The following is a 115343-nucleotide window of genomic DNA, read 5'->3' on the forward strand; positions in this document are numbered from 1 at the left end:
CTCGCCCACATGAAATAGCAGTGCGGCAACAAACACTTGCTCAGCCACATCCTGATCCACCGTTGGGGCTAAAAACTTTGCCTGTAAGGCAGCGTGAAAGGCGCGCGCCATGGATTGCAGCAAGCGCTCGCGCGGCTGAGCCCCCAGAAGTTGATCTACCAATAAGAGCGAAATGCATATGCCTTTCACACCCTCGAAACCCACTTGAATGATGGCGCGGGTAACGGTGTTGATGGCACCGCCGCCAGGGTTGTAATGAATGCTATTAGCCACACGCAACAGTTGAGAGGTGAGATTCGAGTCTTTTAATACTGCATCAGACATTTCGTTAACGCGGGTATCGGCATTAGTGGTGAGTTCATTTAACTGTTCGATTACCCGCCCTAACACCGGCAGGTCGGCCGCGTCTAACTTTTGCACCCATGCTTGCAAACCGATAACGGCCATCGCAACACTCCCTAAAATGTCGTCTCAATGATCTAAAGACTAGCAGTGCAATCCACAGATCTAACCTATAATTCAAAATCAATCTAATACAGAGATGGCAACTCATGCTTAGACATATCCCGCGCCAGCGCTTAGCGGCAGCATTGGCACTGACTATATGCGCACCTTCAACCCTTGCCGCTAACGGATTCATGCAAACAGGCCCAGCCGGTACCTACGGCAAGGCCAGCAGCGGGCAAACCGCAATATCCAATAGCGGCAACCCGGCAGCCATTGGTTTTGATCGCCAACGCATGAACCAGGAGAACACAGTGCTGGGTGCGCTCTACCTCGGCGGAGAACTGGAATACGGCAATATCCAGGAGCTGTTCGACATCTACGACGAACTGGCCAATGCCTTTAACGACGACGGCAGCAGCAGTGGCGGCGGTAGCGGTGGCGGAAGCACAAGTGGCGGTGGGCTAGACTTTGGCGACATAGACATCAATGACCCCGATATCGCAGCCATCATCGATCGAGTTGAAGGCCAAGCCAACCACATAGGCGCCTTGCTGGCACTGGTGGCAACTGAAGGTTATGCCAACGCCGACGCCGCCGTAGACCTACCGTTGATTTTTAACACAGACATTTTTGGTGGCACCCTAGGTTTTAATTTCAGCTACAGCGGCTCGGCCTCCGCCGTTGGCTTTATGGAGGATATCGACTTCGATGCCGCCACCGCACAAACCGAATTAGAGGCCGCCTTCAATTTACAACCCGGCGACCCAGCCACTACCTACGATTTGAGCGGCGGCATTTCTCTGACCATCGACCCCAATACCAACAGCGTTAGTGGTACCTTTGACAACGACAGCTTGCTGGCCACCAGAGCCGCACAGGCAACCCAATTTGGCGTCAGCTATAGCTACCCAATTGTGTTCGAAAATAGCAGCACCTTATATCTAGGCGCCACCGCAAAATATGTGCGCATGGGCTTAGCACGGGTAGCAACACGCATCGGCGACATAACAGACTCGGAAGATTTATTTGACGACATTCGCGATGCGAAGTTCGTCAACACCAACCGATTCGGCATGGACTTCGGCGCACTTTGGGTTGCCAAGCACGTCTCCTTGGGCACCAGCATTACCGATGCCTTTGAACCCAGCTATGAATTTAATGCCATCGACACCAGCAACTACAACAACCCAACCCTCGGCGCGCTCATTGATGAGTTACAAACCTATGAGCAAGAGCGGCAAATCACTGTCGAGGGCAGCCTCTATACGGAAGACCGCGCCTGGGCGTTAAGTACGAGTTACGAAACTGCCGCCATTAAAGATCCACTTGGTGCCGAACATCAGTGGTTTAGCATTAGCGGCGGCTGGAACTCCAATAGCTTTTGGGTTCCATCAGTGCGGCTTGGTTACCATATGAACCAAGTAGGCAGCGAAATAAATATGTACAAGTTAGGTTTCACACTATTTCGCTATGTGGATTTAGATCTCGGTATGTCATCCGAAAAGGTTGAAATAGATGGCACTTCTTTACCCCAGGGTGCGAGTGCGAATCTCGGTTTTCACTACACCTTTTAATCGCTGAGAAACCGAAATAGAAAAGGCTGCAATTGCCACTGCTGTCCCATAGTTATATTGCGGGAGAGTTTGGTGTCCGTACTAGCGACCGTCACCCGCATGGGTTGATATCGCAATTAGGCAAAGCATGCTTTGCAGCGATAGCAACGCCCACAGTGTGTCATTGTGGGCCGGTCCCAAAGGGCGGGTGTTGAGACTACATGGTTGTATTCACGTCGTGTCGCTAGTGCGGGTACCAAACTCATGTCCAAATATACGCCCAGATGTCGCATCTATTGTGAGGCTTATAGACTAACGATGATCGCGTCGTTTTTGTGAGACAGTGGTGTGCAATTGCAGCCTTTTTTCACCTTGAGATTTACTTTTTTAACAGCTCCATCAATGCGATAACCGTAGCTTCTACACCCTTCGTAACCGAAGGTTCTGGCGCAATTTTAAATAGAGGGCTGTGATGGCTCGGCACAGGTTCACCACCGGCTTTCTCGCGCTCGAAATCTGCTTTAGGTGTTCCGCCGATAGCAAAATAGACACTGGGTATATAAGGGTCGGTTGTGAAGAACGGGAAGTCTTCTGCCCCCATTCCCAGTCGACGATAGTTTTCATCGAATGCGTCGGCGCCCATTTTTTCACGCCATACAGCCTTTAAACGCTGGGTCATGGGTATATCGTTTACCGTTGGCGGCGTTGGCTCATCGGAGATAATTACCTTTGGCAAATTATCCTCCGGTAAACCGGCAGCGCGACCAATATTAACCGCAACGCGCTCAATGGCAGCCATCAGGTATTCACGCGTTTCCCAACTATCGTTGCGCACGGTTACTTGCAAGCGCGCCTCATCGGAAATTATATTGTGCTTAGTGCCCGCATGAAATGAACCCACCGTAATTACCGCCGGTTCTTTCGGCGCGATTTCACGGCTCACAATCGTTTGCAACGCCAACACAATTTGCGCACCTATGACCACTGGGTCTTTACCACGATGAGGCGAGGCACCGTGGGCGCCAATACCGGGCACAACGATATCGATACTATCAACACCCGAATAAGGCGAACCCTCAACCGCAACCAACTTGCCTGCTTCAATTTCCGAACTCACATGAAACGCCATAGCGTAATCGGGTTGACCAAAGCGCTTCCAAATACCATCGTCCATCATGCCTTTCGCGCCGCCCACTCGCTCTTCAGCGGGCTGGCCGATCAACATTAAGGTGCCAGACCACTCACTTTTGCGCTGCGCCATCTGGCGCGCGGTACCCACCAGACTGGTGATATGCACATCGTGGCCACAGGCGTGCATCACGTTCACCACATTGCCGTCCCAATCTTTTTGGGTCGCTTTTGAAGCGTAAGGTAAACCGGATTTTTCCTCCACCGGCAGGCCGTCCATATCGGCGCGCATCATCACCAGCGGGCCCTTGCCGTTTTTCATGATGGCCACAACACCGGTTTTACCGACACCTTCAGTAACTTCAAAACCCGCGGCACGCAGCTCCTTAGCAAGGCGCTTGGCGGTTTGCGTTTCTAGGTGGGACAGCTCAGGGTTTTTATGAAAGTGCTCAAATAGCGGAGCCAAATGTTTTTTATAATCTTTCTCAACATCTTGCGATAAATCACCGGCAAACGCGCCTGCGCTAGCGAGCAAGACTGCCAGGGCCAAGGAATGCTTAATCATAGTCTTCATCTCTTTTTATTTAGGAAAATATAGAGTTTAGGGTTAGTGCTGTTGAATCAGCGCAATGATGTCGCTGGCCCAATTCGCGTCTGGCTGTTCGATAATTCTGCCAACTTCTTTTTTATCTTTTAGCACCACGAGCGTAGGGGTAAATTCTAAGCCATAACGCGCCACCACAGCCGATGGCTCAAGTTTATCTCGAGATATAGCCGTTAATCGCAAGGATAGATTCGGATTCTCTGCCAGCTCGATTAACTTAATAAGCTTTGGCACTTCCCGAACACTATCGTGACACCAAGTACCAAAAAGCACACGCAAGCTAATAGCGGAGTCGATTGACGTCAGCAATTGAACCTCTTGCTCCGAAATAATCGCGGTTTTATAGGACGCAGCAAAGGCATCAAGGACTAACAGATCCGACTCTGAAACAGGCCCGACTAAGTCCTGATGAGCACTTAACGACTCAGCAGCATGGGCCACTGAAACAGTCATAAGGAAAAAGATAACACTATATAACGCTTTCTTAATCATCATTATTTTCTCGATACCGCAGCCATGATATGACCATAGGCCTTAGTTAGTTTATTGACAGCATCAGAACCGCCCGCGAGCACGCTTCCGGTTAGCAATATATCTAATAACGTGAAGGCCTTACCCTGCCAGCCTGACGGCAACTCCAGCACCAAGCTGCCCAGAATTCGAAAACCCACTAGCGCAATCATCAAGCCAAAACACAACCCCATTTGCTGCGCAATAAGACGCGAGTGACTTCGGTACTCGCTGCGCGAGATCGTTAACGCGCCGAGCTGATCAAGCTGCTCTTTACTTGGTGTTGCAATCAACTTCAATTGCGTGAGCGCAAGATCGAGGCGGTCGGCACCACCACCGCGCAAAGCGGAAAGAAACACTTCAATTGCCCGCTCGACAAATAAACAAATCAACAAAACACTGGCAAAGACAACAGGGAAAACGGTGAGCGAGTTTGGCTGCACACTCAGCCCTTGGGTTGGAAGCACAATGCCAACGCCAGCAATCGCTAAAATGACAATCAAAGTAAAAAGATAGCGCTGCATAGATCTCTCAGAATATTTTTATCGCCGTTGCAACAGCAACCAGTCGTACACATCTTGACTCGCGTAAACCCGTGTCCAAGCATCGTGGCCCATATCTTCGTGTACAGTAAACCGCACTTCCGATGCTTTATAACTTTCTAGGTGATTGATACCGGCATAAAAGAACGCTTTGCTTACCGCACTATCACGGCCACCGGCAAATGCCCACACCGGTAACTTTGCTTTCGCGATAGGCGCCATTAAACTCGGATGCCCCCAACCCACAACAGGTACTGCTGCTGCAAATAATGTAGGGTGCTTACTCGCCATATACCAAGTGCCAAATCCACCGTAACTGATGCCGCTGATGTAGCTGCGCCGCTTATCCGTCGCGTAATTTTTATGCACTGACTCCAGTATCGACAATACATCTTGCTCAACTTGCTCCCAGCCCATGGGTAACAGCGGTGACACGTCACTGAGATCGGTGATATTTTTACCCGCTCGCATTAATTCAGGTGTATCGAACGGTGCCGGCCGCTCGGGCACACCCTTGGCTAGGCGCTGGGGAATTTCCGCGCGGGAGCGGTTAGCGATATAGGGGATTTTTTCCATGCCTAACATATGCAATTGCGGCGCAATAATAACGAAAGGCAAGTCGCGCTTTTGAATCCAGGCTTCATACAGAGGGCCGTGCTTCAAAACATAATCCAACTCTTCTAAACCATCGCCTCGCTCGCCATTGCCATGGAGGAACAAAAGCACCGGCCATTTTTTCTTGGGCTCATCCTGATAGCCAGCGGGCAAATAGACAAAGTACTCGCGCGGCTTTTTATCTAACGCGGACACATAGCTTTCGCGCACCAACTGCGGCTCACTGGGCGATGACTCACCGCACCCCGCCAGCAGCAAGTACGAGAATAAAATCGCGGCGATTACTGTGGAAATTTTCACGCCATTCTCGCTATCAACGCAACCGGCAACCAGGCGAGTAAACGCACCACCAACGCCCACGGCCAACGCGGCACAGTTGAGCGCTTTACTTTGCGCTCAATCAGATCCACTAAAAGGCGACCACCCTTTTCCACCGGGATGCAAAAAGGTCGAGACCTCGCGGCCTGATTGATCGGGGTGTCGATATAACCTGGGCAGAGCAACGTAACGTCGATGGGCTTAAAATATAACTCGGCGCGCAAGGCTTCCACATAGTGACTCACCGCGGCTTTCGACGCGCCGTAAGCGCCGCCACCGGGCAGGCCTCGATAGCCGGCCACGCTACTCACCGCAATGATGTGTCCAAAACCCTGCGCCTTAAACAGGCTAACGGCCGCATCGATAGTGGCCATGCAACCGAGCACATTGGTGTCGATGGTAGCTTTTACTTTTTCGAAACTAAGCTTGCCAATACGCTGGCTGTAACCGATGCCAGCGTTGGCAATTATTTTATCGAGACTGCCAAAATGTTGCCTGGCTTCCTCCAAGGCGGCCTTTACATCGTCGAACTCAGTAACATCAAGCGCCCGGATTAACACGGCGGTTTGGTATTCGGCCTCTAGCTTGGCTTTTAGTTGCTCGAGGTTTTCTAACCTGCGCGCCGTTAGCGCTAGCTGATAGCCACGGCGCGCAAATTCGATTGCCATCTGCTGACCTAAACCGCTCGAGGCACCGGTGATAAAAACGGTTTCGGTCTTCGGATTGTTTTTGCTATTGGTCATGCGGGTTATTGCCTTTTATTATTTTCGTTAGGGGTCGTTAGAATATAGAACCGATAAACAAGCTAACTTGACATTAAACGGGTCTACTATCAAATCAACCTATTTACACCCTTATTCAGACGAATCAAATCACCTGTGTTGCAACACGCAAGAGCGATTGGCCGCGACTATCCAGCAATTGCGCCACCAATTCATCGCCTGCTTCAAGGGGTCCGACGCCTGCGGGTGTGCCGGTGAGCAAGACATCGCCCGGAGCAAAGCTGAAAAATTGACTGGCATAGGCCAGCAGTTCCGCCACCGGCGTTAACATATCACGGGTATTGCCATCCTGCGTCACCACACCGTTGCGGGTGAGGCGCAAGCCGATGTTTTGCAGATCTTCGGGCGGCGCGAGAAAGGCCGATAAGGGCGCACTGCCATCGAAGCCCTTGGCCTTCTCCCATGGGTGACCTTTTTGCTTTAGCGCTGCCTGTAACTCGCGCAAGGTCAAATCGAAAGCCAAGCCGATGCCGGCGACGGATGCCAAGGCCTGCTCAGGCGTTGCGTCTTTTAGCTCGGTGCCAATAAGCACGCTCATCTCGGTTTCAAAATGACAACTGCCCCAACGCCTCGGCACGCTAAATGGCTTGGCCATATCGCGCGCACAGCCCGCAGTTTTGATGAACAGCATAGGTTCAGTGCCTACTTTACTGCCCATTTCTTTTATATGATCGGCATAATTCTGACCGACACAAACAATTTTCCCGAGCGGCAGAGGGATAGCGGTTGCGCCGGCACTGTTCGGCTGGGCCCATCTATGTTGGTATGTCATGGCTAAACTCATCGGTTTTTTAGCATTGTAACGCGCCAACCGCGCTGTTTGGGGCAGGCCACAGCAGCATTCTGCAGGAAAATACCGAGCATCAGCAATTGATTGCGTGCGCCCGCTTTGCGGACTTTGTGTCTGTGGTATTATGGCGCCCCATTTTCCCCCGGCCTTGCCCGCGCGCGAGGCCTGAGCGCATTGCATACAAGGTGATATTCCATGGCTAAGGTGTCTTTAGACAAGAGCAAAATCAAGTTCCTGCTACTTGAAGGCGTGCACCAATCTGCGGTTGATAAGTTAACCGAAGCCGGTTACACCAATATTGAGTACCACAAGACCGCCTTACCCGAAGACCAATTGTTAGAGAGTGTTAAAGACGCGCACTTCATTGGTTTGCGCTCGCGCACCCAATTAACCCGCGAAGTATTCGAGGCAGCCAACCGCTTGATTGCCGTCGGTTGCTTCTGTATTGGCACCAACCAAGTCGACCTCGACGCCGCACAAGAGCACGGTGTTGCCGTGTTTAACGCGCCTTACTCCAATACCCGCTCCGTTGCCGAATTGGTGATAGCGGAGGCGATTTTATTGCTGCGTGGCATTCCTGAAAAGAACGCCGTTTGCCATCGCGGTGGCTGGCAGAAATCGGCCGAGGGCTCGTTTGAGATTCGCGGTAAAACCCTGGGTATTGTCGGTTACGGCTCGATTGGCAGCCAAGTTAGCGTGCTGGCCGAATCCCTCGGCATGAAAGTCATCTTCTCCGATGTGGTGACCAAGCTACCGCTGGGCAACGCCGAGCAGTGCAAAGATTTAGACACTCTGCTGGCCAAGGCCGATATCGTCAGCCTGCACGTGCCCGAAACCGGTGCCACCAAAATGATGATGGGCGCGAAGCAAATCAAGCTGATGAAACCGGGTGCGATTCTGATCAACGCCTCGCGCGGTACGGTGGTGGATATTGACGCCCTAGCCGAAGCGCTGAAATCTGGCGCCCTTGCCGGTGCCGCCATCGATGTGTTCCCGGTTGAGCCTAAGGGCCCACAAGACGAATTTGTTTCACCACTGCGCGAGTTCGACAACGTCATCTTGACCCCACACATTGGCGGTTCAACTATCGAAGCCCAGGCCAATATTGGCGTAGAAGTAGCTGAGAAGCTGATCAAGTTCTCCGACAACGGCACCACCACCAGCTCGGTAAACTTCCCCGAAGTGGCCCTGTCGACCCATACCAATGTGCACCGCCTGCTGCACGTGCACCATAACGTACCGGGTGTTATGTCAGCCATTAACCGACTCTTCTCTGAAAACAACATCAATATCATTGGTCAGCACTTACAAACCAATGAAAAGGTGGGCTATGTGGTGATCGAGGTGGCGGCCAGCAACTCCGAAACAGCACTGGAAAAAGTACGCGAGGTTGAGGGGACTATCCGCTGCCGCGTCTTGTTCTAAGTGCTTAGCTGCAAGGCTCAACCCTTCAAAAAGCCGCGCAAGCGGCTTTTTTTATGGCGCATCTTTTTCATGCATTCCTTATTTTCACGCGCCGCTACACCGCGCCGCACCTTTAGGACGATACCGTGGTATTTACCCAAGAACAAAAGCTAGGCGTGGGCCTAGCCGCCGGCGCCTTTTTGCTATGGGGCTTGTTTCCCATTTTTCTCAAGGCGCTAAGCGTTATCGAACCGCTTGAGTTAGTTGCCCATCGAATCGCCTGGTCTTGGCTATTTGTCACCTTGGCCATCACGGTGCTGAGACAATGGCCAAAACTGCTGGGGTTTTGCATACAGCCTAAAATGATGGCGGCGCTGTTACTGTCGACCTTATTACTCGGCTTTAACTGGTTTCTGTTTGTGTATGCTGTAAACACCAACAAAGTGCTCGAAGCCAGCCTCGCCTACTACATCAACCCACTACTTAATATGGCCTTGGGTGGCGTGTTCCTAAGTGAGCGCTTACGCCCACTGCAATGGCTTGCTGTTGTTCTGGCCTGCACGGGGGTGGGTATAGAAATCGCGGTGTTCGGCTCTGTACCCTGGCTGGCCTTAGGCATGGCGAGCTCCTTCGCGCTTTACGGCCTGATTCGAAAATTAGCGCCCATCGACAGCCTCAATGGCATGATGATCGAGTGTAGCTACCTGCTGCTCCCGGCTTTGGCCTACCTATGGCTGTTTGGCCAAGAGACACTCACCCAGCTGGAGCTCAAGCACTGGTATCTGCTACTTGTGTTCGGGCCGGTGAGCACCGTGCCGCTGATGATGTTCGCCTCGGCGACGCGCAAGATCCAATACACCACCATCGGCTTTTTACAATACATAGGGCCAACGCTCATGTTCTTCCTCGCGGTGATGCTCTATGACGAGCGCTTCGGCCCAGCCAAAACCGTGACCTTTAGCTTTATCTGGCTAGGTGTTTTGTGTTTCAGTGCCGACGCCCTGTACAAGCGATCTCGCTCGGGGTCAGCTCAAGCTTGACAATCGCCGCAAAAGAAACATACTGATATCACAATGATATCAATTTTGTTTTTGGAGTTTTGCCATGCATACGGAAATTGACGGTAAAAGCCGATCCGGCTATTTGATGATTTTGGTGTTGCTTGCGTTTCAGGGCATGGGGGTTTTCCTCATTATTACTGGGCCTATGCCAGTTAAGCTGCTGGCGTTGCTGGAATCTATTGTGGTCTTTATCTGCTGGTTCGGCCTGTACATGGTGCACCCCAATCAAGGCAAGGTACTGCAGCTATTCGGCAACTACAAAGGCACAGATCGCAGCCCCGGCCTCCGTTGGAATAACCCGCTCTATAGCAAGCGCGCGGTCAGTTTGCGGGTGCGCAACTTCGAAAGCGGCCGATTGAAAGTGAACGATGCCAACGGCAACCCCATCGAGATTGCCGCGGTAATCGTTTGGCGCGTGGTAGACACCGCCGAAGCGGTATTCGAAGTCGATGACTACGAGCACTATGTCACCATCCAGAGCGAGGCCGCGCTGCGCAATCTCACCACCAGTTATCCCTATGAGCACGATGAAGACGACCACCGCTTAACCCTGCGCGGTCACTCCAGTGCCATTGCCGAGAAGTTGCGCACCGAGGTGCAAGAACGCCTCGGCAAAGCCGGCGTCGACGTGCTCGAGGCGCGCTTATCGCATCTCGCCTATGCCCCGGAGATTGCCCAAGCCATGCTCCAGCGCCAACAGGCCAGCGCCATACTGGCGGCGCGCCGGCTCATCGTTAAAGGCGCGGTGGGTATGGTTAAAGATGCCATCGAGCAGCTCAGCGCCGAGCAGGTGGTCGAGCTAGATGACGAACGCAAAGCCGCCATGGTGAGCAATCTACTCGTGGTGCTGTGCGGAGAGCACAACGCGCAGCCAATACTGAATGCGGGCTCGCTCTACTAATTTAGGTGCAAGCGCTAACCGCTAATTCTTAGACCGATGGGCGCCCCAAGCGCCCAGTTTAAATAAGGGACAGTTGTGGCCAAAAAAGCCTATCCGCTTCGCATTAATGAATCCGTTATCAATGCTATGCAGCGTTGGGCGGATGACGATTTGCGCAGCCTAAATGCTCAAATTGAGTATGTGTTAAGGGAAGCACTGGTTAAGAGCGGCCGTGTGAAACTGGTGCAATCGGTCGTCACCGAGCTCGAGCCGATTGAGCCCAACCAAACACCTGAATAAACACCCTTAGCCTTAAGCCCCATGCCCCTTCCAGCTCTGCCCGCGCGCTTGATAATCGGTTACCGATACTGTTCTGCTACATAAAACAACGCTCACTCATGTGGCTAGGCAAGCCTTTAAGCGACGATCTAAGGCTGAGTCACACAACCTAAAACAAAATTTTATGTCGCTAAGTTATTGATTTATAGTGAGTGTCAGGTTTTTGTCGGGTTCGAGGCGTGGTTGTCGGGATAGGGGTTTCACTAGTCTGGCCACACAGCAAGGAGGACACATGATTATCAGGAAACTACGTTTACAAAAGGGCTGGTCGCAGGAGCAGCTCGCCGAACTCTCCGGCCTTTCCGTGCGCACCATACAGCGCATCGAAAGAGGCCAGTCAGCCGGGCTTGAAACACTGAAATCCCTCGCTGCTGTATTTAACGTTGAACTATCAACCTTACAGCCAGAGGTAACACCTATGTCAGAATCCAGCGACACCAAAATAACGCCCTCGCTCTCGACAGACGAGCGAGATGCGATCGAATATGTACGGGACTTAAAAGGTTTCTATTCGAATTTAACCACCTATATTTTAGTAATTGGCTTCCTATTCTTCATCAATCTCACCACCAGCCCCGGCAATATTTGGGCTTGGTGGCCGGCCTTGGGTTGGGGTATCGGCATTGTGGTGCACGCGCTTAACGTATTCGAAGTGAGCGATATGTTTGGTGCCGATTGGGAGCGGAAGCAGGTCGAGAAACGCCTCGGCCGTAAACTTTAACTAACGCCTTGCGAACAGCCTAAAAGCTTGGAGATCGCAATGAACGAACATGAAAAACTCAACTATGTGGAGTGGCCGGCGGCCAATATCGCCGCCACCAAGCAGTTTTTTGAAGCGGCTTTTGATTGGCAATTTACCGATTACGGGCCGGATTACGCGGCCTTTAATCATCAAGGCCTCGAGGGTGGGTTTTACGCGGCGCCACTACATTCCCGCTCAGACCGGGGTGGCGCTTTGCTGGTTTTCTTCAGCGATGACTTAGAGCAAACCTTGGCCAAAGTGGAGCGCCATGGCGGCCAGGTATGCAAGCCAATTTTTGACTTCCCCAGCGGCAGGCGCTTTCACTTTCTCGAGCCGAGTGGCAATGAATTAGCGGTGTGGTCAGACAAAGCGGGAGGGTAAAACCAACCATCGAACGATTAAAAGCGATGAGCCCGAGTTAATATATCGATGGTTATATTTGGCCGGTTTTGCGCCACTGGGTTAACGCGACCAAATTAAATGGCGCCGCCGTTTCGGCGGTAATCCAAAATTACCTGCTCCAGCGCCCCCACGTCGGGAATGGAGCAGATCTCACCTTCTAGGTCGACGCGGATACGCTCGAATGGCATCGTCTGCACGCCTTCTACTTCATGGATGATACTGGCCAACACGCGACTCAAGCGCGGAATACCCTGGGTCTGAATGGCAAAAAAAGGCAAATCGTCGTTAACGCCGGTATTATTAAAAACGGCGATACGGGTGCGTGGGCCAATGTCGCCAATGGCTTCGCCGCGCAGCGCTTCCAATGAAATCAACGGCAGTTTTTGCTTGCGCCATTCAAAAACCCCTAACAGCCACTCGGGCGCATCGGCAACGAGTTCGGGACGAGCATAGGGAACAATTTCCGCAATTGAAACGGTAGGCGCTAGCATCGCATGCTCGCTCATGGGCAAGATAAGGCTTGGGATATCCATGGCCATTTGATTTTCGATGGCTGCTTTTGCTTTCATATTTTTGCCTGAGTTCTATTAAATGCACCCTACCCGGGTAAAACCAATCCTACTGCCTTAACGATAGCTGTTTACGAGCGACAAACTCAGCGGCCAAGGCCTTAGGATCGCCCTCAAAGCTCACCACACCGGTGCCGCGCACTTCGTCGGGCATACTCGACACGGTGCAGCTAATCGCCGACTGCGCCCAAACTGTACCACCTTGTTGACGCATGAGGCGAACCGCCGCCTTGCCATCATCGCCCATGCCGGTAAACACAATAACACCGGACTTGGCACCGTATATTGACGCTACGTTTGCGACTATCTGATTGATAGCCGGTTTATAGCTACCAGACCAAGGCTTCGGGTTTACCACGAGCGATCCGTTCGCCTGAACCTCCGCCTGCTCATCTGGCCTTATAATCAATACTTGATTGTTCGCAATCACAGCGCCATTCACGGCCAAAATCGCCGAAAACTTTGTGCCCTTGCTGATTGCCTGAGCAAGGTTGACATCAAAACCTTGATCAATGTGTTGCGCGTAAATAAACGCGATATTCAGACCTAAAGGCAACTCGCTTAAAAATAACTTCACCGCCGCGGGCCCGCCGGTTGACGCGGCTAATACCCATACCTCATCCGGCACTTCGACCCTACTTGCCACATTCACCATGCCTGGGATTTGACGCAACTTACTCGACACTCGCCGGTGCCAATTAGCATCTTGCACAAACTGGCCATCGTCAAAAATCACTGGTACATCAAGGCTTTTCAGCCAATCTTCAGCGGCCGGATTTTCGCCCTCGCCATCGAGAACAACCACCCAAGCATCGGCAATAATGGCATCGATATTTTCGCGCTTATTGCAGTCCAGAACAGCGCTAACCAGATAACCTTGCTCAACAATGACCTTATTGTAAATTCCTTTCAAATCGGGACATTCCAACAACAACCCGATTCGTAATTGATCTTTCAAACTGACTCTTCCTTGAATCCACTGTCACGCGCTGGTGAGTTAGTGTTGATTCTCACCACTCAACTCGCGAATATTGGCCAACAGGCCATCCTCTTGATAGGGTTTACCCATATATTTATTGACCCCCAAACTAAAGGCGCGCTCGCGGTGTTTATCACCAGTGCGCGAGGTGATCATAATGATGGGAATGTGCTTCAAGCGACTGGTCGAGCGAATATTTTTCGCAACTTCGAAGCCATCCATGCGCGGCATTTCAATATCCAGCAACATCACATCGGGGATAACATCTTGTAAAATCCTCAACGCATCGGCGCCATCTTTTGCGGTAATCACGTTATAGCCTTCGCGCTCCAGGAACCGGCTGGTTACTTTACGCACCGTTACCGAGTCATCCACCACCATGACTAGGCGCGCAGAATCCTCCTCGTCTACCGACGATGGTGCGTTTAACAACTGCGCCTGTGTAAGACTAAGCGCCGCCTCCTTACGAATCATGGCGTGTAGATCCAAAATCACCACAACACTACCATCACCCATAACCGTGGCACCGGATAAACCTTGCACGGTGCTGAATTGGTGGCCCAAGGTCTTTACCACAATTTCCCGGCTACCCATTAGCGTATCAACTTGCAAGGCCACCGCGTGTTCAGAGCTGCGCACCAAGATTACCGGTAGCGGCAATGCATGGCCTTCTAACTTAGGCCTTAGATCTTTATTAAGCATATTACCCAAATAGCGCACGCGATAATTTTCGCCGGCGTATTCAAAGCGCGCATCTGCGTCTTGATAATAATGCTCCAACTCGAATGGGCTGACGCGCACAATACCTTCAATAGTATTCAACGGGATAGCGTAGCGGTCGTCGCCGATTAACACCATCAAGGCGCGGTTTACCGATACCGTAAACGGCAAGCGAATAACGAACTCTGTGCCCTCGCCATAGCGCGAGTCGATATACATCGCACCGCCTAGCTGTTTAATCTCCGAGTGCACCACGTCCATGCCGACGCCGCGACCGGAAATTTGTGTGACCTTCTCGGCGGTAGTAAAACCCGCAGACAAAATAAACTGCATGATTTCCTGATCGCTTAACTTTGCATCCGCCGCCATTAAACCGCGCTCGATGGCCTTAGCTTTTACCCGATCAAGATTAATGCCCCGACCATCGTCAGCTAACCGCAGTACCACGTCGCCACCTTCGCGACCCAAGCTTAAAACAATCCGTCCTTCGCTATCTTTGCCTGCTGCCTGACGGCCAGCGGCATCTTCAATCCCGTGATCCACTGCATTGCGCAGCATATGCTCTAAAGGCGCAACCATGCGCTCCAACACCGAGCGATCCATTTCGCCTTCGGCGTTATCCAGTTCGAAACTTACTTGTTTATCTAGCTCCGTGGCGACCTGGCGTACAATACGGCGCAGCCTTGGCACCAAGCGTGAAAATGGCACCATGCGCGAGCGCATGAGGCCCTCTTGCAAATCGGTATTAATGCGCGACTGCTGCAATAAAAGCGTTTCGGCGTCACGGGTTTTATCGGTCAGCGTGCTCTTCAAATCCAGCAAGTCCGACGCCGACTCGATCAAAGACTTTGAGAGCTGTTGCAACTGCGAGTAGCGATCCATTTCTAGCGGATCGAAATCTTCCGTATCTTGCAATTGTTCTTGACGGAAAATAATTTGCGCTTCGGTTTCAATATCTAAGCGGCGTAACTGTTCCTGCAAACGCGAAATGGTGGATTCCATTTCGTCAATGGCAACGCCAATCTCACTAACCTGCTCTTCCATTCGACCGCGCGAGATAGATGTTTCACCGGCGAGGTTTACGAGGTCTTCCAGCAGATCCGCGGATATTTTTACCACTTCCTGAGGTTGATTGCGCTTAACGGCTAGCTGCGCTGCAGCCCTGCTCTGCTTGCTTGCCTCTTTCGACTTAGTGCCGGCCACCGAGGGCGCCGGTGCGCGAGGATTAAACGGGATAACATCCGCAGAGGTATAAGATTTATGCGGCACGACTTGCTGGCTAGGTTGTTGTGCCGGTTTTGGCTCAACCCTATCTGCAACAACTTGTGGCGGCTCCGCATCTGCGGCTTGATCGTCTTCATCATTAGCTGAGGGCTGTGTCGCAGCCGCGGCGCTCTCTTCCGCCGCGCCCAGTGACGACAAATCGGTTTTTGCCGATTTATCGATGGCACGCATAGCTTCGGCTAGGCCTTCGGGCTCATAGCTTTGTACCGCGACCCTGACCTTCTCAGTGCCATTTAACAAGAGATCTTGATACTGATGCATTACCTCAAACAGCTGTGCGTCAACTTCAACACCGTTGTTTTCTCTGCCTATTAAGTAGGTTTCGAACTCATGAGAAATATCACCCAAGCCTGTGAGACCAGCCAGACGAGCACCACCTTTTAAGGTGTGCAGGATTCGCTTCAGCTCATCTAAATAGGTACTGCTGGCCCAATCTTCAGACCATCCATTAATAGCGTGATCCGTTTCTTCGAGTAGTTCATCCGCTTCTTCCAGAAAAATTTCAAAAATTTCCGGATCAATTTCTTCTTCGGCAATATCCGAGTCGTGCTCTTCAATAGTTACTGAAACACTGGGTGAATCTGCTTCTGCTTCTGCTTCTGCTTCTGCTTCTGCTTCTGCTTCCAGTATATTTAACCCGGTATCTTCTGTTTCAATAACTTGGTCATAGCTTTCAATAATAAACGGGGTAGGATCGTCTTCGGCTTCCAGCTCGACATCCTGAACATCAGGCAGGGAAAGCTCTAATTCCTCGGGTTCGATAACAGAGTCGTTCGAAGAATAATCTAAGCTGATGTCTGCTTCGCTTTCTGGCTCGGCTTCCAGCGCTTCCGAAGGCAGCGTAAAAACAATGTCTTCTTCCGATTCTTCCGGCAAAAGATCAGCGGGAATTTCACCCTCCAGCTCAATCGGTGCCAAGGAGACTAAAGACACCATAATATCATCGGAAACGGGGGCGATATTCTGACCGGCAGCTACCGCATCAACCATGTCCAACAAGGCATCGTGGCCGGTATGTAAAATGCCATACCCAACCTCATCAATCGTAACCTGACCAGCCGCTACACCTTCGTACACTTGCTTAAGCTGACCACTCAAGCCGCTCATCTGCACAAGGTTGGCGTGTTCGGCACCGCGCTCTAAATTTTCTAACTCGTGACACAGGGCCGCCATTTGTTCGGCGACAACACCCTCTTCCTGCCAGGCGCGAAGCATGTCATCGGCACCCAATAGAAGATTCATTTCCTCCGCCATAAAAATGCTAAGCAATTCAGGATCTACTTTTTTCTTACCCTGAATTTCGGCTTCTTGCTGGCGAATAAGCGGACCAACCGACAGCTCTTTTAGCTCGGCCACACGCGCAATAAACTGTTGCAAATGTGGAAACTCGACTTCCCTACCGGCGGAAATATTTTCCAGCGCGGCGCGGGTATAAGTAACGGCGTCGCCAATGAGCTGCAGAATGTCCTCATCGATATTGACTTGGTAAGAGCGCAATTCTTTTACGAAGCGCTCTAGCGGCGTCGCCATTTCAGCAATCGATGCTACATCTGCCATATGCGCGCTACCCTTTAAGGTATGCAAGGCGCGCTGTAGGTTTTCGCTGGGCGGGGTATATAAAGGCGCCTGCTCTTGCATTTCGAGCACGAAAGCTTCCACCTCTTCGAGGTGGGTGTTAGCTTCGGAACCAAATATTTCCCAAAGCATGGAGTCCGGCTCGTTATCGTCATCTTCGACAACGGGCGCTGGCGCACTTGGCTCGACCCCAGCCAACAACTCGGCGGGAATATTGCCCTTCGATAAACTCTCAGCCCACTCGCGATACTGAGTCGCTGCCACTTGGTCTGGCACCGGCTTTTTCTCTTGGAAAGCATTGATCATGCCGGGAAAAAGGGCAACCACTCGCTCAATTAGATCCAGGTGAATGGTGTTCGGCTCGATGCTGCCATCGATAATGCGATTCAGCATATTTTCGATGGACCACGCCAGCTCACCGATGTCCATGGCCTTAACCATGCGGCCCGAACCCTTCAGTGTATGGAATGCCCGCCTAAATTCTGTGAGCGCTTCCTGATCATTGAAATCTTCCTTCCAGCGCGGGAAGAATTCATTGATTGTTTCAATAACCTCTTCTGCTTCTTCGATAAAGATTTCACGAATTTCTTCGTCGACTTCGTCTTCATCATCGACAACGGTTTCGGCGACGGGGGTAACGGTGGCCTCAACTGGATCATGCGGCTCACTAACAGGCTCAAAGGCGGAATCTTCCAGCTCAATCGATTCAGCGTCGGTCTGTTCAGCGTCATATTGTGGAGCTGTTTTGAGATCAGCACCTGCGTCGTCTGTTTCGTTATCTTCAAGCGCCTGGCCTAATTCAACGCTAGGGGCTTCCGTGCTTGCCGAGGGCTTTGCCGCTTCCGGCACAGGCACATTCATATCCACATCTTCGACGCCGGCCATCTTTTTCAAGACGCTCTCTGCATTGCTCGATGCTGGGGTAGCCTCAGTTTTTAATTTGCTGGCCGCAACGGCGTAACCTAAGGCCTCAACACTCTCTTCCGCAACACTGAGCAGAAGGTCATCATCTTCCTCTAGGTCGCCACCGAGGCGCTCTAAATAATATTCAACACTGGTAATTGCATCGGCCAAAATATCTAAGGTTGACCATTCGGGTGGCGTGTTTGCACCCAGCAATTTTTCTTCGACAAAACGCGCGCAAGCACCAATAATTCGAGCCGGCCTCGGTAGCGGCACCATGTCTAAACCGCCGCGAATCTCGCGCAGCATGTTGGGTACGTTACCTAGGTGCGACTGACCCCACTGAGACGCGATATATTCGATGACTGCATCTTTGGCCTGCTCTAAACCGTTGCGACACTCACGCAACACCTGCTCTTGCGCTTCGTTCAAATTGATATCGCGCAAGGGCACTTGACCGGTGGCGGTACCTGCATTTCGCGCTAGGTTTTGCAGCCCGTTTTCAACATCAATAATTTCGCCGGCAACCCCCATTAACACCTCGTGGGTTAGGGTATCGGGCTGCTGAATAGCGCGATCGAGCACCGATGTCTGCGCTAAGATTTTTTGCCTGAGCGAACCTAAGCCCAACACCGCAAGGGTGTCGGCTACGCGCTTCAACACCGGCAGGGCGTCTTGAACATAGGCCGTCGAGTTTTCACCGGTTAGGCACATATCCATGGCGTGCTTGATGATATCGAGCTCGTCGCCAATAGCGGCCACAACACTGCGCATGGCATCGCCATCAGGGCCACTCAGCAAATCTTCGGCGTCCGGGTCTTCCGATTTTTCAGTTGGCAGCGCTTCGTCTAAACGATACTTTGCTTTGATATTGCTCAGCTGGGGCGTGCGCGATTCAGCGCGGGCAATGTAATAGAGTAAATTCTTTAGCAGTTCGTGTGGCGAACCAGCCTTTAATGCCTTCAAGCCATGTACTGAAAGCACTTTTATTTCGCGATCGAGTTGGCGCAGTAGATTTTTAACGGAGACGCTGGCTTCAATTGAGTCGTTTTGCAAACCTTCAATCAGCGCGAGCGAAATTTCCCACAGCGGTTGACGCGCAGTACCCTGCGTTAGCTTGTGAAGTTTGCTAAAAACTTTTTGTAGGTAGGCTAAACTTTCATCGGCTTTGACGCCGCGAATAACACCCGCGGCGGCCATTTGATACATCTGCCGCAGCTTAGTGACCATGACGACAAATTGTTTGGCGTCTTCTGCAAGCGGAATGCGCTGGCCGGTAATTTTCTTTGCCGCGCTCATGTCGGGCGTAAACAGCTGGGTTTCGGTGAGCAAACTTTCGCCACGCACGGCACGTAAATCATTCAATAATGGCAGCACCATTGCGGGCTGATCTTTACGGCTGTTTTTTATGTGTTCTAGATAGAGCGGCAACTGCAAAATGGCCCGCATCAGGACTTCTTGCCCCTCGGACTCATTTTTAACCAAGCCATTCATTAATGCTTGCGCCAGCTGCTCCATCTCTTCAGCCATCAGCGCTGCGCCATAGAACTCCACCATTTTAAGGGAGCCGTGCACTTGATGGATGTGAGTTAAGCAAAACCGAATACGGGTAGCGTCTTTCGAGTTTTCAACATAGGCCTCGAGAGCTTGGCGCGCCTGCTTAAGCGACTCGCCAATTTCTCCTATCACCCAATCCAGGGCTGCAAAGTTACGGTTGTCTCCCAATGGGCCGTCCTCTCTTCTTTAGCCGCCGGCGTTGCCGGTGGCGATACGCATGTAGGCTTGAATCTCATCGCCGCCTACGCGCTTCAATTTAGGGTGATTCCAGTCTGTGATCTCGCCCAGCCCGACAACTAAAACGCCGTTTGGCTTTAACCTTTCCACCAAGAGATTGAGAATTTCTCTACGCCGCCAACGGCGAAAATAAATTAATAAGTTCTGGCAAAAAATCACATCCATGGGCACGGCCGGCATCTTACTGATCTCCAGCACATTGCCATGTGTAAAACACACACGATCTCGTATTTTATCGACCACCTGCAGGTTATTTCCCGCGGCGGTGAAGTATCTTGCGCGCTCTTGTTGGGTCGCTAATTCGGCCCGCCTCGCCGGATATAAACCCAATCTCGCCTTTTGTAGCGAGGGCAGGCTAATGTCCGTTGCGGTAACCCCAAAATAGGGCTCTAGCGCCCCCAGCTCAAAACAGTCGTTGGTCACCATAGCCAAGGTATAGGGCTCTTCGCCGGTGGCGCAACCTACGCTCCAAATGTCAAAGCTACCACTGAGCGACTGATTATCGATGCGCGATTGGACTAAACGGCGAACGTATTCGATAGACGGACGATGGCGAAAAAAGCTGGTCTCTTTGACTACTAATCGATCGACCAGCACCGACCACTCAACAATGCCCTGCAGCCCATCAATAACCTGACTGAGGTAATCTCGGTAGTCCGCACAATCCAACTCGCGCATGCGACTGGCAATCTGGGTCTGCAAAAAGGCACGCTGATGCGGCGCAACCTGAATACCAGTGCGATCTTCCAGCAATTTACTCCATTGCTGAAACTCCGTATCTGACAATTCGGGCAACGCCCGCAACGACCACACCACGCTGCTAAGTCCCGCCTAACTTACGCTTTTTGCGCGCTATCGAGATCTAAGCTACTCAGCTCGGCATTAAACTCGCCGTCGAGATCAAAGCTCACTTCGTCGTCATCTTCTACGGTATCGTCTAGGGTCAACGCATCTTCATTGTAAGAGCCGCTCAGCTCTTCCGGTAACTTGAAGCCCGCTACCGATTCACGTAAGTCGAGCGCCATCTCCGCTAGGGTACCAATCGACTGAGCCGTTGCTGAGGTACCAGCCGATGTTTGCGAGGTAATCTCTTGAATAACATTCATCGTGTTAGAAATGTGGCCGGCCGATGAGGCCTGCTGACGCGCAGCGTTGGAGATGTTCTGAATCAATTCCGCCAAGCTGGACGATACGTTTTCAATCTCTTCCAGTGCCACACCCGCATCCTGCGCAAGGCGAGCACCACGTACCACTTCGGCCGTGGTTTGTTCCATCGAGATTACCGCTTCGTTGGTATCGTTCTGAATCGTTTTAACCAGCGCCTCAATCTGCTTTGTTGCCGCAGCAGAACGTTCCGCAAGACGCTGTACTTCATCCGCTACCACCGCGAAGCCTCGACCAGCGTCACCCGCCATCGATGCCTGAATCGCAGCGTTAAGTGCCAGAATGTTGGTTTGGTCAGCAATGTCGTTAATTAGCGATACGATGTCACCAATTTCCTGTGACGATTCACCCAGTCGCTTAATACGCTTCGAGGTGTCTTGAATCTGTTCGCGAATGGTATCCATCCCGTGGATGGTGTTCTGTACCACTTTTGCACCGTTGCTCGCGATCGATACCGACCGCTCCGCTACCGCGGCCGATTCGGCGGCGTTCGCAGATACCTGATCAATGGTCACAGCCATTTCATTTACCGCCGCGGAGGCGCCAGCAATTTCTTGCGCCTGGTGTTCAGATGCTTCGGCCAGATGTAATGCTGTTTGCTGGGTTTCCTGTGCCGCAGACGATACGTTCACAGCCGTTTCGTTGATTCGAGAAACCAGTACACGCAGTTGGTCAATGGTGAAGTTAATGGAGTCAGCAATCGCACCGGTGAAGTCCTCCGTTACCGTGGCAGTGGTTGTCAGGTCACCATCTGCAAGGTCGGCAAGTTCATCAAGTAGACGCAAAATCGCGTTCTGGTTACGTTCGTTGGTCTCTTCTTCCACTACCAGTCGCTGGCGCGTTCCCTGGGACCATTGGAAACCGATGGCAACAATGGCAATTACACCGATCAAACCGAGAATAGCGATGGTTAAGTTGTTTGGTTGACGATCGCCGGCATTGATAACAATCTTGTCAGAAAGATTGGTCAATGCTTCTAGTAAGCGAGGCGAGTCATCGAGAATTTGGTTAGTTGCCTGCCGGGCTTTAAACAGTGCCGGAGATGCTTCAAATATTTCGCGAATCGAGCTGCTTACGAATTCAAACAACTCAGAAATTTCATCCAAGCTTCCGACCGCCTCGCGCTCGGTTACACGCGAAATGCTCATCGCAGCATCGCCGCTCTTCATACCTAAGAGCACCTTACCGAACAAGTTGGCATCCAGGTTGAACTGATCGGCGGCCTGATCCGCATCGGTACCACCACGGAGCATTTTATCCACGTTTCGACCAATACGTTCAGCACGCCAAGACTGCATCTGGGCAACCGATACTTGGTCGGCAGGAGCATCGCTTTCCAACAGAATTTCAACGATATTATTATGTTCCGCCTGCAGTTCTGGCAGAGATTCATTCAGCGTAATAGCCACATCGTTTAGGAAGATGATGGTGTCTTTGTTGGTTACGATGGCGTTAGAACTGGCCTTCACACTCTGCCAAATGGCGTCGAAACCAGCGAACTCTTCCGCCAGCGCTGTGCGGGTATCGATATCCGACGCGCGCAGCCTGTCCCACAGACCGCCCATTTCAGTGATCACCTTGGCTAATTCAGGGAAGGCCTGTTCGTTGCCCGAGGTGGCTTCACGAGCCAGCGAGGTAACGCGGAATGATAGGGCGCGCAATTCAGCGGTTAATTGCAGATAACTCTGATCTTTCGCGGTGTTTTGTTGCACCATATAGAAACTCGCACCCATCAGTACAAGTACAACCAACAGAGCGAGGGCTAAAAAAGCCATCGCTGGGTTGCTTCGCATAGATGCGACTATGCCCCTTCTTTCATTCTTCATGCTACGCTCCTGACCAACGTTGCGTGTGACTAAAAAATTTCAGCGGGCAAGCCCGCTTAAAAATACGTTTGAGTGGTTAATCTTCTGCCGCGTTCACAAAACGCGGCTCGCCGGCTAAACTCGCCGGGCTAAAAACATTCCATTGGTTCTCGCCCTGACGATAAGCACCACTGACAAAAGGCGACAAGGCCTGAGGCAAGTCAGTGCCATCTTCATGGAAAGTATCGACGGGAAAATGTTGCATACCGAATACTTGGTCGACGATTAAACCGGAATAGAGTTCATCTCGATCAAGAATCAAAACCCGCCGCTGTTTGCGATGGCTGGAAATTTTTGAACCAAAAAAAGCCGCCAAGTCAAACAGCGGTAACAAGCGACCACGCACGTTCGCAACACCGCGCACCCAAGGCTGAACGCCGGGCAATCGCGTGTAAGGTGGCACTTCGAGCATTTCACTAATTTCATCCATAGGTGCAACGAAACGCCGCCCCATCAGTGAAAAACCGATTCCACTCCAATGCGGCTTAATAGCAACCTGGGCTGGCAAACCTCGAGCGAAGTGCTTACTGCGGCCAGCAAGCTCAACTAAGGCCTGAAAAGCTCTTGATTCCTTTGCCTGTGGCTCTGACATGAATTCCTCGTTACACCAATTAATTCAATGCCTAGGCCATTGCGTCAGCAATAGCTTGCACTAAGGTCTTTTCGCTAATGGGTTTGGTCAAATAGGCTTTTGCCCCCTGACGCATGCCCCAAACGCGATCAGTTTCCTGATCTTTAGTGGTGACAATAATAACGGGAATATGCGCCGTTTCACTCGCCTTGCTAAGCTGGCGAGTTGCCTGAAAACCATTGAGGCCAGGCATAACAATGTCCATTAACACCAAATCTGGGCGCTCTTTTTTCGCGACAGCAACACCCTGCTCACCGTTCTCGGCGGTAATGACGGCATGGCCATTTTTCTCGAGAATACTCGTCAGCTTGTAAGTTTCTGTGGGTGAATCGTCGACGATTAGCACTTTTGCCATAGGTCCCCCGGGAACATCTCGTTTTTGTTATTGACGTGTGGGCGGCTAAGCCAACCCTTCTTTAAGATGCTTTTGCCTGACCCACGTGGGTCTGGATAGCACCAAGCAGTTCCGTCTTTGAGAATGGCTTGGTCAAATATTGATCAGAGCCTACTATCCTGCCTTTAGCCTTATCAAAAAGGCCATCCTTGCTCGATAGCATGATTACTGGAGTCGATTTAAACTCGCTATTGTTCTTAATAAGAGCACAAGTTTGATAGCCATCTAAACGCGGCATCATGATATCCACAAAGATGATATCAGGCCGTGTATCGGCGATCTTCGCCAGCGCATCAAAACCATCGGTTGCTGTAATGACAGTGCAACCGGCCTTATTCAGTAATGTTTCTGCCGTTCGACGAATCGTTTTACTGTCGTCGATCACCATAACTTTCAGGCTTTCCAGATTGACGTCCATAATGTATGTGTGCCTTTCGCTTTAATTTGTACCTCGACCAGGCCTCATACCAAAGGCGGCTAATCGTTGCACGATCAGCATAGCAGTCCCAAGAAAATATGACGACTGACCTGGATTTTCGACGAAGTGACCGCCGACTGAATGTTTTAACACAGTTGTTAAGCTTACGCTATAAGCGCCTGAATAAAATGGGAATTTACCCGCAACGTGACGCACCCTATAGCTCTAAAAAGCCGATGACGTTATCCTTCAACTCAAGGACGACTCAAGCCAGTCTTCCCTCAGCCTAAAGAACTAATTTTGCGCGCCAAACATGAGGTAACCTATGACAATTCGCTTAGGTGTCGTTATGGACCCCATCCATACCTTCAACCCGAAGAAAGACACCACCGTCGTCCTCATGCAAGCTGCCCTTGCCGCTGGCTGGGAAGTTATCGGCTTTGAGCAGGGCGACCTATGGCTAGATCAGGGCGCAGCCAAAGGTCTCGGTCGCCGCCTTCAGGTCAATGCCGACGCCCACACCCAACCCAACCACTGGTATCAGGCCGACGAGCCAGTGCCACTGAATCTGGGCGAGCTCGACGTACTGCTCATGCGCAAAGACCCTCCCTTCGACAGCGAGTATGTGTACAGCACTTACATCCTCGAGGCGGCGCAGCGCCAGGGTGCACTGGTGGTTAACGACCCGCAAAGCTTGCGCGACTGCAACGAGAAGGTATTTGCCACCCAATTTCCAGACTGCTGCCCACCGGTATTGGTGACCCGCAATAACAAGCTGCTACGCGAATTCCATAAAACCCACAGCGACGTGATTTTTAAGCCACTCGACGGCATGGGCGGTAGCGGCATATTCCGAGTAAAGGCGGACGACCCCAATGTCGGTGTGATTCTCGAAACCCTCACCCATTTCGGCACAGAGACCATTATGGCGCAGCGTTACTTGCCGGAAATCAAGGCCGGCGACAAGCGCATACTGGTCATCGACGGCGAACCCGTGCCCTACAGCCTCGCGCGCATACCCAGCCAAGGCGAAACCCGCGGCAACTTGGCCGCCGGTGGCACAGGCGTGGCGCAGCCGCTGTCGGAGCGGGACCGTTGGATTGTCGCACAGGTGGCACCTAGCCTCGTCGCCAAAGGCCTGCTGTTCGTTGGCCTCGATGTCATTGGCGATTACTTAACCGAAATCAATGTCACCAGCCCAACCTGTGCGCGGGAAATCAATAACGCCTTTGATACCGATATTGGCGGGCTGCTCATCGCCGCAATCGCCAAGCGTTTAGAGGCTAAATAGCACCATGAGTGAAGCGCTAGCGCCCACCGCCCCTGGGGTAACAAATAGCGAGAGCCAAGGCGATCGGCTGACCTTTACCTTGTTTGTCGCCATAGCCTTTCACGCATTGGTGATTTTGGGTGTTGGCTTCAGTATCGATCCCGCCGGCGGCAAAATGCCAACCTTGGAAATAACGCTGGCAAACCACAAAAGTGCAACGGCGCCAGAGAAAGCGGATTTTCTAGCTCAACAGGATCAAGAGGCGAGCGGCACTATCGACGAAGCCAAAGCTCAAACCACGGATCAGTCGGCCGAGTTCTTCGCGCCATCCATCAACGACGTCAACCCCATGCCCCAGCAGCGCCAAATCAAGCCCAGCGAAAGGCGCGACGACCAGCTGGTGACCACCACCAGCAAGAGCAGCCACAGCGCCAGCCTGCAGCTAGACCAACCCACGCCGGAGCAGGAAGAGCGCGATGGCGAAATTGAGGAGCGACCCAACTACAACGAGGAAATTGCCAGCCTAATGGCGGAAATCGATCGCCAGCGCCAGCAATACGCCAAGCGGCCGAGAGTGAGGCACCTCACCTCCGTGGCCACCAAGAGCTCGGCCGAAGCTGCCTACCTACTGAAATGGACAGACAAAGTCGAGTTTGTCGGCAACCGCAACTTCCCCGAGGAAGCCTTGCGCAAAGAAATTTTTGGCACGCTGACTATCGCAGTCCGGATCAAACCGGATGGCCAAATAGATCGGCTCGAGATCACCTCGCCCTCGGGCTATCGTCTACTCGACGATGCGGCAATGGCCATCATCCGCGACGCTTCACCCTTCGCGCCCATTCCCTTGGATGTACTTAAAGATCACACCCACCTGGAAATTGTGCGCTCACTTAGCTTTGAAATAAGCGGCCTGAAATCGCGCGAAGCGCTAAATTAGTCGCTTGTTTTTTCGTCGACTAACCCCATACTGATGCTATGAGTAAATCTAAAAAAATTAATCGAGATGAGTTGAAAGCAGGTAGCCTCAAAGGCCGCTTTTTAGTGTCTATGCCCTGCCTGCAAGACCCTTACTTCAACCACTCAATCACCTATATCTGCGACCACAGCGAAGATGGCGCCATGGGTTTAGTACTGAACCACCCGCTAAGCGATATCAATGTGGGCGATATTTTCCAGCAGTTGGATTTAGTCACCGACCAAGAGCTCGCCAATGAGCCGGTGTTCTCCGGCGGCCCGGTACAGAAAGAGCGCGGTTTTGTGCTCCACCCCCAGGGCCAAGAGTGGGACTCGACCATTGCCATATCAGACAAGGTCAACCTCACCGCATCGAAAGACATCCTCGCCTCCATGGCCGCCGGTCACGGCCCCACCAGGGCCATAGTGGCACTGGGCTATGCGGGCTGGGAAGCTGGGCAGCTGGAAGACGAAATTGCCAACAACGCCTGGATTACTCTCGATGGCGACGATTCATTGCTGTTCGATACACCGGCCCATTTGCGCTGGTCTGCGGCGGCAAAGATGCTCGGTTTCGATCTGAACTTGCTATCCAATCACGTAGGTCATGCGTGACGCAAACCATCATCGCCTTCGACTTCGGCACCCAAAATATTGGCGTCGCCTACGGCCAAACCCTGACCAACACTGCGCGGGAATTACAGGCACTAAAAGCCAAAGACGGCATACCTAACTGGTTAGACATAGAGCGACTACTGCAGCAGTGGCAACCGTCACTACTGCTCGTTGGCTTGCCATTAAACATGGACGGCAGCGAAAGCGAGCTAGCCACTCGGGCGCGAAAGTTTGGCAACCGGCTACATGGCCGCTTTGGCACCCAAGTGGCGCTATGGGATGAACGGCTTAGCACGCGCGAAGCTAAAGCAGAGGCGCAAGAGCGCGGCCACAAAGGTCACTATAAAAGCGATCCGATAGATTCCATTGCCGCGCGGTTAATTTTAGAAAGTTGGTTGAATGAGCATGTGGCAGCTAACAGCTAACAGCTAACAGCTAACAGCTAACAGCTAACAGCTAACAGCTAACAGCTAACAGCTAACAGCTACAAGCTACAAGCTACAAGCTACAAGTACAGGCTACAGGCTACAGGCTACAGGCTTATTTTACGGGACTCGGAAACAACAAAGCCTCCATCTGGAGGCTTTGTTGTTTATCGCGTTGGCAAAAAATTAATACATTCTGCCATTGTTGGTTTCTTCTTTTTCGATGGTTAGTTCATCGGCTGCATTACTGAGGTATTCCGCATCGGTTTCCGAGCCCAACTTGATCAACAGGCGCAGATCGTTGGGTGAGTCGGCGTAAGAGAGGGCGTCTTCGTAGGTGATCTCACCGCGGTCGTACAAATCATAGAGCGCCTGATCGAAGGTTTGCATACCCAGTTCGGTAGACTTTTTCATCAGCGGTTTAAGCTCGTGCACCGAACCTTTGCGAATCAGATCTTGCGCCAAGGGCGTATTCAGCAATACTTCCAAACAGGCGCGGCGCCCGAGGCCATCCGGTGTTGGAATTAATTGCTGAGCGATAATGCCGCGCAAGTTCAACGCCAAATCCATCCACAATTGCGAGTGACGATCGGCCGGGAAGAAGTGAATAATCCGGTCTAGCGCCTGGTTGGCGTTGTTGGCGTGCAAGGTACACAAACACAAGTGACCGGTTTCGGCGAAGGCGATGGCGTGATCCATGGTCTCGCGCGAGCGCACCTCGCCAATCAAAATTACATCGGGCGCCTGACGCAGAGTGTTCTTCAATGCGATTTCAAAGCTATCGGTATCAATGCCCACTTCGCGTTGGGTCACAATACAGCCCTGGTGCTGATGAATAAATTCAATCGGGTCTTCAATGGTAATAATATGGCCTTTGGAATTTCTATTCCGATGACCAATCATCGACGCCAGCGAGGTCGACTTACCGGTACCGGTGGCGCCGACAAAAATGATCAAACCGCGTTTGGTCATGGCCAGCTCTTTGATGATTTCCGGCAGGCCAAGGTCGTCAATTTTTGGAATATTGGTTTCAATACGACGCAACACCATACCCGCCAAATTGCGCTGATAAAAAGCACTGACACGAAATCGACCGATGCCGCGGGCAGAAATCGCAAAGTTTAATTCCTTCTCTTCGATAAATTCCGCGCGCTGTTTTTCGTTCATCACACTCAATACCACTTCGCGCGATTTTTCTGGCGACAGAGGCGTGGTGGTTACCGGCACAACTTTACCGTGCAATTTAATAGACGGTGGAACGCCAGCGGTAATGAACAAATCGGAGGCGCCCTTCTCTACCATCAGGCTTAATAAGCGATCAAAATCCATAACCTAAGCCTCTTAAAAGTTTTCCGGAATTTTAGCTTTTTCGCGCGCCACATCCCGGCCAATAATGCGTCTAGCCACCATGTCGGCTAAACACTGATCCATTGTCTGCATACCCACAGCGGCACCGGTCTGAATGGCAGAATACATTTGCGCCACTTTATCTTCGCGAATTAAGTTACGAATAGCTGGCGTTCCGCGCATAATTTCGTGCGCCGCCACTCGGCCGCCGCCGGTTTTTTTCATCAAGGTTTGCGAAATTACTGCCTGTAGAGATTCCGACAACATCGAGCGCACCATGGCTTTTTCAGCGGCAGGGAACACGTCGATGATACGGTCGATGGTTTTTGCCGCCGATTGAGTGTGCAAGGTGCCAAACACTAAGTGACCAGTTTCGGCCGCTTCTAGCGCCAACTTAATCGTCTCCAAGTCACGCATCTCGCCCACCAGAATAATATCCGGATCTTCACGCAACGCCGAGCGCAGTGCGGCGGAGAAACCGTGCGTGTCGCGATGCACTTCGCGCTGGTTGATCAAACACTTTTTACTTTCATGAACGAATTCGATGGGGTCTTCGATGGTAAGAATGTGTTGGTATTTGTTGTCGTTAATGTAATCGACCATGGCCGCAAGGGTGGTGGACTTACCGGAACCGGTGGGCCCAGTTACCAAACAAATACCCCGCGGCGTGTTGCAGATATCGCGAAACACCTGCCCCATACCCAACTCTTCCATGTTCAACACTTTGGACGGAATGGTACGAAATACCGCGCCAGCGCCTCGGTTTTGGTTGAAGGCGTTAACCCTAAAACGCGCCACACCAGGCACTTCGAAGGAGAAATCCGTTTCTAAAAATTCTTCGTAATCTTTGCGCTGCCTATCGTTCATGATTTCATAAATAAGGCCGTGTACTTGCTTGTGCTGCATGGGCGGTAAATTAATACGGCGTACGTCGCCATCAACGCGTATCATGGGCGGCAAGCCAGACGATAGATGTAAATCTGACGCGCCCTGCTTAGCGCTAAATGCCAAAAGTTCGGTAATATCCATACAGTGACCTTATTTTTCGATATCAATAGGTAATTCTATGAGGCCGTTGAGCTAAACCCTACGCACACTGCACACATAGTGAACAATTAACGCCAACTCAACCACCATTCCAGTATATGCACAAGATTGCCGACAAACTAATGCAGGTAGAGGCCCGTTTGCAACAGGCAAGCCAACTTGCCCATCGACAGCGTGACAGCATCGCTCTTTTAGCGGTGAGCAAAACCCAGCCCGCCGCTAGCCTACAGGCAGCATTCGATGCCGGACAGCGGGATTTTGGCGAAAACTACCTACAAGAGGCCTTGGATAAAAAACACCTCCTCGCCGCGATGCCCATCTGCTGGCACTTTATTGGCCCAATCCAATCGAACAAAACCCGCCCCATCGCCGAACAATTCGACTGGGTTCACAGTGTAGACCGGTTAAAAGTTGCGCAACGCCTCAGTGCACAAAGACCGGAGGCATTGAGCCCTCTCAACATCTGCCTGCAAGTGAATATCGACGACGAGGCCAGTAAAAGCGGCGTCGCACCGGCCGAGCTAAAAGCCCTAGCGCAAGCGGTCTTGGCGCTACCTAGGCTAAAACTCAGGGGCTTGATGGTCATACCGAAACCGAGCGACGACCCAGCCCAACAGCGCGCCGCTTTCACCAAAGCTCGACAGCTGCAAGACCAGCTCAATCAAACCTTGAATATCGAGCTAGATACCCTGTCCATGGGCATGTCGGGCGACTTGGAGGCGGCCATCGCCGAGGGTGCGACTATTGTCAGGGTCGGCACCGATATTTTTGGCGCGCGCAATTGAGCCAATTAGTGCTGGAAATCCGCCCATTCGCCCCCACTATAGTCACTGAATTTTAAAAGGAACTGACCATGAGCCAAACCATCGCCTTTATCGGCGCAGGCAATATGAGCGCTGCCATTATCGGCGGCCTCGTACAGCAGGGCGTTGACCCTAAAAGCATCATCGCCAGCAACCGCAGCACCGGTAAACTGGAAGCGCTGGCCAGCAAATACGGTATTCGCATCACCCCCGACAATCGCGAAGCGGCGCAGGCCGACGTGGTGGTGTTATCGGTCAAACCGCAGATGATGAAGGCCGTGTGCCAAGACTTAAAGCCGGTGATGCCACACAACCCCTTAATCGTTACCGTGGCCGCCGGCATCGATGTGGCCAGCTATGAAGCTTGGCTCGGCGCAGACAAAGCCATCGTGCGCTGCATGCCCAACACCCCCTCGTTAGTGGGTATGGGCGCCAGCGGCTTATTCGCCAATGCCAATGTTAGCGCCGCCCAGCGCGTCAGCGTCGATGGCATCATGTCGGCCGTGGGCATCACCGCTTGGGTGGAGCAGGAGTCGCTGATTAACGCCGTCATCGCCGTGTCCGGCTCTGGCCCGGCCTATTATTTCTTGATGATGGAATCGATGATCGACGCCGGCATCGCCCAAGGCTTAAGCCGTGAAACCGCCAAAGCGCTAACATTCCAAACCGTCGCTGGCGCCGCTAAACTGGCCGCCGGTGCCGATGTCGAGGTGGACGAGTTGCGCCGCCGCGTCATGTCGCCCGGCGGCACCACAGAACAAGCGGTGCAGTCCTTCGAATCTGATAATATTCGGGAAATTTTTAGCCGCGCTATGACCCGCTGCGCCAACCGCGCCGTGGAAATGGCCAAAGAAATGGGAAACTAGCGTGAATACCTTGAGCCAAATTCTGGTCTATTTACTGCAAACCTTAGGCGGTCTCTACCTGATGGTGGTGCTGCTGCGCCTGATGCTGCAAATTGCTCGGGCCGACTTTTACAACCCGCTGTCGCAGTTCATCGTTAAAGCCACCAACCCAGTGTTGATGCCGCTGCGCAAAGTCATCCCCGGGTTAATGGGTGTCGATTTCGCGTCTATCGTACTGGCGCTGATCGTTGCCATCGCCCTCGGCCAGCTGGTGTTGCTGTTAAGCGGTTACGGCGTTCAGAACCCCTTCCACCTGATGGCCTGGGGCGCGGTGGCGGTATTGGCGTCGCTGGCTAACCTGCTGTTTTGGTCGCTCATCATTATGGTGATCGCCAGCTGGGTTGCGCCCCAGTCCTACAACCCGGCGCTGTTGCTCATTCGGCAACTACTGGCACCCATCATGACGCCGTTTCAACGGCTGATTCCCCCCATGGGTGGCTTAGACTTAAGCCCGATTTTTGTGCTGCTGACATTGAACATTATCAGCAGCTTTATCGTGCCGGCCCTGGCCAACAGTGTGGCCATGCCGCGCGGCTTATTTTTAGGGGTCTAGACCTGTTTAGATTGACCTAGGAAAATATCACATCGGCGGCCAGCGCTAGGTTGTAACCAACGTAGGCCGCCACCAACAAACCACCTTGCCAACGACTAATCGCTCCGCCTTTCATGGCGCGGAAACACAGCACGGCCAGGGCCACCGACAGCAGTACCATCACCACGCTATCGCGACTCAGCACCACCGATGCCACCACGTCTGGGTGTATCAAACCGGCAATACCCACCACGCCGAGAATATTGAACACGTTCGAGCCAATCACATTGCCGACGGCCATTTCGTGTTGGTTTTTACGTACGCTGGCAATACTCGCCGCCAGTTCGGGCAAACTCGTACCCAAGGCAACGATGGTCAATCCGATGATCAATTCGCTAATGCCAAGCGCTAGGGCAATTTCCGTGGCCGACCACACCAGTAAGCGGGAGCTGGCCAACAGCAACAGCAAACCAAGGATCAGTGTGAACAGCGCCTTGCCCAAACTCTGCTCATGGGACACAGCCTCATCCACCTCGGCGCCAAAGGCGTCATCGGGCGAGCGCACGCTCTGCCACACCCCAAAGCCAATGTAAGCCGCCAGCGCCGCCAATAATAAAACGCCGTCACCTTGGCCCAAAAAGCCATTCAGCAGCACAACAACGCCAAGGCCGGTGGCCGCCAACATCAGCGGCACTTCCTGATAAACCACCTTGGAGTGTACGGCAATCGGCGCCAACAGGGCCGTGATGCCTAAAATTAAACCGATGTTGGCGATGTTAGAGCCAATGGCATTGCCGAGGGCCAAATCTGGCTCGCCGTCCAGCGCCGCCATGGTCGATACCAGCATTTCTGGAGCAGACGTACCAAAACCAATAATCAAAATACCCACCAGCAAGGGCGACATACCAAATTGCTGCGCGACGGCCGCGGCGCCGTCAATAAACTTATCGGCACTCCAAGTCAGCACGATTAAACCAACGACTAACGCTCCCAATGCGATTAACACAGTGATTCCTCTCAACTTTGGCTAGATAACAACGGCGGCCATTGTAGGTTAGCTCCCCCTAAATAACAGAGTTTTAGCGACTTTTTTCATCAATAAGTGATAAAAATAAACTAATAGCTTCCTTTCGATATAACCAAAACTTTGAAGATGTGGACTATTCGGGTTTAATGGGGGGCTAAAAATAGAACAATAAGCTAGCTGTACCCACTGCAAAGCGCCATAGCTCACGAGTAACCTATGAATCACGCATCACTTTACCGCCAGCTGTCTGAATTTCAGCGCTGGAAGCAACAACTCAACACCCAAGTGCAAGCTTTCGTGCACTGGCTGCAGGCCAACAACATCACATCTAAGTCGGCCGAGCAGAGCCTCGCTCACGCGCGCACCCTGCTCAACGAAGACCAATTTACCCTGGCCATGGTGGGTGAGTTTTCCCGCGGTAAAACCGAGCTGATCAACGCCCTGCTGTTTTCCGAATACGGCCATCGCCTGCTGCCCTCTCAGCCCGGTCGCACCACCATGTGCCCAACCGAGATCTATCGAGACCCTGAGGTTGCCAAGGGCTGCGTGCGCCTACTGCCAATTGAAACCCGCCGCTCCAACGTGGCACTAGCAGCTTTTAAGCGCATTCCGCAAAAGTGGGTGACGCTGCATTTTGATCCGCACAACCAAGCTGAGGTCACCAAGGCCATGGCCCGTATCGCCGAGGTCAAGGTGGTTAACTTGCGCGAGGCTGAAGCCCTCGGTTTTGACTCAGACTCCCTCAGCAAGAGCCGCGACAGCGCCGACAAGGTAGAAATACCCGTGTGGCGCCATGCACTCGTGAGCTTGGATCACCCGCTGCTCGCGCGCGGTTTGCGTATTTTGGACACGCCAGGCCTAAACGCCTTAGGCAACGAACCGGAACTTGCACTCGGCACCTTAGCCAGTGCCCAAGCCATGCTGTTCTTGCTCAGCGCCGATGCCGGCGTCACCGCCACAGACTTAGAAATTTGGAACGAACACATTAACATTCTGCGCCATACCCAGAGCACGGAAGTTATTACCCTGTTGAACAAAATAGACAGCCTGTGGGACGACCTACTGCCGCAGGAAGATGTATTGCTCGCCATCCATAAAATTCGCGAGAGCACCGCCCGCTATCTACAGCAACCGCTGGAGCAGGTGCTCACTGTGTCGGCCAAACAAGCGCTGTTAGCGCGCGCCAATGGCGATCCAATTTTATTGGCCCGCAGCCAACTGCCCAAACTCGAGAAGATATTATCGGAAAAGCTCATCGACAACCGCTCGAAGCTGGCCAGCCACCACTTGGTTAACAACTTATTAACCATCATGGAAGACACCAGCAATTTATTGCGCGAACGCTTGTACGCAGCCGACAAAGACCTCGCCAGTTTTGAAGCGGCGAGCAGTGGGCTAGAGCAGCGCTCAACCTTGGCTGCACTACGCGCCAACATCAAGCGCGTGCACCATCAATTTCACAAGCAGAGCTTGTCGTTAAAATCCAGCGAGCGGCTGTTGTACGGGCAAAAAGACAGCCTGTTGGCGCCGGTGAGCCACGCCACCATCGACCAGCAAATTAAAGCGGTGCAGGAAAACCTTAATAGCAGCTGGCACACCTTCGGCGCTGGCAAAGCGGTGCAAGACTTTTTCGACAACATCGATTACTGCCTGTCGAATTTGGCCGAGCAAATGGCGCAGGCCAACAAGGTGATGTACTCCATCTACCTGCGCGAAGATAACAATGCCAACCCAGAATTATTGCGTAGCCACGAGTTCGACTTACGCCGCTATCGCGCCCGCATTAATCAACTGCGCAGCCACGGCAAACAATTCTCGCTCGGCTTGGGTAATTTGCTCACCAGCAAGCAAAGTTTGGCCTCGCGTTTTATTGGTACCCTCGCCCATGAAACGCAAAAACTCATGGATGAACTGCGCACCGATATCGACAACTGGTTAAAAGACACACTAGCGCCACTTAACCATCGCAACCTGTACCAGAAAAAATTGCTCGATGACCAGCTGCTGCAACTAGCCAATTTGAATTTACAAAGCCGTACTGAGCAGGAGCAGAAAGACCTGTTAAAAGCCGATATCGCCAAACTCGAATCGGCCTTGATGGAGTTAGATAGCATTATTCGCGCCACCAAAGCGCTGAGACCGGAGCAAGATAACGCCAACAACGTCGTGACGTTGCACAAAGACAGCGGCACCAATCACAAGGCGGGCTAAACCCAGCGCGGTAATCAGCAAGGTTGGCTTGCCCTCGGGCGAGCACAACCTTAGACTTGCGGCCTTTGCACACCGCAACCGGAAGGCTAACTTTGCCACATCGCGCCTCAAACTCCGTGGGTCTTGTGACGCCACAAACCCTACAGGTTACCGAACCGCTAGCACTTGCGTGCGGCCGCAGCCTCGACAGCTATCAACTGGTTTACGAAACCTACGGCAAACTCAATGCCACGGCGTCCAATGCCGTGTTGATTTGCCATGCCTTGTCCGGCACCCATCACGCCGCCGGCTACCACAGCGCCGACGACAAAAAGCCCGGTTGGTGGGATCACTACATTGGCCCGGGCAAGCCCATCGATACCAACCATTTTTTTGTCGTGGCGTTGAACAACTTGGGCGGCTGTGCCGGCTCTACCGGGCCAACCAGTATCAACCCAGCCACGGGCAAAGCCTGGGGCCCAGACTTTCCGATTCTGCGCGTCAGAGATTGGGTGCACTCCCAAGCAAAACTCGCCGATGCCTTAGGCATTCACTGTTGGGCCGCCGTGGTGGGCGGTTCGCTCGGCGGCATGCAAGCCATGCGCTGGGCCATTGAGCTTCCCGACCGGGTAAAAAACTGTGTGGTTATCGCCTCAGCCATGAAGCTCACGGCACAAAACATCGCCTTCAATGAAACCGCGCGTCACGCCATTACCTCCGACCCCAATTTCTGCGACGGTAACTACCTGGCACACAACACCAGCCCGAAACAGGGCTTAGCGATTGCACGCATGATTGGCCACATCACGTATTTGTCTGGCGATGGTTTAGGTGAGCGATTCGGCCGCGATGTGCGCTCAGGCAGTTTTGCCCAAGGCCAAGACAGCTTGGTGGAATTCCAAGTGCAGAGTTATTTGCGCTACCAAGGCGATGTGTTCTCCGATAACTTCGACGCCAACACCTATTTGTTGATGACCCGGGCACTGGATTATTTTGATTTAGCGCGCGAATACGAGGACGACGCGGCCAAGGCCTTTGCCCGCGCGCAAGCGCGCTTCTGCGTTGTCTCCTTCACCACCGACTGGCGCTTTTCGCCGGAGCGATCGCGCGAGATAGCGCAGGCGTTAATTGCCGCCAATAAATCCGTTTGCTACGCGGAAATTGAATCCAATTTTGGCCACGACGCCTTCCTCCTGCCAGATCAACGCTATGAGCAAGTTTTTTCCCGCTTCATGCAAACCGTCCACGCGGAGGCTAAGCAATGAGCCAGCGCATTGACCACTCCATTATCCAAGCCTGGGTAAAGCCCAATACCAAACTGCTGGATTTAGGTTGCGGCGATGGTAGCTTGTTACAGTTGCTAGCAAGCGCCAAACAGGTGCAGGGTTACGGTTTAGAAATTGGCGCCGATGAAATTAACGCCTGCATTAGCAAGGGCGTCAACGTCATCGAGCACAACCTAGACGCCGGCCTGCCGCACTTTGCCGACAATAGTTTTGACCTCGTGATCATGACCCAAGCACTGCAAACCATGCGCTTTCCGCATTTGGTATTAGATGAGATGCTACGGGTTGGGCGCGAGTGCATTATCGCCTTTCCAAATTTCGGCCACTGGAAAGCGCGCTGGCATTTGAGTTTATCAGGTCGCATGCCGGTATCGGATTTGCTACCCTTCGAATGGTACGACACCCCCAACATTCACTTTTGTACGGTGAAAGATTTTGAAGTGCTGTGCGCCGAAAAAGGTATTAAAATTTTACAGCGCCAAGTTGTCGGCGCCGAAAAAATTTCATCCTTAGCTAATGCTCTACCCAACCTTTTCGCCGTGAATGCGGTTTACCACCTGAGTAAATAACATGACTAATCTACGCGGCCTGATAACATTTTTCTGTTTGAGCCTGAGCTTATTAGCGCAGGCCGCAGACGTGCCTGATGCCAAACCCATGGATCAAAACCCCTGGTTCGACAGCGGCAAGTATCGCGTCCACTTCAGCACTTTTACCAGCGATTTTTTGCAACCCGAAACCGCCGCCGGTTTGCAACTCACCCGCGCCAAAGACCAGCTGCTGGTCAACATAGCCGTCACGGAAAAAAATGCCGATGGCAGTTACAGCATGGGTCAAACCGCTACCGTTACGGGCACTGCTACCAATTTAATGCAGCAAATGAAACCGCTGTCGTTCGTGCAAGTGAAGGAACCTAATGCCACTTATTATTTAGCACCACTACGGTTTAGCAACGAAGAGATCATCCACTTCAACATTCAGGTGCTGAGCGAACAGGGCGAAACCTTGAACGTCACCTTTACCCGGACGCTCTATGTCAACAATCGATAAGCTGGTGCTGGCCAGCAATAACACCGGCAAACTCAAGGAGTTTCAGGCGCTGTTGCAAGACTGCGGCATAGAATTACTGCCCCAGTCGGCATTCAATGTGCCGGACGCCGACGAAACCGGTTTGTCGTTTATCGAAAACGCCATTCTTAAAGCCCGCCACGCCGCCCGCATTAGTGGCCTGCCCGCCCTTGCCGACGACTCCGGCTTAGCGGTGGACGCGCTGGGCGGTGCTCCGGGTATTTACTCCGCCCGCTTCGCCGGCCAACACGGCGATGACGCCGCCAACAACGCCAAGTTGCTGGCTGATTTAGCCGATGTACCCGAGTCTGAACGGAGCGCGCAATTTCACTGCGTCTTAGCGCTGGTCACCCACGCCGACGACCCAATCCCCATTGTTTGCCACGGCGTTTGGCGCGGCAGCATTTTGCGCCAAGCCGCCGGCAGTAACGGTTTTGGTTACGACCCGCTGTTCTGGGTAGAAGAGGCTCAGTGCGCCTCGGCCCAGCTCAGTAAAGACGAAAAAAATCGACGCTCGCATCGCGCTCAAGCCATTGCGCTGCTCATCGCTGCATTAAAAGCGCGCTAAACTTTTTCACGCCATTTTTAAAAAGGCCACACCATGGCACTCAGCTTGCCGCCACTTTCGCTTTATGTGCACATCCCTTGGTGCGTGCGCAAATGTCCTTACTGCGATTTTAATTCTCATAAGGCCGGGCCAGATTTACCAGAACAGGCCTATGTGCAAGCACTCTTGCGCGACATGCAAGACGAGACGGCGCGTAGCCAGGACCGAGCGCTCAGCTCAATCTTTTTTGGCGGCGGCACGCCGAGTCTGTTTAGTGCCCAAGCTATAGGCGACATTATTCAAGGCGCGGAACGCCATTTCGGCTTCGAGCCCAACATTGAAATCACCCTCGAAGCCAACCCGGGCACAGCCGAGCAAAGTCGCTTCCACGGCTACCGCGCCGCCGGCGTCAACCGCCTATCCATCGGCGTGCAGAGTTTTAACCCACAGCATTTACAACACCTAGGCCGCATCCACTCGGGTCGCGAGGCCATAGACGCGGTGGCCATGGCGCGTGCCGCCGGCTTCGACAATTTCAATCTAGACCTGATGCATGGGCTACCCGGGCAAACGCCGGAGGACGCCGGTGCCGACCTGACCCAAGCCCTAGATCTAGCGCCCAACCACCTGTCCTGGTACCAGCTTACTATCGAGCCCAACACCGAATTCTTTCGCCGCCCACCGGTGCTACCGGTCGAAGATACGCTGGCCGATATTCAAGATTTAGGCTGCGCACTGCTGAGCGAAAACGGCCTGCAGCAATATGAAATATCGGCCTATGCGAAGCCCAATAAGGAGGCCGCGCACAACCTAAACTACTGGCGCTTCGGCGACTATATCGGCATCGGCGCCGGCGCCCATGGCAAACTCAGCCGCTGGGTCGACAACAGCTTGCAGATTCATCGGCACTGGAAAACCCGCCTGCCCGAACACTACCTAAAACGCACAGACAACATCGCCGCCCAGCGCTTCGAAGCCGGCACTGAACTGATTGAAGCGCAGGATCTGCCGCTGGAATTTATGATGAACGCCCTGCGTTTAAACGACGGCGTCGAGGAGAGCTTGTTTCAGCAGCGCACCGGCTTAGCCATCGCCACCATCGCGCAGCCTTTGCAAAGGCTGCGCGAACAAGGGTTGGTGAGTGCCGATCGATTGCAACCCACAGCGCTCGGCAGCCGCTACTTAAACCGCCTATTACCGGCCTTTGAGGCAATTTAACGGGCGCTCGCATTTAGGCAGATGCTGCTACACTTGATCGATAAGGCGGCGCCTGATCTGCGCCACCACAAGGCACAAGGAAAAATAGCCCAGTAATGTTTAGCTTCACTCGCTATCGCCGCGAAAACCCCATCGCCACGCGCCTGCTGACGCTGATCATTATCAGTAGTTCGATCATGGCGCTGTTTGCGATATTGATTCAGCTTTACGTTAGCTTTCACGACGACATAGACGCGCTCAATAAACGCCTCGACCAAGTCCGTATTAGTACCCTTCCCTCCATCACCAAAAGTCTCTGGGGCTTTGACGAAGAACAGCTCAACGTGCAAATCCAAAGCGTGTTGGAAGTTGAGGATGTGGCGCAGGTCACGGTGGTGTGGCGCGACTGGAACAACATGGATCAAGCCATGACCGCCAGTTCCCTCAACATGGATTTAGACAACCTAGAGGCGAGCACTAGCGGCACCTTGGTAAAAGAATACCCGCTCGTGTATTCCGACCCAAACACACCCGAACAGGAACTCGGCACCCTGATTATCACCGCCAGCCTAAGCAGCGTGTACAGCAAGTTGTGGGAGCGAGCGCTCTACATCGGCGTGCTGCAGGGCACAAAAACCTTAATCATCTCGCTGTTTATTCTGTGGCTGGTGCGCACGCTGCTCACTCGGCACATGGAAACCATTGCCCAATACGCACGCCAAATGAGCTTAAGTAATTTATCGGCGCCGCTGAAATTAAAGCGCGATAAAGACCCAGAAGAACAAGATGAATTGGATAACGTGGTCAACGCCTTTAATCAGATGCGCACCTCGCTGATTGAAGATATCGAGCAGCGCCAAGCAATCGAAACGGCGCTACTAACAGAGAAACAAGAAAAAATTGAATCAGAGCGGCAGAAAGCCGTGGCCGAAACCGCGAACCGCGCCAAGAGTCAATTCTTGGCCACCATGAGCCATGAGATTCGCACCCCCATGAACGGGGTCATCGGCATGGTTGAGCTGCTCAGGGATACACCGCTCAGCGCCACTCAGCAACACTACCTCGATGTGATTCACCGCTCGGGTGAAACCTTAATCGATATCATCAACGATATTTTGGACTATTCCAAAATTGAAGCGGGCAAGATGGAGCTCGAATCGTCGCCCTTTAACCTCGAGGATTTAGTTGAAGATTGCGTACAGCTGTTCGGCGCAACGGCCAACAAACGCCACATAGAACTCATCGGCAGCGTCAGCCCCACCACCCCGCTGTACCTGCTGGGCGATCCAACGCGACTGCGCCAAGTGCTCATCAACTTGATTGGCAATGCCTTTAAATTTACCGATCAAGGCTATGTGATTGTCGAAGCTAGGCGAGAAGAAAAGTCTGACCCCAGCAACCCACTCATTCGCTTTAGCATTCGCGATAGCGGCATCGGTATCAACAACGACGGCTTAGCGCGCCTATTCCAATCTTTCAGCCAAGCCGACAGCTCAACCACGCGCAAATTCGGCGGCACCGGTTTAGGCCTCGCCATTTGCAAACGCTTGGCCGAAATTATGGGCGGCGAGATTGGCGTTGAGTCGAGAGCCGGCGAAGGTTCAACCTTTTGGTTTACCGCCCGCTTCAAAGCCACCGACAGCGCCCCAGTCGACAATAATGCGGTGCCGTCTTCGGCCTTAGCCGGTAAACACTTATTGGTCGTGGAAGACAACACCTACCTCGCCAACATTATCGCCCACCACTGCAAGAGCTGGGGCATTCACGTGCACTTAACTGAAACCGAAGCAGAGACGCTGGCACTGATTAACCAGCCAGACTGCCCAGCGTTTAGCTTCGCCTATCTCGATAATGAATTGCCCGAGGTAGATGTGTTTGCCCTGGCCAAAAAAATTAGCCAGCACCGCGCCGACAAAAAAGTACCCATCGCCATTCAACTCGGCTCAGACAATACCCCAGACCCAGCCGCCTTAGCCAAGGCTGGTATTGTTGAGGCGCGCCGAAAACCCGTAACGCCGAAAAAACTGAAAGAAATGTTGGCCGCACTGATCGGCATAAAAACGCGCACCAGCAAAGCAGCTTCCGTTGCCAGCGTCGGGAATTTATATAGCCACTTAAAAGTACTGGTGGCGGAAGACAACAACGTCAACCGCATGGTCATTAAAGGCCTGCTCGGAAAATTTGGCATAGAACCGCGCATGGTGGAAAATGGCCGCGCCGCACTGGAAGCGGTTACCGCGCCCAACGCCAACTTTGATCTGGTATTAATGGATTGCGAAATGCCAGAAATGGATGGCTTTGAAGCCACTCGATCGATTCGAGATTTCGAGCGCCGCAACATGCTGCCCGATACGCTCATCGTGGCACTCACGGCGCACGCGATGCAAGAACACCGGGAGGCGGTTTATCAAAGCGGCATGAACCACTACCTCAGTAAACCGGTCACGGTAGAGGCCTTAAAAACCGCCTTTGAAAAAATCGGCTTAGTAAAAACACCCAGTCAAGCGATGATTTGATCAGACTGCACCAGCTCGCAATACTCGCCCGACAAGTTCGCCGCGAAAATAGTATGCACATCCTCGGCGTCAATCACGCGACCATCGGCCAAGCGCAGTGGAAAGGCCGCGCAGGCATCCGTCACTAAACGTACCCGGTAACCCAGCGCCGCCGCATGACGCACCGAGGCATCAACTGAATGGTTGGTGGTGACGCCGCACATCACCAAACGATCACAGCGCAATTGTTTGAGTTCGGCATTGAGCGAGGTATTGATAAACGCGGAATTGGTGCGCTTGGTCACCACTAATTCATGGCTGGAGGGGGTCACCGCATACTTAAACGCAAACCCCTCGCTGCGCGCGTGATAACTCGAGTGCTCGGACATCGACGAGTGGCGCACGTGCACAATGGGCCACTTATGTTCGCGCCAATAAGCAACCAAATTGGCGATAGCCGTCTCAGCCGCTGGGTTATTGCGCGGGCCGCAGGCCGCCCAATCGGGCGCGTCGATGGCTTTTTGCACATCGATTACAACTAATGCCGGCCGCAACCAAACGTCCATATCACTCTCTTCCAACAACCGAATCGCGCTAGTCTAACGCGACGCAAATGCCCATTAAAGGTGGCTCGATAAATTTATCGGCGCCATAGATGGAACCTCTCTACCCAAGCTAAAACCCTTTCCGGTGCGTGCGCGCGCTTCCAATTGCCGGCGGCATATTTGTTTGCCTCACTCACCGTTGGGTAGATGTGGATAGTGGATAGCAAATCGTTCAGGCCGGTTTTATGTTTCATGGCGCTGACAAACTCGGTAATTAAATCGCTAGCGTGGTAGCCAACAATCACCGCCCCTAAAATTTTATCGCTGCCTTTTTTGGTTAGCACCTTTACAAAACCCTGTGCCTCGCCGTCGGCTATAGCGCGATCGAGATCATCGATACCATAGCGGGTTAGCTCAACGTCAATGCCTTGCGCTGCCGCCTCTTGCTCGCTCAACCCCACGCGCGCCACCTCGGGTGCGGTGAAAGTTGCCCAGGGCACAATGCGGTAGTCGACGTTGAAACTTTTAAACGGGCTAAACAGCGCATTCACCGCGGCATACCAAGCCTGATGCGCGGCCATGTGGGTAAACTGATAGGGGCCTGCCACATCGCCGCAGGCATAGACATTGGGAAAACGCGTGCGCATTTTTTCGTCCACCGCCAAGGTGCCTTTGTCGGTGAGTTCCAAGCCTAATGTCGACGCCCCAAAGCCAGTCACATTGGCTTGGCGCCCGACGCAGATCAATAACGTATCAAAGCCAAGCTCGCGCACCTGTCCCGCCTGTGTATAGCGCAAGGTTTTTTCGCCCTTGGCTTCTAGCGTGTCTTGTACATCGATCACTTCCTGTACTTGGGCCGCATTGATTACGCGAATTTTTTCAGCTTGGAACACAGCCTCGATAAACGCGGATACATCTTCATCTTCGCGCGGCATAATGCGCGGCGCTCGCCCGATCAATGTCACCTGGGCACCCAAGCGCGCAAACGCTTGCGCCAGCTCACAGCCAATGGGGCCGGAACCAATAATCGCCAAGCGCCCGGGATTCTCGCGCAGGTTCCAAATGCTATCGGAGGTGTAGTAGGCGATGTTTTGCAAACCCTTAATATCGGGAATAGCAGGGCGGGCACCGGTGGCAATAATTAAACTGCGCGCACTGATGCGCTTGCCCGCCACCTCCACTTCCCAGGGCGACACAATGGTCGCCGCACCGGTGACGCAATCCACCCCTAGGCCGGTATAGCGCTCGATTGAATCGTGCGGCTCCACCTCGGCGATGACCTTTTGAATGCGCATCATCACCGCCGCAAAATCCACCTTTGCCGCCACCGGTGCCAGACCAAATTTTTCGGCATCCTGAAGCGTTTTCGCCACGGCTGCGGATTTAATCAGGGCTTTGCTCGGTACACAGCCGGTGTTTAAACAATCGCCACCCATTTTGTGCTTTTCTATGAGCGTAACCTTTGCCTTTACCGCGGCCGCGATATAAGCCGACACCAAACCGGCGCTGCCGGCGCCAATCACCAACACATTGGTATCGAATTTTTTGGGTTTATTAAAAGGCTTATACAAACGGTTATTCTTCAGCGCCTGAACCAACGGCTGTAAAATTTTTCGCGCCAGCCACGGGAATATTGCCAATAGAATAAACGCGAATAAGATAGTGGGCGTCATAATGCCCTTGAGCGACAGCTCTTCAAGCGCTCCCAACTCAGCACCGGCATTCACATACACCGCAGTGCCTGCCAACATGCCCACTTGGCTGACCCAGTAGAAAGTCCACAGGCGCACTTTGGTGAGCCCAAAAACCAAGTTGATAACAAAGAAAGGCACCAGTGGTATCAAGCGCAAGGTGAACAAATAAAAGGCACCGTCTTTCTCGACCCCGGCATTAATTTTTTCCAGCTGCTTGGTAAACTTGCTCTGCACCCAATCGCGCAGCAAGGAGCGCGAGACCAAAAATGCCAAGCTGGCACCGATGGTGGAAGCGAAGGAAACAATTAACAGGCCCCAACCTAGGCCAAATAACCCGCCGGCAATTAAGGTCAGCAGCGCAGCGCCTGGCAGCGACAGCGCCGTGGCCAGCACGTAAACCAAGCCAAACAGCACGGCCACAAGCACCGGGCTCTCGGTCATCCACTGCCGGTAGAGCTCCGGGCTAAGCAGCCGAGCACCGTCTAAGCTAAAAAAGGCGGCGATAGCGCCAATCACCAAGGTGGCTATAACTATTTTTTTCATAGTGTCACAAAATTTGAATTTTCTGGGTGTAGGATGCGCGTTTAAGAGCTGTATTCTCTATGCTTGTTACAATCTATTGCCCTTCAGCAAAGATCAAACAGAACACTAGGATGCCACATACGCCCCATGAATGATCTAACTTGCGACTTTCTGGACAACCCCAGCTACTACCTCAACCGCGAGCTTAGCCACCTGCACTTTAACCGCAGGGTGCTAGAACAAGCGCTGGACGAAACCCATCCGCTGCTCGAACGGCTGAAATTTTTGCTGATCTGCTCCAGCAATTTGGACGAGTTTTTTGAAATTAGAGTGGCCGGCTTGCGCCAGCGCATCGCCATGGAGCGGGAGATCACCGAACTCGATGGCTCCAGCCCGCAAGAAGTCTTGCAGGCCATCAGCACCAATTGTCACGCGTTGGTGGAAGAGCAGTACCGCATACTCAACCAAGTGATTTTACCGGCACTGGCGGATAACAATATCCGCTTCATCGCCCGCAGCCATTGGACCCCAGAACAAGCCGAATGGGCCAACAGCTTTTTTGAATCCGATATATTGCCCATCGCCAGCCCCATTGGACTAGACCCAGCACACCCCTTTCCGCGCCTTGTTAATAAAAGCCTGAACTTTATTGTCTCGCTCGAAGGCCAAGATGCCTTTGGCCGAGAGACCGGCTTGGCCGTGGTGCCAGCGCCTAGAAGCCTGCCGCGGATTTTGAAAATACCGGAGACGCTTGCGCCCGAGGGCGATAATTTCGTGTTTCTATCCAGCATCATTCACGCCAATGCCGACAAGCTCTTCCCCGGCATGACGGTCAAGGGCTGTTACCAATTCAGGATCACCCGCAACGCCGACTTAGACTTCGACACCGAAGGCGTGGCCGATTTAGCCCGCGCGCTGCGCGGCGAACTGCACTCGCGCCGCTTCGGCAACGCCGTGCGGCTGGAAGTGGTTGACGACTGCCCAGAGGCCTTGGTTAATTTTCTCCTGCGCGAAACCGGACTGAGCCAGGCCGAGTTGTACTTAGTTAACGGCCCCGTTAACACCAAGCGCCTGATGGATGCCGAAAAGCAACTGCACCGCCCGGATTTACAATTCGCGCCCTTCGTCCAAACCATTCCCAAGGGCTTGACCCGCAAAGACAACATCTTTCAAGCCATCGCCCACCGCGACCAATTGTTGCACCACCCCTTCGAGTCGTTTACGCCGGTGGTAGAGCTGCTCAGCCAAGCCGCCAAAGACCCAGACGTGCTGGCCATCAAGCAGACCCTGTACCGCACCGGCGCCAGCTCACCCATTGTCGATGCCCTGCTCGAAGCCGCTCGCAACGGTAAGGAAGTGACCGCGGTGGTGGAACTGCGCGCGCGCTTTGACGAAGAGGAAAACCTCGAACTGGCGAGCAAGCTCCAGGAAGCCGGCGCCGTGGTGGTATACGGCGTGGTGGGCTACAAAACCCACGCCAAAATGATTCTTATCGTGCGCCGCGAGCAGGGCAAGTTGCGCCGCTACGTGCACTTGGGCACTGGCAACTATCACAGCGGCAACGCCCGCCTATACACCGATTACTCGCTCATGTCGGCAGACGAGGCTCTGGGTGCAGACGTGCATATCATTTTCCAGCAGCTCACCGGCATGGGTAAAACCGAGCGCCCGCAAAAATTATTGAACGCGCCCTTTACCTTGAAGCGCCAAATCTTGCGCATGATCGACAACGAAATCCGCGCCGTGGAAGCCGGCGAGCCCGGCACCATCATTATCAAATGTAACGGTCTGACCGAGCCCAAGATTATCCAAGCGCTGTACCGCGCCTCCCAAGCCGGGGTGAGGGTGGAATTGATCGTGCGCGGCATGTGCTGTCTGCGCCCCGGTATTGAGGGTATCTCAGACCATATTCGGGTCACCTCCGTGGTGGGTCGATTCTTAGAGCACAGTCGCGTCTTCTACTTCGCCAATAGCCAGCCCGGCCTCTACTGCGGCAGCGCCGATCTGATGGAGCGTAATTTAAACCGCCGGGTCGAAGTGTGCTTCCCGGTGGAGGAGCCGGCGCTGGCGCGGCGCGTCATTGCGGATCTAGAAAAGTACCTGACCGACAATCGCCAGGGCTGGCTGCTCGATACCCACGGCTGTTATCAATTGCATGACGGCGACCCAAGCGCATCTGCCCAGCAGCAACTGCTGGGCGAACTGACCAAATAGAGGCCTTTAAAACTGGATTTCAGCCCCCATTAACAGGCTAGAATATCAAAAAGCCCATTGAGATAGGCTTAGCGAACTTGTACCTGCTAAGCTCAATCTTTATTATGCACGGCTAAACGCCTCGGTCTCGAGACCTTGAACCCACGGAGAAACACCCATGAGTGACGCTATCGTTCACGTATCTGACGCCAGTTTTGACGCTGACGTCCTAAAGGCCGATGGCCCCGTTCTGGTCGATTTCTGGGCGGCCTGGTGCGGCCCCTGCAAGATGATCGCGCCAGTGTTAGACGAGCTGGCCGGTGAGCTGGCCGGCAAAATCACCATCGCCAAGATGGACGTTGATGCCAACAAGGAAACCCCAGCGAAGTTCAACATTCGCGGCATTCCAACACTGATGATTTTCAAGAATGGCCAGATGGAATCTATGAAAGTAGGCGCGCTATCAAAGTCGCAGCTGGTTGAATTCATCAACTCAGCACTATGATTCTGACCAAGCGCTGCGAAAGCAGCGCTTAGTTTTTGCACTATCCAGATTTTGTGTTTATACTCAGCCCATCTTGAATTACCCCGTCTGATCAAGTCCTCGAACGCATACTGACAATCGGCCTACCGGCCATCTAAAACCGTTCGACTTACCGTGGATTCAGCTCAGACATCGGCAGATGTGGCCCCTAGTTGGCGCCCGACCCAAAATGTCAAAATTTGCCTCTAATAATTTCAGCCATAAGCACCCTATTTCGTATTGAATACTTTTTTATTTTCTTTACCTAGCGCACTACCCCCAGATCGCAATTTGAAATCGCGGTAACGGGTTCACTTATCCCCCATAAAGCACTATCTTATGAATTTAACCGACCTAAAAACAAAATCTACTGAAGTACTCCTCGAGCTAGCCAAAGGCATGGGCCTAGAAAATCTGGCCCGCTCACGCAAACAAGACATCATTTTTAATATCTTAAAGCGCCACGCAAAAGGCGGTGAAGATATCTATGGCGACGGTGTGCTTGAGATACTTCAAGACGGTTTTGGTTTTTTACGCTCGGCCGAAGGCTCTTACCTCGCCGGCCCCGATGACATCTACGTGTCACCGAGCCAGATTCGACGCTTTAACTTGCGCACCGGCGATAATATCTCCGGCAAAATTCGTCCACCAAAAGAAGGCGAGCGCTACTTTGCCCTGTTAAAAGTTAATGAAATTAATTTCGACAAACCCGAAAGTTCGCGCAATAAAATACTGTTTGAAAACTTGACACCACTGTTCCCCAATGACCGATTGGTGTTAGAAGCCGGCAATGGTTCCACCGAGGATTTGACCGGTCGCATTATCGATTTGATTGCACCAATCGGCAAAGGCCAACGCGGCCTAATTGTCGCTCCGCCAAAAGCCGGTAAAACCATCATGATGCAAAATATTGCGCAGGCCATTACGCGCAATAACCCAGAGTGTCATCTCATTGTGCTGTTGATTGATGAGCGCCCGGAAGAAGTGACCGAAATGCAGCGCTCAGTGCGCGGCGAAGTGGTCGCCTCAACCTTCGATGAGCCGCCTTCGCGCCACGTACAGGTTGCCGAGATGGTGATCGAGCGCGCTAAGCGTTTAGTCGAGCACAAAAAAGACGTGGTGATCCTACTCGACTCCATTACCCGCTTAGCGCGCGCTTACAACACGGTTATTCCATCGTCCGGCAAGGTGTTAACTGGTGGTGTGGATGCTCACGCACTGGAGAAACCCAAGCGCTTCTTCGGCGCCGCGCGCAACATCGAAGAGGGCGGTAGCTTAACCATCGTCGCCACTACCCTAGTAGACACAGGTTCAAAGATGGACGAAGTGATCTACGAAGAATTTAAGGGTACCGGCAACCAGGAATTGCATTTAGATCGCAAGATCGCTGAAAAGCGCGTCTACCCAGCCATCAACATTCGCCGCTCGGGCACGCGCCGCGAAGATTTACTGATGAAAGAAGACGAAATGCAGCGGGTTTGGATTCTGCGTAAATTACTGCACGACATGGAAGACTTGTCGGCAACTGAATTCCTCACCGACAAACTGAAAGATTTCAAGAGCAATAATGAATTTTTCATGTCGATGAAACGAAAATAAAAATAGCCCGCACTAGCGGGCTTTTTTATACACACTAAACTCTAATACTTTTGTACGTAATAAATCAGGAGCACGCTATGGAATGGTTAGACAAAATTGAATCGATGGCAATAACCTATGGCCCCAAGCTGATCACGGCACTACTAGTGCTTTGGATTGGCTGGAAACTCATCGGCTTCGCCACCAAAATGCTCGACAAAGCGTTAGAAAAAAGTCAGACAGAAATTACGCTGCGCAAGTTTTTAGGCAGCTTGATCGGCTCCATTTTAAAAGTCATGCTCGTGATCAGTGTCGCGTCCATGGCTGGCATTCAAACCACCTCATTTATCGCCGTACTCGGTGCCGCCGGCCTTGCCGTGGGCCTAGCGTTGCAAGGCAGCCTGTCGAACTTCGCTGGCGGGGTCTTGATTCTGTTGTTCAAGCCGTTTAAGGCTGGCGATTTTATTGAAGCCCAAGGTATTGCCGGGGTAGTCAAAGATATCCAGATTTTCACCACGCGCATCGTCACCGGTGACAATAAGATGATCTTTATCCCCAACGGCCCACTCGCCAACGGCAACATTACCAACTACTCAGCGCAAACTCATCGCCGCGTCGATTTGCTGTTTGGTATCGGCTATGGCGACAGCATCGACAAAGCCCGCGAGACCATCAACAAAGTCATTGCAGCGAACGATAAGATCATCAAAGACGACGAAACCAGACAACCGTTGGTGGTAATTTCTGCACTCGCAGACAGCTCGGTGAATTTCACCGTGAGAGTCTGGACCACGACGGAAAATTACTGGGCTGTGTACTTCGCCATGCAAGAAAATGTGAAGAAAGCCTTCGATGCCGATGGCATTAGCATCCCCTTCCCGCAACGGGATGTTCACCTTCACCAAGCTTCTTAAGGCGAAGGTGATTGTGCTATGGTATTGCCCTCATTAGAGGGCAATACCAGCAATGAAATATACCGACCTTCGCGACTTCATCGCCCAGCTTGAGCAGCGCGGCCAACTCATTCGAATTAGCCATCCGGTTAATCCTCATCTAGAAATGACCGAGATCTGCGATCGCACCTTGCGCGCGGGCGGCCCTGCACTTTTATTTGAAAACCCTATTGGTTTTAATATGCCGGTACTGGCCAATTTATTTGGCACGCCCGAGCGGGTCGCGCTGGGCATGGGCGAGGAGAAAGTCGAAAGCCTGCGCGAAGTGGGTAAAATGCTCGCCTTTTTAAAAGAACCGGAGCCGCCACAGGGCTTCAAAGACGCTTGGGATAAATTACCAATATTTAAACAAGTGCTCAACTTAGCGCCCAAGATTGTGAGCAAGGCCGCCTGCCAAGCCGTGCAATTTTCCGGCGCCGATGTGGATTTGCACAAGCTACCTATTCAAACCTGCTGGCCTGGCGACGCAGCACCGCTGGTGACTTGGCCCTTAGTCATCACTCGCGGGCCAGAAAAAACCCGGCAGAACTTAGGCATTTACCGTATGCAATTAATCGGTAAAAATAAATTGATCATGCGCTGGCTATCGCACCGCGGCGGCGCCTTGGATTTTCGCGAGTGGTGCGCCGCCAACCCCGGCAAAAAATTTCCCGTCGCCGTGGCCCTTGGTGCAGACCCAGCGACAATATTGGGTGCGGTCACGCCGGTGCCTGACAACCTGTCCGAATACGCTTTTGCCGGCTTGTTGCGCGGCGATAAAACCCAAGTCATCAATTGCGCCACCAATGATTTACAAGTGCCAGCCAGCGCTGAAATTATTTTAGAGGGCACCATAGACCCGAGCGAACTAGCCGACGAAGGCCCTTACGGCGATCACACCGGTTACTACAACGAAGTTGATAAGTTCCCGGTATTTACCGTGGAGCATATGAGCTGGCGTAAAGACCCCATCTATCACTCCACCTACACCGGCCGACCACCGGATGAACCCTCCGTCTTAGGTGCGGCGCTGAATGAGGTTTTTGTACCTATTTTGCAAAAGCAGTTCCCAGAAATCGTCGATTTTTATTTACCGCCAGAAGGCTGCTCCTATCGACTGGCCGTGGTTACCATCAAGAAGCAATACCCTGGGCACGCCAAGCGCGTGATGATGGCCGTGTGGTCTTTTTTGCGCCAGTTTATGTACACCAAATTCGTCATTGTGACGGATGACGACGTTAATGCGCGCGATTGGAACGACGTTATTTGGGCCATCACCACGCGTATGGACCCAGCCAGAGATACCGTATTGGTGGAAAACACCCCCATCGATTATTTGGACTTTGCCTCGCCGGTTTCAGGTTTAGGCTCAAAGATGGGACTCGATGCCACCAACAAGTGGCCGGGCGAAACGGAGCGCGAGTGGGGCGAGCCTATCAAGCGCGATCCGGCTGTTGTTAAACACATCGATGAAATTTGGGATCAATTGGGTATCGTTTTAAATGATCAATAATATTTCGACGGCTGCAGCTAAGCTCACCGCAGCTTTAGCAACTGTAGTATTTGCGCTCACACCCCTGGCAAGCTATGCCGTCGATCAAGAGGGCAAGCGCATTGGTCTGGTATTAAGCGGCGGCGCGGCGCGCGGCCTCTCACACATAGGGGTGATTCGCGCACTGCAAGAGCAGGGCATCGAAGTGGATGCTATTTCGGGCACCAGCATGGGTGCCATTATCGGCGGTATGTACGCCAGCGGTTACAGCGTCGAACAGATGGAAGTTATTGGCACGAGCCTGGATTGGAGCTACGGTCTCACCGACAAACCACCGCGCGATGATCTCACCTTCAGGCGCAAGCAAGACGACCGTCGTCATTTGTTGCGCACCAAGTTAACGGTGGTAGACGGCGGCATAAAAATACCAGCCGGCGTCATTGACGGGCAAAACCTCGATCTGGTGTTACAAAACATTTTTTACCACACCAACGATGTCGATAATTTTGATCAGTTAAAAATTCCCTACCGCGCGGTGGCAACTAACTTGGAAACAGGTGAAGCGGTGATTATGGGTAGCGGCTCATTAAACACTGCCATTCGAGCCAGCATGTCAATTCCCGGCGTACTGGCACCTGTGGTGCGCGATGGCACCCTGCTAGCCGATGGCGGCATGGCCGATAACTTACCCGTTGACGTAGTGCGCGGCATGCAAGTAGATCGAGTGATAGCGGTCAATATCGGCACGCCCCTAAACAAAGCTAAAGACATCAACAATTTGTTTGCCGTGTCCAATCAGGTAAGTACCTTTTTAACCATTAAAAATGCTCAAGAACAAATTGCCACACTCACCAATACCGATATTTTATTACAACCCGACTTAGGCGATATTGGCTCCTTCGATTTCAGTCGCGCTGAAGAAACAATTCAGCTCGGCTACGACGCCGTGATGGCACAGGCGGACGCGTTAAAGTCCTTCGCAAAAAATGGCCCGCTTACCTTTGCCGAAGTGGCGACGAGTCACGCACCAAACATATCGAGCATATCATTCGAAAACAAAAGCTACATGCACGTTGACGCACTTCGGTTGTTTATCAAACAGCCCATTAATGCGCCCTTCGATAAAAGCCTACTCGAGCACAATATCAACACCCTATACGGGCTGGATTACTTTTCATCGGTCGGCTACCGGCTCTTAGATGACGGCGAGGGCGGAAAGCGATTACACATTCTCATTAATGGTGAAAAGAGACACACCGGTTTCATGCGCTTTGGCTTTAATACCAGCGACGATTTCCGCGGCGACAACTACTACAACCTGGCATTCGCCTACAACAAAACCGGGATTAGCAACTACGGCGCCGAGTGGTTTACCCATGTACAGCTGGGTAACGACATCAATATTCGCACCGAATTCTACGCGCCACTGGATTATGAATCACCCTTCTATGTTTTGCCGCTACTCGAATACACGGCGCGCGACATTTCGCTTTATGATGACGACTTGAAAAATGAAGTACTTTTAGTGCGCGACAAACGCACCAGCGCAGGATTTTTTACCGGCTATCAATTTAGCAACTATACCGACATCAGTGTCGGGCTAGTCCGTTCCACGGGAAATCTTAATGTCGAAGTTGGCTTGCCAAATATTGAACACTTCAACTACGACCTTGGCTACGTCGAAACCCGCTTTAAGCTAGACAGCGAAGACAATGTTTATTTCCCCACATCGGGCTCGCGCCTCGATTTGTCGGCGAGAAAATTTGATCAGACCCTAGGTTCAGACGAAGACTATTACGAAGCCGATATTTTACTGTCGAGAGCCTTTAATTTTGGCGCTCACACTTTTCTTACCCGCGCACGCGCAGCCCGTTCGGACGGCTTAAATTCAGTTCCATCAAGTCGCTTTTACTTAGGTGGCTTAGGTCAACTGTCGGGCATGCCGGAAAATAGCATCATCACGCAAAACAATAATTTATTATCGCTGCAATATATTCAACAGCTAAATAAGCCGCTGCTGATGTTCGACACCCGCTACTACCTCATAGGCTCGATCGAATACGGCCGCGCCTGGAATAACCAAGCCAGCGATTTACCTTTTAATTCTGGCGACATTTATGCCGGCAGTATTGGCGCCGCCATGGACTCACCCATAGGCCCAATCGTGCTGGCCTATGGTTATAACTCTGCCGATCGGCAATCGGTCTACTTCGCCATCGGCAGATCTATCTAAGCTTGGGTGGGTAGCGCCGCTTTCGAAGGGCGCCATAAACTGCCAAGCACCAGCGCAGTGGTCGCCACTAAAAAGCCGGTAAAGTGCGGTGGCACTGCAGCATCAGGCATAGTGAACTCACACACTATCCACGTTGCAACGCCTAAGATAATGCCAAGCCCAGCGCCAAAACTGCTGGTTTTTTGCCAATACAAACCTGCCAACAAGGGCGCCAATGCCATCACCATCGTCACCTTATAGGCATTCTCAACCATGTGGTGAATTGACGTTTCCTGGCCTAGGGAATAGAGCGAGTAAAGCGCAACTAAAATCGCAAAACCCACCACCACAGCGCGGGTTAACCACAGAAATTGGCGATCGGTAAAATAGTTGTCCGGCATCATCTCTTTAATAATATTTTCAGAGATTGTTACCGACGGCGCCAACATAGTGCCGGATGCTGTACTCATAATGACCGACAGCAATGCACCGTAAAAAATCACCTGCGCATAGAGCGGCAAATGATTAATAATCAAGTTCGGCAGAATTTGCTGCGGGTCTTGCTCAAGCAAATCCGCGGTCATCTGGGGGTCGACGATAAATGCCGAGTAAGCCAGAAAAATCGGCACGGCGGCAAAAAAGAAATACACCACACCGCCCAGCACCGTACCCCAAACCGCGATATTTTCATTCCTAGCCGTGTTGGCGCGCTGGAAAACATCCTGTTGCGGCATGGAGCCCAAGGCCATGGTCATCAAACCAGCGACAAAAGTAATGATCGCCGTCCACTCCAAGGCCGGCCAAAACTCAAATTTGCCCGCCGCGGAGGCGTGCTCAATCACCGGCGCAACACCGCCAGTAAGGTCGGCGACCAACCAGGAAATCCAAAGTAGCCCGAGCACAATAACTACCATTTGCACGGACGTCGTAATCGCCACAGACCACATGCCCCCGAAAAGGGTGTAGAGGGTCACAATGAAAACACCCAGTAAAATGCCGTTTTGCATACTCAGGGCGCCGTCGGTGAGTACATTAAATACCAAACCTAAGGCCACAACTTGAGCCGACACCCAACCTAAGTAAGACGCCGCTATAGCCACGCTGACAGCAACTTCAATAGGGCGGTTAAAACGATTGCGGTAGTAGTCGCCAATGGTCAGCAGGTGCATACGGTACAGGGGCCGCGCCAATAACAGACCAAAGAGAATTAAGCACAGAGTGGTGCCAAAGGGGTCCGATATTAAGCCACCGAGGTTTTCTTCCATAAAGGTAGCGGGAATACCCAGAACGGTTTCGGCACCAAACCAAGTGGCAAATACCATCGCTATCACCACCATCATGGGCAAGCTGCGCCCAGCGCTGATGTAATCCTCGGTATTGGTGACTTTCATGGCGGCGTAGAGCCCAAGACCGATGGAAAAAACCAAGTAAACGACAACAAATTCGAGCAACATAAGCCTGAGTCCTGCGCGAGAAGAGCGCTAAGTCTACCCAAGTCTTAACATTTGCAAAGACCCCATTTGAGCCAATGTTATACATCTAACCAGCCTTTACCCTCATTAGCCCTCGTAGTGATCAATTCTTTAACCCCTTCCGGCCTCCACATAGACAAACCGGCGAAGCCGGTGGTGACGAACAAAAGCCTAAGTCTCTGGGTAAATATCGATTCACTGGCCACCCTTGCCCTTATTTTGGCCGAAACGGCACCAAAACCTCGCAGCAAACTTGCACAGATATTGTACAAGCGTCAATATAGCCGCCCTTCGTCTAGACTAAGACCATCGACCGCTTTTTTGTTCAGATGCCAAGGATCTACAGGCCAAACCTTAATGCGAGCTATTACCGAATGACAGGCAAAACCATGAATATCCTTCAAACAACAGCGCTCATTGGCAAGGTTAACGCCGCTACTGCACTGCTTCTACTGTTGGTTTGCACGCCACTTAAGGCACAAACCAATAACTACAGCGCCCTGACCCAGGCCAATCAACCACAATTTGTTGCTCGGCTAGAGACACCCAGCGCACCAGATCAGGGCAGCCTACTCGGTCGTACACCGGCTGCCACCATGGAATACCGGATTGTTTCCGAGCGCATTAATAACCGACGCTTTTTCAAACTCATTGCCGATGCAATAGCCGTTAATAGCGATGCTAAAACACTGGCGAAAAATGCCACCTATATATCTCGCAGCCGCAGTGCTGTGCCGGTGGAACTGCAGCCAAACGACGCTATTAGCTTTGCCTATGACGGTAAAAACACGGTAGTCATGAGCTTGAATGGCGTGCAGTTAGCCAGTTATGAGTCAGCTGACTTCTTCCGTATGCTGCTCGCCACCTGGGTTGGCGAGGTACCCATTTCCAGCCGCTTTAAGCGCGAAATACTCGGTAAAGAAACGCCACCGAAAGACGTGGCCGAGCTGTTTGCTGCCTCCGCACCAAGCACCGAGCGCAAACAAGCCGTCGCGCAGGTCCTAGCAAGCCCGGAACCAGAGGCACCTATTGCTGCCGCCACTAGCGCCGTTGCAGCGGCTGCCGTCGCCAGTGCACCAGCATCAACGCCCAAAGTTGCCGAGGTACCAAAACCGCAACCTAAAGCCACCAAAACACCGGCGCCGGTAGCCAGCCCCGCACCAGCGAAAGTAGAGGCCAAGCCAGAGCCGAAGGTCGTTGCGGCACCGGCCGCTAAGGCGCCAGTTAAAACGCCAGAGGCCAAGCCCAGTGCAGCGCCTGCTGCCAAAACTGAGACCTTGCCGAGCAAACCAGCAGCAGTCGCGGCCGTTATCACCAAAGCCGCGCCTATAGAGCTCTCAGAAGAGGAAGAAGCGCGTCGACTCTTACTCCGTCAGGAATATTTAAAAGGCCTGAACCGAGACATCAATATTCAGAAGCATCTCCCGCCCGCCGCCTTCACCCGCCGAGCCGAGGGCTCAGTGCGCCTAGCTATTGCACTGGATAAGAACGGTAAACTTTTGAAGGTGGAGGTGGTCGAGCCATCCCGTTACAGCATGTTTAATGACCAAGCCCTGGAGGCGGTGAGTAATGCTCAACCCTTCACGCCACCGCCGGCAGATTTAGAATCCGACCCGTTCGAATTTGAAACCACCCTGTATTACGATTTACCGCTATAAGCTATAGATAGCGCATAAAAAAAGACCGGCATCCCCGGTCTTTTTTTATGGTCTCCAACATCCATTTAACTGCTTTGGCTAATTAGCCTTGCGTTTGAAATCGGAAAATAATCGTTTAACAACACGCTTAACATTCGCCTCTATATGATCAATATTGCGGGTTTCATCTAGCATTTTACTGCCGTACACCTCCCACAACTCCGCGTTATCTTTAGGGCTCAACAGCGCTAAATTGAGTACGCCAACGGGGTACTCAGACATCGCAGGGTCGTCCGACCAACCAACAAAGTTCATACCGTCGTTGTCGCGCTGCCAACCGCCGTATTCCACCGTATCACCCGCGCTCGCCGTGCTGGCTTGAATTTCGGTGAACCGGTAGTCGACCAAAAAATCGGCCTGATCATTTACCACTAATTGATAACCCCGTTGCTGCAATTGCGCATTCACGGCTTTGCGCACCGACTGATCGAACTGTTTCATTAGGGCACTACTGGTTACTGGCTCACTTTGCCAAGCATAGGTTTTCGCCGTGGAAAGGGATTTGCTGGCGGCTTGGGTTTCCATTACTTTTATGCTGCTGCAAGACGCCAAAACCGCAGCGCCGAGCAACACAACAGCCATGCGAAGTAAGGTCTGAAACATCGATCTTTTAACTATGTCCATAAATTCTACGTCCTGTGGTATTTAGCGGGGAAAGCGCCAGTTTAGCATAGGCCTTTTCGGCGTCTGTCTCAGGCTCTGGTCTTTTCGGCCTAATTTCTCGCGCCTTCGAAAAAACCGACTAGGATGCAAGCAGCCTATAAGGTAACCTTGCGCCAACAAAATTTGTGTAACTAGCCTACGAAGGACTCGTTTATGTCTCCCCGCAAACCCCTAGCTCAAGCCTTGCGTTGGATCTGTGCCGCTGGCTTGCTCGGCACCATGAATCTCGCTAACGCCGACACTCTGAACCAAATTTATGAATTGGCGGTTAAAAACGACCACCAAATTCGCGCCGATGAAGCCGCCTACCGCAGCGCTATCGAAGCCAAAGCCATTGGCCGCGCCAACCTGTTACCACTGATAAGCGCCACGGCCTCCTATAGCCATAGCGACATCGATACCACGGTGGGCACGCCGCTAGGCAATGCGAAAACAGACACCAAAGTCTGGGGCGCCACACTGACCCAGCCGCTGATCAACATGGCGGCCTGGTTCGGCTACCAACAAGGCATTGAATTAACCGACAAAGCCGAGGCTGATTTCAGCGCAGCGCAGCAAGATTTGATCGTGCGCACGGCCACCGCCTACTTCAACGTCCTGCGCGCCATCGATACCTTAGAAGCGTCCATTGCCGAAGAAAACGCTAACTCCCACCAGTTAGCGCAAACCAAGCAGCGCTTCGAAGTGGGTTTAACTGCAATTACCGATGTACACGAAGCGCAGGCGTCTTACGACATCGCCACGGCGCAAACGCTGACAGATCGCGGCAACCTCGGCATCGCCTTTGAGGCGCTGGAAGTCTTAACCGGCAAGCCACACAACACCATCGCGCCGCTCAAAGAGGCCTTCCCCGTCACCAAGCCGCAACCAGAAGCGCGCGGCGACTGGGTCGATTTTGCCATGCAAAATAATTACACCTTGAAATCTGCTCGCTTTGCTTCAGAGGCGTCTCGACGCGGTGCGCAAGTGAGCCACGCGGCACATTACCCGACCCTGTCGGCCTCTATCGGCTACAACGATACCGACTCAGACGTTGCCGACAACGTCTTGTTTGACCGCGCCAATAACGGCGCCACCGCGTCACTTAATTTAAGTGTGCCAATTTTCGAAGGTGGCGGCACCAGCGCCAGCTCGCGCCAAGCCCACGAAAGTGCCAACCAAGCACAAGAGCTTTACTACAAAGCTCAGCGCGACACGATTCAGCAGGCTCGCTCACTGCATTTACTGGTTACCACTGACGTGGCGCGCGTTGCCGCCCGCAAGCAAGCCATTACCTCCAGCCAGAGTGCGGTATCTGCCACGCAAGCCGGCTACGAAGTAGGTACGCGCAACTTGGTTGACGTACTGCAAGTTCAACGCACGCTCTACCAAGCCCGTCGCGATTACTCCAACGCTTTGTACGACTATGTGATCAACCAATTTCAGTTGAAGTCAGTGGCTGGTAACTTAACGCCCAGCGATGTTGTGGAGATCAACCAATGGCTAAACGAAGCCGCAACCGTCGACCGCGCTAAATACGAATAAATCACAAACAAAAAAGCCGGCAGTCGCCGGTTTTTTTGTATCTGCACCACGCTAATTCTACTGTTGCTGCTGATCCCTAAAACGCGCCCAACCTCAGCGTCTGGTATCCACCGCAATAGAAACTGACTTAAAAACCTGCACCACATTCGTCCGCCCAAATAGGCGCAGCCGAGATAGACCCAGGCTATGCCAGCAATCGATCAATCGCATGTAATAACGTCTCTAGCGCACCGCGGTTGGCGTTTGCCACCGACAGCGCGGCCTGCCCCTGCTGCTTATTTAAGGCCGGGTCAGTGAGCACTTGCACCACCGCGGCGGCGAGAGAATCGGCGTCTTTTACTACCATCATGGCCCCTGCCGCTTCGAGCAGGCGCGCCACCTCTGCAAAGTTAAATACATGCGGCCCACTGATAATCGGCTTGGCCCAAGCCGCCGGTTCAATCATGTTATGGCCGCCGCGCGGCACCAAGGAACCGCCAACAAACGCTAGGTCGCAGGCACCGTAAAATATCTGTAACTCTCCCATGGTGTCGCCAATCAGCACATCAAACTCGGCCGCAGCGCCAGCGCTTCGGCGCGCCGTGCGCCAGCCCTCGGCCTCACTCATGGCAGCGACTTGAGCAAAGCGCTCAGGATGACGCGGCACCAGCAACAAGCGCAAAGTTGGTAGCTGTTGCCGAGCCTGCCTAAAAGCCGCCAACAGCTGCTCATCCTCTCCGGCGTGGGTTGAAGCTGCCAGCCAAAGCTGCTGCCGCTCGGGCGCCCAGGCGGCGTGCAGCGCATTGGCAGAATCGCGCTGCATCTGCGTAAGGGTTAAATCAAACTTAATATTGCCGGTTATCACCAAGGCCGCAGGCGGAAGACCCAACGCCAGAAAGCGGTCGGCATCGGCCTGTTGTTGCGCGGCAATCGCGGTTAATCGTCGCAACATAGGCTGCGCGAGCCACGCCATGCGCGCATAGCCCTTGGCCGATTTTTCCGACAAGCGCGCATTCGCCAACAAGGTGGGAATGCCACGCTTGGCGCAGGCGGCGAGCAAATTCGGCCAGAGCTCGGTTTCCATCACAATCAGTAAGGCAGGACGAAACTGGCGGAAAAAGCGCCACCACACATCCGGTAAATCATAGGGTAGATAGACATGATCAACGCTCGCCCCGAGGCTTTGCCGCACCCGCTCTGAGCCCGTCGGCGTTGTGGTTGTCACCAGTAAACGGTGCTCGGGGTAACGCGCTTGCAGGGCGCGAATCATATCCAAGGCGGCGAGAGTTTCGCCCACCGATACCGCGTGCACCCAAATACTTTTAGCGCTGGGTTTATGCCCTGCCAAGGCAAAGCGCTCGCCCCAGCGCTGCGCGTAAGCCGGCGCCAGCTTGGCGCGCCAAAGCAGCCGCAAAGCCACAATAGGCAGGGCTAAATAAAGAACCAAAGTATAAATAACACGGGTCATAAAGAGGCATTCGGTGAAATAGACGGCAAGCATACCGAATCCCCAAGCCGCAGGCCAAGCATCGACCACCACAGCGCGGCAATTGCCGTATAATCGGCACAAATTACTAAGCGCAGCGCATCATGTCCAAGCACAGCAATGTTCTTCAATTCGACACAGTTGTCATCGGCGGCGGCATCGCCGGGCTGTGGCTGAGCAACCGGTTAAACAGCGCAGGCTATAACAATCTGCTGCTCGAGCAATCCGGCCTCGGCGATCAGCAGTCGGTGGCCTCTCAGGGCATGATTCACGGCGGCATGAAATACGCCCTCGCTGGCGCGCTCACCGGCGCCAGCGAAGCCATCGCCGACATGCCCAAACACTGGGCCGATTGCTTAGCGGGCCAGGGCGATGTGGACCTGCGCGGCGCCAGTGTACTGAGTCAACATTTTTATATGTGGGCCAGCCCAAGCGTCACCGCCAGAGTCACCACTTTTTTTGCCAGTAAAGCTCTGCGCGGCCGCGTGGATAATCTATCAGCCGATCAATACCCGCCACTACTGCAAGCGGCACAGCGTAAATTTGATGTCTATAAACTCGTGGATGTTGTACTTGATGTACCCAGTGTCGTGAAAACCTTGCGCAACAACTTGCCGCAAAATTGCCGCTTGATCGACTGGCAAAAGGCGCGCTTGGTGCGCACCGGTGACCGAGTGCACTTGGAGATTTCTAGCGCCGAGGGCGTGACCAAAATTTGCGCCCAACGTTTTATGTTTACTGCGGGCAAAGGCAATCAAGCGCTGCTCGAAAAAATTGACTGTCGCGCGCCAGAAATGCAAACCCGACCGCTGCAACAAGTAATGGTGAAACACAACTTGGGCTATGAGTTTTACGGCCACTGCTTAGGCACCGATAAAACCCCGCGCCTAACGATATCGAGCCACCCGACACAAGACGGCGAGATGGTTTGGTATTTGGGCGGCAGCCTGGCCGAAAAAGGTGTGGCGTTGAACGCTGAAGATTTAATTCAAGCCGCGCAGAAAGAGCTCGCGGAATTAATGCCCTGGATCGATCTATCGCAAGCGCAATGGGCCACCCTTAACATTGACCGAGCCGAGCCTAAGCAACATAATTTCGCCCGCCCCGACAAAGCCTTCACCGGCCGCGCCGAAGGTGTAAGCAACGTTTATGTGGGCTGGCCCACCAAGTTGACCCTAGCGCCGAACATGGCAGCCGAAATACTAGCCCAACTGCAAGCCGACCAGATTGCACCCAGCCATCGCCAAAGCGCCTGCGACTTTTTACCCGAGGCAACGCTGGCGCCAACGCCTTGGCAGCTGGCATTTGCTGCTAAAGGAGCATCATCATGAATTTGCGGCGCCTCGGTAGCACCGATATTTTTCTCAGCCCCTTGGGCTTGGGTACAGTCAAACTGGGCCGAGATCAAGGCGTGAAATACCCAACCGGGTTTACCATTCCCGACGATCAACAAGCCTTAAAGCTGATTAATCGAGCGCGGGAGCTGGGCATCAACCTCATCGACACGGCCCCCGCCTACGGCGAAAGTGAGAGCCGTTTAGGGCCGCTGCTGAAAGGCCAACGTCAAGACTGGGTTATCTGTTCAAAAGTTGGCGAAGAATTTCACCAAGGCCAATCGAGTTTTAATTTTAGCCCCGAGCACACACGCTTCAGCGTCGAGCGCAGTCTGCAGCGCTTGCACACCGACTGCATCGATATTCTGCTGGTGCACTCCAACGGTGACGACCAACACATCATCCAACATGTCGGCATTCTCGATCTGCTGGCCGATTTAAAAGCAGAGGGCAAAATTCGCGCCTTCGGCATGTCGACCAAAACCATTGAAGGCGGCCTATTAGCAGCGCAAACCTCCGATGCCGTGATGGTCACTTACAATCTCAATGAGCGCAGTGAACGCCCCGTGATCGATTATTGCGCTGCTCACAACAAGGGCGTGCTCATCAAAAAGGCGCTGGCCAGCGGCCATATTTGCCATACCAACGATAACGCAGCCACCGTAAACAGCACACCGGAACACAGAGATGCTCTCGCTGTAGATCCTATCGCCGCGAGCATGGAATTTGTATTGTCGACGCCCGGCGTCAGCAGCGCTATCGTCGGCACAATAAACCCCAAACACCTAGCGTTAAATGTGGAGAAAGCTCTGGCGGTACTTACGCCTGCTTGAGCGTGTTTAACGGTTAGGCACCGCAATATACAAACAGGCACAAGCAGACACAAACAAGTAGAAACAGGGCGCGAGTAGAAACTGATTAGAGCGCTAAATGTTTAATCGTCGACGAGCGCAATCGCAATATTAGGCCTTAGCAAAAACAGCAAACGCCTGCTCGATACAAATGGCGTGACGCCTGGCCAATGCCGGCTGATCGCGATCATAACCGCCGCCAATCACAGTGGCGATGGGAATACCCGCGCTTGCGGCCAAGCTCAATACGCTACGATCGCGCTCGGCAATACCCTGCAATGAGATATTCAATAACCCCAGCGGGTCGCCGGCAAATACATCCACGCCGGCATCGTACAAGATCAAGTCCGGCTTTACCTCTTCCAATAGCTGACTAAAGGTGTCTGCAACTACGGCTAGGTAGGCCGCATCTTCCATGCCCACCGGTAAATTTACATCCAAATCACTGCAGGCTTTGCGCGCTGGGAAATTTTTTTCACAGTGAATCGAACAGGTAAAAACCCGCGGCTCCTGCTCGAGAATACGCGCCGTGCCGTCGCCCTGATGGACATCCACATCAAAAATTAAAATGCGTTTGAGCGCGGTGTAGCGCAACAGCGCCAACGCGCTAATGGCCAAATCATTAAAAATGCAAAAGCCCGAGGCAAAATCTCGATGCGCATGGTGGGTGCCGCCGGCCAAATGGCAGGCCACACCGTGCTTTAACGCTAGATGCGCAGCCAAGAGCGTGCCCGCCGGTGAGATACAGGTGCGCCGCACCAAGCCCTCGCTCCAAGGCAACCCCATGCGCCGCTCTTGCTGCGCAGTGAAGCGGCCACCGATGAAGTCGCTCACGTAATTAGCACAATGGGCCAAGTTAATCAGTGCTTCTTTACAGCGTCCTGGTCGAAAAGTATGTTCAGATCCAGCCAAGCCCTGCTCCCGTAAATAACGGTGCAGCAAGCCAAACTTATCCATAGGAAAGCGATGCTGCACGGGGAATGCGTAACTGTAGGCAGGGTGTGTTACTAAGGGCACAAGCATAACTATGTCTACACTTCATTAAGAATCATAACCCGGTGACAAACAGCGCAAGCTAGTTAAGCCTGCGGACCAACAATACAAGTTATTGTTCAATCTTACATGAGTTAGGCTAATTAGCCGCCACCCAAACACGAGGAGCTAACGTGATTCCAAGAACCGTTTACGAAGCCGAACACGAGTTATTCCGCGATAGCGTGCGCAAATTTCTACAGGCCGAAGCCGTGCCCTTTCACGCCGAATGGGAAAAGCAGGGCCAGATCGATCGTGCGCTCTGGCACAAAGCCGGCGCACAGGGCTTTCTTTCCCCTACCGCACCCGAAGCCTACGGCGGCGTGGCAGTGGATTTTCGCTATAACGCCATTGTCGACGAGGAAATTGCCGGCCTCGGTTTAACCGGTATTGGCTGGGGTTTGCATTCGGATATCGCGGTGCCCTACATTTATCATTATGGTAGCGAGTTACTAAAACAGAAATACCTTCCCGGCTGCATCAGTGGCGATATTATCACCGCCATCGCCATGACAGAACCGGGCACAGGCTCAGACTTACAAGCGGTGAAAACCACGGCCATTTTGCACGGCGACCACTACCTGTTAAACGGCTCGAAAACCTTCATAACCAACGGTCAATTAGCAGACTTGATCATCGTGGTGGTGAAAACCGACCCCAGCGCTGGCGCTGCCGGCACCAGCCTGCTGTTAGTCGAGGCCAATAGCCCTGGCTTTACCAAGGGCAAAAACCTCGAAAAAGTTGGTATGAAAGCCCAAGACACCTCAGAATTATTTTTTCAGGATGTGAAAGTGCCGAAGGAAAACCTGCTCGGCGCGAGCGGCCAAGGTTTCGTCTACCTCATGCAAGAGCTACCGCAAGAGCGCCTATCGGTGGCGATCAATGCCATGGCCTCGGCCCAAGCCGTATTGCAGCACACGGTTAACTACGTGCAGGAGCGCAAAGCCTTCGGCAAAACCATTGCCTCCTTTCAAAACACACAGTTTGTATTAGCAGGCTTAAGTGCCGAGGTAACAGCACTGCAAGTGTTTGTCGACCGTTGCTTAGATTTACACATCAAGAGCCAGCTCGATGCCACTACGGCGGCAAAGGCCAAGCTCTTGGCAACAGATCTACAATGCAAGGTCGCCGACGAGTGCATGCAATTACACGGTGGCTACGGCTATATGTGGGAATACCCTGTCGCTCGCGCTTGGGCCGATGCCAGGGTGCAGAAAATTTACGCCGGCACCAATGAGATTATGAAACTGATTATCGCTCGGGATCTTTTAGGCAAATAAGCCTTGCCGCTTTCAAGCGCTAAGATGTTGCGCTACCCACTGCTGCAATTGCGGCAAGGGTAGCGCACCCGACAGTCGCGCCACCTCCTTACCGCCCTTAAATAACATCAGCGTGGGGATAGAACGTATACCATAGCGCGCACCTGCGGCCTGCTGCGCTTCTGTATCCACTTTTAAACAGCGAATACGAGGCTCAGCGCTTTGCGCAAACTCGGCATAAATAGGTGCGAAAGACACGCAGGGGCCACACCAAGGGGCCCAAAAATCCACCAGCACTGGCACACCGGAATTGCCAAGATGGCGCGCTAATCCACTCTCGGTGACCGCTATCGGCCGAGCCTGCATCAGGGGTTTTTTACATTTTGCACAAACCGGCTTTTCGCTTAAACGCGCCGCCTGAAACTGATTAATGGTTTCACAATCTGGGCAAACTAATCGAATTTTGTCAGTCATGTTATGCTCCACTCAGGCAATAGATTGGGGCGCTAGTTTGGAAAATCAAGCACCAGAAAAACAACAAGCACAGCCCACCTCGGCAGGCCAAACCCTGTATTTAGTGCTAGGCTTTAGTTGTGTAGGTTTGGCAGCATTGGGCGCAGCACTCCCGCTTCTACCCACCACACCCTTTGTATTATTGGCCGCGGGCTGCTTCGCCCGCTCCTCTAAACGTTGGCACGATTGGCTGGCCGGCACCAGGCTATTCGGGCCGCTATTAAAAAAATGGCAACGCAATCGCTGTATCGATAAACACGTAAAACGGATCGCCATCGGCTCCATACTGATATTCGGCACCAGCTCCCTGTTTATCATGTCATCCAATACGCTTCGCCTCATCGGCCTCATGCTGTTGCTCATTGGATTCATTGTCGTGTTGCGCTTAAAAACCTGTGCCGACTGTGAACTGTAAGACACCCAAGTCGGGTGTAACGCGTGTGATGTATTTGATGTAAAAGGACCTTGCGAACTCATGAAGACCGTCGGAATTTTTCTATTCAATAACATCGAACTTTTAGACTTCGCCGGCCCCTATGAAGTCTTTACCACTGCATCCCGCGTGGCAGAGCGCAACCAACAAAACCCACCCTTTAAAGTAATCACCCTTAGCAAAAACAGAAACCCCGTGATTGCCCGCGCCGGCCTGCCGTTACAAGCGGATTTTAGCCTTAAAGATCACCCGCCTATCGACCTTCTGCTTATTCCCGGTGGCGTGGTGGACGAACCGCTCAACGATGCTAGCTTCATTGCCTGGCTCGCCGCGCAGCGCATTAAAACCCCCTACATTGGCAGCATCTGCACCGGTGCGTTCATACTCGCCAAGGCCGGCCTACTAAACGGCCTAGAAGCGACAACACATTGGGAAGACATAGAACAGCTAAGCGCGTGCTTCCCTGCGGTAAAGGTATTAAGTCAACGGCGCTTTATCGATCACGACCACACCATTACATCGGCGGGCATAGCGGCCGGCATCGACATGAGCTTGCACCTAGTCGCAAAACTTAGCGGGCCAGCACTCGCCGAGAAAACCGCAAAACAGATGGAATACCCATGGCAACGCGCCAGCGAGAGGAAATGAACATGGCTTATAACGAAGCCCTAGCCAACAGAGTTAGAAGCTACTTAACACACCACCCAAGTTACCAAGAAAAAAAGATGTTCGGCGGGCTGGCCATGATGCTCAACGGCAACATGTGCTGCGGCGTGGTTGGCGAAGAGCTCATGGCCAGAGTTGGACCAGACAGATACGAAGATAGCCTAAGGGTTGAATACGTACGCCAAATGGATTTTACCGGCAAGCCACTCAGGGGGATGGTATACATTGCCGCCGCCGGCGTGAGTAAAGAAGACGAGCTAGCCATATGGGTGGGTTTAAGTGAAGCATTCGCACTTAGCCTACCGCCGAAGTAAAACCTCATCTAATCTTTAAAAAAATATTTTCTTTACCCTCTTGCGCCGCTAAAAAGAAGGCATATATTTATGGGTGCCAACAAGATGTTGGTAACAAAAGGCGCAGTAACCCCTGACGCCTTTCTGCCTATCCAGGAGATAGAAATGGCTAAAACCCCGAGTGGCAACAAAGCGGCTCCAACTGCTGTTTCAAAAGTTCCCGCTAAGCCTGCAAAACCAGCTGCTGGCAAAGTAGCAACCCCTGCAAAAAGTGCACCTGCTAAAAAGGGCAAGTAAATCCCCAGCGGTTTAACCGCGCAATAGTCTTAGAGGTGAAGTAGAACTTACTTTGCCTCTATTTCACCGAACTCTGACCCAGATTCAACAATCTTTGCGTTGGCCAAATAAGCCAACGTAAGATGAGCGCCATAGAAAACTTCACTAAATACTTACTTAGCCGAGGCTATTGTGGAGAGCTTAGTACCAACCTCAAACACCCCATGGTTAAGTTGGCGGCTTTTTTGGTAAAAAAAGGTGACATCTTTTGTCATCTCCGCCTGCTTTAACTTGTTACATTCTCGAACATAGCACCGTTCCTTTTTCGGCATTAGTTTGTTTGGTTGAAATATCGCATTTTAAATGCTGTATCGTCATTCTCGGTGACAATCCAACAGACTTACCTTGCCAGAACGTTACGGACGAATCATGAATAATTGAACATACTTTCCATGAAAAGACGCTATCAACTAAAAGGTGAGGTGAGAAAAATGCGCGTCAGCAGGTAACAGAAACCTGCCTTCTTCATCAGCAAAAACCTCTTGATAAGTATCGGGGCAGCCCTCCGCCGTTTTTTGGCCAACTTAAACGCGCAGCTTTGCTAGTCATTCCCGGCACAAGCTTACCGCCATTTATAAGCACACCATCAATTTTCGGTGCACGCATTTCAGCATGTGGATTAATTGCGCACGCCGTTATAAAAAATGTAACGGCTAGCGATATTACTGTTTTCATAGCTTTGGAATATTACGCCATATTAAGCAATCTGCCCTACCATGCAAAATAACTACCCACCTACATTCAGCCTGGAGGCGTTGTCTTTCTTCCAGGTCACCGCCACAAAAATAATCAATAAGGCCGTACTGATTTCAAAAAAGCTGAAAAACAGATAATAAAGCGTGCCGCCCATATACACGGTAAAGCTCTGGATGCCGCCCGACAGGGTTGCAGCCACGATATTCAGATACCTGTTGAACTTATAGGCCAGGTACCGGGACAGCACGATCATAATCATCGGTATCTGCATGATCACCGAAAACGCCAGCAGGAATTACTCTGTGATCTTCATGCTGCCCACCTCGCCGGACAGAAACAGGTTCAACATTTTGGCGTCATGCAGACTGAACACATCGCAATAGATGTAATTTACCGTTAAGAAAATCCATAAAACGGATAAAAGCTTTTTTCTATCACCATCCCATTCAAACATTCCACTATCTCCCAGTTATGATTCTGTTAAGGAACCTCTGAATAACTCTGGTGCCTCAGCGGGACAGAACGTCCTGGAGCTGACGGCAGAAGCCGGAAATATGACCGCCGGATAATCAGAGAAAAGCATCGGAAAACAGGTCGGATTACCGAAACCCTTCTTACAAAATCTCAGCAAGCCGCCCGATTCAGACTACCGCGCTGCCATCACAAAATCGATCAGATAATTCCAAAACTACAATCACCTGTTTTTTATGGCGCGCACCTTGGCGATGTCGCCCAGAAATATCTGCAACGCATCCAGCTCTTTCTGTGGCAGATCTTTGTCCAGCAAGTCGAGTTGCCTTATGACAACCTCAAGCGCCTCGGCCAAATGACCGATCTGCTTGCCGTAGCTGCCGACGTTCTGCAACACATCGTGCTCAACCTCCGGCCGTGAAGATGAACCTAAATTAACGGTAAAAAAACTGAACCCCCAATTCGGAAGAATAGATTGACTTAAACTGTTCGGCGCCAACGGAATACTGACATGACTCATGATTTTCCCTCAATGTTTACCGGTTAATTGATTCATTATAGAAGCCATAATCCAGCCGCAAAAACCAGCAATTTTCCACTAGAGCAACTGAAACCAGCCTACGCTCGCAGAGGATATCCTCCATTCGCATTAAACCACTGTATTTACCTAAGTCATTACCATGAGCTTCGCGCACTCGTTCGCCTTCGAAAAACTACACATCAGTTTTGACATCACTCAAACGTAATATTCAGCAGTCAGAATATCTGCGTCTTATAGACATACCGCCTGCGCACCGCCACCGGAAGTCCGATTCATTGAGAGGGAAACACCATGAAAAAGATGCTATTTAGCCTAGTAGCTTCAACGCTGCTGGCTGTGAACTGCGCCGCTGTTTATGCCGCAGACAAACCCAAGAACAACAACGACCACCGGTCAAAGGCCAGCGAACGCGCTGATCATGACCACAAACAGGACAATCGTGACCACAAGAAAGACCATCACAAAAACAAACACAAACACAAGCAGCGCTATGTGGAAGTGCAACTGCTGAGCTTTAACGATTACCACGGCCACATTAAAACTGACGCCGTCGGCTTTGGCGCCACCGAAGGGGGTGGTGAATACCTGGCTGCCAAGCTGGCTGAATTGCGCGAAGGTAAAAAGTACAGCTTCACCCTTGCCGCCGGCGACCTGATTGGCGGTTCGCCCGCCTTTTCCGGCCTGTTTCACGACGAGCCGGCAGTGGAGTCTCTGAACGCCATGGGCCTGGACTTTTCCGGCGTGGGCAACCACGAATTCGATGAGGGCGTCGAGGAGTTGCTGCGCATGCAAAACGGTGGCTGCCACCCACAAGACGGCTGCTACTTTGCCGACCAACCCTTTGCCGGCGCCGACTTCAAGTGGCTATCGGCCAACGTGATCAGCGAATACGACGCCACCACCACCCCACTGCCGGGCTATTGGATCAAAAAGGTCAAAGGCGTCAAGATCGGCTTTATCGGCATGACCCTGGAAGCCACCGACAGCATTGTGGCGGCGCAAGGTATCGAAGGCTGGAATTTTTATGACGAAGCCCAGACCGCCAACAACCTGGTTCCCATCCTTAAGGACAAGGGCGTAGAAGCTATCGTCGTATTGCTGCACGAAGGTGGCAACCAGAACCCGGCGCCGGGCGACTATAACGTCTGCGAAAATTTTGCAGGCCCGGTAGCCGCCATCAACGCTGCGCTGGACCCAGCAATTGACGTGCTGATCACCGGACACACCCACCAGCCCTACAACTGCCGCCTACCCGACAGCTCGGGTGTCGACCGCATCGTCACCTCGGCCTACCAGTATGGCCGCGTGGTAACCGAAGTCTCCTTGGTGCTGGACCGCAAAACCAGGGATGTGGTGCGCAGCAAAAGCAGCGCCTACAACCACGCCGTCTTGCGCGAAACACTCACTCCCGACCCGGCCGTGTCTGCCGTGATTGCAAAATGGCAGCCGCTGTACGACGGCGTCGCCAATGACGTGATGGGCAGCATCAGCGCCGACATCAATCGCGCCGGCACGCCCCCCGGCGCCGATCGCGGCAGCGAATCCGCCGCCGGCAACTTGGTGGCCGACGCCCAGCGCTGGGCCAGCCAGGACTTCGGCAGCCAGATCGCCTTCATGAACCCGGGCGGCGTGCGCGCCGACCTGGTGTACGCCCAAGCCGGCACTGAGGGCGACGGCAATGTCACCTTCGGCGAGGCCTTTACCTTCCAGCCCTTTAACAACGGCCTAGACGTGCTAACCCTGACCGGCGAGCAGATCGTTGCGCTGCTCCAGCAACAATGCCAGCCCATCGCCGCCCCCGGCGACCGCGCTTTCCTGCACCTAGGTGTATCTCAGGGCTTTAGCTACGACCTGTTCAAGGAATTTGCCGCAGACGGCAGCTGCACCGCCATCATCAGTAACGTCCGCCTGAATGGCGAACCGCTGGACCCCTACGCCAATTACCGGGTAGCGGTGAACAGCTTTCTGGCCGACGGCGGCGATAACTTTACCGTCTTTAAAGAGGCTTCAAGCCGCATCAGCTGGGGCCTGGATCTGGATGCCCTGACCAGCTACCTGAAGCAAAACAGCCCGGTTGCACCGCCATCTACTGATCGGGTGAATGAGCTTAACTGATCTAGGTCGGTAGTGCTGGCAGGCTCACGTGTTGAGTCAAACAAAAATTCGCAGAACTGTCAGGTTCTGCGAATTTTTTAGCTTCTCAGGCTCTGTTGGACTTCGGAAAATTGGGGCGCTTTGACAATCCTTACATTGCACCAAGGTCGGCCACATAAAGAACTAGCGTAGGCCAAATAACAATACCAGACGCTGTCACCTCACTTACGCTCACAGATACTCAACGTTCTAGATTTTGCTATTGCAGGCACTTAACGCTTTGCTAATTGGCTGCCGCAGCGCAGCGTAGGCAGTCCAGTGGAGGCCACGCTTTTTGTGGCCGGAACGAAATTAAGCAATTTGTTAAATTGCATTTGGTTTCAACCCGATGTCAGAACACACTTCGGGTAAAATCTTTTCTGTGAGACCTGCAGGAAGGCGCTCCAATTTTGGAAGTGCTAGTTGCCGCTGATCAGCATCTTCGCCAGTCGTTATTGTTTCAATCCAAGGCTTAAAGAAAGACACTCTGGAATACACTTCCACTACACCGTACTTCCCGATATCGCCGCCTTCAACTCTGGAGCTAATGCCGAGTAAGTGGCTCGTACCGTCAATAGTCAGATAGGCTGGGCCGCCACTATCGCCCCCACCAGAAACACCTTCGTGTGGTAAAGCTGCATCATCTCTGTCAAATTTGAATTTTAATAGCGGCCCCTCTGCTTGTTCGATTCGATTTTCGGCTTTTCGTAAAACTCCGCCATTTTCATAATTATCAACCGTTTGTCCGGTTAGCCCATTTCCAGTGCCGCCAACACCGATAAACCATATTATCTTGCCAACTTCATCTGTTTTTTCATACAAACTCGCCGGTTCTACATCCTTTATTTGATTTACTAATTTTATTAACGCAATGTCGTGACTTTTACCTGGTTGATAATCTTTATGAACAAAGACACTTTCCACTTTGTGGTAGCCATTATTTAGACCGATGTAGCTACCAGAATTAATACAGAAAGTTGCGTGAGCGGCAGTCACAATCCAATCAGGCTTAATTAATGTGCCATGAGCCCCATCAACATACAGTGTTGCTAATGGTGCAAAATCTGCAGAGTCAGCAAGATATTTTTTGTCATCAACATCATGACGGACCACAATTGCTGAAGCCGATAAGCTTGAAATTATTAATAAAAAAGACAGAAATATACGCATGACTTCCCTATGCAATTTAACGTCCGTAACAGCCGAGAACGTAGCGAGTCGGCTGCTTGCGCTTGTTAACCCCCGATTTTTTGCTCGACAATTTCAACCCATGTTTCATCTGCGGGCTTAGTATAACTGCAGCTAGAAGCATAAAGGATTCCATTTTTCTCGTTAGCAAATATAACGTAATTTACACCGGGCACATAGTCATAGCTGCAGCCGCATATTTTATCCCGTTTTACTGTGACATTTTTAGAGCCTTTGCCTTTGATATATCTCTCTACTTCAAATGCAGTTGAAAAGTCCACTATCGAACTTTCTTCTCCTTTTTTGGAATATACTGTTTTTACAGTAGTAATTGCTTCAGCAATAATTATATGACTTGCTCTATTTAAAGAGAGGTCTAGTGCATCAACACTTGAATTTTTACTCTTTTCAGCATCGGCAAATTCAAGCCGGCAGCTAGTAGCGTAACTTGATGACGAGAATGTGAAAATCAAAAGAAGAACTATAACTTTCATAGAGGTTAACGCCCGGTTTAGGGGCGGCCGGAGCAAAGCGTAGGCCGTCCCAGCCGCATGTTTTTTATGCGGCGAACCTACAACCGCTTGTTATTTGCCGCCGGTTTGCACTTGCTACAACGCACTTAGCGGAGCAACGCGAAGCCAGAGGCCATTTATTTGGGTAAGAATACCTTACCTGAACACTTTTGGAACCCACTTAGGGCAAACCACGAACGAGGCATGCAACACGCCTTGCGCGGCGAACCAACTATTAGCACAGGGAAAGAAACTGCGGACTTTGATGCAGCACATTCCTTGATGCCGGCATGCCGATTTGGTGGCACACTTTTGAATTCAAAACTTTAACTCAATTACGGTAGAAAAAAGGTAAGGCTCAATAACGCCGGTGGCAAGGGCGAGGCGCGATTAGCGCCGAGTCCAGCAGCGATAGCTGCGAGCTTGGCCACCCTTGTTAAAGTTGCGATCTGCCGCGCTAACAACAGAGTACGTTGTGGAGCGCAAGCGAAACCGTAACCACTAGTTTTACCCGCAAGAATGCCACACGAGACAAACCTACGAAACTTAAATTTTACGACGGGAGGAACTGCGATATTGACGCGGCACACTCCCTGATACCGATCTCTTAACTCTTGCACGATTCCGCTTACTAGAACCGAAACTTTCCTAAAAGGCAGAGCACATTAACGCCGTGGTTTGGGGCGGCGCAGCGACAGCGTAGCCGTCCCGCACCGCGTTTTTTGCGGTGCTTACAACACCACCTTGTTATTTGCCGCCGGTTTGCACTTGCTACTACGCACTTAGCCGAGCAACGCGAAGCCAGAGGCCATTAATTTGGGTAAGAATACCTTACTTGAACACTTTTGGAACCCACTTAGGGCAAACCAAGAACGAGGCATGCAATACGCGTTGCGCGGCGAACTAACTATTAGCACAGGGAAAGAAACTGCGGATTTGGGGCAGCACATTCCTTGATGCTGGCATGCCGACTTACTGGCACACTTTAGAATAACTTACTGAAGCCAAAACAAACTTAAAAAAAGGTAAGGCGAAATAACGCCCGGTTTAGGCGCGGCTGGAGCGAAGCGTAAGCCGTCGCAGCCGCACGTTTTTTGTGCGGCGAGCCTACAACCGCTTGTTATTTGCCGCCGGTTTGCACCTGCTACAACGCACTTAGCGGAGCAACTGCGAAGCCAGAGGCCATTTATTTGGGTAAGAATACCTTACCTGAACACTTTTGGAACCCACTTAGGGCACACCACGATATAGGCATGCAACACGCCTTGCGCGGCGAACCTACTATGGGCACCAAGAACGGAACTACTGAACTACGAAGCAGCACATTCCTTGATGCCGGCATGCCGATTTGGTGGCACACTTTTGAATTCAAAACTTTAACTCAATTACGGTAGAAAAAAGGTAAGGCTCAATAACGCCGTGGTTTGGGGCGGCGCAGCGACAGCGTAGCCGTCCCGCACCGCGTTTTTTGCGGTGCTTACAACACCACCTTGTTATTTGCCGCCGGTTTGCATTTGCTACAACGTACTTAGCGGAGCAACGCGAAGCCAGAGGCCATTAATTTGGGTAAGAATACCTTACTTGAAACCTTTTGGAACCCACTTAGGGCAACCCACGATGTAGGCATGCAACACGCCTTGCGCGGCGAACCAACTATTAGCACAGGGAAAGAAACTGCGGACTTTGATGCAGCACATTCCTTGATGCTGGCATGCCGACTTACTGGCACACTTTTGAATAACTTACTGAACCCAAAACAAACTTAAAAAAGGTAAGGCTCAATAACAGTTTTATTCTGCAGCGGCCGCTTGCTTTCACATCATGATCAGTCATGACATGGAACTTCATAAGCCACTAACAATATTGGATTTTTTTACGACAAGCACCGACGTACCAGCGAAACCATTTAACACATGCCAAGTTTTGGCAGCATATATTTCATAGAATTGCTTTCACTTGTCACCGTATCTTATTGATTTTGCGTATTTTTACCACACTTCCGGTATATGTAGCCAGAAAAAAGTTAAGCCTAAGCTGCTGAAAAATCGGTTTCCAGTGGAATGTTTCGCGAACAACAACTACTGTATATAAATACAGACAAATTATACTCGGAGAATTAGCATGGACGCGATGGACGATATTCAAGTTTACGTTGCTGAAAAGCCTATTAAATTTATTGACCAGCTAAGGCATTTTATTCGTTTTCACAACCTTGCATACACCACTGAAAAAACCTACATCCAATGGGCAATACGGTTTATTCGATTCCACAAAAACAAGCACCCTAAAGACATGAATAACGCTGAAATAGAAGCGTTTCTTAGTTACTTGGCGGTGACAAATGGAAGCTCTGTAAACACGCAAAAGATTGCATTAAACGCTATTCTGTTTATGTTTAACCGTTTTTTACAGAAGACCATCGTCAATTTAGACTTTTCTTACGCTAAGCAATCTGTTCGGATTCCAGTGGTTCTGTCGCAGCGCGAGGCGAAATCGCTGATTGACGCTGCTAAAGAACCCTTCAAATTAATGTTTACCATAATGTATGGCTCTGGTCTTCGAATCGCTGAGGTTTTGAGTTTACGCATCTTAGATATTGATTTTGAAAATCAGATTCTTATTGTCAGACAAGGCAAAGGCAGGAAGGACAGAGCCTGCATATTACCCCAAGCGTGTTGCGAGCAAATGCAGGTGCAAATCGATAAAGTGACTAAGCTACATAGCTATGATACCGCTAACGGCCATGGAAGGGTTTATATGCCTAATGCGCTTAGTAAAAAATTTCCTAAGGCTGCAGGCGAAGCAAAATGGCAGTTTATTTTTCCCTCCAGTCGCGTCGGCCCCTGCCCTCGCACAGGAGAGATACGCAGACATCACTTACATCAAACAGCAGTCAGTAAGCACTTGAGAGGATTAGTGAGGCAACTGGCCATACCTAAATATATTACATGTCATACGTTTAGGCATAGTTTTGCAACGAGGCTTCTTGAGCGGGGCTATGATTTGAGAACCATACAAGAACAGCTTGGTCACGCGGATGTAAAAACTACTGAAATTTACACCCATGTGGTGAAACGAGGTAAGTCCGGTGTTATTAGCCCCGTAGACTAGAAACGCGCACCAGCGACAATTGATTCGCAGTAGCGCAGCATAACTCTATCACCAGAAGCTACACGCTTACTCCTTTTCCTGCGCCTGTATCTTTTTTACAATGGCGGTTGTCGATACGTTCTCAAAAAAACTAAGTACTTGGACTTTGCCGCCGTAGGCTTTAACAATTTCATGACCGACCACTTGTGCTTCGGTGTAATCCCCACCTTTTACCAGTACATCAGGTTTTATTATGTTTAATAGCCGCTCGGGCGTGTCGTCATTGTAATACATTACCCAGTCAACGGCTTCTAGCCCTGCTAGCACTGCCATGCGCCGATCAACCGGGTTAATGGGTCGACCAGGGCCTTTCAAACGCGATACCGATTCATCTGAATTAATGGCAACAATAAGTCTATCGCCCAGTGCGCGAGTATCTTCCAAGTAACCCACATGGCCGGCGTGGATGATGTCGAAGCAGCCGTTGGTGAATACGATTTTTTCGCCGTGGGCTCGCGCCTCTTCTACGGCCATTAGTAGTTGGTCTTCGCTGAGCACGCCGCGCTCACTACCCTGCTCCGTTTTTACCGCACGACGCAATTCTGGTGCACTCACCGTTGCCGTGCCTAACTTGCCTACAACAATACCGGCGGCTAAATTTGCTAGGGCGACAGATTGCGGCAAGGCTTCGCCTGCGGCGAGGCTCGCCGCTAATACAGAAATAACAGTATCCCCGGCACCGGTAACATCGAAAACTTCCCTCGCTCTTGCCGGCAAATGCAATTCCGGTTGGCCTTCTCGCAATAGCGTCATGCCGTGTTCACCGCGGGTTACCAACAGCGCTTGTAGCGATAGTGATTTCAGCAGTGCTAGCCCTTTGTCCACCAATTCTTGCTCGGTTTTACACTCGCCCACCACGGTTTCAAATTCATGTAAATTTGGCGTCATGAGTGTTGCGTTTTTGTAGCGATAGAAGTCAGCACCTTTTGGGTCTACCAAAACCGGGACATTATGTGCGTTTGCAATGGCGATTAGGGTTTGAACATTTTGCAAACTGCCTTTAGCGTAGTCCGATAAAATCACAGCGCCCATATGCGGTACAATTTTCTCCGCCTTATTGGCAAATTCACAACTATCTTCAAGTGCAAAAGATTTTTCGAAATCCATACGCAGTAGTTGCTGATGCCGACTGATAATCCGAAGCTTGGTTATAGTCGGCTTATTACTAACAACCTGAAAATCGGTGTGAATATGCGCGGCATTTAGCCGTGTTTCTAACGCCTTACCTGCTTCGTCATTGCCGATAATGCCAATCAGAGATGCGCCCGCTCCCAATGCGGCAATATTCAACGCAACGTTACCTGCTCCACCTGGCCGGTCTTCTACCTGTTCAACTTTTACCACCGGCACAGGTGCTTCCGGCGAAATACGATTGGTGCCACCATGCCAATAGCGATCGAGCATGACATCGCCTATAACCAGCACTTGGGATTGATTGAATTGTGGCATGGTGAGAAGCATGGCTTTCCTCTGAATCTTACTCATTTATTCAGTTTCTTCTTCGAATTGCATAGCGTGTAACTTAGCGTAATAGCCACGCAACGCAATAAGGCTTTGATGGTTACCCTGTTCAACAATTTTTCCGGCATCCATCACTACGATATGATGTGCGTTTTCAATCGTCGTCAGGCGATGTGCAATAACTAAGGTGGTGCGATTCTTCATCACGGCTTCTAACGCTTCTTGTATGCCTCTCTCAGATTCGGTATCTAAGGCCGAGGTTGCCTCATCAAGAATTAACAGCGGCGCATCTTTTAACAGTGCACGCGCAATTGCTAAGCGCTGGCGTTGACCGCCGGAAAGTCGAACGCCGTCCTCACCGATTAATGTTTGCAGCCCCTCTGGCATATCATTGATAAACTCAAGCGCATGGGCGGCTTTAGCTGCGGCAACAACGGCCTCTTCAGGTGCATCACTTAAAGTACCGTAGGCAATGTTGTTATACACAGTGTCATTAAATAAGGTGACCTGTTGGCTGACTAAAGCAATTTGATCGCGCAGACTGGCCAAGGTGTAATCCTGAATCGGCACATCGTCGAGTAGAATGTCGCCATCCGCATGTTGATAGAAACGCGGGATTAAGCTTGCCAAGGTGGTTTTACCACTACCTGAGCGCCCCACTAAGGCAACGGTTTGCCCCGGCTTAATATGTAAATTAATATCCTTGAGCACGGCATTTTCGCCGTCATAAGAGAAGTTTAAATGTTTGATATTTAATTCGCCGCGCACCCGCGTTGTCACATGGCTGCCTGAATCCACTTCGACCTTTTCATCGAGCTGCATAAAAATCGTATTAGCCGCAGCGATGCCCTTTTGAATGGTGGAGTTAACTTCACTTAACTGCCGAACCGGCTTAGGCATTAAACCCGCCGCAGTAATATAAGCGACAAAGGCACCAGGGTCTGATGTACCCATATAGGTAAGCGCGAGGAACATGACAAAGCCCATGGCGCCGGCAACTAAAAACTGAATCACCGGTGTATTGATGGCACTGGTGGTCACGATTTTTAGATTTTGCTTGGTGTTTTTTGTACTTGCATCATCAAAGCGCTTTGATTCGTAGGCTTGGCCACCGAAGGAGCGCATAACGCGATAGCCGTTAATCATTTCCGAAGCAATATGAGTTACATCGCCCATAGAGCCCTGCACTTTTGCCGATAGACGACGCAGTCTTAAACCTACCTGCCACACAAGCACGCCTATAAGGGGCCCAACACCAAGAAAAATTAAGGTCAGCTTCCAGTCTTGATAGAATAAGTAACCCAGTAAACCAATCACGGTAAAGCCTTCACGCACAATAACTTTAAATGCCTCTGTTGCCGCTCCAGTCACCTGAGTAACATTGAAGGTAATGCGTGAAATTAAATGGCCGGAATTATTATTATCAAAATAATAACCGGGCATTTTTGTCAGTTGATTAAACAGTTGCGTGCGCAGCGTGTGAACAATAGCTAAAGAAACGCGCGAGCTGTAGTAGCTGCCGATAAAGTGACCGAGGCCGCGAACCGCAAAAATCGACATGAGCCAAACCGGAATAAGCCAACGGTCCGACGGATCGTTTTTCGGAATGGCGTTGATTAAATACTCCATAAGCACAGCAAACGCCGGCTGAGAGCCAGCAAAGATGATAAAACCTAAGATGCTGAGGGAAAAGTAGAACCAGTAAGGTTTTACGTAACTTAATAACCGTAAATAGACTTGGCCGGCTGTCTGAAACTGCTGTTCATCGAGGCTGGCGGCCACGTCTTTGTTTTTCTTTGAGCTCATAAGATGGGCATCTATTTTTTAAACAGAGGTTATTCTAACACGTTAGCACTAAATGCCAGCTACTAAGGCGGCTAGGCCCACGCGCCATGATTTTAGCGGGCGCCCTAGGCGCTCAGCCAAATGCGCGCAACCCAACGCTGAAAAGTTAGGCCGCTGTGCAATGGGTGAAGTTGTCGACGCTATCCACTGCGCCTGCGTTGTCGCGACCAGCGCGTACGCTGATCCAACCCTAGCCTGTAGGATTAATTCATCGACAATAGCTTGAGCCAGTTGGAACCGACTCACGGCTTCGTTACCGCTTAAGTGGTACAGGCCGCCTTCGGCGCCTGCCAACAATTCCGGCACCAGGGCCCATACCACCTCGGCGATATGGCCGGCATAGGTGGGCGAACCGAATTGGTCGGTCGCGACCTGTAGAATCTTGCCCTGCAGGGCTTGGTTAGCTATTTGCTGACCCATGTTGCGGGCAAACTCACTAAACACCCAGCTCACCCGCAGGACGAGATTAGCCGGCACGCTAAGCGCAGCCTGCTCACCTAGATACTTACTCTGCCCATAAAAATTAACCGGGCCGGGCGCTTCTGCTTCTAGGTAGGGTTGCTCAGTGCTAAGGGCAGGCTTTCCAGGAAATACGTAATCAGTGGAGAAATGCACCAGCGGAATATGTAACCGCGCGCAGGTGTTAACTATTTCTTCCACGGCGAGTGCATTAATACGCTGCGCTAGGGCGGTTTCGCTTTCCGCTTTATCGACCTGGTTGTAGGCGACGCAGTTAATCACTAAATTCGCCGCACTTTGGTCAAGGTAGGCAGAGATAGCACCCGGCACTAGAAAGTCCACCTCGCTATGGGATGGCGTTAGTACGCGATAGGCGCTAGGCAATTGGCTTAACAACGCCTGCCCTACTTGACCTGTGGCACCTAAAATAACTATTTGCATTGGCTTAATGGTGCAGCGATAAGCATGACATCTATGTTCCCATGGACACTGAAAACGTGTCTAAACAGTCCGCGTCGTAAAAATCTGTGTGCCCGTTTATTCAATAAGCTCAGCTAACGGATGAAAAGGGCAATTAATTAATGAGCCTGCGCTAATACGCGCTGGCGCAGGCCTTGGTAGGTCAACCCTAGCCGACACTCGCGCCAGTATTGCTGCAGAAAATACTCGGTATCGGCCACGTCTAAAAATTTTAACCCGCCCATAAAGCAGGCTAAATCGTTGACGCTGGCGATCGCGGCTCGCCACTGAAAAGATAAGTGTTCAAGGTGATCAAATTTGGCGCGCAGTTGCACCGGGTCTACCAATACATTAACCGGGTGCAGATTGTGGTGTGACAAACGGCTGTTGTGTAGTTGCACTATGTGATTGGCCAACAACTGCAACAAAGACTGGCGTTCAACCAGGCTTTTCTCTGGCCACATTTTTTGCAGCTCTTGCGCGCCAATAAATTCACTTTGCGTTTGAATTAACAAAACCGCACGCCAACATTGGCTGGCGGGAATTTTTTCTTCGGCGTAGCAAACCGCCGACGTCGCTTGCACCTGCCGCGCTTCGCACAAGAGGTGATTGTGATAAAGCTCGCGCAACTTTGGCTCGCTTTGCAGCAACCAACCTTTGCGCTGCAATTGGTTTTGACTGATGATCACGCGGAACGTCATCGGCTTTTCTTGTGCATCGAGAATTTCAATGAAGCCGGTTTTGCGCTCAGATAACCCCTGCGCTGGCGAGAAAGCCACTGCTCGAGCCACCCAATCCCATAACCTCGCGGCATCTTGAAGATGCTGATGCTTTAGAGCTGGCAGTAAAAAGTCAGCGCAATGAAACATAATGCCTCGCAGTTATTTGCCGCTTTTGGCGGTGGCTTCGATGATGTCTGATGCCTTGTGGGCCAAAGAATAGATGTCGCGACTATCGGTAAACTCCAGTGCGTTTATACCCCAAGCGAGACGATCATCCGACACCAAAGCCTGCGCCAAAAGCCGATTAAACTCTTGTTGGTCATAGGGATAATTCGCCACAAGCCCAGCCTTACCGGCCTTAACAAGTGGCGCGTAACCACAGGTGGTGGTGGCTAACACCGGCAAGCCGGCGGCCATGGCTTCAAGCAACACGGTGGCGGTCATGTCTTGGTGCGCTGGGTGCACCAAAAGATCGGCACTCTGCATAAAGGTAGGTACATCTTCTCGACCGCCGAAAAACACCATCTGCCCCGCCACCCCGAGTGCCGCCGCTTTCGCTACATACTCGTCGGGCTTGTCGTTACCCACCACCCATAAGCGCACGCGCTCGCGCACCGGCGAGGGCAAGGCAGCAACGGCATCCACCAAACGTTCCAAGCCTTGGCGTTTAAAACGGGTCATGACCGCCAACAACACTAAGGCATCGGGCTTTAGCTGCTGCTTTTTGCGGAATTCCATTTTGTAGAGTTCACTGGCGGCATCGGCTTTGCGATCTCGGGTCACACTCGGCGGCAGCAAATGCATGCGCTTTACCGCGGGCGGAAATTGGTTGGCAAAGATGGCGCGCTGGGCGCCGGACATGAGCAGAATTTGGGTTTTGCTGGCTGCGCCAAACACGGCATCTTCGCAATCCGACCAGAACTTATACGCCGCGCTCATTTTGTAAACCCAATTGCGCGACTCGGCCACCTGCGCTTTGTAGCAACCCTCGGTCACCAAACACACATCTAAACCCGGCATTTTATTAAAGCCGACCAACAGCTGCAGCGGGTACTTTTGCCGATGAGCATGCACCCAGCGCTGAAAAAACTCGTTGCGCTGCTCCGGTACTTTGCTCTTTACCGGCACCTGAACATAGTGCAACTCTTCCGGCTTTTCACCCACCCACTTCATACTATATAGGCGCACTTTATGGCCACGGCGCGACAGTTCGCGGGCAATATTCAAACAGTGACGAGCGTGCCCTTCGTAGGGAGCGTACTGGTAAATGGTGATTCCAATTTCCATTAGTAACTTGGGCACTCATCTAAAAAAATTTAAAGGGCGCGCTAGTTCAATAACGCGCCCTTGATGTTTAGCAGAGCTGCATAAATTTGCCAGCGCTGCGCAAGGTTCACTAGCCCGCCACGGGCGCCAGCCACTCTGGGTGTTTATTGCCTACGCCTTTGACCGAATCAAAATACATGGCTTGTAACACAGTGGTGATGGGGCCGCGTTTGCCGGCGCCAATGATCCGGCCGTCGTGTTCGCGAATAGGCAATACTTCGGCGGCGGTGCCGGTAAAGAAAGCCTCGTCTGCAATATACACTTCGTCGCGGGTAAGGCGCTTTTCTTTGATGGTGTAACCCGCTTCGGCCGCCAGTTTAAAAATGGTATTGCGAGTGATGCCGTCTAAACAGGAGGTCAATTCCGGCGTGTAAATGACGCCATCGCGCACCATGAAAAAGTTCTCGCCGCTGCCTTCGGCTACGTAACCTTCGTTATCGAGCAGCAAGGCTTCTTCACAGCCGCATTCAATGGCTTCGCGCAAGGCCAGCATCGAGTTGATGTAGTTGCCGTTGGCCTTGGCCTTACACATGCTGATATTCACATGGTGGCGGGTGTAGCTGGAGGTGCGAATTTTGATGCCTTGTTCGCGCGCTTCGGGCGACATGTAGGAAGGCCATTCCCATGCGGCTACCATGACGTGGGTTTCCAGCTTATCGGCGCGCAAGCCCATGCCTTCGCTGCCCAAAAATGCCATGGGGCGCAGGTAGGCTTCCTTTAAATTATTTTCCCGCACCACGAGTTTCTGCGCTTCGTTGAGCTGCTCTTTGCTGAAGGGCATGTTCATTTTCATGATATGAGCCGAGCGACACCAGCGGTCTGTGTGCTCTTGCAAACGAAAAATAGCGGTGCCGTGGCTTTCGGTGTTGTAGGCGCGCACGCCTTCGAACACACCCATGCCGTAATGTAATGTGTGGGTGAGAACGTGAACTTTGGCTTCGCGCCAAGGGATTAATTCACCGTCTAACCAGATAACGCCGTCGCGGTCGGCAAAATTCATAGCCTACTCCTACTCTGTCTAAACCCCGCCTACGGGGATGGGTGACGGACCCAACAGTCGTTGCCAAATGGCTTCAACTTCAGTGCGCTCTGGGCGGAATTGGCTGTCATCAAGGGTTACGCTTTGGCGTTGTAGCGCCAGCGCATGCCCCATTGATCGGTAGGCTTTGTAGGCTCTAATCAAGCTAGCCACATCTTCAGTGGCCATTAGATTTGCGTCTTCGAGACAGCCGAGTATGCGAATGTTATCCGAGTATCGCACCAGTGCCGGCACTTGGTGGGCCCAAGCTAAAGCCGCGTATTGAACCATAAATTCAATATCGACGATACCTCCCGCATCCTGCTTCAGGTGGAAGCCGGCTTTGTTGCCCGAACCGAGGCTTGTGCGCATTTTTTCGCGCATAGTGACCACATCTTCGGCAAGTTTGGGTAAATCGCGCGGCACACATAGCAGCGCTAATCGCAGCTGCTCGAACTTTTGCGCCAGCTCGCCATTGCCGCACACCACGCGGCCGCGCACCAAGGCCTGCTGCTCCCAGGTCCAGGCCTCGCCGCGCTGGTATTTTTCGAAGGCATTGAGGGAGGTGACCAGCATGCCCGAGTTACCCGAGGGCCGCAGGCGCATGTCCACTTCATACAATTGCCCAGACACGGTTTGGGTATTGAGGATGTGAATCATCTTCTGGCCCATGCGGGTATAGAAGGTTTGGTTGTCGATACTGCGCTCGCCGTCGGTCTGGCCATTGATATCGGTGTCGTGCACGAACACCAGATCTAAATCCGAGCCATGACCCAGCTCGATACCACCCAGCTTGCCGTAACCCACCACGATAAACTCGGCCGTCTCAGCCAGTAGGCTTGGATCTGAAGATTGGCTCGGATAGCCGTGACGCGCCACCATCATCTCCCAGGTGAGCTGCTGCACATACTCCAACACGGCTTCGGCCAGCCAGGTTAAGTAATCACTCACTTTCATCAGCGGTAAGACGCCAGCAACTTCACTGGCAGCGACTCGCAAACCGTGCGCCATGCGAAAATAGCGCAGCGCCTCCATTTGCGCCTCTAAATCATCGCGGTTAATGCGCAGCGTTGCCTGCCGCAGTTCATCGGCCAGTTGCGCCCTGTCGGGCGGGCTGTACAGGCTGCGCGGATCGATGAGTTCATCCAGCAGGGCCGGGTGCTTACTGAGCTGGTCGGCAATCCACTCGCTCGCAGCGCAGAGTTTTACCAACTGTGCCAGCGCGGCGGGGTTTTCGATCAGTAGCACCAAGTAGGCCGAGCGCCTGAGTACCGCCGTGACTAAATGCAACACTCGCTGCAAGCTTGCGGCCTTGGCCGACTCCTGTTCTATCATCGCCATTAGCCGGGGCATAAAGCGATCGAAGCGATCCCGGCCGCTGGCCTGCATCATACTGAGCGCGCGCTGGCTGTAGAGATCCTTGAGGTGCTTATAAACGTTGGCTGGGTCGTCAAAGTTGCGCTCCGCCAGCCAGGCCTCGGCGCTGGGCTGGTCGGGAATATCGGCTAAAAAACCCTGCCATTGCACAATATCCGACTCTTCCGCCGCCTCGGCTTCGCCATCTGGGTCGGCAATAACGGCCTTAAATTCTTGGTGCACTAGCTGCCTGTGTTGCTCTAAGGTTTGATAGAAGCTGTCCCAGGATTCAAACCCCATCACCCAGGCAAAGCGCGCTTGGAGGGCCGGCTCCATGGGCAAAGATTGAGTTTGTTTATCGGCAAGGGCTTGGATGGCGTGCTCGGTGTGGCGCAAGAATTCGTAGGCGCGACTCAAGGCTTGTTGCGAAGCTAGGGGTATCAATTCCCACTCTGCCAACAAGGCAAGCAATGGTAAAACCCGCCGCTCGCGCAGCTGCTCATCGCGGCCGCCGCGAATCAGTTGAAACGCTTGACCGATAAATTCCACTTCGCGAATGCCGCCGGCACCCAGCTTTACATCCTCCTGCAAACCCTTGCGATGCACTTCGCGGCTGATCATGGTTTTCATGCTGCGCAGTGAATCAAAAGCGGAAAAATCCACATACTTTCGGTAGGTAAAGGGCGTTAACAACGCCATTAGTTTGTCCGCCGCCTGTGCTCCGCCCTGCCCCACCCAGGCCACAGGCCGCGCTTTGATCATGGCGAAGCGCTCCCAATCTCGACCCTGGGTTTGATAGTAGTCTTCAATGGCGTTGAAGTTAGACACCAGCGCGCCCGAATCGCCGTGTGGGCGCAAGCGCATGTCGATGCGAAAACAAAATCCATCGACCGTAACGGTATCCAAACTTTTTATTAGGCGCTGGCCTAGCTTAAGAAAAAACTGTTGGTTGTCGATGGGTTTTCTACCGCTATCCTCCGCTGAAAATTGCGTTTCACCAGATTCCGGAAAGGCAAAAATCAAGTCGATATCGGAGGAGAGGTTTAATTCCCACGCACCCAGTTTGCCCATGCCCAACACCACCATAGCCTGGGGTAGGCCAGACTGACGCCCGACCGGCGTGCCGAACTGCTGGCATAATTTCGGGTAGTGCCAGGCCAATGCGACCTCGATTAAGTGCGATGCCAGCTCAGTTAAATCGGCGGTAGATTCGGCCACGCTAGCAAGGCCATTAAATTCGCGCAAAATAATGCGCAGCTGTTGCTGCTGGCGAAATTGGCGTAGCAAGCGATTAAAGTCGTCTTCGGTTTCATCGCCACTAAGTCGTTCTACAACTTGGCTTTTAAAGGGCGAGCGCGCAGCGTTCGCACTTTGCATTAATTCAGCCAACCACTCGGGATGATTTTGTAGCTGTTGCGCTGCGTAGTCGCTGGCCAATAAGAGCCGAGCCAATTGCAGGCGCTCAACGTCTGCCAGTGCCTCGGCACCAGCAATGCCTGTTAGCGATGAAGTGATGATTTTGGCAAGCGATGGCGGCAGCGCGGAAATATTGGCGAGCGGTAAATCTGACATAGCCTTCCTTAACACGGAAATTTTCAAACACGCAAAGCCAGTTTCAATGTCGCCCTAGCTTTTGCTTTTGCTTTTGCTTTTGCTTTTACTAGTAACTTGTGGCTTGTAGCTTGTAGCTACTCTTTTAATCTCGATCCGGCGCCGGCGCCACGCGCATCACTTCTTCGATAGTGGTTAAGCCGGCGCCGACCTTTTGCGCGCCCGATAAACGCAGCGTGCGCATACCTTCTTTTACTGCCTGTTTGCGCAGCACCATTAAATCGCCGTCGTCTTTGATGAGAGCTTTGACCGAATCGCTAAGCATCATGATTTCGTAAATGGCTAAACGCCCGAGGTAGCCGGTGTTGCGACACTCTAAGCAGCCCACAGGTTTGTAAATTTTTGCTGGCGCTTGGGCTTTCCAAGGCGCGACTAATTGCTGCCAAGCAGCGGCATCCACTTCCGTGGCCTCTTTGCAGTGCGGGCACAGTGTGCGCACTAATCGCTGCGCCATCACCCCCAACACCGATGCCTTAATAAGATAAGACGGCACGCCTAAATCCACCATCCGCGCGATGGCCGCTGGCGCATCGTTGGTGTGTAACGTGGATAACACCAAGTGCCCGGTAAGCGAGGCTTGAATCGCCATTTCGGCGGTTTCAATATCGCGAATCTCGCCCACCATGATGATATCGGGATCTTGTCGCATCAGGGTGCGAATACCGGCGGCGAAATCTAAACCGATGTTGTGCTGTACTTGCGTTTGATTGAAGGCGTCTTCCACCATTTCAATTGGATCTTCGATGGTAGACACATTCACTTCATCGGTAGCGATGCGCTTCAGCGATGAATAAAGTGTGGTGGTTTTACCGGAACCGGTGGGGCCAGTCACCAGCACTATGCCATTCGGGCGCGACAGCATGTCTTGCCACAACGCTAAATCTTCGCCCACTAAACCCAACTGTTCGAACGAGCGCAAAAGCACGTCGGGATCGAAAATACGCAGCACCATTTTTTCGCCAAAGGCGGTGGGCAGGGTCGATAAACGCAGCTCCACCTCGTTGCCTTCCGGGCTTTTGGTTTTAATGCGACCGTCTTGCGGTTTGCGTTTTTCGGCCACATTCATGCGGCCCAAGACTTTCAAGCGCGAGGTGACCGCGGTGGCCACATTCATGGGTAACTCGTACACCTGATGCAAGACGCCATCGATACGAAAGCGCACCCGCCCGACGGTGCGGCGCGGCTCCAAATGGATATCGCTGGCGCGCTGTTCGAAGGCGTATTGCAGCAGCCAGTCGACAATATTTACGATGTGCTGGTCGTTCGCCTCAGGGTCTTTAACGGCACCCACTTCCAATAACTGCTCGAAATTATTCACCACCGAGGTAGCGGCGCCGCCCACGCCCGAAATAGATTTTGCCAGCGAGTAGAACTCGACGGTGTAGCGCTCTATGTCGTCTGGGTCGGCAATCACTTTGGTGATGTGACGCCTAGCGGTGTGGGTTAACTGCTCGACCCAAGTGTGCACATGGGGCTCGGCGGTGGCCACGATCAACTCGTCGGGCTTTACCGCAACACAGAGAATTTTATGGCGCTTGGCAAAGGCGAAAGACATCACCTCGGTAATTTTCGACACGTTGATTTCGAGCGGGTCGATATTGCACCAATCCAATTTGGCGCGCTCCGCCAACCAGCGCGACAGGCGCTCGCCATCCAAGGTTTTACCGCTGCTCGATTGATCGACGAGTTTGCGCCCGGCAATGATAGACAGGGGGTTCTTTTCTTTCTGCTTGCCCGACAGCGGCGTGCCCGAGAGTAAATTGGCATCGCCTTGTGAGACCCGGCCATCCTCCACCAGGGCCAATAAGATATTGCGCAATTCGAGTGGGCGGTCGGGGGTAGCCAGTTGATTCATAGTCCCTCACTGTGACGGTTAGCAGCAGTGCTGAATGTACCACAGCAGCGCAGCGGCTACACTGACGCACAGCCAATAACCAAACCAGCGCGGCCTGGGTGCGAATTCGAGCGTGACCCTCGTCACATGAGTCCTTATACTGCGCGCTCTGATTCTAGGGAGAACAGACAATGCCTAGTGCCAACCCCTTTGCCACCCTATTTGGTAAATCACCCATCAAGCCCATGCAAGAGCATATGGCCGTGGTCACCGAAGCCGCCATGTTATTAAAACCCTTCTTCGAAGCCGTTATTGCCGGCGATTGGGTTAAAGCGGAACAGGTACAAAACAATATCCACCAGCTCGAAAACGATGCCGACAAGCTGAAAAAGCAGTTGCGTCTACATCTACCTAAAAGCTTGTTTCTGCCCGTGCCTAGGTCAGACCTGCTGGAGCTGCTCGCCGGTCAGGACCGTATCGCCAATCGCGCTAAAGACATTGCCGGCATCATGCTCGGCCGCCAAATGAAGCTGCCCAAAGCCTTGGGCGAGCAAATGCTGGCGTTTGTCGACTCGGCGGTGGCCACCGTAGCCCAGTCGCTGACCGCCATTAACGAGCTCGACGAGTTACTGGAAACTGGCTTTGCCGGGCGCGAGTTAAATATTGTTGAAAACATGATTAGCGAGCTGGATAAGCTCGAAAACCGCGCCGACGAAATGGAAGTCACCATCCGCGCCGCGCTGTTCGCGCTGGAGTCGGAAATGCCGCCGGTGGACGTGATGTTCCTGTACCGGGTTATCGATTGGGTGGGCGATGTTGCCGACCGTGCACAAAAAGTAGGTAGCCGATTAGAGCTGCTGCTAGCGCGCTAAGCGCTTCCATTATTGCGGAGATTGTCCATGTCTATTATTGCTGAATACGGCCATGTTTTTATCATCATGGCCTGTATTTTTGGCCTGTTTATGGCCTGGGGTGTTGGCGCCAACGATGTTGCCAATGCCATGGGTACATCGGTCGGCTCGAAGGCGCTCACCATCAAGCAGGCGATTATTATCGCCATGATTTTCGAGTTTTTGGGCGCTTATCTCGCCGGTGGCGAGGTTACTGAAACCATTCGCAAGGGTATTATCGACCCCTCTGCCATCGCCGACACGCCCGAGCTCTTGGTCTACGGCATGATGGCTGCACTACTGGCGGCTGGCACTTGGTTGCTGATTGCCTCTATGCTCGGTTGGCCTGTGTCTACCACCCACTCCATCGTTGGCGCCATCGTCGGCTTCGCGGTGGCGGGCATCTCTTTTGACGCCGTGTCTTGGGGCAAAGTCGGCACCATTGCCGCCAGCTGGGTGGTCTCGCCAATTCTGGCCGGCACCCTGTCTTTTATGTTGTTTCGCAGCGTTCAACGGCTGATTCTAGACACCGAAAACCCGCTCGAAAATGCTCGCAGGTATGTGCCCTTCTACATGTTTGGCGTGGGCTTTTTGATCAGCATGGTAACTATGCTGAAGGGCTTGAAACATGTGTTTAAAGACTCGGGCGTAAACTTTAGCTTCTTCGAATCTGTGGGTATTTCGGCACTGCTGGGGCTTTTAGTCGCCGGCTTTGGTATTTATCTGCTTAAGCAGATTAAGCCGGTCAGCACCAGCGAATCGCGCTTTGCCAATGTCGAGCAAGTATTTGCCATTCTGATGATTTTTACCGCCTGCTCCATGGCCTTCGCGCACGGCTCTAACGACGTTGCCAACGCCGTTGGCCCCATGGCGTCGATCGTCGCCACGGTAAAAACCGGTGCCATTGGCGCCAAGGCCATGATGCCGGCTTGGATATTGTTGGTGGGCGCTATCGGTATCGTGATCGGTTTGGCCACCTACGGCTATAAAGTGATGGCCACTATCGGCAAGAAGATTACCGAGCTGACCCCAAGCCGTGGTTTCGCCGCCGAGCTTGGCGCGGCGGGCACCGTGGTGCTGGCCTCGGGCACGGGCTTACCTATTTCAACCACCCACACCTTGGTGGGTGCGGTGCTGGGTGTTGGCTTGGCGCGTGGAATCGGAGCGCTTAACTTGCGCGTTATTGGCAGCATATTCCTGTCTTGGATAGTGACGCTGCCGGCCGGCGCGCTCTTGGCTATTATCTTCTTCTATATTTTCAAAGGCTTGTTTAGCTGAGGCCGACGCGAGCCAGAGCAAGTAATGAGGGCGCCTGCAGGCGCCTTCATTGTTTATGGCGCGCGAACATAGCACAATCAGGCTCTGCAACAGCGCCAAGGGCGCTATCACACGCACTTCTAGGATGGATGCATGACCGATTTGAAGCAATACCGGCAAGCACTCGGCCAATTGGTTGCCCTGCCATCGGTCAGTTGCGCCTCACCTCGGCTGGATATGAGCAACCGCGAGGTAGTGGATCTACTGGCCAACTGGTTTGCCGACCTAGGCTTCGAAACTCAGGTTCAAGCCTTGCCCGGCCAACCTAACAAGGCCAACTTGATTGCGACGCTCGGTAGCGGGACAGGCGGCTTGGTGCTGGCCGGCCATACCGATACCGTGCCCTTTGACGAACACAGCTGGGATCAAGACCCGTTTAAGCTCACCGAAAAACAAGACCGGCTCTATGGTTTAGGAGCCACCGATATGAAGGGCTTTTTCCCGGTCATACTGGCGGCGGTGAAAGACTTCACCAGCAAACCCTTGAAGGCGCCGCTCACGATCATCGCCACCGCGGACGAAGAAACCTCTATGGCCGGTGCACGGGCCTTGGCCAAACAACACCATCACCAAGCGCATGCCGCGGTGATCGGCGAGCCCACAGGCTTGAAGCCTATCCGCATGCACAAGGGCATTATGATGGAGGCCGTGCACGTGCGCGGCCATAGCGGTCACTCCTCGGACCCGGCCCTAGGCAACAATGCGCTAGAGGCCATGAACCTAGTGATGGCGGACCTCTTGAGCTTTCGCCAGGAGCTCCAAAGCCAATACCAACACCCCGGTTTTGCCGTGTCGGTGCCAACCTTAAACTTGGGCTGCATTCACGGCGGCGACAACCCCAATCGTATTTGCGGCGACTGTGAGCTGCAGTTCGACTTGCGCAGCCTGCCCGGCATGGACAACCAGCAACTGCATGCCGACCTCGAGCGTCGGCTCGCTCCCTTGGCGCAAAGGCTCAACGTCGATATCACCCTGCGCTCGCTTTTCGCCGATGTGCCGGCCTTTGAACAGGCTGCCAATAGCCAGCTGGTGCTGCAGTGCGAAGCGCTCACCGGCAACGCGGCGGTCAGTGCCGCCTTCGCCACGGAAGCGCCGTTTCTGCAGCAACTAGGTATGGAAACCGTTGTGTTAGGCCCTGGCTCTATCGATCAAGCGCATCAGCCCAATGAATTTATTCCCTTAGATCAAATTGCCCCCGCCGTGACCGTGCTGCAGCAATTAATTCGTCACTACTGTTGTTAATAGAGGTTAAGTAAGGCTTATCCATGACCCAGGAAAACACCAAACCCATGGCGCAACAATACGTTGATTGGTTCCGCGACTCATCGCCCTACATCAACGCGCACCGGGGCAAGACCTTCGTGCTGATGCTGCCCGGCGAAGCTGTCAGGCACGCCAATTTTGCCAATATCATCTACGACATTGCGCTGTTAAACAGCCTTGGCGTACGCCTGGTTATCGTGCACGGCACCCGACCGCAAGTTGAACAGCGCTTGGAGCTGGCGGAAATGGATTCGCTGTTTCACGAAAACCTGCGCATCACCGACCCACAAGCCATGACCGCCATTATTCATGCGGCCGGCGAAGTGCGGGTGGATATCGAGGCGGCGCTGTCTACCGGACTGCCAAATTCCCCTATGCATGGCGCCCATATTCAAGCGGTAAGTGGCAACTTTATCACCGGCATGCCGCTTGGCGTGATCGATGGCACCGACTTGCAATTTACCGGCAAGGTTAGGCGCATCAACACCAAAACCATGCAGCAATCGCTCGATTTAGGCGCAATTTTGATTGTCTCGCCGCTCGGTTACTCGCCCACCGGCGAGGTGTTTAACCTGAGCTTCGCCGAGGTAGCCACCCAGGTGGCCATCAACCTCAACGCCGACAAGATTGTTAGCTTTGTCGAAGGCCGGGGCGTCGAGGATGAAGCCGGCGGTCTGATTCGCGAATTTATGCTGCACGAGGCAGAACAGTACCTCAACAACGAAAACAGCCGCCCGGCGCACGGCAGCCGGCTGGCGTTAAAGGCCTGTTTCGAGGCCTGCACCAAGGGCGTGCCTAGGGCGCAAATCGTCTCCTTCAGCGACGACGGCGCCTTTTTGAAGGAGCTCTTCACCCGCGACGGCAGCGGCACCATGGTCTATCGGGATAACTACGAGCAGCTGCGCACCGCCTCGATCGACGACGTAGGCGGTATTATCGAGCTCATCGAACCCTTAGAAAAAGCCGGTATTTTGGTGCGCCGCTCGCGCGAGATGCTGGAGAGCGAGATCGAAAAGTTCTCGGTGCTGGAAAAAGACGGCACCATACTGGCCTGTGCCGCGCTCTACCCTTATTCCACTGGCGCCGCGGAGCTAGCCTGCGTGGTCACCCACCCCAGCTACCAAAAAGGCGGCCGCGCCGCAAAGCTTCTACATCAGCTAGAGCGCCATGCCATGCGCGCCGGCATTAAAGAGCTGTTTGTGCTCACCACCCAAACCGCGCATTGGTTTTTGGAACAGGGCTTCGTGCCCGGCGATATAGAGACACTGCCCATTGAGAAGCAATCTCTTTATAACTATCAGCGCAAATCGAAAATATTCACTAAGCGTTTGGCTATTTAGCGCGTTTTACTGCTAACAAACCCGCCCAAACACTCGGCCGGCCGCAGCCTTTCTGGTATGCTTGCCGGCCGTTTTTATTGCAATACATTTATCAGACTTCTGGAGTCGTCTCATGCCAGCCTATCGCTCGAAAACATCCACCCATGGCCGCAACATGGCCGGCGCACGCGCCCTTTGGCGCGCCACCGGCATGAAAGATGACGATTTCCAAAAACCCATTATCGCCATTTCCAACTCCTTCACCCAGTTCGTGCCCGGCCATGTGCATCTAAAAGACATGGGGCAATTGGTAGCACGGGAAATTGAAAAGGCTGGCGGCGTGGCAAAAGAGTTCAACACTATCGCCGTCGACGACGGTATCGCCATGGGCCACGACGGCATGCTCTACAGCCTGCCCAGCCGCGACATTATCGCCGACAGCGTCGAGTATATGGTTAACGCCCACTGTGCTGACGCCATCGTGTGCATCTCCAACTGCGACAAGATTACGCCCGGCATGTTGATGGCGGCCATGCGCATCAACATTCCGGTGATCTTCGTTTCCGGCGGGCCGATGGAAGCCGGTAAAACGAAATTAGCCGAGCACAAATTAGACCTTGTGGATGCCATGGTCATTGCCGCCGACGACACCGCTTCAGACGAAAAAGTCGACGCCTACGAGCGCTCCGCCTGTCCCACCTGCGGTTCTTGCTCGGGCATGTTTACCGCCAACTCGATGAACTGTTTAACCGAGGCGCTGGGTTTATCGCTGCCCGGCAATGGCTCAATGCTGGCAACGCATAGCGACCGCGAACAACTTTTCTTAGAGGCCGGGCGCAAGATTGTCGAGATTACCAAGCGCTATTACGAACACGATGACGCATCGGTTTTGCCGCGCAATATCGCCTCCCTGCCAGCGTTTAACAACGCCATGGCACTCGACATCGCCATGGGCGGCTCCACCAATACCATTTTGCATTTACTGGCCGCCGCGCAAGAAGGCGACATCGATTTCAGCATGAAAGATATCGACGCACTGTCGCGCCGCATTCCGCAGCTGTGTAAGGTGGCGCCGAACACGAAAAATTATCACATGGAAGATGTGCATCGCGCCGGCGGCGTGTTTAGTATTCTGGGCGAACTGGCGCGCGGCGACTTACTCGACACCAGCATTCCTACTGTACACAGCGCCACGCTGGCAGAGGGCCTAGCCAAGTGGGATATCACCGTGACCGAGAGCCCGGCCGTGCGTGAATTTTTCCGCGCCGGGCCCGCCGGCATTCCGACCCAAACCGCCTTTTCGCAAAGCACGCGCTACCCCACACTCGATGGCGATCGCGCCAACGGTTGTATTCGCTCGGTAGAAAATGCGTTTAGCAAAGAAGGCGGGCTTGCCGTATTAACCGGTAACATTGCTGTCGATGGCTGCGTGGTAAAAACCTCCGGCGTCGACGAAAGCATTTGGATTTTTGAAGGCCCTGCTTACGTGGTTGAGAGCCAGGACGAAGCCGTTGCCGATATTTTGGCAGGCAAAGTTAAAGAAGGTGATGTGGTTATTATCCGGTACGAAGGTCCAAAAGGTGGGCCAGGCATGCAGGAGATGTTGTATCCAACTAGCTATTTAAAATCAAAAAGTTTGGGTGCTAAGTGTGCGCTGCTCACCGACGGCCGTTTTTCCGGTGGCACCTCGGGTTTAAGTATTGGCCACGCCTCGCCAGAAGCAGCGGCCGGTGGCGCTATCGGCTTAGTAGAAACGGGCGATATTATTCAGATCAACATCCCAGCCAGAAGTATTAATGTAAAACTTTCTGATCAAGAATTAGATGAAAGACGCGCCAAAGAAGACGCCAAAGGCGACTTAGCCTGGAAGCCAAAAGCACAGCGGCCACGCAAAGTGTCTGCATCGCTAAAAGCCTATGCGCTATTGGCAACTAGCGCGGACAAAGGTGCCGTGCGCGATTTATCTAAGTTGTAATTTTTTTAACGTCGCTCGGAAGTTTTCCGAGCGACGTTAGCACGATCATTCCAAAACCAAGTTTTCACATCACTTTTTATCTGCAATTTATCTTATTTATTCCTCCTTCCAGCTGTTATCTCTGAACTCTGTCGCGTTCGATTGTTTTAAATTTTTTCCGCTGTTAGCTTTGTGCTGTCGGCGAGGTGTTGTCCGAAAAATAATTCTAAAGAAAAAAAGGAAATATCATGGAAAAGAGATCAGTTTTTCAAAGAAGATTTTTAGCCAGTGCCATTGTTTCTGCCATGGCCGCCACTGCGCAAGTTTCTATAGCGCAAACCCAGCAGGGCAAGAGTATTGAAGAAGTGACGGTGGTTGGCTCCCGTCTTTCCCAAGGCGGTCAGTTCGAAGGCGCCACACCGGTTCAGGTATTCGATCGCGACAGTATCGATAAATCTGGCTACACCAACTTACAACAACTTTTCGAAAAATCCCCTATCGCCGGCAACGGCACATTTTCAACCCGCGGCAACAACCAAGATTCCACGGCAAACGGGGCATCTGCCGTTAGCTTGCGCGGCATGGGCGCCGATGCCACCCTGGTTTTAGTTAACGGTCGGCGAGTTGCGATTAGCGCCTTCGCCGAAGGCATCACCACTAACTTTGTCGATATCAACGCCCTGCCAGTCAGCGCCGTTGAACGAATTGAAGTGTTAAAAGATGGGGCCTCGGCGATTTACGGCTCGGATGCTGTAGCCGGTGTGGTCAACGTTGTGATGCGCGATAACTTCGATGGCTTCGACGTCTCGGTCGGCTACGGCAATACCACCGATAGCGACAATTCAGAAACCACTTTCTCCGCCATCTGGGGCATGAATGGCGATGCTGATTCCAACGTCACTTTGGTGTTTGATTACTTCAAAAATACCGCGCTCATGAATGTCGATCGCGGTCGCCTAGGCACGGCGGATCAAACGGCGAATGGTGGCTTCGATTACCGCTCTTCCCGGGGTTACCCTGGCAACTTCACCGTCGACGGAGTCATTACTATCGATCCGGGTTGTCCAGCCGGCAGCAACTTTGATCCAACCTGCGTCTACGATTACGGCCCTTGGGCTGTGTTAACACCCGCGGCGGAACGCGCGGGAATCATAGTTAGCGGGCACCGAAACCTGACCGATGAGATAGAATTTTTTACCGAAATTGCAGTTCAGCACAACACTTCATCGGCGTTTGGCGCACCTACCCCACTCGATGAGGGCGCTGGCCTCACAGTACCCGTATCTCATCCAAACAATCCCTTTACCGGCGCCACCACTATCAGCATAAATCGTTACCGCACAGTAGATGCCGGGGCGCGCGCTTGGGACATTGAAACCGATAACGTGCGCGGTGTGTTTGGTTTGCGCGGCAAAGTTGCCGATTGGGATTGGGAGCTGGCCGCACAGCGAGCCCGCAGCGAATCCACGCAAACGGGCGATCGCTCACAGGGTTGGGTAAGAACAGATTTACTGCAGCAAGAAATCGACGCTGGCCGCTACAACCCCTTTGGTGGCGTCACCAATCCCGACAGCGTTATCGATGCCATTACCACCAGCCTCGTGCGCAGCGGCTCGTCACAACTTTCAAGTGTCGAGTTCAACGTGGATGGCGAGCTATTCGCGCTATCCGGTGGCAACGCCGCCATGGCCGCCGGTCTTGAGTATCGAGAAGAGAGCGCCACAGATACGCCCGATGATCAATTTCAACGCGGTTTAATCTTCGGTACCGAATCCGTGTCGGCTTCTGCCAACCGCGATATTTCTTCGGCCTATGTCGAATTTGCGTTACCGGTGACAGACGCCATAAATATTAGCCTAGCCGGGCGGCACGACAGCTATAGCGATTTTGGTTCGACCACCAACCCTATGGCCAATATTCGCTGGGCTCCGAATGAAACAATTGCCTTACGCGCTTCTTGGGGCACAGGCTTTCGGGCACCGTCCTTAGCACAAGTTGGCTTAGGTCCTTCGCAAGAGTCTCTGTTTCTAACCGATGACTATGGCTGTGCAGTTAACATCGCCTATTGTGCTAAAACAGACTATACGGTGGTGTTTGCTGGCAATCCCGACCTAGAGGCAGAAGAGTCGGAAAGTGCAAATATAGGTGTTGTTTACAACCCAACGGACTCTTTAACCCTGTCGCTGGACTATTGGAATATTAAACAGGAAGGCAAGATTGATAAGGAGCCAATAGAATATTTACTGGCGCAGTTTTGTGGCGATCAAAATAGCGATATTTGCATAAGATCTACACCCCTACCTGGCGACACCCTTGGCGGGATTCAATCAATCAACAGTAGTTTTATTAATATCGGCGAGCAAAATGTTACCGGCATCGACTTTAGCTTACTCTGGGCTGACTTAGACGCTATGGGGGGCACTGTTAACCTCCGCTTAGATTATGCTTATTTAATCGAGTTCGAACGGGTTGAACTTGATTCAAGCGGCGATGGCTTTACCTCTATTGACTTGGCCGGGAAGTATAAATATCCGAAACATCGCTGGAATGCCACCGGCGATTGGGACTTCGAAAACTTTGGCCTCTCTGCAACGCTTAACTACATCGGCTCTTTCGACGACTTAGATGGCGGCACTAACTATTACATTGATGCCACCAGAACCGTCGATGCCATGGCAACGGTTAACTTGCAGGCGCGCTATACCGGCCTGCAAAATACCTTGCTAAGCATCGGCGTCAATAACTTACTCGATGAAGACGTGCCCTTTGCCAGCGGCGACGGCGACTCGGACTTGTACGGTTATGTTTCGAGCCAACACGACCCACGCGGCCAGTATTTTTACGGCAAAGTGACTTACAGCTTTTAACTAAGCTCCGAAACATCAAGCCGCGCCCAGCGCGGCTTTTTTACACCACCAATTCAGCCGAACCACTCATCGCTCACAAATACATTTTTACTTTTACTTTTACTTTTACTTTTACTCAGTCTAAACCAGCGACCCACACACCAACTTACCCCCAAAGCCGCTCTTGTCCGTCCTGTAAACTGTAAACTTCTTCGCCTGTCTACTTCCCCTTTGTGGGGTCCGGCCATCCGGCTTGCGGCTAAGAAATTCGAACATAAAAAAACCGACCCAAAGGCCGGTTTTTTTATAACGGAAAACCAACTTACAACGCAAGCTGCCTTTCCCGCTCTTTCTCACTCTTGGCGAACTCGATCCACTGCAATGCGAATTTCGCAGAGCGCTTATCTTCCTTCGCTTTTTCAAAGGCTTTAATCGCAGAGTCGTATTTCTTCTGGCTAACAAAGGCCATACCAAGAACAATTTGCAATTGATCTTCGCGCTTAATGCCCTTGCGCTTCAGAGCCACTTCACCGGCATCGATAGCTTTGTTGTACATGTCATTGTCGAGGTAAATACCCGCAAGACGTGCATACAAGTCACCGGTATCGGATTTAGCCGCAGCCTTCTCCATCTCTGGCAAAGACTTCTTAATTTCCTGCGATAGGCGCCAGGAAACCGCCAAGGTCTCTAAGTTTTTGGAGGTTGGCTCGATACGCTTGTCTTTAATACCCTTATCGATAATTTTGGCTGCCTTATAAGGCGCTTCTTCACCGAGGAATAGGTAAGCAATGTTGAGCAGTTCTTTCTCGTTAGTCACCGCGCCCATGATGTAGGCGGCTTCAGACGCATGGAGCTGGTCTTTCTCGCGGTTCACCGAGCCGTACATACCTGCTAGCTGACGCCAGTAGGAGGCTTTCGGGTAGTGACGCACTAACTTTTCGAGAATCTTAATAACAGTTTTGTTATCGCCTTTCTCGTAATAAATTGCGCGCTGTAGAGCGAACCAGTTTTCCTTCGGAACCTTACCCTTGCCTTCGTAATCGTTTACCGCCCAATTGATGTCCGGTAACGCCTTATTGAAGTCATTCAGCGAGTAGTAAGCCTGACCGCGAAGTACATAGGCATCGGCACCAACAATCGGTGACGCGGCCATCCAGCGAGTCAAGATATCCACAGCTTTGCGGTAATCTTCCTGAATGAAGTAGAGCTGCGCCATGGTATACAAGGTGGCCGTCTCTAGACCTTCTGGAATGTCATCGGGGTTAGACACAACGCGCTCGTAGGCCTTCAACGCATCGGGGTAACGCTCTAATGAGTAGTAGACGAAACCGTAGTAGTTCCACAGTTGCGCCAACTCATAGCCATTCCACTTAGCGGTGTCGCCTTTTAGCTCGTCCAGCTCTTTTAACGCTGCTTTCCAGTCACCAGCGTCGGCGAATACTTGAACCTCGGCGAGCTTCTTGTAAACGTTTTCACGCAGGGCTGGGGTTTTGCGGGTTTTGTGTTGCGGCTTGGCATCGTCTTGCGCATAGGCAACACTGCTGCTCACCAAACCACTTAATACCGTGCCGTCTAAGGCAACACTTGCAAGCGCAGGTGCCAACAAAAGCGGGGCGGCAAAAAGCGTGCTTTTTACAATACGGGTAACTGCTGTCTTAATAGTCATAATCACTCCAGTCAGTTACTTCGCAATCGCGAAGCTGATTTTGTTGCGAACACCGGGAACCTCAATGGCCTCACCGTCCACCACGCGGGGCTTGTATTTGAATTTTAGCGCAGCTTTGGTGGCCGCACTGTCAAATATGCCTTCGGGATCTGCTTCAACAACAACAGGGTCGCGCACGGAACCGTTCTTGGTAACCACAAACTCGACAATTACGTAACCTTCAATGCCACGCTGGAGGGCGCGACGTGGGTACACGGGCTGGACTTTAACGATAGGCAAGTACTCGCCATCACTGGAAAAGCCGCCAATGCCGCCAACTTGTAAGTTTGCCGCTAATTTCGGCGCTCCCATGTTGATGGCGTTCGGGTTGAGATCGGGCGTGTCAAAATCCATTTCCGGCATTTCTGGCGGTGGATTCAACGGGTCATCAGGCTTTACAGCTTGATCGGTTTCGTACTGGGTTTTGATTTCACGGTCGGGCATGTGGATATCCACAACCTTGGTATCTTCAACGTCCTTTGGCTCAGTCACGTTCATCGCGATGAGGAAGTGCATTAAAAATATCAAACCTGCCGTGGTAGCTGCCGCCAGAGCCGCTGCTACACCAATTTTTAAGATGTTCATAGCGAGTTATTTCTCAGTGGCGACAGACACATCGAGAACTGACACTTCGCGCGCCGCCTCGATAACCTTTTGGATGAATTCGATTTTAGCATCGTTATCAGCCTGAATTACCAAAGCACCCTTGGGGTTCTCTGCATGCAAACGCTCGATGTGCGACTTGATATCGCGCTCATCGACCTGCTGCTTAGCAATCCAGATCTCGTTATTGGCGTTAATCGCGACCAGAATATTAGCGTTCTTTTTCAAGAGGCTAGTTGTTGCGTCTGGGCGGTTAACTTCAATACCCGCTTCTTTAATGAACGATGCGGTCACGATGAAGAAGATCAACATGATAAATACCACGTCGAGCATCGGTGTTAAATCGATTGCACCGGCTTCCTCTTCTTGGCTTGGTCTTTTACTCATGACGGTTCTCGTTGTAACTGGTTAACGGGCGGTAGGCCTAAAGACCTACCGCGTCGCCTCGCCGAGGCGATTAATGGTCCATCGTCAGATGGTCAGCCAGCAACTGGGCTTCGTTGGCAGCAGTTTGGGTTAGGAAGGTGTTAGCAAATACGCCCGAGAGCGCTGCTACCATGCCTGCCATGGTCGGAATTGTGGCTTGTGAAACACCACTCGCCATGGACTTAGCATCACCACCGCCCGTCACTGCCAAGATGTTGAATACTTCAATCATCCCCGTCACAGTTCCGAGTAGACCGAGCAGAGGGCAGAGCGCAACCATGGTCGCGATCATATCCATATTGCTGTTGATCTTCTCGGAGATGCGTGAAACTAGCGCATACCTTACCTGATGAGCGCCCCAGGATTTACGCTCTTTGCGCGCTTCCCAGGTATCAAGTACTGACTGCACATCGCCTTTCAGACTACCTTTGAAATACCAAACTCGTTCGAAAATCAGAGTCCACATCACAAAGGTGAGGATGGCGATCCACTTAAGGATAGGGCCACCCGAGTCCATAAAGGCGTTAATGGCTGCAAGAGCGTCCATCAATGCCAACATGGTTTATCTCCTACTTCTTTTCGGCGTTTTCAGCAATGATACCAGCGCTTTGCTCATCTAGAATATGAACAACACGCTTGGCCTTGGTGTTAACCAGGGTGTGCATCAAGACTGTTGGAATCGCTACGATTAGACCCAGTACGGTAGTTACCAAGGCACCAGAAATACCGCCGGCCATAGCCTTTGGATCGCCCGCACCGAAGATGGTAATGGCCTGGAAGGTCACGATCATACCGGTAACGGTACCGAGTAGACCCAACAGCGGCGCAACCATCGCAATGATTTTCAACAGCTGTAAGCCGCTTTCAATCTGGGGGCGCTCTTTCAGCACAGCTTCTTCAAGCTTCAGCTCAAGGGTTTCAGTGTCCACTTTTGGATTGTCTTCAGCGACTTTCAATACACGACCCAGTGGGTTGTTGGTATTGGCTTTCTGCTGCTTAAGCTGGGCGTTAACCTTGCCTGAAATACCCATCAGCACGATGAAGCGCCACAGAGCTAACAGCGCTGCAAAGGCACCCACTGCAGAGATGATGTAGCCAACAGTACCACCTTGATGCCAACGCTCTTCCAAAGAAGGGGTGTTGATCAGCGCAGCCAGTAATGAACCACCTGATGGACCGGTAGGATCGATACCAACTTTGGTGAAGCCGCTGGTTGCCTCTTGTACCGCCGCCGCACCGCTCAAGAAGCTATCGGGCTGACGAACCAGCTCTTCGATCTTGCCATCTTTCGGTGAGTAGGTGAGGTATTTGCCGTCAGACAACAAGTTGAAGTTACCGACGCGAACAATAGTCTGCGCAGCCTTCTCGCCGTTGGGCTTGATGACGGTGCCAGTGAAGGTAGTCACTTTCGCGCCTTCAATGGTTTCACGCTGCAATTCGTACCACAGACGCTCAATTTCATCGATCTTTGGCAGCTTGGTGGCCGAGTTCATCTTGTCGATGAGAGCGTCCAAGAATGCGGTGCGATCGCCATATTGAGCAGATACAACGGAGGTATTGATGTTAGAGCGCAAGTCGCCAGCGGTTGACGTCAAGTGACCGAACAATTCTTTCAGAGAACCCAAGCGCTCTTGAAGCTGCTTACGCTTCGCGGCCACTTGAATTTCTTGTGCCTTGTATTTGGCTTCCAACTGCTCAGAGCGACGCTCTTCGGCAGCTTTTTCAGCCTTGGCTTTGTTCAGCAGAGACTGCTGGTTAGCTTTGTCGCGCAAGAATTCAGCTTCGCGCTGCTTGTGCTCGCGGGTTTCAGACACTTTAGAGTCTTGAACCATTTTCAACAGCTGCTCTAAAGAAGCGGCTTTGTCGTCTTGGGCAAAGGCAGCACTAGCGCCAAAAATACCCGCTACAGCTACGATTAAGCAGCGCTTTACGAAGGTCAGTTTCATTATTTAGCCTCCGGAGCCAAGATGGGTAAGCCCATGATATCGTTGGTCGCTTGTTTCTTCGCGATTTTGATACCCTGTAAAATAGATGTGCGGTATTCGCCAGAATCTAACTCGACGTATGCCTTTTGACGCGCATCCCAAGCACCAGACAAACGCGTGTCAGTGGTTTGGTACATCAAGGCAACACGGCCAACGCGCAGAATGTTCACTTCGCGATCCTGACCACCGATGTTCAATGTATCTTTATACGTGTCGATTTTACGACCGTACTCAGATTCAATTTTGTAGGCTTCGAGTACTTGACGGAATTTTTCAGCAACCGAAATATCCGCGCGCTCTTGGTTGGCGCGAAGTTGTTCGATGCGATCGCGACGCTCGGTCAAGTGGAAAGGTACGTCCAGCTCAACGAACTGCTCCAAACCATCCAACATGCGAAGGATCAACGGCTGGATTTGACGCTCCATCACCGTTACCTGGTCGATTGACTCTTCCAGATCAGTCAATACAACGAGCTGGTTAGCAATCTGCTTTTCCTGCTGTGCGTTGTATACCTTCAAGCCTTCAATCTGCTTATTAACAGTTTTGAATTCCTGCAACAGAGAGTTAGTGTCGTCGGCGATCTTGTCGATTCGCTTCTGAGACTGCATAGCTGCTGTGGTTTTAGCCTGACCTGTCTGCAGAATCGCATTCAGGGTTTGGTCTGCTTGAGCCACACTGCCAATCAGTGCGCCAGCAGAAAGCATTGTGGACAGAGCCACCGCTTTCATTCGTTGCTTCTTCATAGTTCCCCCAACTCGGGTGCTTTTTGTGCAATCAACTTTGCGCGTCAGTTTAATTTCACTGCCACACACGCTTAATTCCGCGTTGCTCCGGCGACAGAGAAGGGTGGCATTGTAATGACCCCCTCCGCCAAGATTCAACGACTAGACGAATATCCAAAAACAGTTTGTGCCGTTAAGTAACACAAAGGTAACAGATTGGTAACAACTCTCGGAAAGTACATCCAACAGCGGTAACACCAGCCCAAAAAACGTACAACTGCATGGTGAATCGTTATGAAGCTTGCCAAATTTGCGACAACTTTCACATTCGATCCAGCACTATAAACGAATAGTCATAAGGATTGGAACCTCCTGAGCTATGCCTTTCTTCGCTTATTTGTTGCCAATGCTGCTGTTCAAGACGCGGGAATTGTGCATCGCCCTCGACAACTGCATGAACCTTAGTCAAATACAGACGGTTTGCCAGAGGCAAGGCCTGCCGATAGATTTCGCCGCCGCCGATAACCATCATTTCATTCACACCCAGATCAGCCAGCAGGCTCTGTGCCAGCTCAACAGCCTGATCCAGCGAGTTACAGACAGTAACACCGTCGGCCTGCCAGCCGCTCTGGCGGGTTATCACAATATTGGGCCGGCCTGGTAGCGGGCGACCGATAGAGTCAAAGGTTTTGCGCCCCATTATCACCGGCTTTCCGAGGGTGGTGCGCTTGAAATAGCCGAGATCGCCAGGCAGGTGCCAGGGCAATTGGTTGTCTTTGCCGATGACGTGATTTTCCGCCATGGCGACGATGAGTGCGAGCCCTGCCATTAGATCGCCACCGGCGCGGGTATGTGCGGGTCTGGGTTGTAGTTCAACAACTCGAAGTCCTCAAACTTGAATGCCAAGATGTCCTTCACCGCTGGGTTAATTTTCATGGTGGGCAGGGCTTTGGGCGTGCGCGCCAACTGCAGCTCAACCTGCTCGGCGTGGTTGCTGTACAAGTGCGCATCGCCGAAGGTGTGAACAAAGTCGCCCAGCGCCAAATCACACACCTGCGCCAACATCATGGTGAACAGCGCATAAGAGGCAATATTGAAGGGCACGCCGAGGAAAATATCGGCGCTGCGCTGGTACAGCTGACAGGACAATTTGCCCTCGGCCACATAGAACTGAAACAGCGTATGGCAGGGCGCCAAGGCCATCCGGCCCTGGGCCACATTGTCTTGCGGCGACAGGGTTTCATCTGGTAACGCCGTGGGGTTCCAGGCAGAGATCAACAATCGGCGCGAGTTGGGCTTGGTTTTTATCATCTGCACCAGGTCTTTGATCTGGTCCACTACCACGCCATTGGGGCCCTCCCACGAGCGCCACTGGTGGCCATAGACAGGGCCGAGATCGCCGCTTGGCGTGGCCCACTCATCCCATATTTTGACGCCATTTTGCTTCAGGTACGCGGTATTGGTATCGCCCTGCAGGAACCACAGCAATTCGTGAATAATGGACTTCAAGTGGCATTTTTTCGTGGTGATGAGCGGGAAGCCTTCGGCTAAGTCGAAGCGCATCTGGTAGCCGAATACACTTTTCGTGCCGGTGCCGGTGCGGTCGCCTTTTTGCACGCCGTTATCGCGAACGTGGCGCATTAAGTCTAAATACTGTTTCACGATGATTTCACCCCACTCGCATCACGTCTCTTGTAGGCCCAAACGAAAAAGATCAGCCCGAGCAAAAACATAGGTGCCGACAACACTTGGCCGCGGGTCACCCAACCAAAAAAATCAAAGCTGATGTGGTTATCCGGCTCGCGCACAAACTCCACCATGAAGCGGAACAAGCCGTAACCCATCATAAACAGACCACTCACGGCCATGCGCGGGCGCGGCTTGGCGGAAAACCAAAATAAGATAATGAACAACAACAAGCCCTCGAGGCAGGCTTGATACAGCTGCGACGGGTGTCGTGCCAGCGCTTCCGGATCGCGCGGGAACACCATGGCCCAGGGTAGATCTGTGGGCCTACCCCAAAGCTCTTGGCCGATAAAGTTACCCAGCCGCCCGAAGGCCAAGCCCAAGGGCACCATGGGCGCAATGAAGTCGGTAATGGCAAAAAACGGCTGCTTGATCTTGCGCCCGTAGAGCCAGAGCGCTATCAGCACCCCGAGCAAGCCGCCATGGAAAGACATGCCGCCCTCCCAAATTTTCATCAGCCAAACCGGGTCTTCGAGGAAGCGATCAAAGTTATAAAACAACACATAGCCCATGCGTCCGCCCAGGATGACGCCAAAGGCGCCGTACATGATCAGGTCTTCTACCTGAGCTCTGGTGACGGGGCTATCGGCGCGCGCGGCGCGGCGCGCGGCCAGGAAACCGGTGCCGAGAAACGCGGCCAAGTACATCAAACCATACCAGTGCACCGCGAGTGGCCCGAGGCTGTAACCGGCTATCTCAAAGGGGCCGAAAGCAAAGGCGATAGGGTCTATTTCTGGGTATTTCAACATGAACAATTCCAATCTGTGGAGTATCAGGCGTTGATCCAACGCACATCAGGCGGGCATTATGCTTTCTTCACTCGCTCACTGCCACAGCTGCCATGTGTTTACTCTTTATCGGCCATCAAGCTCACGCCCACTGGCCACTTATTCTGGCCAGTAATCGCGACGAATTTCACCAGCGTCCCACAGCGGCGGCACACTTCTGGCCGGAGCAACCGCAATGGCTGGGAGGCAAAGATCTCGAGGCGGGGGGCAGCTGGCTGCTACTCAATCAACGCGGCCGGTTTGGCGCGCTCACCAATGTGCGCAATGGCCAACAGACAACCGGCAAACTGAGCCGCGGCGAACTGGTCAAGCGCGCGGCTGCTATAGATCATGCGGGCGCCATAGACGGGCGCGAATTCGGCGCTTTTAACCTGGTCACGGGTGCGCTCAGGGGTGGGCACTGGCAGCTAGAGGTGAGGTCGAATCAAAGCTGGCCCATGCCGAGCTCAACACTCAACGCGGGCGTTCACGGATTGAGCAATGCCAGCATCAATACGCCCTGGCCGAAGGTGGCATCCGGCCGGCGAGAATTGCGCCAATTACTGAGCAGCTCGGGCAGTGAAGCTGAACTGGAATTAGGTCTCTGGCAGCTGCTCGGCAATCGCGACCCAGCACCAGTGACCGAACTACCCAACACCGGCATAGACCGAGACATGGAACTGCTGCTGTCGAGCCGATTCATCGTCAACCAGCGCTATGGCACACGCGCCAGCACCCTGCTACTAGTCGACCGGCAGCAGCGGGCGCTATTCATTGAGCGCAGCTTTGATGCAACGGGAACACAAGTAGGCGAAACCCGAGAGCGCTTTAGCTTTCAACTTTAATTGGTGAAGACCAACCTTAGCCGGTTGGCTGCGGCGGCGGTTGACGCTACAAGCTACAAGCTACAAGACGGATGGTCTGGTTCGACACATCAACCCCCTACAGGCTACAAATTTTGATGAAAGATCATGCCCGTAAGGGCTTTCTTGTTTAATTCCGGCGCCATTGCTCGGCTTGCAGCTTGCAGCTAAAATTTTGCTTCAAACATTAGGCCGATACAGCCGCTTAATACCCATATCCTGCAAGCGCGTGTTCAAGGTCGCCTCTATGGCCTCGGCGGTGTGTAAACACATCACCTCGGCCAATAGGGCACAGGCCTGATCTTTCGAGATAGCGCGCAGCACCGACTTCACTTTCGGCAAGTTAGTGGCACTCATCGATAGCACGTCGTAACCCATGGCCATGAGCAGCACCGCAGCGCCTGGGTCACCGGCTAGCTCGCCGCAAATACTGACATCAACGTTTTCCGCGTGACCTGCTTCTACCACTTCCTGCAAAGCGCTGAGCACGGCGGGGTGCATGCTCTGATACAAGTCCGCGACCCGGGCGTTGTTGCGGTCCACGGCCAACAGGTACTGAGTTAAATCGTTCGAACCCACCGAGAGAAAATCGGCGCGCGCCGCCAGTTCTTTGGCTTGGTACACAGCTGCCGGCACTTCCACCATCACTCCCACGGGCGGGTAAACCACGCGATGACCCTCTTCCATCACCTCGTTAAAGGCGCGCAATATCAGCGCATTGGCGGCATCCAGCTCGGGAATGTTGGTGATCATAGGCAGCATGATGCGCAAATTGTCCAAGCCTTCGCTGGCCTTGAGCATGGCGCGCACCTGCACCAAAAAGATCTCTGGGTGATCTAGCGTGACCCGAATGCCGCGCCAACCGAGGAAGGGGTTGTCTTCCTCTATGGGGAAATAGGGCAGGGCTTTATCGCCACCTACATCGAGGGTGCGCATGGTGACTTGGCGCGGCGCGAAGGCCTCGAGCTGCTCGCGGTAAATTTTGGTTTGCTCTTCCTCGCCCGGAAAGCGGTCGCGCAACAGGAAGGGCACTTCGGTGCGGTACAGGCCCACACCTTCGGCGCCGCGGTCGAGCGAGCGCATTACGTCCGCCATCAAGCCGGTATTCACCCATAGGTTAAGCCGGTGGCCGTCGGTGGTTTCACAGGGCTTGTCCTTGAGCGTTTCTAGATCCTTTTGCAGCGCCTGCTCTTCTTTGAAGATCGCCTTGTAATGGGATTTAAGAACCTTGGACGGGTCCAGATAGACAATGCCGTTGTAGCCGTCGACGATGAGTTTGCGCTGATCTAACTTGGTGTAGGGCAGGTCGATCACCCCCATCACCGTGGGAATATCCATGGCCCGCGCCAAGATAGCCACATGGGAGTTGCGCGAACCTTCAACCGACACCAGGCCGGCGAGCTTGTCGGCCGGCACCTCGCCCAACATAGAGGCGGTCAATTCCTCGCCCACCAGAATGGTATTGTCTGGGTAGACCCGGCACATCTGCGCCGACTCCTGCAAATAGGCCAGCACCCGGCGCCCCAGATCGCGCACGTCGGCGGCGCGATCGCGCAGGTAGGGGTCGCTCATGGAATTGAAATTGCGCTCGTGCTCGAGTATCACATCGGCCCAGGCGTAGGGGGCGCAAACGCCGCCGCGAATGCGCTCGGTCACTTCGCCGCCCAGGGAGGCGTCGTCGAGCATGGCTAAATAGGCATCAAACAGCGCCTGCTCTTCGCGCGACAAACGGCTTCTCAGTTCGTCGCTCATGCGGCCAATATCGTTGCGCACGGCGGCCAAACAACGGTAGAAGAAGGCAATCTCTTCCTCGATATCCGACACCACTTGATAGGGCACGGAATTTAAGTCGGCCGGCGGTGAAATCACCACCGCCTCGCCGATGGCGACACCCGAGCAACCAGAGACACCAATAAATTTGGCCTCGCCCTTGCCTTGCCCCACGGCCACCACCACACCGGTAGCCTCGGCATGGGCAATAACCCCCGCGAGCTGGGCCGACAAGGTTACCAGGAAAGCTTCATCGCCTTCGTCAAAGCGCCGGCGATCGACCTGCTGTACCACCAATACGCCCAAGACTTCGCGGTGGTGAATGATGGGCACGCCTAAAAAGGAGCTAAAGCGCTCTTCGCCGGTTTCGGGAAAGTATTGATAACTGGGGTGGGTCTCGGCGTGCTCGAGGTTGAGCGGCTCTTCGCGGCTCACCACGCGGCCGACCAAGCCTTCTTCGGCCCGCAGGCTGACTTTTCCCACCGCTTTTGGGTTGAGCCCGTCGGTAGCCATTAGCACGTAGTTTTTCTTACCATCGCGCAAGTAAACCGAGCACACTTGGGTGTGCATAGACTCTTTAATCCGCGCCACAATGATATTCAGCGCCGATTGAAGGTCGCGAGCGGCGTTAACTTCTTGCACGATGTTACGCAGCGAATTGAGCATGCTCGCGGCCAAATTTACGCTCCCTTGTGACCCAGTTGTTGACGCTGATGACGACAGTGTAGCGGCGAAAGCTCGCGCAGAGCCTTGCGGTACACATCGCGTTTAAAAGACACCACTTTACCCAAAGGATACCAATAGCTTACCCAGCGCCAATGATCAAACTCATCTTTTTTCTGGGTGTGCAAATTAATCTTCGACTCATCGGCCTTCAGGCGCAGTAAAAACCAGCGCTGCTTCTGGCCTATGCACAGGGGGCTGGAGCCCTTGCGCAGTAATTTCTTGGGCAGTAAATAGCGTAGCCAGCCCTTGGTACTGGCCAATATCTCTACGTCGTCCGGGCCTAGGCCCACTTCTTCGTACAGTTCCCGATACAGGGCTTGTTCGGCGGTTTCCTTGGGGTTGATACCGCCCTGTGGGAATTGCCAAGCGTCTTGGCCGCCTATGCGTCTCGCCCACAGCACCTGCCCGTGATCATTGGTTACGATGATGCCCACATTGGGCCTAAAACCATCATTGTCTATCACGGCGTTTTCCTTAGTATTCTTACACCTTGTTATGCCGGCTATTGTTCCATAATTGCTGTGTATTCAGCAATTTACCTTCCCCAGTGGAGTTTCCATTGAGAACCCACGGGCGAGTCGCTATCCTTGCAGGCCTTTCACCCATAATGCAGGAACTTGTCGTGGCCGTCGCTATATTTGATCTAGATAACACGTTGATCGCCGGCGATTCAGACCACAGTTGGGGCGAGTTTTTAGTGCAAAAGCAGCTGGTAGATGTGGCCAGCTACCGCCGCAGCAACGATCAATTCTACGAAGACTACAAGCGCGGCGAGCTAGACATTCGTGCCTATCAGCGCTTCGTGCTCAAACAGGTCGCTCAATTTAGCCAGGCCGAGCAAAGCGCCCTGCTAACAGAGTTTATGCAGTGCAAGATTGAGCCCTTGTGGCTACCTAAAGCCGTCGCTCTGATCGAACAGCATCGCCAGCAGGGCGACTACCTGCTGATCATCACCGCCACCAACCGGTTCATCACCGCACCCATCGCCGCGGCCTTAAAAGTCGATGAACTCATCGCCACTGAGCCCGAAGTTATCGATGGCATCTACACCGGCGAAATCATCGACCCACCCTGCTACCAAGAGGGCAAAGTGGCGCGCTGGCAGGCTTGGTTGGCGCAACAGGGGCGCGAAAATGAGACCTGCTACTTTTACAGCGACTCAATCAATGACTTACCCTTGCTCTCTGCCGTGCAACAACCGATAGTGGTAGACCCCTGTGAGCAATTGCGCCTAGCGGCCAATGCCAAGGACTGGCCCATCATTAGCTTGCGATAATGTTCAGGAAAGAACCCATGCGCGCCGTCATTCTGCCCTTCACCCTATTCGCCTTGGCCCTAGCTGCCTGCCAAGATAGAGAAGCCACGCCCAAGGTGCCAGATGCACCGGCTGTGCCGACGGCAAACAATCAAAAAATCGAGCCAGCGGTGGATCAGCAGAGCCTCGCGGTCTGGCACCGGGGCGGGGCGGCGCTTGCACGCAGCCAGGCTGAACTCAATGCGCTTAGGGATTCGGTTCAGGCGCTGCTGCAAAATCCCACCCAAGCGACACTCAATCAGGCGCGCGAACAGTGGCATAGCGCCCACAACAGCGGCCAGGCTTTCAGCTTATTTTTCGCCATGGGTGCAGCCCACCCCGGGCTTTTTGTGCAGCTCGAAACCCTACACGACCAACTCGATGGCTGGCCTATCCAACCCGGCTTTCTAGATTATTTCGACGTCTACACCCACTCGGGCCTGGTCAACGATATCGCTATTCCGGTCACGGCTAAGGCGCTAAAAGAAGCCCACCAGCAGTTTGACCCAGCCGATCGCGCCCTAGGTTTGCACCCAATTGCCTACCTGTTATGGGGCGACAAAGGCCAGCGGCCGGCGACAGATTTTGTCAAACAGGCGCTCAAGGCAACCGGCGAAGATGAGCCAAATGTGGAGGATTTAGCCAACAATCGGCGCCGTGCGCTGCTTGGCCTGATGGTCGAATTAGCGATCGACAGCCTCGATAAACTGGCCGCGCGCTGGCAAGAGACCGGCGTTTACAGCAAGGTCTATACCGGGTTATCCGCACAACAACGCTCGGAAATACTGCGTACCTCAAGCATTTACTTGATTGAAGAACAGTTGATAAACAAGCAATTGCAACCGCAATTAGATGCCATTAGCCAAACTCACCTCGATGTTTCAAACCACAACCAGTACAGCGGTGGCAGCAAGCGCTTGCTCTCGGCCCAACTCAATGGTTTAGCGCTCTTGATCGAACAAAACCAGAGCTCGGCGCTGGTGGCACACTGGAGTCAAGGCGCGAGCAAAAGTTGGCTCGAGCAATTGGCCGCGGCAAATCGGGTGCTGGATAAACTGCCCGAGGAAGGCGCCGCCACCGAGACCCAATGGGTTGCGGCGATCGCAGCGCTGCAGCAATTAACTCTGCCCCTAAAAGCCGAGGTCGAAACACTCTAAGGTCGACGTCAGGCGCTTGCACAACAGCTAATCAACGCTCAGCGGAAAACCAAAGTTGAACATATAGGCGCGAATATTATTGCCCGCCGCCACCGACATCCCCACACGCTGCACGGAGAAGCCCAAGAAATCTTTGGGCCTGTCCCAACCGAGGGTAAAGCCAAGGTTATACAGTGATTGCGCGCCAACCGGTTCGCCGCTGGCCGCCTTAATGCCGGTGTTCTCAATAAAGTATTGGCCGTAGAAGAAGGTGCTAAATAGCAGCGGCTCACCCATAAACTCGGTGTTTAACCGACGTTCCCAATCGAGCCCGCTCTCCAACAACAAGAAGCCTTGACGCCTATCGTTAGTGGGGTGATTCTGCCCGGCCAATCTAATCCGGTTGCCGAAGGTCCAGCGATCTTGCCCGTGCATCCACCAATTGGTACTGCGCAGGGCAGCGGTATATAAGCCACGGGTAGTCTCTAAGGTGACGTCTCGGGCGAAGCCCAGCTGCAGCGACGGCGCAATTTCCCACTGCTCGTTCATGGCATAACGCCTTGCAACCCCCGGTAGAAAGGAAAAGTTCAGCAGCGAGCCATCCAACACTTCGCCCACAATATCTTCCAACTCGGTATAGCGAACACCGGCGGACACGGGCAACAGCCAATACCATTCATCCCGCTCAGACTGCTCCAACACCCAGCTGTTGATATCAACTTTAAGCACCGCCGCCTCCTCGGCGCCGGCGCGATAAAAGCCGGTGCCAAAGATTGGCGCGTAGACATAGGACAAATCCAATTCTTCAATGGATTTTGGCGTCGCGCTTTGCGCCAGCAAAAACGGGCAATAGCTCAGCAACAGCAACATCCGTGTCATAGTGCCAAACCTCATGCGTGATAGACCCGGTAAAACAGTGCCTTCAAGTATTCAGTTTCTTCAATGCAGCTGTGCACTGGGTGATCTGGCCCTTGGCTTCCGCGCGCAATGAGCTGCGCCTGCCGATCTAGGTGTCGCGCTGCGCCGGTGATGGCCTCCTCCAGCTCCTTGGTCGCTAAGTGCATGGAGCAAGAGCCCGACACCAGCACACCGTCGCGGCCCAATAAGCGCATACCCAACTCGTTGATATGGCGATAGGCGGCCAAACCGGCCTTGTGGTCTTTGCGCTTTTTAATAAAGGCAGGCGGATCTAACACCACGATATCGAAGTGTTCGCCGCGCTCTATCATCGCCTTCATCACCTGGATGGCCTTGCCGTGCTCGACGCTGACCCGATCGGCAAAACCGTTTAGCTCAGCATTGGTCACCACGCCGGCCAGGGCCGACTCGGACGCGTCCACGCAAACCACCTCTGTGGCGCCAGCCTGCGCCGCCGCTAAACCCCAACCGCCAATGTAGGAAAACACATCCAACACCCGCTTGCCCTTGGCAAATTGTTGCAGCCGAGCGCGATTTAATCGGTGATCGTAAAACCACCCGGTCTTTTGCCCAGTGCGCACCGGCGCCATAAAGCGGGTGTGATTTTCTATTAGCTCGACCTGTTCTGGCACCTCGCCATGCACCACCTCGGTGTAGAGCGGCAAACTTTCGAGTTCGCGCGCGCTGTGCTCATTGGCCATGAGGATGCCAGCCGGCTTAAGTACCTGCACCAAGGCTGCCACTATCTCGGCGCGTAACGCCTCCATCCCAGCGCTGGCAATTTGCACTACCAGCACAGCGCCGAAACGATCGATGACTAAGCCAGGCAGTAAATCGCTATCGCCATACACGAGCCGGTAATAAGGCGCCTCGAAAAAGCTATCGCGTAAACTCAGAGCCTGCTTGAAGCGGTGCACGAACAGCGACTTATCCAAGGGATAACGGCTATCGCGGCTGACTAGGCGAGCGCAAATGAGATTGTTGGGGTTAACCAACGCCACGCCCAGGGATTTGCCGCCGGCCGATGTCACCTCCACCTGCTGGCCCAAACTGAAGCCTTTGAGTGGTGTCGCGGCCACGTCCACCTCATTGCTGTAAATCCACAAGTGGCCCTTGCGAAGGCGCCGATCGGCCTGGGATTTCAATTGCAAGTGGGGCAGGGACATAGGGCAAACCTTTGCGAAATAAGAAGACGAAAACAACGGCGAATAAGATGGCGCGCAGTATAGCGGCCAGCGCTGAGAAATTCAGGCGCGATTAGCACCCCGAATAGATCTGCCTGATCTAAACTCAACACTTAAGCCCAAGGAAGTAGGTCGCATGTCGGCACCCGTGATAGAAATTACCGCCGAACAAGTCAATGCCATATTAAAGGGCATATCTATCCCGCCTCAGCCGCAGATCATGGTAGACCTACAAATGGAGCAATTTGACCCCAACTGCTCTATCGATCACATCGCCAAACTCATCAGCCAAGACGTGGGGCTGTCGGGCTGCATTCTAAAGACAGTTAACTCGCCATTCTTTGGCCTGAGCAACAAAATCACCTCCATCAAACAAGCGGTAAACCTACTCGGCATCAAAACCGTCATCAATCTAGTGAATGCCCAATCCATCAAAGGTGCGCTGTCAGACGAACAAATTGTGGCCTTGGGGAAATTCTGGGACAGCGCCATCGATATTGCCCAGGTCTCAACCCACATCGCCAAACAAATTGGCTTCGATGCGCCGGATGAAGCCTACAGCCTAGGGCTGTTTCACAACTGCGGCATTCCGCTGCTGATGATGCGCTTTGCCAACTATGCCGAGGTGATGGAGCGCTCTTACACCAGTTCAGACAAATCCGTAACCGATGTGGAAAATGAATTTCTCGCCACCAACCACAGCGTTGTGGGCTACTACGTGGCCAAGAGCTGGAAGTTGCCTATTCACCTGTGCGAAGCCATTCATCAACACCATCAAGTGAATAAAATTCTCAGCGAAGAAAAAGCAGACAACCGCAAGAAAACCTTGTTGGCCATTCTAAAAATGGCTGAAACTATTTGTAAAAACTACAAGACCTTGGGCAATCAAGATACCGACTACGAATGGCAGCGGATTTCCGACAACATCCTCGTCTATGTGGGCCTTAGCCAGTACGATTTTGAAACCCTGTGCCAGCACATCTACGACATGGGTCTTGGCGGGCAATAGGCATTGGCCGGCTACAGGGTACAAACTACAAGACGGATGGCCTGGTTCGACACATCGACCCCCTACAGGCTACAAAAATCAGGATAAACTGACTGCCTTATCATTTTTTCTGCGCAGCCAAATAACTATCCAAGCCAAGTTTAGAGGCCTGAACCGCCTCTAGCGGCGACATGCCATTGGGGTACTCTTCCTGCTCCACCACTAACCACTCGGTGCCACCCACCGTCTTATTCGCGGCGATAAGTTTCAACCAATCAATAGTGTCCTTACCAATAATTGGCAACTTGCCCTGCGCGCCCTCGGGTAGTTTAACCTTGTAATGGGTGGTGAGTGTGCGCCCTGGGTAGCGCTCTACATAAGCCACAGGATCTTGACCGGCATAAGTTGTCCAACCGACATCTTGTTGCAATATAACGCTCTCGGGCGTATGGGTAGCAATGTAATCCCAAAAAGTAGTGCCATTAAACGCATTGAATTCATGGTCGTGATTGTGAAAGCCAATACGCATACCCTTTTTTTCTAACAGCGGCGCCAAACGACTCAACTCGTTAGCCACCCATACCACGCCCTCTGGGTGCCAGGCCCGCTCATCCCAACCTACGATCAAATTTTTACATCCGAGCGCCTGATAAAACGCTACCGTTCTGTCAAAATTTTTCGCATCGAGGCTTTCAAAACTTACATGTGCGCCACTAACCGCTAAACCCAGCACATTTAACTTTTTGACCAAAGCAGGTGCGTTATCTTGATAGCGGCCAAACTCCTGAG

98 protein-coding genes and 1 pseudogene (2 of these 99 only partly in view) are annotated in these 115343 nt (G+C 52.6%); 48 read left to right on the plus strand and 51 right to left on the minus strand.

The window, feature by feature from the left end; translation table 11 throughout:
* Positions 1-447: the beginning of an HDOD domain-containing protein gene (locus tag QWY82_RS02710; RefSeq protein ID WP_290259660.1), read on the minus strand. Its footprint begins 954 nt before the window's first position; 447 of the gene's 1401 nt are visible here — the first part of the coding sequence; it begins with the start codon at positions 445-447; the stop codon falls past the left edge of the window.
* Positions 448-551: 104 nt separating this feature from the next.
* Between QWY82_RS02710 and traF the strand changes: the two genes are divergently transcribed.
* On the plus strand, positions 552-2021 hold the full coding sequence (gene traF, locus QWY82_RS02715) for a conjugal transfer protein TraF (protein WP_290259662.1): 1470 nt from the start codon (positions 552-554) through the stop codon (positions 2019-2021).
* 358 nt (positions 2022-2379) lie between these two features.
* On the opposite strand, the gene QWY82_RS02720 is transcribed toward traF, so the two are convergent.
* The 6 genes from QWY82_RS02720 to QWY82_RS02745 form a co-directional block, all read right to left on the minus strand.
* Complete coding sequence (locus QWY82_RS02720) at positions 2380-3693, minus strand: amidohydrolase (RefSeq protein WP_290259665.1); 1314 nt, start codon at positions 3691-3693, stop codon at positions 2380-2382.
* 42 nt (positions 3694-3735) lie between these two features.
* On the minus strand, positions 3736-4227 hold the full coding sequence (locus QWY82_RS02725; protein ID WP_290259666.1) for a thioredoxin family protein: 492 nt from the start codon (positions 4225-4227) through the stop codon (positions 3736-3738).
* The gene (locus QWY82_RS02730; RefSeq protein WP_290259668.1) at positions 4227-4766 is read right to left on the minus strand and encodes a hypothetical protein; all 540 of its coding nucleotides are present in this window, start codon (positions 4764-4766) and stop codon (positions 4227-4229) included. The genes QWY82_RS02725 and QWY82_RS02730 overlap by 1 nt, the downstream gene beginning before the upstream one ends.
* Before the next feature lie 18 nt (positions 4767-4784).
* Positions 4785-5699: a carboxylesterase family protein gene (locus QWY82_RS02735; RefSeq protein WP_290259670.1), complete on the minus strand. Its 915-nt coding sequence runs from the start codon at positions 5697-5699 to the stop codon at positions 4785-4787.
* Positions 5696-6460, minus strand: coding sequence for an SDR family oxidoreductase (locus QWY82_RS02740; protein WP_290259672.1), 765 nt, complete (start codon positions 6458-6460; stop codon positions 5696-5698). Before QWY82_RS02740 ends, QWY82_RS02735 begins: the two co-directional genes overlap by 4 nt.
* 124 nt (positions 6461-6584) lie before the next feature.
* Positions 6585-7271: a fumarylacetoacetate hydrolase family protein gene (locus tag QWY82_RS02745; RefSeq protein WP_290259674.1), complete on the minus strand. Its 687-nt coding sequence runs from the start codon at positions 7269-7271 to the stop codon at positions 6585-6587.
* 213 nt (positions 7272-7484) lie between these two features.
* On the opposite strand from QWY82_RS02745, the gene serA reads away from it, so the two are divergent.
* The 6 genes from serA (at position 7485) to QWY82_RS02775 (ending at position 12096) form a co-directional block, all read left to right on the plus strand.
* Positions 7485-8714: a phosphoglycerate dehydrogenase gene (serA, locus tag QWY82_RS02750; RefSeq protein ID WP_290259675.1), complete on the plus strand. Its 1230-nt coding sequence runs from the start codon at positions 7485-7487 to the stop codon at positions 8712-8714.
* Between the two features lie 125 nt (positions 8715-8839).
* The gene (gene rarD / locus QWY82_RS02755) at positions 8840-9733 is read left to right on the plus strand and encodes an EamA family transporter RarD (protein ID WP_290259677.1); all 894 of its coding nucleotides are present in this window, start codon (positions 8840-8842) and stop codon (positions 9731-9733) included.
* A gap of 64 nt (positions 9734-9797) precedes the next feature.
* Entirely contained in the window at positions 9798-10655 is an 858-nt protein-coding gene (locus QWY82_RS02760; protein WP_290259679.1) for an SPFH domain-containing protein, read from the plus strand.
* A gap of 75 nt (positions 10656-10730) precedes the next feature.
* A complete protein-coding gene (locus tag QWY82_RS02765) occupies positions 10731-10934 on the plus strand; it encodes a type II toxin-antitoxin system antitoxin (RefSeq protein WP_290259681.1) in 204 nt (67 codons plus the stop codon).
* Between the two features lie 271 nt (positions 10935-11205).
* Positions 11206-11694, plus strand: coding sequence for a 2TM domain-containing protein (locus QWY82_RS02770; RefSeq protein WP_353958673.1), 489 nt, complete (start codon positions 11206-11208; stop codon positions 11692-11694).
* Between the two features lie 39 nt (positions 11695-11733).
* Positions 11734-12096, plus strand: coding sequence for a VOC family protein (locus tag QWY82_RS02775; RefSeq protein ID WP_290259683.1), 363 nt, complete (start codon positions 11734-11736; stop codon positions 12094-12096).
* A 95-nt stretch (positions 12097-12191) separates the two neighbouring features.
* Here the strand turns inward: QWY82_RS02775 and QWY82_RS02780 are convergent, their stop codons facing one another.
* The 8 genes from QWY82_RS02780 to pilG form a co-directional block, all read right to left on the minus strand.
* A complete protein-coding gene (locus QWY82_RS02780) occupies positions 12192-12686 on the minus strand; it encodes a chemotaxis protein CheW (protein ID WP_290259686.1) in 495 nt (164 codons plus the stop codon).
* A gap of 49 nt (positions 12687-12735) precedes the next feature.
* Positions 12736-13644, minus strand: coding sequence for a chemotaxis protein CheB (locus QWY82_RS02785; RefSeq protein ID WP_290259688.1), 909 nt, complete (start codon positions 13642-13644; stop codon positions 12736-12738).
* 39 nt (positions 13645-13683) lie between these two features.
* On the minus strand, positions 13684-19872 hold the full coding sequence (locus tag QWY82_RS02790; protein ID WP_290259691.1) for an Hpt domain-containing protein: 6189 nt from the start codon (positions 19870-19872) through the stop codon (positions 13684-13686).
* Positions 19873-19890: 18 nt separating this feature from the next.
* On the minus strand, positions 19891-20757 hold the full coding sequence (locus QWY82_RS02795) for a CheR family methyltransferase (RefSeq protein ID WP_290259693.1): 867 nt from the start codon (positions 20755-20757) through the stop codon (positions 19891-19893).
* Positions 20758-20777: 20 nt separating this feature from the next.
* Complete coding sequence (locus tag QWY82_RS02800) at positions 20778-22931, minus strand: methyl-accepting chemotaxis protein (RefSeq protein WP_290259694.1); 2154 nt, start codon at positions 22929-22931, stop codon at positions 20778-20780.
* A 76-nt stretch (positions 22932-23007) separates the two neighbouring features.
* The gene (locus QWY82_RS02805) at positions 23008-23562 is read right to left on the minus strand and encodes a chemotaxis protein CheW (RefSeq protein WP_290259696.1); all 555 of its coding nucleotides are present in this window, start codon (positions 23560-23562) and stop codon (positions 23008-23010) included.
* A gap of 31 nt (positions 23563-23593) precedes the next feature.
* Positions 23594-23956, minus strand: a complete 363-nt coding sequence (gene pilH / locus QWY82_RS02810) for a twitching motility response regulator PilH (protein WP_290259697.1) — start codon at positions 23954-23956, stop codon at positions 23594-23596.
* 61 nt (positions 23957-24017) lie between these two features.
* Positions 24018-24413, minus strand: coding sequence for a twitching motility response regulator PilG (gene pilG / locus QWY82_RS02815; protein WP_183907265.1), 396 nt, complete (start codon positions 24411-24413; stop codon positions 24018-24020).
* Between the two features lie 325 nt (positions 24414-24738).
* Here pilG and gshB point away from each other — a divergent pair, with 325 nt between their 5' ends.
* The 4 genes from gshB to ruvX are packed head-to-tail and all read left to right on the plus strand — an operon-like array spanning position 24739 to position 27677.
* The gene (gene gshB, locus QWY82_RS02820; RefSeq protein WP_290259701.1) at positions 24739-25704 is read left to right on the plus strand and encodes a glutathione synthase; all 966 of its coding nucleotides are present in this window, start codon (positions 24739-24741) and stop codon (positions 25702-25704) included.
* Positions 25705-25708: 4 nt separating this feature from the next.
* The gene (locus QWY82_RS02825; protein WP_290259703.1) at positions 25709-26620 is read left to right on the plus strand and encodes an energy transducer TonB; all 912 of its coding nucleotides are present in this window, start codon (positions 25709-25711) and stop codon (positions 26618-26620) included.
* A gap of 38 nt (positions 26621-26658) precedes the next feature.
* On the plus strand, positions 26659-27252 hold the full coding sequence (locus tag QWY82_RS02830; protein ID WP_290259705.1) for a YqgE/AlgH family protein: 594 nt from the start codon (positions 26659-26661) through the stop codon (positions 27250-27252).
* On the plus strand, positions 27249-27677 hold the full coding sequence (ruvX, locus tag QWY82_RS02835) for a Holliday junction resolvase RuvX (RefSeq protein WP_290259707.1): 429 nt from the start codon (positions 27249-27251) through the stop codon (positions 27675-27677). The genes QWY82_RS02830 and ruvX overlap by 4 nt, the downstream gene beginning before the upstream one ends.
* 186 nt (positions 27678-27863) lie before the next feature.
* On the opposite strand, the gene QWY82_RS02840 is transcribed toward ruvX, so the two are convergent.
* On the minus strand, positions 27864-29006 hold the full coding sequence (locus QWY82_RS02840) for a PilT/PilU family type 4a pilus ATPase (RefSeq protein WP_290259709.1): 1143 nt from the start codon (positions 29004-29006) through the stop codon (positions 27864-27866).
* Between the two features lie 12 nt (positions 29007-29018).
* Complete coding sequence (locus QWY82_RS02845; RefSeq protein ID WP_290259710.1) at positions 29019-30053, minus strand: type IV pilus twitching motility protein PilT; 1035 nt, start codon at positions 30051-30053, stop codon at positions 29019-29021.
* 116 nt (positions 30054-30169) lie between these two features.
* Here QWY82_RS02845 and QWY82_RS02850 point away from each other — a divergent pair, with 116 nt between their 5' ends.
* The 3 genes from QWY82_RS02850 (at position 30170) to QWY82_RS02860 (ending at position 32332) form a co-directional block, all read left to right on the plus strand.
* Positions 30170-30856: a YggS family pyridoxal phosphate-dependent enzyme gene (locus QWY82_RS02850; RefSeq protein WP_290259711.1), complete on the plus strand. Its 687-nt coding sequence runs from the start codon at positions 30170-30172 to the stop codon at positions 30854-30856.
* Between the two features lie 68 nt (positions 30857-30924).
* Positions 30925-31740, plus strand: coding sequence for a pyrroline-5-carboxylate reductase (proC, locus tag QWY82_RS02855; protein ID WP_290259712.1), 816 nt, complete (start codon positions 30925-30927; stop codon positions 31738-31740).
* 1 nt (position 31741) lies between these two features.
* The gene (locus tag QWY82_RS02860) at positions 31742-32332 is read left to right on the plus strand and encodes a YggT family protein (protein ID WP_290259713.1); all 591 of its coding nucleotides are present in this window, start codon (positions 31742-31744) and stop codon (positions 32330-32332) included.
* 16 nt (positions 32333-32348) lie between these two features.
* Here the strand turns inward: QWY82_RS02860 and QWY82_RS02865 are convergent, their stop codons facing one another.
* Entirely contained in the window at positions 32349-33317 is a 969-nt protein-coding gene (locus QWY82_RS02865) for a calcium/sodium antiporter (RefSeq protein WP_290259714.1), read from the minus strand.
* Between the two features lie 237 nt (positions 33318-33554).
* On the opposite strand from QWY82_RS02865, the gene QWY82_RS02870 reads away from it, so the two are divergent.
* The 7 genes from QWY82_RS02870 to QWY82_RS02900 all read left to right on the plus strand — a co-directional run bounded on the left by QWY82_RS02870 (position 33555) and on the right by QWY82_RS02900 (position 42142).
* Entirely contained in the window at positions 33555-35549 is a 1995-nt protein-coding gene (locus QWY82_RS02870) for a dynamin family protein (RefSeq protein WP_290259715.1), read from the plus strand.
* A gap of 92 nt (positions 35550-35641) precedes the next feature.
* Entirely contained in the window at positions 35642-36793 is a 1152-nt protein-coding gene (gene metX / locus QWY82_RS02875; RefSeq protein ID WP_290259717.1) for a homoserine O-succinyltransferase MetX, read from the plus strand.
* Positions 36790-37383 carry a methionine biosynthesis protein MetW gene (gene metW, locus QWY82_RS02880; protein ID WP_290259719.1) on the plus strand — a complete coding sequence of 198 codons (594 nt, stop codon included), beginning with the start codon at positions 36790-36792 and terminating at the stop codon, positions 37381-37383. Before metX ends, metW begins: the two co-directional genes overlap by 4 nt.
* 1 nt (position 37384) lies before the next feature.
* Positions 37385-37864 (plus strand): DUF4426 domain-containing protein, encoded by a 480-nt coding sequence (locus QWY82_RS02885; RefSeq protein ID WP_290259721.1) that lies wholly within the window; start codon positions 37385-37387, stop codon positions 37862-37864.
* A complete protein-coding gene (gene rdgB, locus QWY82_RS02890; RefSeq protein WP_290259723.1) occupies positions 37848-38450 on the plus strand; it encodes an RdgB/HAM1 family non-canonical purine NTP pyrophosphatase in 603 nt (200 codons plus the stop codon). Before QWY82_RS02885 ends, rdgB begins: the two co-directional genes overlap by 17 nt.
* Positions 38451-38483: 33 nt before the next feature.
* Positions 38484-39647 (plus strand): radical SAM family heme chaperone HemW, encoded by a 1164-nt coding sequence (hemW, locus tag QWY82_RS02895; RefSeq protein WP_290259725.1) that lies wholly within the window; start codon positions 38484-38486, stop codon positions 39645-39647.
* Positions 39648-39742: 95 nt separating this feature from the next.
* Positions 39743-42142 (plus strand): response regulator, encoded by a 2400-nt coding sequence (locus QWY82_RS02900; protein ID WP_290259727.1) that lies wholly within the window; start codon positions 39743-39745, stop codon positions 42140-42142.
* Here QWY82_RS02900 and QWY82_RS02905 read toward each other — a convergent pair.
* Both QWY82_RS02905 and QWY82_RS02910 read right to left on the minus strand, forming a co-directional pair.
* On the minus strand, positions 42127-42687 hold the full coding sequence (locus tag QWY82_RS02905) for a cysteine hydrolase family protein (protein WP_290259729.1): 561 nt from the start codon (positions 42685-42687) through the stop codon (positions 42127-42129). The genes QWY82_RS02900 and QWY82_RS02905 overlap by 16 nt on opposite strands.
* A gap of 74 nt (positions 42688-42761) precedes the next feature.
* Positions 42762-44903: a dihydrolipoyl dehydrogenase family protein gene (locus QWY82_RS02910; RefSeq protein WP_290259731.1), complete on the minus strand. Its 2142-nt coding sequence runs from the start codon at positions 44901-44903 to the stop codon at positions 42762-42764.
* A gap of 126 nt (positions 44904-45029) precedes the next feature.
* Here QWY82_RS02910 and ppk1 point away from each other — a divergent pair, with 126 nt between their 5' ends.
* The 6 genes from ppk1 (at position 45030) to QWY82_RS02940 (ending at position 53833) form a co-directional block, all read left to right on the plus strand.
* Entirely contained in the window at positions 45030-47096 is a 2067-nt protein-coding gene (gene ppk1 / locus QWY82_RS02915; RefSeq protein WP_290259733.1) for a polyphosphate kinase 1, read from the plus strand.
* Between the two features lie 157 nt (positions 47097-47253).
* Positions 47254-47580, plus strand: coding sequence for a thioredoxin TrxA (trxA, locus tag QWY82_RS02920; protein WP_290259735.1), 327 nt, complete (start codon positions 47254-47256; stop codon positions 47578-47580).
* 357 nt (positions 47581-47937) lie between these two features.
* Positions 47938-49197, plus strand: coding sequence for a transcription termination factor Rho (gene rho, locus QWY82_RS02925; RefSeq protein WP_290259738.1), 1260 nt, complete (start codon positions 47938-47940; stop codon positions 49195-49197).
* A 77-nt stretch (positions 49198-49274) separates the two neighbouring features.
* Positions 49275-50090: a mechanosensitive ion channel family protein gene (locus tag QWY82_RS02930; protein ID WP_290259740.1), complete on the plus strand. Its 816-nt coding sequence runs from the start codon at positions 49275-49277 to the stop codon at positions 50088-50090.
* 52 nt (positions 50091-50142) lie between these two features.
* Positions 50143-51621 (plus strand): 4-hydroxy-3-polyprenylbenzoate decarboxylase, encoded by a 1479-nt coding sequence (gene ubiD, locus QWY82_RS02935; RefSeq protein ID WP_290259741.1) that lies wholly within the window; start codon positions 50143-50145, stop codon positions 51619-51621.
* Positions 51611-53833 (plus strand): patatin-like phospholipase family protein, encoded by a 2223-nt coding sequence (locus QWY82_RS02940; protein ID WP_290259743.1) that lies wholly within the window; start codon positions 51611-51613, stop codon positions 53831-53833. Before ubiD ends, QWY82_RS02940 begins: the two co-directional genes overlap by 11 nt.
* Here the strand turns inward: QWY82_RS02940 and QWY82_RS02945 are convergent.
* Entirely contained in the window at positions 53830-55266 is a 1437-nt protein-coding gene (locus QWY82_RS02945) for a high affinity choline transporter 1 (RefSeq protein WP_290259745.1), read from the minus strand. The genes QWY82_RS02940 and QWY82_RS02945 overlap by 4 nt on opposite strands.
* Before the next feature lie 407 nt (positions 55267-55673).
* Between QWY82_RS02945 and QWY82_RS02950 the strand changes: the two genes are divergently transcribed.
* Complete coding sequence (locus QWY82_RS02950) at positions 55674-56942, plus strand: TonB family protein (protein ID WP_290259746.1); 1269 nt, start codon at positions 55674-55676, stop codon at positions 56940-56942.
* A gap of 78 nt (positions 56943-57020) precedes the next feature.
* Here QWY82_RS02950 and QWY82_RS02955 read toward each other — a convergent pair whose 3' ends face one another.
* Positions 57021-57605, minus strand: a complete 585-nt coding sequence (locus QWY82_RS02955; RefSeq protein ID WP_290259748.1) for a DUF4136 domain-containing protein — start codon at positions 57603-57605, stop codon at positions 57021-57023.
* A 192-nt stretch (positions 57606-57797) separates the two neighbouring features.
* Here QWY82_RS02955 and QWY82_RS02960 point away from each other — a divergent pair, with 192 nt between their 5' ends.
* Positions 57798-59168, plus strand: coding sequence for a TolC family outer membrane protein (locus QWY82_RS02960; RefSeq protein WP_290259751.1), 1371 nt, complete (start codon positions 57798-57800; stop codon positions 59166-59168).
* A 184-nt stretch (positions 59169-59352) separates the two neighbouring features.
* On the opposite strand, the gene waaA is transcribed toward QWY82_RS02960, so the two are convergent.
* Positions 59353-60615 carry a lipid IV(A) 3-deoxy-D-manno-octulosonic acid transferase gene (waaA, locus tag QWY82_RS02965; protein ID WP_290263421.1) on the minus strand — a complete coding sequence of 421 codons (1263 nt, stop codon included), beginning with the start codon at positions 60613-60615 and terminating at the stop codon, positions 59353-59355.
* Positions 60616-60737: 122 nt separating this feature from the next.
* On the opposite strand from waaA, the gene QWY82_RS02970 reads away from it, so the two are divergent.
* A complete protein-coding gene (locus QWY82_RS02970) occupies positions 60738-61964 on the plus strand; it encodes an FAD-dependent oxidoreductase (RefSeq protein WP_290259753.1) in 1227 nt (408 codons plus the stop codon).
* Positions 61961-62800: an aldo/keto reductase gene (locus QWY82_RS02975; RefSeq protein ID WP_290259755.1), complete on the plus strand. Its 840-nt coding sequence runs from the start codon at positions 61961-61963 to the stop codon at positions 62798-62800. Before QWY82_RS02970 ends, QWY82_RS02975 begins: the two co-directional genes overlap by 4 nt.
* A gap of 129 nt (positions 62801-62929) precedes the next feature.
* On the opposite strand, the gene QWY82_RS02980 is transcribed toward QWY82_RS02975, so the two are convergent.
* On the minus strand, positions 62930-63841 hold the full coding sequence (locus tag QWY82_RS02980) for a histone deacetylase family protein (RefSeq protein WP_290259757.1): 912 nt from the start codon (positions 63839-63841) through the stop codon (positions 62930-62932).
* Positions 63842-63984: 143 nt separating this feature from the next.
* Between QWY82_RS02980 and QWY82_RS02985 the strand changes: the two genes are divergently transcribed.
* Positions 63985-65130: an acyl-CoA dehydrogenase family protein gene (locus tag QWY82_RS02985; RefSeq protein ID WP_290259759.1), complete on the plus strand. Its 1146-nt coding sequence runs from the start codon at positions 63985-63987 to the stop codon at positions 65128-65130.
* Between the two features lie 12 nt (positions 65131-65142).
* Here the strand turns inward: QWY82_RS02985 and trxC are convergent, their stop codons facing one another.
* Positions 65143-65583: a thioredoxin TrxC gene (gene trxC, locus QWY82_RS02990; RefSeq protein ID WP_290259761.1), complete on the minus strand. Its 441-nt coding sequence runs from the start codon at positions 65581-65583 to the stop codon at positions 65143-65145.
* A gap of 37 nt (positions 65584-65620) precedes the next feature.
* On the opposite strand from trxC, the gene QWY82_RS02995 reads away from it, so the two are divergent.
* From QWY82_RS02995 to QWY82_RS03010, 4 genes are all read left to right on the plus strand, one after another.
* Entirely contained in the window at positions 65621-66037 is a 417-nt protein-coding gene (locus tag QWY82_RS02995; protein WP_290259763.1) for a YbaN family protein, read from the plus strand.
* A gap of 60 nt (positions 66038-66097) precedes the next feature.
* Entirely contained in the window at positions 66098-66703 is a 606-nt protein-coding gene (locus tag QWY82_RS03000) for a DJ-1/PfpI family protein (RefSeq protein ID WP_290259765.1), read from the plus strand.
* Positions 66676-67035, plus strand: a complete 360-nt coding sequence (locus QWY82_RS03005; protein ID WP_290259767.1) for a TfoX/Sxy family protein — start codon at positions 66676-66678, stop codon at positions 67033-67035. Before QWY82_RS03000 ends, QWY82_RS03005 begins: the two co-directional genes overlap by 28 nt.
* Positions 67036-67104: 69 nt before the next feature.
* Positions 67105-67311, plus strand: coding sequence for a hypothetical protein (locus tag QWY82_RS03010; protein WP_290259770.1), 207 nt, complete (start codon positions 67105-67107; stop codon positions 67309-67311).
* Positions 67312-68077: 766 nt separating this feature from the next.
* Here QWY82_RS03010 and QWY82_RS03015 read toward each other — a convergent pair.
* Both QWY82_RS03015 and QWY82_RS03020 read right to left on the minus strand, forming a co-directional pair.
* A pseudogene (locus QWY82_RS03015) lies at positions 68078-68500 on the minus strand (DUF6326 family protein).
* A gap of 240 nt (positions 68501-68740) precedes the next feature.
* Complete coding sequence (locus QWY82_RS03020) at positions 68741-69037, minus strand: hypothetical protein (protein ID WP_290259772.1); 297 nt, start codon at positions 69035-69037, stop codon at positions 68741-68743.
* 312 nt (positions 69038-69349) lie between these two features.
* On the opposite strand from QWY82_RS03020, the gene QWY82_RS03025 reads away from it, so the two are divergent.
* A complete protein-coding gene (locus QWY82_RS03025) occupies positions 69350-71173 on the plus strand; it encodes a bifunctional metallophosphatase/5'-nucleotidase (RefSeq protein ID WP_290259773.1) in 1824 nt (607 codons plus the stop codon).
* 342 nt (positions 71174-71515) lie between these two features.
* Here QWY82_RS03025 and QWY82_RS03030 read toward each other — a convergent pair whose 3' ends face one another.
* A complete protein-coding gene (locus QWY82_RS03030; protein WP_290259774.1) occupies positions 71516-72361 on the minus strand; it encodes a trypsin-like serine protease in 846 nt (281 codons plus the stop codon).
* Between the two features lie 65 nt (positions 72362-72426).
* Positions 72427-72873: a hypothetical protein gene (locus QWY82_RS03035; protein WP_290259775.1), complete on the minus strand. Its 447-nt coding sequence runs from the start codon at positions 72871-72873 to the stop codon at positions 72427-72429.
* Positions 72874-75012: 2139 nt separating this feature from the next.
* On the opposite strand from QWY82_RS03035, the gene QWY82_RS03040 reads away from it, so the two are divergent.
* On the plus strand, positions 75013-76002 hold the full coding sequence (locus tag QWY82_RS03040) for an integron integrase (protein WP_290259776.1): 990 nt from the start codon (positions 75013-75015) through the stop codon (positions 76000-76002).
* A 66-nt stretch (positions 76003-76068) separates the two neighbouring features.
* On the opposite strand, the gene hldE is transcribed toward QWY82_RS03040, so the two are convergent.
* From hldE to tfpB, 8 genes are all read right to left on the minus strand, one after another.
* Complete coding sequence (gene hldE / locus QWY82_RS03045) at positions 76069-77502, minus strand: bifunctional D-glycero-beta-D-manno-heptose-7-phosphate kinase/D-glycero-beta-D-manno-heptose 1-phosphate adenylyltransferase HldE (RefSeq protein WP_290263422.1); 1434 nt, start codon at positions 77500-77502, stop codon at positions 76069-76071.
* A gap of 24 nt (positions 77503-77526) precedes the next feature.
* Positions 77527-79308, minus strand: coding sequence for a lipid A export permease/ATP-binding protein MsbA (gene msbA / locus QWY82_RS03050; RefSeq protein ID WP_290259777.1), 1782 nt, complete (start codon positions 79306-79308; stop codon positions 77527-77529).
* Between the two features lie 48 nt (positions 79309-79356).
* Positions 79357-80247 carry a dTDP-4-dehydrorhamnose reductase gene (gene rfbD, locus QWY82_RS03055; protein WP_290259779.1) on the minus strand — a complete coding sequence of 297 codons (891 nt, stop codon included), beginning with the start codon at positions 80245-80247 and terminating at the stop codon, positions 79357-79359.
* A 137-nt stretch (positions 80248-80384) separates the two neighbouring features.
* Positions 80385-81134, minus strand: coding sequence for a lipopolysaccharide kinase InaA family protein (locus QWY82_RS03060; protein WP_290259781.1), 750 nt, complete (start codon positions 81132-81134; stop codon positions 80385-80387).
* 12 nt (positions 81135-81146) lie between these two features.
* Positions 81147-82274: a glycosyltransferase family 4 protein gene (locus tag QWY82_RS03065; protein ID WP_290259783.1), complete on the minus strand. Its 1128-nt coding sequence runs from the start codon at positions 82272-82274 to the stop codon at positions 81147-81149.
* 109 nt (positions 82275-82383) lie between these two features.
* Entirely contained in the window at positions 82384-83313 is a 930-nt protein-coding gene (locus tag QWY82_RS03070) for a branched-chain amino acid transaminase (RefSeq protein ID WP_290259784.1), read from the minus strand.
* An 18-nt stretch (positions 83314-83331) separates the two neighbouring features.
* On the minus strand, positions 83332-86259 hold the full coding sequence (glnE, locus tag QWY82_RS03075) for a bifunctional [glutamate--ammonia ligase]-adenylyl-L-tyrosine phosphorylase/[glutamate--ammonia-ligase] adenylyltransferase (RefSeq protein ID WP_290259786.1): 2928 nt from the start codon (positions 86257-86259) through the stop codon (positions 83332-83334).
* A gap of 124 nt (positions 86260-86383) precedes the next feature.
* Positions 86384-88153, minus strand: a complete 1770-nt coding sequence (gene tfpB / locus QWY82_RS03080; protein ID WP_290259788.1) for a type IV pilus assembly ATPase TfpB — start codon at positions 88151-88153, stop codon at positions 86384-86386.
* A gap of 170 nt (positions 88154-88323) precedes the next feature.
* On the opposite strand from tfpB, the gene QWY82_RS03085 reads away from it, so the two are divergent.
* From QWY82_RS03085 to QWY82_RS03110, 6 genes are all read left to right on the plus strand, one after another.
* Complete coding sequence (locus QWY82_RS03085; protein WP_290259790.1) at positions 88324-89004, plus strand: TIGR00153 family protein; 681 nt, start codon at positions 88324-88326, stop codon at positions 89002-89004.
* Between the two features lie 27 nt (positions 89005-89031).
* A complete protein-coding gene (locus QWY82_RS03090) occupies positions 89032-90300 on the plus strand; it encodes an inorganic phosphate transporter (protein ID WP_290259792.1) in 1269 nt (422 codons plus the stop codon).
* 132 nt (positions 90301-90432) lie between these two features.
* On the plus strand, positions 90433-91581 hold the full coding sequence (gene argE / locus QWY82_RS03095) for an acetylornithine deacetylase (RefSeq protein ID WP_290259795.1): 1149 nt from the start codon (positions 90433-90435) through the stop codon (positions 91579-91581).
* 23 nt (positions 91582-91604) lie between these two features.
* The gene (gene argA / locus QWY82_RS03100; protein WP_290259796.1) at positions 91605-92942 is read left to right on the plus strand and encodes an amino-acid N-acetyltransferase; all 1338 of its coding nucleotides are present in this window, start codon (positions 91605-91607) and stop codon (positions 92940-92942) included.
* 112 nt (positions 92943-93054) lie between these two features.
* On the plus strand, positions 93055-94896 hold the full coding sequence (gene ilvD, locus QWY82_RS03105; RefSeq protein ID WP_290259798.1) for a dihydroxy-acid dehydratase: 1842 nt from the start codon (positions 93055-93057) through the stop codon (positions 94894-94896).
* 227 nt (positions 94897-95123) lie between these two features.
* Positions 95124-97742 carry a TonB-dependent receptor gene (locus QWY82_RS03110; protein WP_290259800.1) on the plus strand — a complete coding sequence of 873 codons (2619 nt, stop codon included), beginning with the start codon at positions 95124-95126 and terminating at the stop codon, positions 97740-97742.
* Positions 97743-98043: 301 nt separating this feature from the next.
* On the opposite strand, the gene QWY82_RS03115 is transcribed toward QWY82_RS03110, so the two are convergent.
* The 9 genes from QWY82_RS03115 to lgt all read right to left on the minus strand — a co-directional run bounded on the left by QWY82_RS03115 (position 98044) and on the right by lgt (position 105657).
* On the minus strand, positions 98044-99387 hold the full coding sequence (locus QWY82_RS03115) for a tetratricopeptide repeat protein (protein WP_290259802.1): 1344 nt from the start codon (positions 99385-99387) through the stop codon (positions 98044-98046).
* A 15-nt stretch (positions 99388-99402) separates the two neighbouring features.
* The gene (locus QWY82_RS03120) at positions 99403-100011 is read right to left on the minus strand and encodes an energy transducer TonB (protein WP_290259804.1); all 609 of its coding nucleotides are present in this window, start codon (positions 100009-100011) and stop codon (positions 99403-99405) included.
* Between the two features lie 6 nt (positions 100012-100017).
* On the minus strand, positions 100018-100416 hold the full coding sequence (locus QWY82_RS03125; RefSeq protein WP_290259806.1) for an ExbD/TolR family protein: 399 nt from the start codon (positions 100414-100416) through the stop codon (positions 100018-100020).
* A 70-nt stretch (positions 100417-100486) separates the two neighbouring features.
* On the minus strand, positions 100487-101014 hold the full coding sequence (locus tag QWY82_RS03130) for a MotA/TolQ/ExbB proton channel family protein (protein ID WP_290259808.1): 528 nt from the start codon (positions 101012-101014) through the stop codon (positions 100487-100489).
* Positions 101015-101024: 10 nt separating this feature from the next.
* Positions 101025-102401, minus strand: a complete 1377-nt coding sequence (locus QWY82_RS03135; RefSeq protein ID WP_290259810.1) for a MotA/TolQ/ExbB proton channel family protein — start codon at positions 102399-102401, stop codon at positions 101025-101027.
* Positions 102401-103183, minus strand: coding sequence for a DUF3450 domain-containing protein (locus QWY82_RS03140; protein ID WP_290259811.1), 783 nt, complete (start codon positions 103181-103183; stop codon positions 102401-102403). Before QWY82_RS03140 ends, QWY82_RS03135 begins: the two co-directional genes overlap by 1 nt.
* A gap of 301 nt (positions 103184-103484) precedes the next feature.
* Positions 103485-103991: a type 3 dihydrofolate reductase gene (folA, locus tag QWY82_RS03145; protein WP_290259813.1), complete on the minus strand. Its 507-nt coding sequence runs from the start codon at positions 103989-103991 to the stop codon at positions 103485-103487.
* Positions 103991-104824 carry a thymidylate synthase gene (locus tag QWY82_RS03150; protein ID WP_290259815.1) on the minus strand — a complete coding sequence of 278 codons (834 nt, stop codon included), beginning with the start codon at positions 104822-104824 and terminating at the stop codon, positions 103991-103993. The genes folA and QWY82_RS03150 overlap by 1 nt, the downstream gene beginning before the upstream one ends.
* Positions 104821-105657, minus strand: coding sequence for a prolipoprotein diacylglyceryl transferase (lgt, locus tag QWY82_RS03155; RefSeq protein ID WP_290259816.1), 837 nt, complete (start codon positions 105655-105657; stop codon positions 104821-104823). Before lgt ends, QWY82_RS03150 begins: the two co-directional genes overlap by 4 nt.
* Positions 105658-105749: 92 nt before the next feature.
* On the opposite strand from lgt, the gene QWY82_RS03160 reads away from it, so the two are divergent.
* Positions 105750-106520 (plus strand): NRDE family protein, encoded by a 771-nt coding sequence (locus QWY82_RS03160; protein ID WP_290259818.1) that lies wholly within the window; start codon positions 105750-105752, stop codon positions 106518-106520.
* A gap of 198 nt (positions 106521-106718) precedes the next feature.
* Here the strand turns inward: QWY82_RS03160 and ptsP are convergent, their stop codons facing one another.
* The gene (gene ptsP / locus QWY82_RS03165; RefSeq protein ID WP_290259820.1) at positions 106719-108974 is read right to left on the minus strand and encodes a phosphoenolpyruvate--protein phosphotransferase; all 2256 of its coding nucleotides are present in this window, start codon (positions 108972-108974) and stop codon (positions 106719-106721) included.
* 14 nt (positions 108975-108988) lie between these two features.
* Entirely contained in the window at positions 108989-109498 is a 510-nt protein-coding gene (gene rppH / locus QWY82_RS03170; protein WP_290259822.1) for an RNA pyrophosphohydrolase, read from the minus strand.
* 158 nt (positions 109499-109656) lie between these two features.
* Here rppH and QWY82_RS03175 point away from each other — a divergent pair, with 158 nt between their 5' ends.
* Positions 109657-110310, plus strand: coding sequence for a histidinol-phosphatase (locus QWY82_RS03175; RefSeq protein ID WP_290259824.1), 654 nt, complete (start codon positions 109657-109659; stop codon positions 110308-110310).
* A 17-nt stretch (positions 110311-110327) separates the two neighbouring features.
* The gene (locus QWY82_RS03180; protein WP_290259826.1) at positions 110328-111485 is read left to right on the plus strand and encodes an imelysin family protein; all 1158 of its coding nucleotides are present in this window, start codon (positions 110328-110330) and stop codon (positions 111483-111485) included.
* A 27-nt stretch (positions 111486-111512) separates the two neighbouring features.
* Here QWY82_RS03180 and QWY82_RS03185 read toward each other — a convergent pair whose 3' ends face one another.
* Positions 111513-112343: a hypothetical protein gene (locus QWY82_RS03185; protein ID WP_290259828.1), complete on the minus strand. Its 831-nt coding sequence runs from the start codon at positions 112341-112343 to the stop codon at positions 111513-111515.
* An 11-nt stretch (positions 112344-112354) separates the two neighbouring features.
* A complete protein-coding gene (locus tag QWY82_RS03190; RefSeq protein WP_290259830.1) occupies positions 112355-113548 on the minus strand; it encodes a class I SAM-dependent rRNA methyltransferase in 1194 nt (397 codons plus the stop codon).
* 154 nt (positions 113549-113702) lie between these two features.
* Here QWY82_RS03190 and QWY82_RS03195 point away from each other — a divergent pair, with 154 nt between their 5' ends.
* Positions 113703-114575: an HDOD domain-containing protein gene (locus QWY82_RS03195; protein WP_290259832.1), complete on the plus strand. Its 873-nt coding sequence runs from the start codon at positions 113703-113705 to the stop codon at positions 114573-114575.
* Positions 114576-114675: 100 nt separating this feature from the next.
* Here the strand turns inward: QWY82_RS03195 and QWY82_RS03200 are convergent, their stop codons facing one another.
* Positions 114676-115343, minus strand: the 3' portion of a protein-coding gene (locus QWY82_RS03200; RefSeq protein WP_290259833.1) for a sugar phosphate isomerase/epimerase family protein. It continues 187 nt past the right edge of the window; only the last 668 of its 855 coding nucleotides appear in the window; the start codon falls outside the window, past its right edge; its stop codon occupies positions 114676-114678.

This window comes from Simiduia curdlanivorans, assembly GCF_030409605.1.
GTDB lineage: Bacteria > Pseudomonadota > Gammaproteobacteria > Pseudomonadales > Cellvibrionaceae > Simiduia > Simiduia curdlanivorans.

What these genes read in the sequence shown, in the direction of transcription:
- QWY82_RS03035 (WP_290259775.1), bottom strand. Translation starts at nt 72,873, where the DNA reads ATGAAAGTTATAGTTCTTCTTTTGATTTTCACATTCTCGTCATCAAGT.
- QWY82_RS02870 (WP_290259715.1), top strand. Translation starts at nt 33,555, where the DNA reads ATGAATCACGCATCACTTTACCGCCAGCTGTCTGAATTTCAGCGCTGG.
- QWY82_RS02975 (WP_290259755.1), top strand. Translation starts at nt 61,961, where the DNA reads ATGAATTTGCGGCGCCTCGGTAGCACCGATATTTTTCTCAGCCCCTTG.
- QWY82_RS02940 (WP_290259743.1), top strand. Translation starts at nt 51,611, where the DNA reads ATGATCAATAATATTTCGACGGCTGCAGCTAAGCTCACCGCAGCTTTA.
- QWY82_RS02945 (WP_290259745.1), bottom strand. Translation starts at nt 55,266, where the DNA reads ATGTTGCTCGAATTTGTTGTCGTTTACTTGGTTTTTTCCATCGGTCTT.
- QWY82_RS03000 (WP_290259765.1), top strand. Translation starts at nt 66,098, where the DNA reads ATGAAGACCGTCGGAATTTTTCTATTCAATAACATCGAACTTTTAGAC.
- QWY82_RS03115 (WP_290259802.1), bottom strand. Translation starts at nt 99,387, where the DNA reads ATGACTATTAAGACAGCAGTTACCCGTATTGTAAAAAGCACGCTTTTT.
- QWY82_RS03020 (WP_290259772.1), bottom strand. Translation starts at nt 69,037, where the DNA reads ATGAGTCATGTCAGTATTCCGTTGGCGCCGAACAGTTTAAGTCAATCT.
- folA (WP_290259813.1), bottom strand. Translation starts at nt 103,991, where the DNA reads ATGGCAGGGCTCGCACTCATCGTCGCCATGGCGGAAAATCACGTCATC.
- lgt (WP_290259816.1), bottom strand. Translation starts at nt 105,657, where the DNA reads ATGTTGAAATACCCAGAAATAGACCCTATCGCCTTTGCTTTCGGCCCC.
- QWY82_RS02970 (WP_290259753.1), top strand. Translation starts at nt 60,738, where the DNA reads ATGTCCAAGCACAGCAATGTTCTTCAATTCGACACAGTTGTCATCGGC.
- glnE (WP_290259786.1), bottom strand. Translation starts at nt 86,259, where the DNA reads ATGTCAGATTTACCGCTCGCCAATATTTCCGCGCTGCCGCCATCGCTT.
- msbA (WP_290259777.1), bottom strand. Translation starts at nt 79,308, where the DNA reads ATGAGCTCAAAGAAAAACAAAGACGTGGCCGCCAGCCTCGATGAACAG.
- trxA (WP_290259735.1), top strand. Translation starts at nt 47,254, where the DNA reads ATGAGTGACGCTATCGTTCACGTATCTGACGCCAGTTTTGACGCTGAC.
- QWY82_RS02740 (WP_290259672.1), bottom strand. Translation starts at nt 6,460, where the DNA reads ATGACCAATAGCAAAAACAATCCGAAGACCGAAACCGTTTTTATCACC.
- QWY82_RS03130 (WP_290259808.1), bottom strand. Translation starts at nt 101,014, where the DNA reads ATGTTGGCATTGATGGACGCTCTTGCAGCCATTAACGCCTTTATGGAC.
- QWY82_RS02840 (WP_290259709.1), bottom strand. Translation starts at nt 29,006, where the DNA reads ATGGATTTTGATCGCTTATTAAGCCTGATGGTAGAGAAGGGCGCCTCC.
- QWY82_RS03195 (WP_290259832.1), top strand. Translation starts at nt 113,703, where the DNA reads ATGTCGGCACCCGTGATAGAAATTACCGCCGAACAAGTCAATGCCATA.
- rdgB (WP_290259723.1), top strand. Translation starts at nt 37,848, where the DNA reads ATGTCAACAATCGATAAGCTGGTGCTGGCCAGCAATAACACCGGCAAA.
- QWY82_RS02905 (WP_290259729.1), bottom strand. Translation starts at nt 42,687, where the DNA reads ATGGACGTTTGGTTGCGGCCGGCATTAGTTGTAATCGATGTGCAAAAA.
- ptsP (WP_290259820.1), bottom strand. Translation starts at nt 108,974, where the DNA reads ATGCTCAATTCGCTGCGTAACATCGTGCAAGAAGTTAACGCCGCTCGC.
- QWY82_RS03160 (WP_290259818.1), top strand. Translation starts at nt 105,750, where the DNA reads ATGTGTTTACTCTTTATCGGCCATCAAGCTCACGCCCACTGGCCACTT.
- QWY82_RS02830 (WP_290259705.1), top strand. Translation starts at nt 26,659, where the DNA reads ATGAGTAAATCTAAAAAAATTAATCGAGATGAGTTGAAAGCAGGTAGC.
- QWY82_RS02930 (WP_290259740.1), top strand. Translation starts at nt 49,275, where the DNA reads ATGGAATGGTTAGACAAAATTGAATCGATGGCAATAACCTATGGCCCC.
- argA (WP_290259796.1), top strand. Translation starts at nt 91,605, where the DNA reads ATGACCCAGGAAAACACCAAACCCATGGCGCAACAATACGTTGATTGG.
- QWY82_RS03190 (WP_290259830.1), bottom strand. Translation starts at nt 113,548, where the DNA reads ATGTCCCTGCCCCACTTGCAATTGAAATCCCAGGCCGATCGGCGCCTT.
- ilvD (WP_290259798.1), top strand. Translation starts at nt 93,055, where the DNA reads ATGCCAGCCTATCGCTCGAAAACATCCACCCATGGCCGCAACATGGCC.
- ppk1 (WP_290259733.1), top strand. Translation starts at nt 45,030, where the DNA reads ATGAATGATCTAACTTGCGACTTTCTGGACAACCCCAGCTACTACCTC.
- QWY82_RS02900 (WP_290259727.1), top strand. Translation starts at nt 39,743, where the DNA reads ATGTTTAGCTTCACTCGCTATCGCCGCGAAAACCCCATCGCCACGCGC.
- QWY82_RS02780 (WP_290259686.1), bottom strand. Translation starts at nt 12,686, where the DNA reads ATGAAAGCAAAAGCAGCCATCGAAAATCAAATGGCCATGGATATCCCA.
- QWY82_RS02745 (WP_290259674.1), bottom strand. Translation starts at nt 7,271, where the DNA reads ATGACATACCAACATAGATGGGCCCAGCCGAACAGTGCCGGCGCAACC.
- hldE (WP_290263422.1), bottom strand. Translation starts at nt 77,502, where the DNA reads ATGCTTCTCACCATGCCACAATTCAATCAATCCCAAGTGCTGGTTATA.
- QWY82_RS03030 (WP_290259774.1), bottom strand. Translation starts at nt 72,361, where the DNA reads ATGCGTATATTTCTGTCTTTTTTATTAATAATTTCAAGCTTATCGGCT.
- proC (WP_290259712.1), top strand. Translation starts at nt 30,925, where the DNA reads ATGAGCCAAACCATCGCCTTTATCGGCGCAGGCAATATGAGCGCTGCC.
- QWY82_RS03090 (WP_290259792.1), top strand. Translation starts at nt 89,032, where the DNA reads ATGTCTATTATTGCTGAATACGGCCATGTTTTTATCATCATGGCCTGT.
- QWY82_RS03005 (WP_290259767.1), top strand. Translation starts at nt 66,676, where the DNA reads ATGGCAACGCGCCAGCGAGAGGAAATGAACATGGCTTATAACGAAGCC.
- QWY82_RS03085 (WP_290259790.1), top strand. Translation starts at nt 88,324, where the DNA reads ATGCCTAGTGCCAACCCCTTTGCCACCCTATTTGGTAAATCACCCATC.
- QWY82_RS02955 (WP_290259748.1), bottom strand. Translation starts at nt 57,605, where the DNA reads ATGGACATAGTTAAAAGATCGATGTTTCAGACCTTACTTCGCATGGCT.
- QWY82_RS02910 (WP_290259731.1), bottom strand. Translation starts at nt 44,903, where the DNA reads ATGAAAAAAATAGTTATAGCCACCTTGGTGATTGGCGCTATCGCCGCC.
- QWY82_RS02730 (WP_290259668.1), bottom strand. Translation starts at nt 4,766, where the DNA reads ATGCAGCGCTATCTTTTTACTTTGATTGTCATTTTAGCGATTGCTGGC.
- QWY82_RS03135 (WP_290259810.1), bottom strand. Translation starts at nt 102,401, where the DNA reads ATGAAACTGACCTTCGTAAAGCGCTGCTTAATCGTAGCTGTAGCGGGT.
- QWY82_RS02950 (WP_290259746.1), top strand. Translation starts at nt 55,674, where the DNA reads ATGAATATCCTTCAAACAACAGCGCTCATTGGCAAGGTTAACGCCGCT.
- QWY82_RS02825 (WP_290259703.1), top strand. Translation starts at nt 25,709, where the DNA reads ATGAGTGAAGCGCTAGCGCCCACCGCCCCTGGGGTAACAAATAGCGAG.
- QWY82_RS03040 (WP_290259776.1), top strand. Translation starts at nt 75,013, where the DNA reads ATGGACGCGATGGACGATATTCAAGTTTACGTTGCTGAAAAGCCTATT.
- QWY82_RS03185 (WP_290259828.1), bottom strand. Translation starts at nt 112,343, where the DNA reads ATGACACGGATGTTGCTGTTGCTGAGCTATTGCCCGTTTTTGCTGGCG.
- gshB (WP_290259701.1), top strand. Translation starts at nt 24,739, where the DNA reads ATGACAATTCGCTTAGGTGTCGTTATGGACCCCATCCATACCTTCAAC.
- metW (WP_290259719.1), top strand. Translation starts at nt 36,790, where the DNA reads ATGAGCCAGCGCATTGACCACTCCATTATCCAAGCCTGGGTAAAGCCC.
- QWY82_RS02800 (WP_290259694.1), bottom strand. Translation starts at nt 22,931, where the DNA reads ATGAAGAATGAAAGAAGGGGCATAGTCGCATCTATGCGAAGCAACCCA.
- QWY82_RS03070 (WP_290259784.1), bottom strand. Translation starts at nt 83,313, where the DNA reads ATGAATTTTGCCGACCGCGACGGCGTTATCTGGTTAGACGGTGAATTA.
- argE (WP_290259795.1), top strand. Translation starts at nt 90,433, where the DNA reads ATGACCGATTTGAAGCAATACCGGCAAGCACTCGGCCAATTGGTTGCC.
- traF (WP_290259662.1), top strand. Translation starts at nt 552, where the DNA reads ATGCTTAGACATATCCCGCGCCAGCGCTTAGCGGCAGCATTGGCACTG.
- QWY82_RS02850 (WP_290259711.1), top strand. Translation starts at nt 30,170, where the DNA reads ATGCACAAGATTGCCGACAAACTAATGCAGGTAGAGGCCCGTTTGCAA.
- QWY82_RS02725 (WP_290259666.1), bottom strand. Translation starts at nt 4,227, where the DNA reads ATGATGATTAAGAAAGCGTTATATAGTGTTATCTTTTTCCTTATGACT.
- QWY82_RS03180 (WP_290259826.1), top strand. Translation starts at nt 110,328, where the DNA reads ATGCGCGCCGTCATTCTGCCCTTCACCCTATTCGCCTTGGCCCTAGCT.
- rho (WP_290259738.1), top strand. Translation starts at nt 47,938, where the DNA reads ATGAATTTAACCGACCTAAAAACAAAATCTACTGAAGTACTCCTCGAG.
- QWY82_RS03065 (WP_290259783.1), bottom strand. Translation starts at nt 82,274, where the DNA reads ATGGAAATTGGAATCACCATTTACCAGTACGCTCCCTACGAAGGGCAC.
- QWY82_RS03060 (WP_290259781.1), bottom strand. Translation starts at nt 81,134, where the DNA reads ATGTTTCATTGCGCTGACTTTTTACTGCCAGCTCTAAAGCATCAGCAT.
- QWY82_RS02775 (WP_290259683.1), top strand. Translation starts at nt 11,734, where the DNA reads ATGAACGAACATGAAAAACTCAACTATGTGGAGTGGCCGGCGGCCAAT.
- trxC (WP_290259761.1), bottom strand. Translation starts at nt 65,583, where the DNA reads ATGACTGACAAAATTCGATTAGTTTGCCCAGATTGTGAAACCATTAAT.
- QWY82_RS03120 (WP_290259804.1), bottom strand. Translation starts at nt 100,011, where the DNA reads ATGAACATCTTAAAAATTGGTGTAGCAGCGGCTCTGGCGGCAGCTACC.
- QWY82_RS02885 (WP_290259721.1), top strand. Translation starts at nt 37,385, where the DNA reads ATGACTAATCTACGCGGCCTGATAACATTTTTCTGTTTGAGCCTGAGC.
- QWY82_RS03110 (WP_290259800.1), top strand. Translation starts at nt 95,124, where the DNA reads ATGGAAAAGAGATCAGTTTTTCAAAGAAGATTTTTAGCCAGTGCCATT.
- QWY82_RS02845 (WP_290259710.1), bottom strand. Translation starts at nt 30,053, where the DNA reads ATGGATATTACCGAACTTTTGGCATTTAGCGCTAAGCAGGGCGCGTCA.
- QWY82_RS02760 (WP_290259679.1), top strand. Translation starts at nt 9,798, where the DNA reads ATGCATACGGAAATTGACGGTAAAAGCCGATCCGGCTATTTGATGATT.
- waaA (WP_290263421.1), bottom strand. Translation starts at nt 60,615, where the DNA reads ATGACCCGTGTTATTTATACTTTGGTTCTTTATTTAGCCCTGCCTATT.
- hemW (WP_290259725.1), top strand. Translation starts at nt 38,484, where the DNA reads ATGGCACTCAGCTTGCCGCCACTTTCGCTTTATGTGCACATCCCTTGG.
- tfpB (WP_290259788.1), bottom strand. Translation starts at nt 88,153, where the DNA reads ATGAATCAACTGGCTACCCCCGACCGCCCACTCGAATTGCGCAATATC.
- serA (WP_290259675.1), top strand. Translation starts at nt 7,485, where the DNA reads ATGGCTAAGGTGTCTTTAGACAAGAGCAAAATCAAGTTCCTGCTACTT.
- QWY82_RS02960 (WP_290259751.1), top strand. Translation starts at nt 57,798, where the DNA reads ATGTCTCCCCGCAAACCCCTAGCTCAAGCCTTGCGTTGGATCTGTGCC.
- QWY82_RS03125 (WP_290259806.1), bottom strand. Translation starts at nt 100,416, where the DNA reads ATGAGTAAAAGACCAAGCCAAGAAGAGGAAGCCGGTGCAATCGATTTA.
- pilG (WP_183907265.1), bottom strand. Translation starts at nt 24,413, where the DNA reads ATGGACGTCAATCTGGAAAGCCTGAAAGTTATGGTGATCGACGACAGT.
- QWY82_RS02770 (WP_353958673.1), top strand. Translation starts at nt 11,206, where the DNA reads ATGATTATCAGGAAACTACGTTTACAAAAGGGCTGGTCGCAGGAGCAG.
- QWY82_RS03140 (WP_290259811.1), bottom strand. Translation starts at nt 103,183, where the DNA reads ATGAAGAAGCAACGAATGAAAGCGGTGGCTCTGTCCACAATGCTTTCT.
- QWY82_RS03025 (WP_290259773.1), top strand. Translation starts at nt 69,350, where the DNA reads ATGAAAAAGATGCTATTTAGCCTAGTAGCTTCAACGCTGCTGGCTGTG.
- ubiD (WP_290259741.1), top strand. Translation starts at nt 50,143, where the DNA reads ATGAAATATACCGACCTTCGCGACTTCATCGCCCAGCTTGAGCAGCGC.
- QWY82_RS02720 (WP_290259665.1), bottom strand. Translation starts at nt 3,693, where the DNA reads ATGATTAAGCATTCCTTGGCCCTGGCAGTCTTGCTCGCTAGCGCAGGC.
- QWY82_RS02805 (WP_290259696.1), bottom strand. Translation starts at nt 23,562, where the DNA reads ATGTCAGAGCCACAGGCAAAGGAATCAAGAGCTTTTCAGGCCTTAGTT.
- rfbD (WP_290259779.1), bottom strand. Translation starts at nt 80,247, where the DNA reads ATGCAAATAGTTATTTTAGGTGCCACAGGTCAAGTAGGGCAGGCGTTG.
- QWY82_RS03010 (WP_290259770.1), top strand. Translation starts at nt 67,105, where the DNA reads ATGGGTGCCAACAAGATGTTGGTAACAAAAGGCGCAGTAACCCCTGAC.
- QWY82_RS02980 (WP_290259757.1), bottom strand. Translation starts at nt 63,841, where the DNA reads ATGCTTGTGCCCTTAGTAACACACCCTGCCTACAGTTACGCATTCCCC.
- pilH (WP_290259697.1), bottom strand. Translation starts at nt 23,956, where the DNA reads ATGGCAAAAGTGCTAATCGTCGACGATTCACCCACAGAAACTTACAAG.